This is a genomic window from Pseudomonas sp. Pseusp49 (assembly GCF_059491875.1).
The window spans coordinates 3,624,787-3,740,129 of sequence record NZ_CP168514.1 but is presented as its reverse complement, the minus strand read 5'-3'; the positions used below and the strand labels follow the sequence as shown (position 1 = coordinate 3,740,129).

Genomic DNA, 115,343 nt, shown 5'->3' with positions numbered 1-115,343 from the left:
GTTCGATTACCACGACGGCACGCTCGAGCAGACGCAGATGGTCGACCTGGCTGCCGGGCAACCCGTCTCGGACAAGGCGGCCGCGGCGCTGCATGCCTCGGCCGATGGCAAGTTCCTCTACGTCAGCAACCGTGGTACGGCCAATCAACTGCTGGTGTTTGCCATTGATCCGCTAACCGGGCGCCTTACCGAGCTGCAACGCCGGGCGGTAGAAGGCGATCATCCGCGGGAGTTCAGCCTCGACCCGAGCGGCAAATTCCTGTTGATCGCCAACCAGAAGAGCAACCAGATTGTCGTCGTCGAACGCGACGCCAAGAGCGGTCTGTTGGGTAAAACCGTGCAAAAACTGCCGATGGACGCCCCGAGCGACCTGAAGTTTCTGCCGCGTCAATAAGCCGCAGGCCCCGGTTGATGGGGCCTGCCTGCTTTTATCAATGACGCTGATATCTGGTACTGCTACAAAGCATTTCAAGGCATGAACCCTCGAGGGTTAAGTTTGCTTCACGGCCCCACCGGGCAAGCAAGCCAACTGAATCCGAGGAATACCGCCATGAACTTCAACATCTTCTCTGTCATCGCCGCTTCCGCCATTTCTGCCACCGTTGCGCTGCCAGCCAGTGCCAACGTTGAAATCAGCGACAAAAAAGCCCACACCCAGAGCTACACCCAGAAATACCTGCAACAGAGCGCCAACTTCTACGCCGCGCTGGATCACAAGACCCAAGCCTGAACTTCCCCCCCCTGCCTTTATGCAGGAGCGAAGTCACTGATGATCGACAGCTGTTGAAAACGATCAGAGTGATGTCGCTCCTGCATAACGCATTTGCGACAGCATCAGTTTGCTATCAATGTCGCGCTTGATATCACATGGCCATCCGTTTAAATTGACGCTGATTTTTTGACTCCTCCTCACGGCAAGGATCGGCAGCATGGTGACGCGTCTGGCATTGGTTCTTCTGTTTCTCTATTCCACCCCTATTTTGTCGGCATCCGACGCTGTTTCCGGTGAACCGGAAGCTGCGCGCGAGCGCTTGATGAGTTTTATTGAAGACTGAAATAGTCTGGCTTGATGATCAACGAAGCTGATGATCACTATGGATAACCCTGAGTGGTGACCCAGGCTGTTTTGATCGATTCTGTGGGCATTGAAACATGCCTGCGGAGAACATCATGGCCAGCGCAATTCTCACTTCTGCCAAACACGGCGCTTATGTAGCGATCGGCCTGTACCTTGCCATGGTGCTGTTGGTCAGCCTGTCAGCCCAGTCACAATCCAGCTTCGAAGCACCGATCCAGGTCGCTCATCCCGGCATCCAGTTTGACCACCGTGCGCAAAACGCCAGCGTTGATCAGGCTGAACTCGCAGGAGTCGCCGGCGCATGAAAGGGCACAGACTCTGGGTCATCGCCTTCCTGGCGTTCATGACCAACGGATCCTCCCTGCTGGGGATCGGACAGGGCTCGGCGGGTTCAGTGGCGCGTGCCATCGAAGCCAATCACAACATTGCCCGCAATATCGAAAACGCCAACGCGCAGGGCATGCTGGCCGGCAATCCGCCGATCAGGAATGAAGGCGTGGTTTTCGGGCCGTTCCAGGTCGATTGCTCGGCGATCGGGATGTGTGGGGTGTTGGCTTGAACCTGCTGGTCACTGAATCCTTTGTGGCTGCGTTTACTTTTTCATCACGCCGGTAAACAACTCCGACTCCAGAAACCGCTGCAACCAATCCTGCAACCGCCGATACGGCGTCTGCGCAAACCATTCACGGTCGACGTGGGCGAACTGCCTCACGAAGGGCATCAGCGCCACGTCGGCCAGGCTTGGATGGTCGGCCAGCAAATAGTCGCGCCCCTCCAGCAACTCATCCAGCCTTTGCAAAAACACCTCGCCCTCGGCGCGATACGCCTCCATCGGCTGCTCGGGATAACGCTCGGCGTACTTGTAGCGATTCAAGTGCACCTTGAACACCTGATCGTTCTGTTCGATCAGCGGGGCGATCTGCGCCGCTGCGTCAGGATCATCCTTGAGCAACCAGTTTTGCGGATCGTTCTGTGCCAGCGCCCAGCGCATGATGTCGAGGCTTTCGTCGATCACCCGGCCATCGGCGCTCAGCACCGGCACCGTGCCTTTGCCCGACAGCGCGAGCATCTCGGCGGGCTTGGCCTTCAGGCTGACTTCGACGATGTCCACGGCCACTGCCGAATAACGCAGGGCCATGCGTGCGCGCATGGCGTAGGGGCAGCGGCGGAAGGAGTACAGCGTGTTCATTTCACCTCCAGGGTGCTCAGGCCGTTGCCCTGGCGGCGGACCTGGATCTGCACCGGAATCCGTTCATGCATTTCCTGTACGTGGGAAATCACCGCGACCTTGCGGCCCTGGGCCTGCAAGCCGTCGAGGGCGTCCATGGCCAGCTGCAGGGATTCCGGATCGAGGCTGCCGAAGCCTTCGTCGATGAACAGCGACTCGATTTTCAGCGTGCTCGATGCCATCGACGCCAGGCCGAGGGCCAGTGCCAGCGATACCAGGAAGGTCTCGCCACCGGACAGCGAATGCACCGAACGCAGTTCGTCACCCATTTCGGTGTCCATCACCAGCAACCCGAGCATGCTGCCGCCGCGCTTGAGGCGATAACGGCGCACCAGTTGGCGCAATTGCACGTTGGCATGATGCACCAGCAGGTCGAGGTTGTAGGCCTGGGCAATCTTGCGGAAGGTGTCGCCAGTGGCGGAACCGATCAACGCATTCAGGCGTGCCCAGCGTTGATACTCGCTGTAGGCGTCGGCAATCTGTTGGGCCAGGGCTTGATTGGCGTTCTGCCGGCGCTGGTCCTCGACCTGCTCGGCGCGCAGTTCGGCGCAGTGCTGCTCGCTGGCGGCGAACTGATGTTGCAGGTCGGTGAGGGCGGTGGCGAGTTGCTCGGCATCGAGGTGGCCGTTGTGCTGGGCCTGATGATCGAGCAAGCGCTGATCACGCTCCTGCAGCAGCACCTTGGCCTGTTCGATGGCTTTTTCGTTGTGTTGCAAGCGTTGGCGCAGTTCGCAGACCTGCGTGTCGTCGACCCGCAGCAGATCTTCGAGGCCACCGTCATCCAGCTCGGGATGTCGGCCGCGCCAGTCGGCGATCTTGTCGGTGAGGTCGCGGTCTTCGTTTTCCAGCGCTTGCAAACGCTCCTGCTGCGCCTTGAGTTCGGCGGCGATCTGCACCTGTTGCGTACGTACCTGCTGCAGCTCCTGCGCCGTTGTTGCCTGGGCACTGCGTGCTTGCTCTACGGCGTTTTCCAGCCCTTGCTGCCACTGCTCGGCGCTGTTGTGCTCGCCCAGCAATTGGGCAAGTCGGTGCTGGCAAGCCGTTTGCTGTTCGGCCAGTGCACTGAATTGCTGCTCGGCGATTAGCTGCTGTTGCACGCGGGTTTGCTGGCGATCCTGTTCTTTCTCAAGCGTCTGTTGGCGCTGTTGCTGCTCGGCAAGTTCTTCCTTCTGCTGATCGAGCTGTGTGAGGCGCTCGGCGATCTGCCGATCCAGCTGCATGAACGTCGCAGCAGGCTCCACCCGTAGCGCTTCGAGGGTTTCGGCCGGCAGAAGGCTGCCGAATGCGGCGAGTTCCTCGTCGAGCCGTTGACGGTCGCTGCCCAGTTCGCGCTGCTGGTTGCTCAGGTGCTGGGCCGCTTGTTGATGCGCGGTTTCGGCGTGGCGCAATTGCTGGGTCAGGCGCGCGGCGTCCTGCTGCAGGGTGAGCAGGGCGCGCTGACGCTGTTCGTCCTGGGCGATGCTCTGGTTCAACTGATCGTTTTGCCGGGTCAGCCAGGCGTCGCGCTTTTCGGCGTCCTGGTCCAGAAGTTGTGCGGCCAGTGGGTGAGCGTCGAGGCTCGCTGCCAAGGCTTGTTGTTGGGTGTCCAGTTGTTCCTGTTGTTGCAGCAGCTCCTTTTGCCGGGCGATGACGCCCACCACCTCGGCGCGCAATTCGGTGAGCTTTTCCTTGAGCTGGTCCACCGCTTGCTGCGCGCGGGCCTGTTCGTTTTCATCGTGGCGACCGAGGCTCTGTAGCAGCGCTTCGGGCTGATGGTAAGGATGCTCGTGACTGCCGCAGACCGGGCACGGTTGGTCGTCCTGCAACTGCGTGCGCAACTCTTCGACACTCGCACTGCGGGCCAGACGTTGGCGTTCCAGCAGTTCCCGGGTGACGTTGAAGGTTTGTTCGGCGACCGTCAGTTCGGCTTTGGTTTTCACTCCGTCCTGAGTCAGGCGCTCACGTTCCTGTTGCGCGGCGAGCTGACGTTGTTGCAGTTCGGCGCCGCGCTTGTCCAGTTCCTGCTGGCTGGCCCACAGCCGCGTCAGGTCTTCGATGGCGCGCAGCTGTTTACGGTTGTCCTGCAACAGGTTGCCGAGGATGCCGATCTGCTCGGCCACGGCGTCCGGCTCCGCGCCGGCCTCCTTGAACAGCACTTCAAGTTGCTGTTTTTGCAAGGCGAGTTCTTCGCCGCAGCGGGTGGTGTTTTGTTCGAGGGTCGCCAGCTCGGCCTGGCCTTTATTCAAGCGGTTGCCGATCAACATCAACTGTTGCAGGCGATCCCGATAGGCATTCCACGCGTCGCTGAGCGGCGCCAGATGGCCGCTTTGCTCAAGCTCGGTGGCGATACGCTGCAAACGTTCGGCAACCTGGCTCTGCTTTTCCAACAGGGCTTGAATGGCGCTTTGGCCCTGGATGCAGGCTTGTTCTGCGGTGTGCTTCGCGTCGGCGCTGAAGGTGGTGTCCCTGGCCAGGCGGGCGAGGGTGCTTTGTTCCTCGAAGGCCTGACGCAGTAGCGGAGCACTGTCGGTTTGTCGTTGCAGGGCTTCGCTCAGGGCGATTTGTGTGGCAGAGAGGTTCTGCTCCAGCACCGTCTGGCGTTCAGTCAGCTCGTGCTGCTGCCGGGTATGGGCAGCAACCTGTGCGGCCAGTGGCGTCAGCAGTGCATCGAGTTCGGTTTTGCGGGCGAACTGGTGCCGTTGCGGGCCGAGTTGTTCCAGCCGTGTCAGCTTCAAGCGTTCGCCGGCCAATCCTTCCCACTGCTGTTGGGCACCGTGAAGTTGCTCGGTCGCGGCGAGTTGAGTGTCCTGCAACTGACGCAGCTCCTTGAGCCAGGTGTGCTGCTGCTCAAGCTGTTTGAGTTGTGCCTGCTGCAACTTCAGTTGTTGCTGCGCGGCATTGAAGCGCTCATCCAGTTCCGCACGGGCCTGTGGCGCCAGCGGTGTCACTCCGCTGGCCTGATCCTGCAGCAGTTTGTGAACCTCGCGAGCCTCCTTGGTCTTGTCGAAGGCGCGACGACCGAGGCGGGTGTAGAGCGCGGTGTCGGTGAGTTTCTCCAGCAGTTCGCTGCGGTCGTTGTCGTCGGCCTTGAGGAAGGCGCTGAACTCGCTTTGCGCCAGCAGCACGGCACGGGTGAACTGTTCGAAGTTCAGCCCCAGCGCGGCTTCGAGCTGAGCCTTGTATTCGCCTTTCTGGCTGGCCAGCAACTGGTCCTGATCGATGTCACGCAAGCTCTGGCGACTGGCCTGCAGCTTGCCGGCGGCCTTGTCCCGGGCGCGATTGGCTTCCCAGCGGGCGCGGTAACGGCGGCCGTCGACTCCGACGAAATCCACTTCCGCGTAGCCTTCACCCGTGCCGCGACGCAGCAGGGTGCGCGGGTCGCCGGTGCCGATTTCGCCGTCGGCGTCCGGCACTTTCGCGTCGCGGCCGGTGTTGTTCAGGCGTGGTACGGCGCCAAACAGCGCCAAGCACAAAGCATCGAGCAGCGTGCTTTTGCCGGCCCCGGTGGGACCGGTGATGGCGAACAGTCCGGCACTGGCCAAGGGTTCGGCGGTGAAGTCGATTTCAAACGGCCCGGCCAGGGAGGCGAGGTTTTTCAGGCGGATCGCGAGAATTTTCATGGCTGTTCACTCTCCATCTGCACGTCCTGCAACAGCTCGGCAAAGTCCTTGAGGGTCTGCTCGTCGACCTCGCTGCCGTAGTTGTCCTGCCAGGCGCGGCTGAACAGCTCTTGAGGCGTGAGCTGGTCCAGCTCGATCAGCGTGCTGCCTTCATCGGCACCGTCACGGCCGCCATTGCCGGCGTACTCCGCGGCAATGCGCACTAGGCGCACGGCCTTGCCTTGCAGGGCGGTTTCCACTTGATTGCGCAGGTCGGGCTGCGGCTCATCGAGGCGCACCCGCACCTCCAGCCAGGGTTGGCGCTGGATATCGGCCAACAGGTCGATGTTTGGCAGGTCTGCCAGTTGCAGCAGGATCTCGCTCAAGGGCGCCGGGCCGATGCGTTGCAGGTTGACCGCGCGGGGAATCAGTTTCGGCTCGACGCTGACCAGGGTTTCGCCGTCGAGCTTGATGTCGAGAATCTGGTGCTGATAGCTGATCTCGGAGAACGACAGCGGAATCGGCGAGCCGCTGTAGCGGATGCGCTCCTCGCCGTTGACCTTCTGCGGTTTGTGCAGGTGACCGAGGGCAACGTAGCTGATGCTCGGCCCGAACAGACTGGCGGGCAGGGCTTCGGCGTTGCCGATGATCAGGCTGCGCTCGGAGTCTTCCGACACCGAACCGCCCGCCATGTGCGCGTGGCTGATGGCGATCAGTGCCTGGCCTGGCGTGCGCCTGGCGTTGGCCGCTTCGATCAGCCATTCGTGCACCTGACCGATCCCGCGCAGGTAGTTGTCGCCCAAATGCGCGCCGGTGACTTCCGCCGGGCGCAGGAACGGCAACGCCAGGCACCAGCCGGCGATCGCACCGCTGGCATCAGGCAACGGCAACAACAGGCGCTCGGCATCCAGCTGCCCGTCGTCCAGCCACAGCACACGGCCGAGCGCGTGGGTGCGCAAGCGGCGCATCAAGGGGGCCGGCAGTTCGATCCGCGAGCCGGAATCATGGTTACCGGCAATCATCACGATGGTCAGCGACGGCTGCTGCTCATGGGCGCTGACGATGAAGTCGTAGAGCCGCTCCTGGGCTTTGACCGGCGGATTGACCGTGTCGAAGATGTCGCCGGCGATCAACAGTACATCCGGCTGATCCAGTTTCAGCTGGCGCAACAGCCATTCGAGAAAACAGCCATGTTCGAAATCGCGATCCTGGCCGTGCAGGTTTTGCCCCAGGTGCCAGTCGGAGGTGTGAAACAAGCGCAAGGCGGACTCCGGTACAAAAATAGGTGATGGCCGCGTGAAAAATGAAGGCGGCGAAAGGGGGGAGAGTTTACTGGTAAAAATGCCCGGTCGCGCGTTGGAATGTTTTGTGGCGAGGGAGCTTGCCTGTGGCGAGGGGGCTTGCCCCCGTTCGGTCGCGAAGCGGCCGTAAATCCGGGCAGCTCGGTGTGCCGGAAAAACTTGGGGCCGCTTCGCGGCCCAACGGGGGCAAGCCCCCTCGCCACAGGCAAGCCCCTTGGCCACAAGGACCGTTGTTTACTTCGGATAAAGCGGCGGCAACCCACTGTCGCCAACCACGTCCTGCACCCGTTCGGCCATCGGGATCGCCTTGATCGCCCGCCACAGCTCATCACCTTGCCAGTACTGGCCGGTTTCGCTGTACAGCGCGCCGTTCAAGCCGTCGAGGGCGTTGGACAGGGGCACGAAGCGGGCGGCCATGTCGGCCAGGGTTTCCGGTTGTTGACGGGCCCAGGCGTCGAGGGCCTGGCGGGTGGCGTGGGAATCATTGGCCAGGCAGGCGCGCTTGAGGTCGTCGAGTACCGTGCGCGGGCTCGGGCCGGTTTGGGCAGTGCGCGCCACCGCCGGTTGCCAGCGGCCACGCCACCAGAGGCCGAAGCCGAGCAGGGTGGTGCAGGCCAGGAACAGGGTGCTGAGCTTCCAGCGCCACAGGGCTTCGCTGTCGGCGCCGGCTTCGACCGCAGACGCGCCGGCCGGGGTGTCGACCACCAGGCTCGGGTTGGCCGCCACGTGCAGCGTGCGGGCAGGCAGGCTGCTGTGTTCCAGATGGTCTTCGAAAGTGTTCCACCAGACCACGTCGACGGTGGGCAGTTCGATGGCGCCGGTGCGTGTCGGCACCAGGGCCTCGCGGTCTTCACGGCTACCGATCAGGCCGCGTTCGCTGTTCTGGTTGCCGAGCACCGGTTGATCCGGGTAGCGGCGTAGGCCGCCGACATCGGTGCCGGGTAGCGGTGGCAGTTGGGTGCTGGACAAGCCTTCGGCCGTCACCGTCAGGCTGCGGGTCAGTGAATCGCCGACCTGGGCGTGGTCCGGCTCCGGGTTCCAGCTTTCGCTCAGGGTCAGGCTGCGCGCTGGCAGCCAGGGGGCATCGGCCGGCCAGGTGAGGGGTTTGGCCTTGACCGTCAACAGCAGTTCGGCCGAGGTGACGCGCATCAGCTTGCCGGATTTCGGCCCCTGGGCGGTGTTGTCCTGTACCGGTTGTGCGTCGACCAGCGCCGCGTTGAAGACCTGTGCCGGAATGATCAGTTCGCCACTGTGTTGCGGGTAGATCGCGTAGCGCATTTCGATCACGCCGTGGCGCAGGCCATCGATGTCTTTTTCGTAGGTGCGTGATTCGCCCAATTGTTCGATGCGTGCGTCAGGTATCTGCAAGGGTGGCAGGCTGCTGTCGTCGTACAGCGACACCGAGTGGTAGATACGCAGGGTCAGGACTGCCTGGGCCTGAACGTACACGCTGGTTTGATCGAGGCTGGCATCGATGAACACCGGGGCGCGTTTGTTCGGGTTGTCCGGTGTTTCACTCTCGACCACTTGCAGGGTGATCGGCTGGCTCTGCAGTTCGCCCAGTTGCAGGGGCGGAATCACGACGCTGCCGTTTTGCCGCGGCAGGAGGGTGATGATCCAGCGCGTGGCGGCCTGGTTTTCACCGCTGAGGGTGTTCAACTGGTTGACCTGGCGCGTGCCGCGCACCTCGAACAACGGCTCCAGCGGTGTCAGGTCGGGTTTGCCGAACTGGGTCACGTCGGTGGATTCCAAGGTCAGCTCGACCGTCTCGCCTGAGCTCAGGCGACTGCGGTCCACACTGGCGGCCAGCTCTGCAGCCTGTGCCTGGACAGAGCAGAACAACAGGCCGTGCATCAGCGCGAGCAATAAAACGGTGAAGCGGGTCATCGAGTTTTTTCCTGATCCTGATGTTGTTGCTGTTCGTACCAGAATTTTCGCCGCAGCAGCTCGCCGGGGTCATCCGGGATCTGCCGCAACCACTGCTCCAGTGCCTGACGCTGTTCACCTTCGATACTGTCGGTGGCAGGGCGCAAGGGCGGCGTGGTGTGCTGTTCGTCACCCAGCTCGCTGCCGGGCACTTCATTGGCACCCGGTCTGGGCGGCGACACCGGCGGTTGCGCGGTGTTGGAGTCGGCCGGCGGTTCTTGCGCCTGCGGCTCGCCGCTGTCCGAGGATTGCGATGAGACGCCCGGTGGAGTCTGTTGTTGCATGGCCTGGGGTTCGTCGCCGGCGGAAGCGTCCGGTTCCGGGGCGGGCGGGCTGTTTTTCTGCTTGAGCAGCTCTTCCACCAGCGCCTTGTTGGTCAGCGCCGGGCGCAAGTCCGGTTGACGTTCCAGAGCCTGTTCGTACGCGTCCAGGGCCGCCTCCAGCTCACCGCTTTTGGCCAGGGCATTGCCTCGATTGTAGTGGGCGTGGGCATCGTTGCCTTCTGCGAACCGCTCGGCGGCGCGGGCATAGTCTGCGGCTTCATAGAGCGCCACGCCTTGCCACTGGTGGTCTTCGAAGCGCCGGGCGGCTTCGGCCGGGCGCTTTTGCTTGAGCAGGTGCACGCCTTGTTGGTCGGGACGCAACCACAGGTCGACGAGATCGAAGGCGTAGCTCGGTTGAGGCAACGCCAACAACAGCGGCAGGCACAGCAGCCAGCCGCGACGCCCCGCGCAGGCCGCCAGCAACAGCAGCGGTAGCAACAGCCAGTAACCTTGATCGGCCCAGGTGTCCAGGCGCAGGGTCTGACCGTCGTTGCGCAGGTGGCGTGGGCCGTCGAACAGGCCAAGGGCATGCAGGTCACTGTCGTCCAGGCGTGCCTGGCGAAAGCGTCCATCCAGGTCGTTGGCAAAAGCTTTCAAGCCTGGCTCGTCCAGGCGCGGCACGAGAATGGCCCCTTGTTCGTCCTTGAGGAAACTGCCGTCCTCCTGGGTGATGGGCGAGCCTTCGGCGGTGCCGATGCCAAGCATCAGAAATTGGGTCGATTTACCGTTGAGCGCGTGACGGATGCCCAGCCGCTCCTGTTCGGTCAAGGACGAACCGATCAGCAGGATCCGGCCGTCGCCCAGCGCCGCTTGTTCGAGCAGTGCCAAGGCCTTGGTGACCGCCAGATCGGCGCGATGCCCGGCCTCTGGCATCAACGACGGCTTCAGTGCGTCCAGCAGATTGCGGCTGGTGGACAGATCATCCGACAGCGGTACCAGCGTGTGGGCACTGCCGGCGTAGACGACGATGGCGGTTTGCGCGTCGCTGCGAATCTGCAGCAGATCGAACAACTTGCGACGCGCCTGTTCAAGCCGGTTGGGCATGACGTCGGTGGCGAGCATTTCCGGGGTCAGCTCGAGCACCACCACCAGCGGGTCGGCGGGCTTTTGACTGGTCTGCTCGACACGCTGCCAGCCCGGACCGAGCAGGGCGAGCACGGTCAACAGCCACGCGAGACCGAGGGCGATCCAGGGCAGTTTACTGTCACGGCCACTGCCGCCACTGAGCAGTGCGGCGTGAAAGGCCGGTGGCAGAATCATTTGCCAGCGCCCGGCGCGCTTCTTGCGGTGCCACAGTTGCCAGAGCAACCAGCCAAGCACCGGCAGCAACAGCAGCCACCAGGGGCGGAACCAGTACGGCCACAGCACACTCATCGACGCCTCCGCAGGCGCAGGCGTTTGAGACGCTGGCGCCAGTCAGGCAGCAGTTGGGTTTGCAAGAACAGATCCTTGGTGAACAGGCGTTGCAAGGGGTTGTCCGGCCAGAGCACGTGGGCCACCAGCAGTATGCTCAGCCACAGTGCCAGGGCCAGTGGCCAGTGGTACAACGCTTAGGTCGGGCGGGCCTGGGTGGGTTGCTGGGCCACGGGCTCCAGTTGATCCAGGGTGTCCTTGATTGCCTGCAGCTCTTTGCCGTCGCGAGCACGGAAATACTGGCCACCCGTGACTTCGGCGATGGCCTTGAGGGACGGTTCGTCCAGGTCCAGGCTTGGATTGACGCCAAGAAAGCCGACCGTGCCACTTTGCTCCGGATCGGCGCCGATGCCGATCGGGTAGATTTTCACGCCTTCCTTGGCGGCGAGTCGTGCAGCGGTGAGTGGGTCGATTTCACCGCCATTGTTGGCACCATCGGTCACCAGGATCAGCACGCGGCTGGTGGCCGGACGCAAACGCAGGCGCTTGAGGGCCAGACCGATGGCATCGCCGATGGCGGTGTTTTTGCCGGCGATGCCGATGCGCGCCTCATCGAGCCAGACGCGCACGGTGTGGCGGTCGAAGGTCAGCGGTGCCTGCAGGTAGGCCTGGCTGCCGAACAGGATCAGCCCGACCCGGTCACCTTCGCGGCTTTCGAGAAAGTCGCCGAGCAGATGCTGGACCAGTGACAGGCGACTGATGTCTTCGTCCTGCCATTGCATGTCAGGGAAATCCATGGACCCGGAAACGTCCACGGCCACCAGCAGGTCACGGCCGCTGGCGGCAATCGGCAGGGGCTCGCCGAGCCACTGCGGGCGAGCCGCTGCGACCAGCAGCAACAGCCATAGCAGGATGAACGGGGCCTGCTGGCGCCAGGCTGGCAGGTTGGCCCGGGCGCGTCGCCCGGCGAGGCCTTCCAGGTCGCTGAGGAAGCTGACCTTGAGTGCCGGTTCACCACTGTCGGCCACCGGCAATAGGATGCGCATCAGCCACGGCAGCGGCGCAAGGGCAAAAATCCACGGCCAGGCGAATTCAAACATGTTTGCGAATCCACGTATCGACGGCTTGGGTCAGGCCGGCAATGGCCTTGTCGTCGAGTTTGCATTCGGGTTTGTAGGCGCCTTCCACGAGCACCATCCAGCGGGTCAGGCCGGCCGCCGGGCAGCGATTGTCGAGGAACGCCAGCCATTTGCGGCCGTTGAGGGTGTGGCTCTGACTGTAGGGATAGTGGTTGCGGCACAGGCGCTTGAGCAGGCCGTTGAGTTGCTGCAGCCAGGCACCCGCCGGCGCACCGTCGTAAGGCTTGGGCATCAGTGCCAGCTCGGCCAGGGCCGCAAGGCGTACCGGATCGAGCGGCTGTTCGGCACGTACCACGGGGCGTTTTTGCGGAATGAAGCGACGCAGCTTCCATAGGCCCAGACCGATCAGTGGCACCACGAGCAGCAGCAGCCACCAACCCGGTGCCGGGGGCCAGAATTCCACCGGTGGCGGGGATATCAGCGGTTGCAGTTGATCAAGGCTGCTCATCGGCCTTTCCCCGGTTTCTGTGGGTTCAGGTATTCGCGCAGTTGCTCGACCATCTCGCTCTGAGTGCTCAACGGCATCATCAGCACCCGCAGTTTCTGCGCGAGCAGTTCCCAGCGGGCGATACGTGCTTCGGCCTGGGCCCGGTACGTCTGGCGCAGGTCGAAATTCAGCGTGTCGAGTTCCAGTTGCGCGCCGCGTTCGGCGAAACGCAGCAGGCCGGCGGCGGGCAGGGCATGGTCCAGCGGATCGGACAACGGCAGCAACAACAGGTCGCAGTGGCGCGATAACAGGCTCAGTTGCTGCTCGGCGCTGTCCGAAAGGGCGCGTTCGTCGCAGATCACGATCACCAGGCTGCCAGGGCGCGACACTTCCCGGGCGCGGCGCAGGGCAATGCCAAAGGCGTCGCGGTCCGGCTCGCTTTCGCTGTTGAGCGACTGATTGACCCGCACCAGCCGGTTGAGCAACTGCAGCAGGCTTTGCTTGCTGCGCCGAGGCTTGATTTCGTAGTGCTCGTTGTCACCATACACCAGCCCGCCGACCCGGTCGTTGTGCCCCAGGGCGGCCCAGCCGATCAGGCTCGCGGCCTGGGCGGCGAGCACCGACTTGAACATCAGGCCGGAGCCGAAAAACAGCCGGCGACTTTGTTCGACCATGATGAAGATCGGTCGCTCACGTTCTTCGTGGAACAGCTTGGTGTGGGGTTCCTGGGTGCGGGCAGTCACGCGCCAGTCAATGGTGCGCACATCGTCGCCGGCCTGATAGACCCGCACCTGATCGAAGTCGACGCCACGTCCGCGCAGTTTGGAGTGGTGCAGGCCGATCAGCGGGCTGCGCTGGCTCGGCGTGGAAAACAATTGCACTTCACGCACGCGATGGCGCATCTCGATCAGGTCGGCGAGGCTGACACGGATGCCCGGCTCGGGCGGCAGGCTGGCGTTCATCGGGGTCAAGCGACGGCTACGACGTCGAGAATCCGCTGGACTACCCGGTCCTGATCGATGCCAGCGGCTTCGGCTTCAAAGGAAAGAATGATGCGATGGCGCAACACGTCGAACAGCACGGCCTGGATGTCTTCCGGGCTGACGAAGTCGCGGCCGGCCAGCCAGGCGTGGGCGCGGGCGCAGCGGTCCAGGGCAATCGAACCGCGAGGGCTGGCGCCATAGGCGATCCACTCGGCCATCTCCGGGTCGAACTTGGCCGGGATGCGCGTGGCCATGACCAGCTGCACCAGGTATTCCTCCACGGCGTCGGCCATGTACAAGCCGAGGATTTCCTTGCGCGCGGCAAAAATGGCCTGCTGGCTGACCCGGCGTTCGGGCTTGGTTTCGCCATTGAGGGCTTCGCCACGGGCCTGTTGCAGGATCTTGCGTTCAACGGTTGCGTCCGGGAAGCCGATTTTCACGTGCATCAGGAAGCGGTCGAGCTGGGCTTCAGGCAGGGGGTAGGTGCCTTCCTGCTCGATCGGGTTCTGCGTGGCCATCACCAGAAACAGGGGCGACAGCTCGTAGGTGCTGCGCCCGACACTGACCTGGCGTTCGGCCATGGCTTCGAGCAGCGCCGACTGGACCTTGGCCGGGGCGCGGTTGATTTCGTCCGCCAGAACCAGGTTGTGGAAGATCGGGCCTTGCTGGAACACGAAACTGCCGGTTTCCGGGCGGTAGATTTCCGTACCGGTAATGTCGGCCGGCAACAGGTCGGGGGTGAACTGGATGCGGTGGAACTGGGCTTCGATGCCTTCGGCGAGTTCTTTGATGGCCTTGGTCTTGGCCAGGCCAGGGGCGCCTTCGACCAGCATGTGGCCGTCGGCGAGCAGGGCGATGAGCAAGCGCTCGATGAGTTTTTCCTGGCCGAGAATCTGCGTTGAAAGAAAGGTTCGCAGCGCGAGCAGCGCTTCACGATGTTCCATCGATGACTGTTCCTGCAAAAGGGTGGCCGAGGACGTTCGACATACGCCAGGGCTGGGGGCGTTACTTTAATCCATCGCGGGGGGCGGCGACTAACGGCATTTTGCGCAAAGTGCAGGAAATGGTTGGCAATCGTTGTAGGAGCTTTCTACAGGTTGCAGGTTGGGGGTGTTCTCTCGGGCCTCTTCGCGGGCAAACCCGCTCCCACATTTGATTGCATTCTTGCCGGAATAACGCGGTCGACTGTGGGAGCGGGCTTGCTCGCGAAGGCGCCCGCCCAGACGCCATCAAATCTGGCTGATATAGGTGCCGGTACCCTTGAGAATGTTCTGCAGGGTTTCTTCCACTTCAGCCAGATCCGTCATGTCGGCATCAAAGGTGATTTCCAGCACATCGTCCCCATTGAGCGCATCGGCATCTGCCGCCGCAATTTCGATCTTCAGCAGGGCAGGGCTGAGGGTGACTTTCACGCCCTCCAGGGTCGAAGGCTCGCCGTCGAGGGTGATTTCCAGTTCATCCTCGTCCGGGTAGCGGCTCATGAGGAACATTTCGCCCTGTTCGCTGTGGCAGCAAAGCATGGCCATGTCGTCTTCTTCGTCATCGCAAGGGTTGACGATCAAGAGGGCGGTTTTCATTTTCATGGGAAATTCCTGGCTCGACGGGCGTGGTAAACGCAACAAGGGGCGATTCTGCCAGCCTGCGCACATTTCTGCTCGTTCGCGTATCAGTGACCGGGTTGTGAGCGGGGAGAGTGTTACTGGTCATTTCTGGTACGGATGTCCCGTAAAACCGGATGGATAACCGTCATTTTTCTGTGCGAATGCTAGTGTTGTTCGATGCGCATGCCTTGAGCAGCGTGCCGATGACCGAATATGTCGCAGCGCCGCAAGCATGGGCCTTGCCGCACTGGTTAAGCTGCGCAACCAATGGATACCTGTAAAGACATTGGAGCAACCCGTGGCCAGTCGTTTTTGCAGATGCCCATTCACGGAAGGTGAATGTGACCTGAGTGTCTCGTCCAGCTTCACCCACCTGTCACCCTGTTTCCTCTGCCCGAGAATCAGGAACCGGGTGACGGCTAGCTTTGAAACGTAGCCCCGAAAGGGATTTCGCGCGACGCTTTCATCAATAACAAGCCCAAGCGGAGTACCACAGATGGCGTTCTTCACCGCAGCCAGCAAAGCCGACTTCCAGCACCAACTGCAAGCGGCACTGGCGCAGCACATCAGTGAACAGGCACTGCCACAAGTGGCGCTGTTCGCTGAACAATTCTTCGGCATCATTTCCCTTGACGAGCTGACCCAGCGTCGGTTGTCCGACCTTGCTGGCTGCACCCTTTCTGCATGGCGCCTGCTTGAGCGCTTCGATCACGCGCAACCGCAAGTGCGCGTCTTCAACCCCGATTACGAACGCCACGGCTGGCAGTCGACCCACACGGCGGTCGAAGTGCTGCACCACGACCTGCCATTCCTGGTGGACTCGGTGCGTACCGAGCTGAACCGCCGCGGCTACAGCATCCATACCCTGCAAACCACCGTGCTCAGCGTGCGTCGTGGCAGCAAGGGCGAGTTGCTGGAAATCCTGCCTAAAGGCACCCAGGGCGACGACATTCAGCAAGAATCGCTGATGTACCTGGAAATCGACCGCTGCGCCAACACCGCCGAGCTCAATGTGCTGAGCAAAGAGCTGGAGCAGGTGCTCGGTGAAGTCCGCGTGGCCGTCGGCGATTTCGAGCCGATGAAGGCCAAGGTCCAGGAGATCCTGACCAAGCTGGACAACAGCCAGTTCGCCGTCGATGGCGACGAGAAGAACGAAATCAAGAGCTTCCTGGAATGGCTGGTGGGCAACCACTTCACCTTCCTCGGTTATGAAGAGTTCGTGGTCAGCGACGAAGCCGATGGCGGCCATATCGTCTACGACAAGGACTCCTTCCTCGGCCTGACCAAGTTGCTGCGTGCCGGCCTGACCTACGATGACCTGCGCATCGAAGACTACGCCGTGAACTACCTGCGCGAACCGACCCTGTTGTCGTTCGCCAAGGCCGCGCACCCAAGCCGTGTACACCGCCCGGCTTACCCGGACTACGTGTCGATCCGCGAAATCGACGCCAACGGCAAGGTCATCAAGGAATGCCGTTTCATGGGCCTGTACACCTCGTCGGTGTATGGCGAGAGCGTGCGGGTGATCCCGTACATCCGCCGCAAGGTCGAGGAAATCGAACACCGCTCCGGCTTCCAGGCCAAGGCTCACCTGGGCAAGGAACTGGCGCAGGTGCTCGAAGTGCTGCCGCGCGACGATCTGTTCCAGACCCCGGTGGACGAGCTGTTCAGCACCGTGATGTCGATCGTGCAGATCCAGGAACGCAACAAGATTCGCGTGTTCCTGCGTAAAGACCCGTACGGCCGTTTCTGCTACTGCCTGGCCTACGTGCCGCGCGACATCTACTCCACCGAAGTGCGCCAGAAGATCCAGCAAGTGCTGATGGATCGCCTGAAAGCCACCGACTGCGAATTCTGGACCTTCTTCTCCGAATCCGTGCTGGCCCGCGTGCAGTTGATCCTGCGCGTCGACCCGAAAAACCGCCTCGACATCGACCCGCTGCTGCTGGAAAAAGAAGTGGTGCAGGCCTGCCGCAGCTGGCAGGACGACTACGCCGCACTGACCGTCGAGAGCTTCGGTGAAGCCCAGGGCACCAACGTGCTGGCCGACTTCCCGAAAGGCTTCCCGGCCGGTTACCGCGAGCGTTTCGCCGCGCATTCCGCTGTGGTCGACATGCAGCACCTGTTGAGCCTGAGCGACAAAAACCCGCTGGTGATGAGCTTCTATCAGCCGCTGGGCCAGGTCGCCGGCCAGCGCCAGCTGCATTGCAAGCTGTACCACGCCGATACGCCGCTGGCACTGTCCGACGTCCTGCCGATCCTGGAAAACCTCGGTCTGCGCGTGCTGGGCGAGTTCCCGTATCACCTGCGTCACAGCAATGGCCGCGAATTCTGGATTCACGACTTCGCGTTCACCGCCGCCGAAGGCCTGGAACTCGACATCCAGCAGCTCAACGACACGCTGCAGGACGCGTTCGTCCACATCGTGCGTGGCGATGCCGAGAACGACGCGTTCAACCGTCTGGTACTGACCGCCGGCCTGCCATGGCGTGACGTGGCGCTGCTGCGTGCCTACGCCCGTTACCTGAAGCAGATCCGCCTGGGCTTCGACCTGGGTTACATCGCCAGCACCCTGAACAACCACACCGACATCGCTCGCGAGCTGACCCGGTTGTTCAAGACCCGCTTCTACCTGGCGCGCAAGCTGACCAGCGATGACCTGGACGACAAGCAACAGCGTCTGGAACACGCGATTCTCAGCGCCCTGGACGATGTCCAGGTACTGAACGAAGACCGCATCCTGCGTCGCTACCTGGACCTGATCAAGGCCACCCTGCGCACCAACTTCTACCAGACCGATGCCAACGGCCATAACAAGTCGTACTTCAGCTTCAAGTTCAACCCGCACTTGATTCCCGAGCTGCCCAAGCCGGTACCGAAGTTCGAAATCTTCGTGTACTCGCCGCGCGTCGAAGGCGTGCACCTGCGCTTCGGCAACGTTGCCCGTGGCGGCCTGCGCTGGTCCGACCGTGAAGAAGACTTCCGTACCGAAGTGCTGGGCCTGGTAAAAGCCCAGCAAGTGAAGAACTCGGTGATCGTGCCGGTGGGTGCGAAGGGCGGCTTCCTGCCGCGTCGTCTGCCACTGGGCGGCAGCCGTGACGAGATCGCGGCCGAGGGCATCGCCTGCTACCGCATCTTCATTTCGGGTCTGCTGGACATCACCGACAACCTGAAGGATGGCGCACTGGTACCGCCGGCCAACGTCGTGCGTCATGACGACGATGACCCGTACCTGGTCGTGGCGGCGGACAAAGGCACCGCGACCTTCTCCGACATCGCCAACGGCATTGCCATCGACTACGGCTTCTGGCTGGGTGACGCGTTTGCGTCCGGCGGTTCGGCCGGTTACGACCACAAGAAAATGGGCATCACCGCCAAGGGCGCGTGGGTCGGCGTACAGCGCCACTTCCGCGAGCGCGGCATCAATGTCCAGGAAGACAGCATCACCGTGGTCGGTGTCGGCGACATGGCCGGTGACGTGTTCGGCAACGGCTTGTTGATGTCCGACAAGCTGAAGCTGGTCGCGGCGTTCAACCACCTGCACATCTTCATCGATCCGAACCCTGAGCCGGCGTCGAGCTTCGCCGAGCGTCAGCGCCTGTTCGACCTGCCGCGTTCGGCCTGGTCGGACTACGACACCAGCATCATGTCCGAAGGCGGCGGTATCTTCTCGCGTAGCGCGAAGAGCATCGCGATTTCCCCGCAGATGAAAGAGCGCTTCGACATCGAGGCCGACAAGCTGACCCCGACCGAACTGCTGAACGCCTTGCTCAAGGCGCCGGTGGATCTGCTGTGGAACGGCGGTATCGGTACCTACGTCAAGGCCAGCAGCGAAAGCCACGCCGATGTCGGCGACAAGGCCAACGATGCACTGCGCGTGAACGGCAACGAACTGCGCTGCAAAGTCGTGGGCGAGGGCGGTAACCTGGGCATGACCCAACTGGGTCGTGTGGAATTCGGCCTTAATGGCGGCGGCTCCAACACCGACTTCATCGACAACGCCGGTGGCGTGGACTGCTCCGACCACGAAGTGAACATCAAGATCCTGCTGAACGAAGTGGTTCAGGCCGGCGACATGACCGACAAGCAACGTAACCAGTTGCTGGCGAGCATGACCGACGAAGTCGGTGGTCTGGTGCTGGGCAACAACTACAAGCAGACCCAGGCCCTGTCCCTGGCAGCCCGTCGCGCCTTGCCGCGGATTGCCGAGTACAAGCGCCTGATGAACGACCTGGAAGGCCGTGGCAAGCTGGACCGTGCCATCGAGTTCCTGCCGTCGGAAGAAGCGATCAACGAGCGTGTCGCGGAAGGCCATGGCCTGACCCGTGCCGAGCTGTCGGTGCTGATCTCCTACAGCAAGATCGACCTCAAGGAGCAGCTGCTGGGCTCCCTGGTGCCGGACGACGACTACCTGACCCGCGACATGGAAACCGCTTTCCCGCCAACCCTGGTGAGCAAGTTCTCCGTGGCCATGCGCCGTCACCGCCTGAAGCGCGAAATCGTCAGCACCCAGATCGCCAACGATCTGGTCAACCACATGGGCATCACCTTCGTTCAACGACTCAAAGAGTCGACCGGCATGAGCCCGGCGAACGTGGCCGGCGCCTACGTGATCGTGCGTGACATTTTCCATCTCCCGCACTGGTTCCGTCAGATCGAAAACCTGGATTACCAGGTTTCGGCCGACGTTCAACTGGAGCTGATGGACGAGCTGATGCGCCTCGGTCGTCGCGCCACGCGCTGGTTCCTGCGTGCCCGTCGCAACGAGCAGAATGCTGCCCGTGACGTCGCGCACTTTGGTCCGCACTTGAAAGAGTTGGGCCTGAAGCTCGACGAACTGCTCAGTGGCGAGATCCGTGAAACCTGGCAGCGCCGTTATCAGGCCTACGTCGAAGCCGGTGTGCCGGAGCTGCTGGCGCGTATGGTGGCGGGTACCTCGCACCTGTACACCCTGCTGCCGATCATCGAGGCTTCCGACGTGACCGGCCAGGATCCGGCCGAGGTGGCCAAGGCGTACTTCGCCGTGGGCAGCGCGCTGGACATCACCTGGTACATGCAACAGATCAGCGCTCTGCCGGTTGAAAACAACTGGCAGGCCCTGGCCCGTGAAGCGTTCCGCGATGACGTCGACTGGCAGCAACGCGCGATCACCATCTCGGTCCTGCAACAGGGCGACGGCACCCAGGACGTGGAAACACGACTCTCCCTGTGGATGGCGCAGCACGAAGGGATGATCGAACGCTGGCGCGCCATGCTGGTGGAAATCCGTGCCGCCAGCGGCACCGACTACGCCATGTACGCGGTGGCCAACCGCGAACTGCTGGACCTGGCGTTGAGCGGTCAAGCGGTAGTGCCTGCCTCTGTCGCCGCCGAGCTGGAACCGGCGGCCTGATCAGGCGTTGAATGAAAAAGCCCCGCATCGAAGGATGCGGGGCTTTTTTTTTAATGGTGTCAAATCACCACACACTGTTATTTCAAGTGTAGGGCGTAGTGCTTTGAGGGGTGGCCACATTTCTCTCAAGAATTTGCAGTTTGAACGAAACCTGGTGACCGATTTGGTCGTGGAAGCAATAACGGTTCACCTCCCCACCCCATAGGGTTTTTTTGATAACGTTTGCATTGCGTGCTTGCAAGTAAACTGTCAGGTTATCGCTGTCGAAATCATCGAGCGTGACAATATTGAAGCTGTCATTCAGTAAGTTAAAAGAAGTCGTATCACCTCCCGCCGCCGGAAGCGCTCCGAGGAAACCCTGGGTGCTCTTGCTGAAGTACTTGTTGTAGTAGGACTCGCTTAAAATCTGCAGATTGTAATAGTCGTCATAGCACCTGAAATGCACCACTATCCCTATGCTGTTTTTATTTTTAGAGGTGACGCCCAAAGGTACCATTTTCTGTAAATCAGCAGAGTAGACTTCTGCAGTCGTAATCAAGTGTTTGTGCGGGCCATCTTCATCGTCTTGCTGGAAATACCTGTCGCTTAATACCCTTTCGAAAAAAGTCATGGGGGTCCCTTCGCAGGTCAGGCGCGCTATGAAGGATCTTTCCTGGTCTTTGTTCATATATAAATCCATTATTTTAAATTTAAAAGGTGGCTGTTCCGTGCCGAATTTAAAATAACTTTAATCTAATTGTTTTACCTTGGTTAATTGTTTCGCAGTGCTACACAGCCCGCTCCCATTTCCTGATCTACTCTGGGAGCGAGCTTGTCCGTGCCTTTAGGCATGATAAAGTCTGGGAGCCGACAACATCAGTAGCGGTTTTGCTCTGGCGTGTTGCCAATCATCGAGAGGGTGCCTGTCGGTTTGCTCAGCAAATTATTGAGCGACTGGTCAAATTTCTGCAGCGCCCTGACTTGCATATTCTGTTGTTCATTGATGTCGGCAACGATCTCTTCGCTACGTTTGTAGTCAGCCCACACGGGGCTGAGTGCTTTGGCGTCATGCCCTTGTGCAGTGCCGAGATAGTTAAAGTTCTTGTCGTAAAAGTCCGCACTGACATCTGACTGGATATCTGAACTGCGCGATGTAATCAGTTGGCTGCGGGTGTCGACCACCGCCATCACGTCCGGCTTCGCCGCCCTGAGGCTCTGTATGTCCGGGTACACGGTCACTGAACCGAATTGCCGCTGCAGGGAGGCCTTGACCCAATCAACCGCCATGTCCGGCCTGGAGGTGGCTACATAGGCGTCATGAATTGGCTGCACCAGCAGACTCTGGCCGAAACCAGTGCCTGCATTGTCCTGGTAGTCCCGCAGATAGGCGCGGTTCGTCTGGGTATTCTGGCTGTAGACGATGCCCAACGAGACCTGGCTGCCGTTGTTGATCAGGGTGGCACCGCTGCGACCTACCGGTTCGGTAAAAATGCCATTGAGCGGAGAGACCGCCGTGGGTGCAGTAGGGATCGAGCAACCGGTTAAGACAACCGTTATGGTCAACGTACTGACAAGTGCAAGTTTCATGGTGTTTCTCCAGTGAAACAGTATGGTCGGAAGTTAAGTTGCCGGTGCTGTGCCGACGGTCACTCAAGACTAAACCCTGGATGTTTTATTTAAATAGCCAATGTTCGCACTTATTCGGTGGTCAATAGTTTTGTTTGGTTTAACAGTCTGTGGTTAATTGCCTCGGGAAATAAAAAGGCCCGAATTCGCAGTTCGAGCCTTTTTATTTATGGCTGTACGTTCAGCCATCAGTTTTCCAATGGGATCAACACTTTCTCGTCGGGGGCCAATACCATGAACACCAACAGCTTCGCCGGTTTGGTTTTACTGGCGTTCTTCGAGACCAGGTGTTCCGAACCTGCGGGTTCGTACCAGTACTCACCGGCCTTGTAGGTGACCGCTTTTTCGCCTTTCACCTGAGACGTGATCGCCCCCGAAAGCACATAGGCCATGGCCGTGCCGTCGTGCTTGTGGGCAATGGACGATTGGCCTGGCTGGTAGTCGACCTCGATCATCAAAGCCTTTTTGCCCGGGGCATTTTTAAGCATCTGGTCCTGCAAGACGGTGACCTTTTCCGAAGGGTCATGGGCAAAGGCCGATGCGGACACAATCAGGGCCAGGGCGGCGAGGGAAGCAGCACGCAAACGCAGCATGTTCATGGTTCTTTACCTGCGGTGGTTAGTTGTTGCAAACCACAGTAGTGCGCAAGCGGTAGCGGTTAAACAGCCAATATTCCGGAAGGCGAGGGGACCAATAGACCTAGGTTAAAAGCAAAGATCGCAGCCTGCGGCAGTTCCCGTGTAGGAGCTGCCGCAGGCTGCGATCTCTTGATCTTGTTTTCAGACGATCGGAAAACTGTTGAAGTCCACGGCATTGGCCAGTTGGCTGTCGATCAGGCCGATGAAACCCTGGACTTCGGGGCAGTTGAAATGCGATTTCATGGCCGCTTCCGATTGCCAGCGGGCACTGACCGTCCAGCGATTGCTGTCCTCTGGGCAGCGGTCGACCATATAGGATTCGCAGCCCGGTAGTTCACGCAGGGTTTCGACAATCTTTTGCAGTTGCTTACCCAGTTCATCCGAGCGACCGGCGACGGCACGTACCTGTACGGTATTGATCACTTCATGGGACATTGCTCACACTCCTGAATCAGGCCGGACGAATCCTGCTCATTGAGGGTTAACGCCTATGCAGGATAGGCCTGACCCTGCGGACCGCCAATAGCCAATCGCCCGATAAAGCCGCAGGCCAATCCGTCAGGCCACCTGCTGCAAAATGTCGCGCACACGGTCCAGGGCGGTGTCGATGTCCAGGGTCTCGATGGCGCCAAAACCGAGGAAAAACCCGGCCTTGGGCGCTTGCTGATAGAAAAAGCTGTCGATGGCATAGAGCCCGACTTCGACTTTTTTCGCCAGTTCGATCACCAATGGAATATCCAGGGGCACTTTGCACATCACCACCATGTGAAAGCCGGCGGTGGACGGCACCGCCTCCAGCCAGGGTGAGAGGTCGCCGGCCATGCGCGTCAGGATCCGCTCGCGGCGCCCGGCATAGATGGTATGGCAGCGGCGGATGTGCTTGAGCAGGCAGCCTTCGGCGATGAACTTGGCCAGCGCCCACTGCGGCAGGGTCGACGTGTGCAGGTCGGTGAGCTGTTTGGCGCGCACCACGGCCTCCAGGATCGCTGGCGGCAGGATCCCATAGCCAAGCCGCAGTTCCGGCAGCAGGGTTTTGGAAAAGGTCCCGACGTAAGCGACGATCCCCCGTTCGTCCATGCTTTGCAGGGAGTCGGTGGGTCGGCCTTCGTAGCGGAATTCGCTGTCGTAGTCGTCCTCGATGATGATCGCGCCCAGCTCGTGAGCCTTGGCCAGCAGTGCTTCCCGGCGTGCCTGGCTCATCGCAATGCCCAGCGGGAACTGGTGCGACGGGGTGACGTAGATCAGGCGTGTACCGCGAGGAATCTGCTCCACCACAATGCCTTCGGCGTCCACCGGTACGCCGATCACCGTGGCGCCATGGGTGCCGAACAGCAGCCGCGCCGGCGGGTAGCCGGGGTCCTCCATGGCGACCAGGCTGCCCGGGCTGATCAGCACCCGCGCAATCAGGTCCAGTGCCTGCTGCGCGCCGTTGCACACCACCACATCCTCGTCCTGGCAATTGACCCCGCGGGAGAACGCGATGTGCCGCGCAATGGCGTTGCGCAGGGCGGGCAAGCCCTCAGGCAAGCTGTACAGGCCCTTGGAGCCGGCAATCTGGCGCAGCGCGTGGGAGGTGCAGCGTCGCCAGTCATCCTGGGGAAACTGGCCCTTGCTGGTGGCGCCACCAATGAAGTCGTAGCGCAGCGAGCCTTCCAGGGTCGGATGACGCAGGAATACCGGCAGGTTGCGCCAGGACTCGATCACCTCGAAGCCGCCAAGCTCTGTGTAGTTCTGTTTACGCTGCACCTTCGACGTGCGCGCATTGACGTAAGTGCCTTTGCCGACCACCCCGGTGAGGAAGTTTTCGTAGGTCAACTGGGCGTAGGTATCGGAAATGGTCTTGCGTGAAATGCCCAATTGTTCAGCCAGCAAACGGCTGGGCGGCAGTTGCGTCCCGGCGGCCAGGCGTCCGGACTCGATGGCGCTGCGCAGTTGGTTATACAACTGGCCGGCCAGGTCCTTGCGGCCGTTGATGACAACATGTAGTTCCATGCCGGCGAGACTCCGGGGCTGTTGAGGCGCGTGTGCGTCGCGCAAGATTACCCTTATCCGCTCGCTCGGCAGAAGTTGCGCAGTGGAAAAACCGTCAATTGGTCTGCAGGCCCTGGTCCACGGGGAAATCGCGAAATTGGATCTGTCATGCTCGCGCGCCAGCGATTACCGTGAAAATCAACTCAAGGCCGCACGAGAACGCTCCATGAAGCCCCGCCTGGATTACTACAGCGCGTCCCCCAAAGCGATGAAGGCCATGATCGCCATGGAGGCCCTGACCAGCAACCTGAGCATCGAGCAGGGCCTGCTGCACCTGGTCAAGATTCGCGCCTCGCAACTCAACGGCTGTGCCTTCTGTACCGACATGCACTCGGTGGATGCAAGGCGCCTCGGCGAAAGCGAGCGCCGCCTGTATTCCATCGTGGTCTGGCGCGACAGCAACTTTTTCAATCCGCGGGAAAGAGCCGCGCTGGCCTGGACCGAAGCCGTCACCTTGCTCTCGCAAAGCCACGTGCCGGACGATGTTTACGCGCTGGCCAGGGAGCAGTTCAGTGAAAGCGAAATGGTCGACCTGACCATCGCCGTCACCACCATCAACAGCTGGAATCGCCTGGCCGTGAGCTTTCGCCAGCCCCCCAGCGCCTGAGTCATTGTCACAGCAGCTTCATCAATGATCCGCAGGATGGAGCTGTCAGTGTCATGTCGACAGGGAGTCCTCGATGTCAGTCATGGAAACCAGCGCCCACCGGGGGGCTGCCGAGTATCGTGTAGCCATCGATAACAATACGTCCTGGCGCCAGTTGGCCGCGGGTATCGACCCCGAACTGGCGCTGTGCTTCACCGTCAGTGCCCGTTGCGGTTGTTACATGCAGGCCGCGCGCAGCCTGAACATCAAGGCCACCCGCCTGCGCAGGCAACTGGCGTTGCTGGAAACACAGCTGCGGTGCTCACTGTTCAACCCGTCAGACAATGGTTTGAGCCTCAGTCGCGATGGCTTGCGCCTGCACGCACAATTGATCGCCCTGGCCCATGAGCGCGATTTGCCGTTGATCGAACAGCCATTGATTCGGCTGGCCGTGGCCGATTCGATCCTGCATGACATTCTCGGGCGTGACCTGGTGGCGCTGCTGCGGCGCAATGCCAGCGTGCGCCTGGACATCAAGACGCTCGACAGCGAACTGTCCCTGCAAGCGGTCAGCGCCGACGTGGTGGTGTGGCTGGGTGAAACCGGATCGCCGTTGCCGGGGCCGAGCTTTGCCACCACCGAACCCCGGTCTCTGGCGCAACTGGAGTACCTGCCGCACATTGCCAAGCGTTACTCACGGGTGGCGTCCAGGCCGGAATGCCTGGAGGAGCTGGCCGATTTCCTCCTGGTGCAATGGCAGCAGGACTGCCATGTTGAAAGCTTGCGGCCATGGAATGCACTGGTAGACCAGCGCCTGGCCGGAGCGGTGCAGTTGCAATCCTACGAACTGATGCTGGAGATGATCCGTTGCAGCGCCTGCGTCGGCCTGCTGGCGCACTACATGAGCCACTTCGACCGCGGCCTGGTGGCCTTGCCGGGGTTGTTTGAGCGGCCGATGCGGCGTCAGGTGTGGATGGCGGTCAACGCCGAGTCACAGGGTGAAGCACAGGTGCGGACGGTCGTCGAGTTGATCGAGAACACCTTCAGCGAGCGTCGGGAGTGGTTCGAAAGCTGAGTGCGATCAAAATGTGGGAGCGGGCTTGCTCGCGAAGGCGGTGACGAGCGGCAGGGGGAAGACAGTTGCTCCCACAGGGTTCGTGGCTATCCGCAAAATCCCCGAGCAACCAACAAAACTGTGGGAGCGGGCTTGCCCGCGATGAGGCCGGCACATTCAATTTCAATGTCGCCTGACAATCCGCCATCGCGGGCAAGCCCGCTCCCACATTGGTTCTCGCCACACTGGGCGGTAGCGTTATAGAGTGAACAGCCATGTCTGCTTCAAGGATGATTCACCCATGCCGACCACCGAACCCGTTATCACGTTCTCGCGCTTCAACGAATCCCATATCGAAGGCATTACGGCGCTGTACAACGATCCCGCCATCGCCCGGCAGACCCTGCAAATGCCGTTTCAGTCCACCGAGCTCTGGCGCAGTCGCCTGGCGCCGGATAACGAGCGCCTGGTGAAGGTAGTGGCCCTGCATCAAGGCACGGTCATCGGCAACATTGGCCTGGAGCAGTTCTCGCGCATTCGTCGCAGCCATGCCGGAAGTTTCGGCATGGGCGTTGCGGTCGAGTGGCAGGGCAAGGGCGTGGGTTCCAAGTTGCTCGCGACGGCGCTGGATATCGCCGACAACTGGATGAACCTGCAGCGCGTCGAGCTTTCGGTGTTTGCCGATAATGAAGCAGCCATTGCCCTGTACCGCAAGTTCGGCTTCGAAACCGAGGGCCTGTTTCGTGATTACGCGGTTCGCGACGGCGTACTGGTGGACACCTTGAGCATGGCGCGTCTGCGTCGCACGCCCAGGGTCGGCTGAATCACTCGCCCAGGGTGCATGCCGTACTCCGTTTGTCAGGTGAAGTGCGCACCGGCAGTGCCCGCGTTTACGTGACGGTGCAAACTGTCGTCAGGTTTTAGTCGTACGCAGCGTGCGGGCATCTGCCATGCTCCAGGTCCGCAACACCGGTCTATTCAGGGAACACCGCTATGGACGATGTACAGCAACTGGGCGAAATGCTTCGCCACTACGCCGAAAGCGAAGCGCACAAAAAACAAGTGTTCGAGTCGCAGTCGACCGAGTGGGTGAAGCGCATTGGTGCGCTGTTCGATGAGATCCAGCAGTGGCTCGAACCGGTCAAGGCACCTGACCTGCTCGAAGTGAACCGCGAAGTGTATGTCGCGTCGGGGCCCAGTGTTCCGGTGGAGACCTCGCCCTTCAAGACTGAAAAGCTGAGCATTCTGATCGCGGGCAAACCGGTGGAGTTCGTGCCGGAGGTGATGGGTGTCGGCGGGCAGATTTCCGTGGCGGTGATGGGCTTTACGGCAGCCCGTTATGGCAGCGTGTCACTGGTGTGTCTGCCGCCATCCACCGGCTGGCAGTGGCGCAAGACCAATGGCTTGAAAGACCCGGATACCTTTGCATTCAATGCGGATTTTCTGGCGCAGCAGCTACAGGTTTTGATCCCCCGGGATCGTGGCTGAGGGGGTGGGAGCGGGCTTGCTCGCGAAGGCGGATCTACATTCAACATCAATGTCGACTGACACGCCCCCTTCGCGAGCAAGCCCGCTCCCACAGTATCAGAAATCGGTGTTTCCCCAGCCTGGCTTCGCCTCTTCGGGCGCCGTTGCATTGATGGTCTTCCCGGTAGCCGCCTCTACTCGCCGAGCCACTTCCGGGTCATCCGCAAACGGGATCAGGCTCGCGTCGTCCAGGCTCTCGGCGGTCTGGTGGCGCAGGCAAGACTCGATGGCGAACCATAAAAATGCCACCCCCGCCATGTTCAACATGACTTCAATCATCAGGCCAACTGCGCCTCGCGTTCGGCCATCGCCACGTCCGCTACCCGCACCGTGCGCCACACGTTGTAGGCCATCAACAGCATGCCGCTGAGGAAGAACACCCCGCCGGCAAAGCGCACGACGAATCCCGGATGGCTGGCCTGCAAGGCTTCGATGAAAGAGTAGGTCAGCGTGCCGTCATCGTTGATCGCGCGCCACATCAGGCCCTGGGTGATGCCGTTGACCCACATCGAGGCGATGTACAGCACGGTGCCGATGGTCGCCAGCCAGAAGTGCAGGTTGATCAGCGGCGTGCTGTGCATCCGATCGCGTCCGAATACCTTCGGCACCATGTGATAGGTCGCCCCGAAGGTGATCATCGCCACCCAGCCGAGCGCCCCGGCGTGCACGTGGCCGATGGTCCAGTCGGTGTAGTGGGAGAGGGCGTTGACCGTCTTGATCGCCATCATCGGCCCTTCGAAGGTCGACATGCCGTAGAACGCCAGGGACAGCACGAGAAAGCGCAGGATCGGGTCGGTGCGCAGCTTATGCCAGGCGCCCGAGAGCGTCATCATGCCGTTGATCATCCCGCCCCAGCTCGGCGCCAGCAGGATCAGCGACATGGCCATGCCCAGCGACTGCGCCCAGTCCGGCAGCGCTGTGTAGTGCAAGTGGTGAGGACCGGCCCAGATGTACAGGGTAATCAGCGCCCAGAAGTGCACGATCGACAGGCGATAGGAGTACACCGGCCGGCCCACCTGTTTCGGCACGAAGTAATACATCATCCCCAGGAAGCCGGTGGTCAGGAAAAAGCCCACGGCGTTGTGGCCGTACCACCACTGGACCATGGCATCGGTGGCCCCGGAATACACCGGGTAGGACTTGAACCAGTCCACCGGAATCGACAAGTGGTTGACCACGTGCAGCATGGCGATGACCACGATGAACGCACCGAAGAACCAGTTGCCGACGTAGATGTGCCTGGTCTTGCGTTGCACCAGGGTGGTGAAGAACACCACCGCGTATGCCACCCAGACCACGGTCATCCACACCGCGCCGGTGAATTCGATCTCGGCGTATTCCTTGGTGGTGGTGTAGCCCAGCGGCAGGGTGATCAGCATCACCACGATCACCGATTGCCAGCCCCAGAAGGTGAACGCGGCAAGTTTGTCGGAAAACAGCCGCACCTGACAGGTGCGCTGTACCGCGTAGTAACTGGCGGCAAATTGCGCGCTGCCGGCAAAACCGAAAATCACCAGGCTGGTGTGCAACGGGCGCAAGCGGCCGAAGGTGGTCCACGGCAGGTCCAGGTTCATCTGCGGCCACACCAGCTGCGAGGCGATCCACACACCCATCGCCATCCCCACGACGCCCCAGAATACGGTCGCCACCACGAACTGGCGCACGACCTTGTAGTTATAGGCCTGACTGATAGTAGTTGTGCTCATGCTCAATGCTTCCACGGTTGCAATGCCGTGCACTGTAGAAACCCCGATGGAAACAAAACAGGCTCAGGAATATTTCATTTAGGCGGATCAGATTTGAGTGCCGCCTGCGGCCATCTGCCGCGCTCTGATACGGTTTTTATGCACTCAGGTGAATCTGTAATGCGCTGAGCCGCCAGTCCATAGTCGACCCCACACAACAACCGCACCCACCGACCTGTAGGAGCTGCCGAAGGCTGCGATCTTTTGATTCTGTTCTTTAAGATCAAAAGATCGCAGCCTTCGGCAGCTCCTACACAGGGAATGCGGTGAATCCTGATGAGGTAGCTACATGTATCAGTACGATGATTACGACCGGGCACTGGTGTTCGAGCGGGTTGCGCAGTTTCGCGATCAGGTCGAGCGCTTCATGGCCGGCGAACTGAGCGAAGAAGAGTTCCTGCCCTTGCGCCTGCAGAACGGCCTGTACCTGCAAAAGCACGCCTACATGCTGCGGGTGGCGATTCCCTACGGCACGCTTAGCGCCCGGCAGATGCGTACGTTGGCGAGCATCGCCCGGGATTACGATCGCGGCTACGGCCATTTCACCACCCGACAGAACATGCAGTTCAACTGGATCGAACTGGCCCAGGTGCCGGACATCCTCGAACGCCTGGCCGAGGTGGAAATGCATGCGATCCAGACCTCCGGCAACTGCGTGCGCAACATCACCACCGAAGCCTTTGCCGGGGTGGCGGCCGACGAAATGATCGACCCGCGACCGTTGGCGGAAATTCTGCGGCAGTGGTCGACCATCAACCCGGAGTTCCTGTTCCTGCCGCGCAAGTTCAAGATCGCCATCTGCTCGGCCGAGCAGGACCGCGCGGCGATCATGATGCATGACATCGGCCTTTATCTTTACCCGGGGTCCGACGGGCACATGCTCCTGCGAGTCATGGTCGGCGGCGGCCTGGGGCGCACGCCGATCCTCGGCTTGCAGATCCGCGAAGGCTTGCCGTGGCAGCACCTGCTGTCTTACGTAGAGGCGGTGCTGCGGGTGTATAACCGCCATGGCCGGCGGGACAACAAGTACAAGGCGCGAATCAAGATTCTGGTCAAGGCCCTGGGCATCGAGGCCTTCGCCCGGGAAGTGGAACAAGAGTGGCAGTACCTCAAGGACGGCCCGGCGCAACTGACCCTCGACGAGTTCGAACGTGTGGCCAGTGCGTTCGTTGCACCGCCTTATCGTCATCTGTCCGATACCCATCTCGATTTCGGCACGCGCCTGGCCGAAAACCCGGCGTTCGCTCGTTGGGTGCAGCGTAACGTGCAGGCGCACAAAGTATCGAGCTATGCCAGCGTGGTGTTGTCGACCAAGCCCGGCAGCGCTGCGCCGCCGGGGGATGTCACGGCCGAACAGATGGAGGCGGTGGCCGAGTGGTCCGAACGCTTGGGCTTCGGTGAAATCCGCATTGCCCATGAGCAGAATATCGTTCTTCCGGACGTGTCCAAGGCCGATCTGTTCACCCTGTGGCACCTGGCCTGCGAACACAATCTGGGCAGCGCCAACGCCGGATTGCTCACCGACATCATCGCCTGCCCCGGTGGCGACTTCTGCGCGCTGGCCAACGCCAAGTCGATCCCCATCGCCAAGGCCATTGCCGCACGCTTCGAAGACCTCGACTACCTGCACGACCTGGGCGACATCAGCCTCAATATCTCCGGCTGCATGAATGCCTGCGGTCATCACCACATCGGCAACATCGGCATTCTGGGCGTCGACAAGAACGGCGCCGAGTGGTACCAGATCACCCTGGGTGGTGCCCAGGGCAAGAACAGTGCGCTAGGCAAGGTCATCGGCCCGTCCTTCAGCGCCGCGCAAGTGCCCGGGGTGATCGAGCGCATCGTCGACACCTTCGTGCGCTATCGCGAGAGCGAAGAACTGTTCGTCGACGCCTTCCAGCGGATCGGGCTGGAGCCGTTCAAGGAGGCGGTCTACGGGAAAGTGCCGCAGGTGTCGGCATGAACAATCTGTTGCGGCTGGAAGAGGGCGTGGCGCGGATTGTCGCGGATGATCCGTGGGAGCTCGTGCGCGACCCGCAAGCAACGCTGCCCGTGGGGGCCGCGATTGTGCCGCTGAACCGTTGGCTGGAAAACCCGTCGCAAAACGGCGTGTGGCTGGGGCCGGACGATGAAGTGGAACGCCTGCAGCCATGGTTTGCCCGACTGCCCTTGATTGCCCTGGATTTTCCGAGCTTTCGCGATGGCCGCGGGTACAGCCAGGCGTATCTGCTGCGCACGCGATTGGGCTGGGCCGGCGAGTTGCGCGCCATCGGCGATGTCTTGCGCGATCAACTCAGCCACATGCGCCAATGTGGTTTCGACAGCTTTGCCGTGCGTGAAGACAAATCTGCGGAAGATGCGTTGAAGGGATTGGCCGGAATGAGCGTGTTGTACGGCCGCTCGGTGATTGAACCGCGGCCCTTGTTCAGACGCCGCTGAAGGAGCGAGCTTGCTCGCGATGGACGTCAACGAAAACGCGAATTCTGGATAAACGCGTCGTCTGTAACACCATCGTCGGAACGCCGCCCGGAGCAAGCTCGCTCCTACAGGAGTCTCCTGTTACTTCAACGCCGGGTCCCCCATGTTCATCTTCTTCCAGCCCTGCAACAGCACCTGAGCCTTGGGCTCCTGGCCGTTGGCCAGGTAATACTGGATCAGCGACAAGCGGGCATTGCGGTTGGCCGGTTGCTCTTTCAACAGCCGTTCCAGTTCTGCGCAGGCTTCGTCGATCTTGCCGCTGTCATGCAGAGCCACCGCCAGTACGTAGCCAAATTGCCCGCTCTGCGGTTCCAGTTTCGCGGCCTGGCGCAGGTACGGCATGGCTTGAGCGGCCTGGCCGGCACGAATCAGCGCCAGGCCCTGGGTGTATTGCAGCAGGCCCGAGTCAGGATGGTCCTTGAGGCTTTGCGCCAGCAGGGCATGACCTTCCTGGCTGCGACCGTTGGCCTCCAGCCACTGCACCAGGGTGACCAGCGCCGGGTAGAAGTCCGGATCGCGCTGCAGGGCCGTGCGCAGGAATCCTTCGACTTCTGCGTTGCGACCGCTGGCCTGATACAGCATCGCCAGGTTGAGGTTCGCTTCGGCGCGTTCGAGCAGGTTTTTCTGCACCGCCTCGTATTCGCCGATGGCGGCATTCCAGCTGTCCTGAGCCGTGCCCAGGCCGGTGTGCGCGACACTGAGCAGATCACGGGCGGCGGCGATGCGCACGGCTCTCACAGGGTCACTCAACACGGGTGTCAGCAGTGGCGCACGTTCCGCTGGTGACAGGAATGCGCTGAGTGCGCGGATGGCACTCTCACGGACTTGCGGTGCCGGGTTGTTGAGGTCCCTGGTGGCCAGTTTCAACGCTTGCTCGCTTGGATACTGCGCCAATTCGCCAAGCAGCGTCGCGCGCTGGATCGCCGGCAGGTTGCTGCGTTGCAGTTGCTCGATCAAGGCCTGTGCGGCACCGGGCTGACCGTTGCGAATCAACCACAGGCTTTCGTCGTAGCGAGGGGCTTGTACCGCGCTGGCGTTGGCCGTGTTCCACAGCTTGAACTGCTCGGTGACCTTGTCGCCGGCCTTGCCCTGGTGGCAGGTCAGGCAGGCATCAGGTGTACCGAGTTTTTTTGCCCGCTCAGGATTGGGGATGCTGAAGCTGTGGTCATGCCGGAAATCATTGCCCATGTAGAACTTGCCGGGCATGTGGCAATCCACGCACTGCGAACCCGGTTGGCCCAGGGTGTGGCGGGTATGTTCGACGGAGTCGTAGTTTTTCGCTTGCAGGCCCTTGCCGTCGACACCTTCCACGGTGGTTTTGCCGGCGGTGTTGTGGCATTGCAGGCAGACACCGTTGCCTGGCGCTTTCAATTGAGTGCTGTGCGGATTATGGCAGTTGCTGCAACGCACACCCTTGTCGAACATTTTGCTCTGGGCAAAGGAGCCGTGTTCGAACACTTCGTCCTTGATCTTGCCGTCCAGCGCGTACAGCTCGCGGGTCAGGACGCTCGGCAGGTAGTCGTCCATCAGCCGTTTGCCCACCGTGTAACCGTCATCCAGAGGCGCACGGCGTGAGTGGCAGCGGGCGCAGGTTTCGATTTCGACGGTGGCGTTCTTGTCCTTGAGGTCGACGGCAAAGCCGGCATGGATCAGGTCGGTCTTCTTCGCCGTCCATTCCAGGTGATTGGATGCAGGGCCATGACAGGCCTGACAGCCGACACCCAGGCTGTTCCAGTGGCTGTCGAAGGTGTTTTTTGCCGCATCGAAATTACGCTTGAAGCCGGTGGTATGGCATTCGACGCACATGAAGTTGGCGTTCTGGCTCGGTTTGCTCCAGTGCAGCGGGTTCTTGAAGTTCACGCCCTGGCCCGGGTAGAGGTGAAACCAGCGGTGCTTTTCGGTATCCCAGGCAATGCCAAGGGCCTGTAACCGGCCTTCGCCGACCTCAATCAGGTACTGCTGCAAGGGCGCGATGCCAAAGGCATAGGCCACCTTGAAATCGGCATTCCTGCCATCGATGCCCGGCGTGTTGACCCAGAATTCGTCGCCTTTGCGCGAGAATACCGTGGTCTCCTTTTCGGCCTTGACGGTGACGTTGTTGAAGTCGCCGAGCATCGTGTCGGCGTTGGCTTGCTGCATCGCCAACTGGTGGTGGGAGCCTTGCCAGTCCTTGACCTGCTCGCCGTGGCAACCCTGGCATTGCTGCTCGTCGACCATTTTTGCAGGCGCGATGGCGACAGGTTGCGGTTTGGCCGGTTGAACAGCAGGGGGGCTGACGGTGATCGGCTTGGGCGGCGTCGGTGTGCTGCTCAGCAAAAACCAGCCAATACCCGCCACAGTCAGCAACAGGATGCCGATGGTGACGGGGAACAGATAACGGTTGATCAGGGTCGGTTGCGAATTTGGGTTTGGCTGTGCAGCTTTGTTTTTATTTGTCGGCATTACGACTTCCATGGTCCAGGTGCGATTGCCGTCAGGCGCGCGTTGAAGCTTGATGCAGCTTTGCCGGATGGTCGGCGTCTGTCAAATAACGGATGTTGTGAAGCTGATGGCCCCTTCGCGAGCAAGCCCGCTCCCACAGGGGAACGCATCCCCATGTGGGAGCGAGCCTGCTCGCGAAGGCGGCCAATCACTCTCCGACAAACCACCGGTAATACGGATTCCCGGCATCCCCGCGCATCACCTCGCGCATATCCCTGGCCCAGCCCTCACGGTCACCCTCATAGGCATGCAGGCTGGCCCGGTAGAACTGCATCAGGCGTTGTTGCTGGGTGTTCATGCGCTCGATGAACCCGGCATCGGCGTTCAGCAGTGCAGGTGACTGATGCAGGCCGAGCAGCGCGGGCAGCACTCGGGTGATCTCCCTGGCCCGCACCCACGGCGCGTATTCGATGCGCGGCTGATCGTCCGTCACCGGTTGTGCGTCGCCAGCGAAGCGTTCAAGCCCCGCACGGTCAGTCACCCAGGTGGCGAGCAAGGCCGCGGCCGAGCCGATGCCGACATCCTGCAAGGTGCTGCGGACGCTGTCCTGCTGGAAGCGTGCGTTGATCTTCGCGGCATCCAGCTCAATCGGCTCCATCGAACCCACCAGCAGCATCTCGTGGAACTCGCTGGTCCACAGGGTCGCGTAGGGGAACACGTCGAGGAAGCTGCGCACCAGTGAGCGCGAATCGTCGATGTTCTGCGTCGGCAGCGGCAGCCATTGGGCGACCAGGCCCTGTTTCTGCAAACGGCTGGCGGCCAGTTGGTAGAAGTCCCGGGAATACAGGTTGACCACGCCGGCAGCGGAGGGCGGTGGCGGTTCGAGGGTGATCAGGTCGTAGCGCTGTGGATTGCGCAACAGTTCCTGGCGACCGTCACGCAGGCGCACGTCGACACCCGGATCGGCCGCGGCATTGAAATTGCCCTTGAACAAAGGGGCCGCCTTGACCACTGAGGGCAGCAGTTCGGCGACCACGCGATGTTCCAGGGCGGGGTAGCGGGTCAGGGCACCCGCGGGGTTGCCGGTGCCGAAGCCGATCACCAGCGCCGAACGCGGTTCACCGTTGTGGATCAGCAAGGGCAGCAGCGCCTGAATCCGCATGTAACGCAGGGACGGCATGGCGTCGCCGGTATTGGACACGCCCTGGATATACAAACGCTGGAACGCCCGTTCGCCCTTGCCCTGGGTGACCACGGCGACGGTCCCGCCACGGCCTTCTTCGTAGAACGTCAGCGTGCCATTGCGTGCGCCCGGCAGCAGGCTGGCGAGCTTGTTGACCGGCGTGAACACGGCCAGTGCCAGGGACACCAGGCCAATGGCAACCACCGCCTGACGCCGGCCTTTCTTCACGCCATGGCCCTTGCGCACGGCGAGGTGCGCGATACCGGCGGCGATCATTGCCAGCAGGCCCAGGGTCCGTACCAGACCCAGCATCGGGATCAGGACAAAGCCGCAGAGCATCACGCCGATGATCCCGCCAAGGGTATTGAACGCGACGACTTCGCCGACGTTGCGCCCCACCTGTGCGCCGCCGACGCTCAAGCGCAGGGCCAACGGGAACGCCGCACCCAGCAACAGGGTCGGTACAAACACAATGCTCAAGGCCGCCACCGCAAACCGCGTGCTCATGCCCGCCAGTTCACTGCCGCCCCATGACAATACCCAGGATTCAGCCAGGGTCTGGGCGAGCACCAGCCAGCGTCCGAGCAACGCCACTTCCAGCAGGGCAATCGCCCCGGCGGCGGCAATCAGCAAACCGAACACTCCCCAGGGATCGCGCAGGCGATCGACCCGACGAGCCAGCAGCATGCTGCCCAGGAACAACCCGGTGAGGTAAGTCGCCAGCACCACGGCAAAGGCGTAGGTACGGGTGCTCATGAACTGCACGATCGATTGCGACCACACCACTTCGTAGCCCAGCGCTACGCCACCGGCAATGGCGTACAGCCAAAGGGCCAGGCGGTCGGGGGTTTTTTCAACGTGATGTTTCGCCGCCGCATCGACGGGGGCCACGCGCCGGCGCTGGAACCACAGGGCACCTGCGGCGGCCAGCAGGTTCAGCATGGCGGCGGCCAGTGCGCTGCCGCGCACGCCGAGGGTGGCAATCAGCACGAACGCGGCGAGCAGGGTGCCGGCGATGGCCCCGGCGGTGTTCGCCGCATACAGGTGCCCGCCGGCCTTGCCCAGGTGTTGCGGGTCGGTGGCCAGGGAGCGAACCAGCACCGGCAGGGTACCGCCCATCAACAGCGCGGGAATGCCCACCAGCGCGAACGGCAGCACCCAGGCCAGCAAACCCACGTGCGCTTCCAGCCAGGCAAACGGGCTGGCCGCGAGGCTCATGGCAAAGGTCGCAGCGACACCCAGCAGCGCCACCAGCACTTCCAGAATGGCGTAGAGCACAATCGGGTGCTGCATCCGGTCCGCCCAACGGCCGAACAGCAAGCCGCCCAAGGCCAGCCCGGCAAAGAATGCGCTGATCCCGGTGGTGATGGCATAGACCTCGACGCCTACGACCAACGACAGCTGCTTGATCCACAGCACCTGATACACCAGCGCCGCAGCGCCGGAGACAAACAGCAGCAGGGCGGGGATCAACAGCGCCGGGGAGGCGACTTGCGGGGCAGGTATGGCCGACGACTTGCTGGCGACACGTGAGGTCATGGATCTGTTGCCTTGTGCGAATTTTTGAATCGATTACAAACAAACCGCGTAGGAGCTGCCGCAGGCTGCGATCTTTTGATCTTGCTTCTTTAAAATCAAGATCAAAAGATCGCAGCCTGCGGCAGCTCCTACAGTGATCGCATTCATCTTGCAGAAAAGTGCGCGCGCCGGTGAGGGCGAGCGGCGGTCTTACTGTGCAGCTTTCATTTTTTCAGCGATCTTGGCATCTACCGCAGCACGGATCTGGTCGATGCTGAAGCTCGCCGGTTTCTGGCTTGGCGGGTATTCGATGAACGTCTGCAGGAACCCGGCTGCTTTTTGTACGGCTTGGGCGGCCAGGTAGACGTTTTTGGTCTGCCAATCGTAATACTGATCGGAAACCACGTCGGCCCGTTCATACGGGTCCATCCTCAGGTTGAAGATTTTCGGTACGCGCAGGCACACGAACGGTTCGCTCCAGACTTTGAAACCACCGGGTTCGCGCTGCTCGCAGAACACCACTTTCCAGTTATCGAAGCGCATCGATACCAGCACGCCGTCGTCGTTGAAGTAGTAGAACTCCTTGCGCTCGCCTTTAGGCTGTTGGCCAGTCAGGTAGGGCAGTTGGTTGAAACCGTCCAGGTGCACTTTGAAGTTGTTGCCACCCGAGGTCGGTGCCCAGCCTTTGAGCAACTTGTTCTTCACGTCGGTTTCACCCGCCGCGGCGAGCAGGGTCGGGAACCAGTCCATGCCCGAGAACAGCTCGTTGGAGACTTCGCCGGCCTTGATCTTGCCCGGCCAACGAATGATCGCCGGTACGCGGTAGGCGCCTTCCCAGTTGGAGTTCTTCTCGTTACGGAACGGCGTGGTCGCCGCGTCCGGCCAGGAGAACTGGTTCGGGCCGTTGTCGGTGGTGTAGACGACGATGGTGTTGTCGGCGATTTTCAGGTCGTCGAGGGTCTTCAGCAGTTTGCCGACGTCGCCGTCGTGCTCCAGCATGCCATCGGCGTAATCGTTGCCGGGCATGCCGCTCTGGCCCTTCATCGAGTCGCGCACGTGGGTGAACAAGTGCATGCGTGTGGTGTTCATCCAGACGAAGAACGGCTTGTCGGCCTTCGCTTGTTTCTCGATGAACGCCTGCGCCGCCGCCGTGGTTTCGTCGTCGATGGTTTCCATGCGCTTGGTGGTCAGCGCACCGGTGTCTTCGATCTTGCCGTCGGCGAAGCTGTGGATCACGCCACGCGGGGTGTTGGCCTTGACGAACTCGGCATCGTCTTTTGGCCAGTACGGACGCTCAGGTTCTTCTTCGGCGTTGAGGTGGTACAGGTTGCCGAAGAACTCGTCGAAACCGTGATTGGTCGGCAGGTATTCATCCTTGTCGCCCAAGTGGTTTTTGCCAAACTGGCCGGTGGCATAACCCTGCGACTTGAGGGCCTGGGCGATGGTGATGTCGCGTTTTTGCAGGCCCACCGGTGCGCCCGGGATGCCGACTTTCGACAGACCGGTACGCAAAGGCGTCTGCCCGGTGATGAACGACGAACGCCCGGCGGTGCAGCTGTTCTCCGCGTAATAGTCGGTGAACATCATGCCTTCTTTGGCAATTCGGTCGATGTTGGGGGTCTTGTAGCCGACCACGCCCATGGAGTAGGCGCTGATGTTGGTCTGGCCGATATCGTCGCCGAATATCACCAGAATGTTGGGTTTTTCAGCGGCTCCGGCTGTTGCCGAAATCGCCATCACCGAGGTTGCCACCAGGGCGAGTTTCGGTAGCCACTTACCTATGCGAGTCATCTGACTGGCTCCTTTTCACTGCGTCGCTGAATGCGACAAACGTTTATTGCGGTCCTGCGTTACGTCATTTTTACTGCGCTTGCTCGGGTGTGGCGGCGTCGTACGGATAGATCCGGCGCCATTCGGCCGCCATGTCGACGACTGTCCAGCCACGCTTGTTCGCTTCGTCCAGGGCCTTGTCCAGGCGACCGATCTGCGACTGTCGGTCGTAAGCCCATTCGCGTTTGGCGTCGGTGTGATGCACCAGCCCCATGAATCGTTTGCCGGGACCGGCGGCGGTCCACTGGAGCATTTGCAGGTCACCGTCGGAGTTGCCGAACGCCAGGATCGGTCGTTTGCCGATCACGGCATTGATGCTTTCCGGTTTGCCCGGGCCATCGTCGTTGTGGGCCAGTTTCGGCGTGCGCAGGATCGACGCCTGGCCGTCCTTGTACTGGAACGCGGTGACGAAGGTGGTGCCGATGACTTGTTCCGGTGGAATGCCGTAGACCTTCTCGGCAAAGGCTCGCATGAACCCGGTGTCGCCACCGGAGACGATGTAGGTCTTGAAGGCGTTACCGCGCAGGTAGTCGAGCATCTCCAGCATCGGCTGGAAGACCATTTCGGTGTACGGCTTGCCGGTTTTCGGGTGTCTGGCCTGACTCAGCCAGGTCTTGGCGTAGTCATCGAACGCTTCGCTGGTCATGCCGGTGTGGGTCGCACCGAAGATCTTCATCATGCCTTCCAGGCCGCTGGCGGCCAGGGCCTTGTGATCGTTTTCCAGCACGGCCTGGAACGGCTGGGTGGTTTTCCATTCCGGGTGCTGCGCCGCGGTGCGTTTGACTTCTTCGAGGGCGAACAGCAATTCGAAGTACATCGGCTGCTCGCTCCACAAGGTGCCGTCGTTATCGAACACGGCAATGCGGTCCTCGGGTTTGACGAAGTCCTTGCTGTTTTGATCGGTCACCGCCTGCACGAACTCGATGATCTGCTTTTTCGACGGTCCATCGTTCCACGAGGGCAGCGGTTCGGCTGCCTGGACCAACAGCGGCAGGCTCAAGGCCAGGGTCAACAGGAAGCTGAATAGGCGTTGATGGTGTAACGATTTCGAATTGGTCATGGGAAACCCTTCTTGTGAACGGGGTTGAGCGGATGAAGAGCAGAAGAGACTGATTCCCTGTTGCACTCGGCCTGACTATGCAGCGTAGACAAGGATTCCCTGATTTGGCGCAGGGCCTGCTCTTTGTCCGTTTCGCGGCCGTAACAGGCCCGCAGGAAGCTTTGCAGGCGCGGGCCGAGACCGGTCAGTTTCAAGCCCCGGCGGCTGCGTCGGGTCCACAGGTACAGGGCGCTCAATTGCGTCGGTTTGCCCTCCAGTTGTGCCGGAATCTGCTGCCATGCGTAGTCGGCGGACTCGAGCCAGGCGGCGTGTCGGGCGCGGCGGCGCGCTTGCCACTTGAGGTGCGCGCGGCGTACGAGCGGGCGACTGAACCAGCCCAGGGCAACCAACGCCAACGCCAGTGCCAATAGTCCGAACCAGTGCCGGGAAAGGTGCAGGCGATTGTGCTGACCGAGTTTTTTCAGGTCTTCGGTGATTGAAAACACCGGCTTGTAGACGCTGTTGGCCGCCGCGTCGAAGGTCACGCCAGGCACTGTGGCCGTGCGGGTTTGCCGGCTGCTGGCATCCCACCATTTCAGTTCGACGGCTGGCAGGCTGTAGTGGCCTTCGGTGTCGATTCGATACGTCACGCTGTCGATGCGCTGGCCGCCAATGAAGTTACCGCGACCGTCATCCAGATTGCGGATTTGTGGGGCTTTCGGGTAGCGGCTCAGGCCCTTGATGGCCTCCAGCGTCGGTGTCGGCAGTGACATGGCCAGGGCTCCGTCGGCCTGTAGCGTCAGTTCCCGGGTGATGCTGTCGCCGACCTTCAGCGGCGTGGCCGAATGGATGGTCTTTTGGGTAAACCGCAGCCCTTGAGCCACCAGCACCGCCTCCCCGGGCTGGAATCCCGGCGGCTGTGCGGCGCTGAAGTGCAATGGCTGACTTTGGGCGCTGAGTTCGTGGCTGGCCTGGCCCGGTGTGGCTTGAACGGTCTGTGCCGGAATGTCGAAGCCCTGGGCCAGGTTCGGGGTGATCAGGTAGCTGTAGCGCATGCCGCTGAAGGATTGGCCGTCGATCGTCTGGTTCAGGTGTTCGGCGTGGCCGTCCGGTGGCATCACCAGTGCACCGGGCAGTTTCAGGTCGGGCAGGGTGGGGGCGTTGGTGAACCAGGTGTCGGTGAAGACATCCAGTTGCAGTTCGACCAGGCTGCCGACCATGACGGGGTCGGCGGGTTGCAGGGTGGCGTTGACCCGCAGCTGGGGTTCGGCGGCGAGGGTGCCGGTGCTGATCAGGCAAAGGAGCAGTGTGCCGAGTTTTGTGGTGAGCGATCTGGCCCTTTCGCGGGCAAGCCCGCTCCCACAGGGGATTTGTGGTGGGCGTGGATCAAATGTGGGAGCGGGCTTGTCTCCGGGCGGCGATCCGACGAAGGCCGCGACTCGGTCTTGAAGACAGCTCATGGCTTGGCCCCCGCCTGATCCTGCAGACTGAACTTCTGCTTGAGAAACTTCGCCGGCGACGTGGTCAGGTTCTGCAACCACTGCTCATCCGAGGCCGCTTGTTGGGTTTCCATCTTTTTGCTTTGGCCTTTACCCGGCGCCTTGTCCATCTTGATTTCGTCGGGTTTGACTTCCGGCGCGTTTTTCTCGGCGCTCTCGGTGTCTTTCTGCAAGGCGATGGCCAGGGCCAGGTTGGCCGTGGCTTCGGGGAACTGCGGTTGCAACTTCAGCGCCTGGTTATAGGCCGCGATGGCCTGATCGAACTTGAACTGGCGCACGTAGATATTGCCCAGGTAGAAATACGCCTGGGGTGTATCGAGCCGCGCGAAGCTGGCCAGTGCCAGGTCGAAATCGGCCGCGTTGTAGGCGGCCACGCCTTTCCAGTACGGATCGACGAACAACGCCGCGGCCTGAGGATAGTGCTGGTGTTCGAAGGCCCAGCGGCCTTGCTGGTCGCGGGTGAAAAAGGCATCGGTCAGCGCGTTGGCCTGTGCTGGCGCCGGTGGCAGGCCCAGGCCCACCGCCAGCAGCAGTCCAGCCATCCAGTTCACGCTCCAGCCTCTGCGCACACTGAAGAAGGCGAACAACAGCAGCGGCCAGCACAACCAGTAGCCGGCGTCTTTCCAGTGCAATTCACGCTGTTCGTCGCTGGCTGACTGGTAGTGCTGCTCGGCGTGCAGTTCGATCCAGTCCAGATCGTCATCGTTGAGGGTCAGGCTACCCAGCGGGGCATCCAGCGTTGAGGCAAGCTGCTTGAGGGCATCCTGATCGAAACTGCCAAGTTGCGGGCGACCATTGCTGTCCATGCGGGGCTGGCCGCTGGCATCGCGGATTATCCCGCCGTCGCTGCTGCCGGCCGCCAGAATCAGCACTTGCAAGGCACTGCCAGCCAGTCGTTTGTCCAGCCCGGCCAGTGTCGAGGTGTCGGCGCCATCGGTGATCAGCAGCAGGGTGCCGGGTGTTTTTTCGGCGGCGAGCAGGCGATTGGCCTGATCGATGACCGCGCCGACATCTTTCCCCGGTTTGTTGATCAGGTCGGTGCTCAGGGCCTGAATGAAGGTATCGAGCAGGGCCGGGTCGTCGGTGGCGGGCAACACCAGATGCGCGCTGCCGGCGTAGGCAATCAAGGCGTTGCGCGAACCGGCGCGGCGCTGGATGAGGTCGTGGAGCTTGTGCTTGACCGATTCCAGGCGACTGGGAGGAACGTCGCTGGCGTCCATGGACGGCGACAGGTCGACGGCGATGATCAGCGGCGCGCGGTTTTCCAGAAAGTCCGGGCGATCCTGTTCCCAGGTCGGCCCGGCGGCGGCGAGGGCACCCAGTACCAACAGCGCACACAGCAGATGCACCGGGCGCAGGCGGTGCCGGTCTTGCGGGGTGATGAGCAGATGCGGCAGCAGGTGCGCCGCGATGTTGCTGCGCCAGCGACGCTGCAAATCCTGGCTATGTCGCCACAGCACTGGCAGCAGCGCGCCGAACACGGCGAGCAACAGCCACACAGGGCGCAGGAAATGGAAGTCGCCGAGGTTGATGTCCATCTCAGGTCTCCTGCCGTTGACGGGCGAGCATCAGCCGTGGAAGCAGCAGGGCGCCCAGGTGATACATCGCCAGCAGAGCAATGGCTGCGCCCAGCGGCCACCAGAACAGATCGCGTTTGGGCTGGTGGCTGAGGGTTTTCACCTGATGCGGGGTGAGTTTGTCGAGGGTGCTGTAGACCTGATCCAGGGCGGTGCGGTCTTCGGCGCGGAAGAAGCGTCCGCCGGTGGCCTGGGCAATGTCCTGCAAACCTTGCAGGTTGACCTTGGCTTCGCCTTCGGCGTTCGGGTCGCCGATGCCGATGGTGTGAATCACCACCCCTTTGGCGGCAGCCATGGCGGCCGCGTGATCCGGGGTGATGGCGCTGCTGGTGTCGTTGCCGTCGGTGAGCAGGATCAGCACTTTTTCCTGCTCGTGGGCCTGCTCCAGCAGTTTCAGGCTCAGGCCGATGGCGTCGCCGATGGCGGTGTTGGGGCCGGCCATGCCGATGCCGGTGTCGTCCAGCAGCAGTGACAGGCTGGTGTGATCGAGGGTCAAGGGGGCCTGCGGATAGGCGCCGGTGCCGAACACGATCAGTCCGATTCGATCGTCCTTGCGCTTGTCGATGAACCCGTGCACCACGTCCTTGACCGCGGCCAGGCGGTTGATTTTCTGGCCGTTGGCGTCGGTGAAGTCGGTGGTTTCCATCGACTGGGAAATGTCGATGGCCAGCATCAGGTCACGCACCGGCTGCTGGCGTTCGATGGGCTTTTCCACCCATACCGGCCGGCTCGCCGCCACCAGCAACAGTGTCCAGACCAGCAGGTTCAGCAGCAGCTGCCAGCCGTTGCTGCGGGTACCGGCCTGGCTGGGTGCCTGGCCGACAGCACGGCTCATGGCGCCGAAAAACGGTACGCGCACGGCACTGCGCGCCTCACGGTAATCGGGCAGGTAGCGATAACCCAACCATGGCAAGGGCAGCAGGATCAGCAACCAGGGGTAATCAAGCTGCCACATGATGACGCTCCACCCAGGTTTTGCAGGTATTGAATAGTTGCTGTCGCTGTTCGCTGGGCATGGCCCGCAAGGAGGCGTCCGGCGCATAGGCAAGCCGCGCCAGTTGCTGGCTGAAATCGGCCGGTAAGGGCTGTTTACTGTGCCGTTGCAAAAACGCCTGCCATTCCTCTTTCCCCAGCGCCGCAACCGTCCCCCTGTAGGAGCTGCCGAAGGCTGCGATCTTTTGATCTTCAGCGGTAAAAGATCGCAGCCTTCGGCAGCTCCTACAGGAGGCACGGGGGGCGGGCATGGAGAGGGCCACGCGTTTGAGCAGCTCCGGAAGTTCGCGCAATGCATTCAGGTCATTGCTGCGTTGCTGCAACTCCGCCAGCCGTGCCAGCGCCTCGCGCCGATAGCGATCGCGCCGCCATTGCCAGTAACGTCGGGCACTGACCAACAACAGGCTGAGCACCAACAATGTCAGCAATGCCCACCAACCCCAGGTCTGCGGCGCATAACTGACCGGCGCCGGCAAGGCCATTTCCTTGAGTTGGTCGATGCTCGGGATAGCGGGGTTCATCGGCGTCTCTCGGCGAGCTTGCCCAGTTCGGCGCGCAGTTGTTCGTGGGCTTCGGTGGCGGTGCTGAACATCATCAACGGTACCTGGCTGCGGCGCAGCAAGGTCGCGACGTCCTTGAGCCGACCGCTGAGAAAATCCCCCAAGGGCTGATGCACCTGTTGCCGATCCACCGCCAATTCCACCTGCAATTGCCCCTGGGTGATCAGCACGCGGCCGTTTTTCGGCAGGTTCAGCGCCAGCGGGTCATAGACCTGCATGGCGATCACGTCGTTATGGGCCGCCAGTTGCCGCATGAGCTGCAAGGTGCGTTCGCCGGCCCCGGCAAAATCACTGACGATGCAGATCAGGTGATCGTGACCGGCCACGGCCAGGCAATGCTGCAAGACCTTGTCGAGCTGGTCTGCGCCCTCGGCATCCGGGTTGCCCGCATTGAGTGCCTGGTTTTGTTGGGCAATGCGACTGCACAGCGCCTCGACGCGTTTGCGGCTGCGCAGTGGGGCGATGCTGTCGATACGTTGATCGTTGAATACCAGCCCACCAACGCGGTCGCCGGCGTTGAACACCATCCACGCCGCCAGGGCGCCGAGTTCGGCGGCGACCGCGGATTTGAAGCTGCGTTGCGAACCAAAAAACATCGACATGCGCTGGTCGACGAGGATCAGCGCCGGGCGGTCGCGCTCTTCGGTGAATGTGCGTACCACCGGTTTGCCGGTGCGCAGCGAGGCGCGCCAGTCGAGATGACGCAAATCGTCCCCCGGCTGATAACGGCGCAGCTCATCGAAGTTCAGGCCGCGGCCACGCAAGCGTGACGCGTGATTGCCCGCGAGGATGCTGCCTTGAGGTTGGCGAGCGACAAAACTCAGGTCACGGGCCTTGAACTCCAGGGCCATCAACTGCGCCAGAGAGACATACACCAGGCCGTCGACGCTGTTCATGGGCATCAGGCCGGGATCGCGACTTTATCGAGCAGACGGTCGAGCACCTGGTCGGCGCTTACGCCATCGGCCACCGCGTCGTAGCTCAGTTGCAGGCGATGGCGCAGTACCGGGTGGACCACGGCGCGGACGTTGTCCGGAGACACGAAATCCTGGCCCTGCAACCAGGCGTCGGCCCGGGCACAACGGTCCAGGCCGATACCGCCGCGAGGGCTGGCGCCGATGCTGATCCAGCGCCCGAGATCGGCGTCGTAGTCGGCCGGATGGCGCGTGGCGTTGATCAGGTCGATCAGGTAGCGGTCGATGGCCGGGGACACGTGCACCGCACTGACTTCCCGGCGCGCGGCAAAGATCACGTCCTGGGCCAGGGCGAACCCCTGCACCGCAGCCGTTTTGGCGCCGAGCGCCTGTTCTTCTTCGCGCAGCAGGCGCAGGACCTGGCTTTCGTTTTCCGCGCTCGGGTAATCGAGCAGCACTTTCATCAGGAAGCGGTCCATCTGCGCTTCCGGCAGCGGGTACGTGCCTTCCTGTTCGATCGGGTTCTGGGTCGCCACCACGATGAACAGTTCCGGCAGGGCATGGCTGTTGCCGGCCACGGTGATCTGGCGTTCTTCCATGGCTTCGAGCAACGCCGCCTGGACCTTGGCCGGCGCACGGTTGATTTCGTCGGCCAGGATCAGGTTGCCGAACAGCGGGCCTGGCTGGAAGCGGATTTCGTTCCTGCCTTCGACCTGATGCAGCACCTCGGCGCCGGTGATGTCCGACGGCAGCAAGTCCGGGGTGAACTGGATGCGACTCATCTTCGCGTCCAGGTGTTTGGCCAATGCTTTCACCGTGCGGGTCTTGGCCAGGCCGGGCAGGCTTTCCAGCAGCAGGTGACCGTTGGCCAGCAGGCCCACAAGGATTTGTCGAATGACCTGGTCCTGGCCGAGCACCGCTTCGGCGATGCTGGCTTGCAGGGCGTTGAGGTCGTTGAGTGCGGTCATGAACGGTTCCTCGCTCAAAGCATGAAGGTCGGAATGACCGGAATGAATGACAGTCGGAAATTCCAGCGACTGCTGATGAGGTCGTCGGGGTGAATCGCCGAATACTGGATCTCCCCGGAAATACGCACCGGCAGCTTGCCGAAGTTGAATATCCGCCCGGCGCCGAGGCCGACAGGGAAGGTCACTTTGTTGCCGCCTTCGGCTTTCCAGTTCACGGTGACGTTGGGCGTCATGCCGATCCGCCATTGCTCGGGGCCAGGAATGGCGCGCTGGATGAAATACTGAATGTTGGTCAGGCTCACATCCTTGCGCTGGCTGTCGCCACCGACCGACCACCAGTGTTGCGGGAACAGGCCCAGGGTCCAGTCTTCGCCCAGGTACGCGGCGACGAACGCTGGGCCCAGGGAATATTTGCCGGTGCCCAGGACGTCTTTTTCCGCAGTGGGAAACATCGCGGTCGGGCCGAACCCCCAGACCATCTTGCCGCCCCCGGCGAAGCGCACCGGCTCCTTGGGCGAGAACACACCGACATAGGCCAGATCGCCAAAACCGCTGGTGCGGTCGAACGGGTCTTGCACGACCGAGGCAAAGTCGCCACGGTCGCTGAGGATATCGCTGGGGCCCATGCCGATCAGATTGCCCGCCTTGTGATTGACTGGCGCACTGACGTAGCTGACGGGCAGGCGGTTGATCAGGTTCCAGTCTTCGCTGATGGAAATCGGGAAGGTCGGCATGAAGCTGTACTTGCCCAGCATGCGTGTGCCGTTGCTGTGCGGACCTTTGAGTGCGGTGTAGTCGAACTGATTGAACAGCAACACCAGATTGCCCACCGGGTTATCCATCAACTTGGCGATTTGCTCGGTCGACGGGTCGCAGCCGGCCGCCACGACTTTTTTCAGGTCGATGTCGAAGTCCTGTTGCAGCCGGTGACAAGTCTCGGGGTCACCTTTGGCGGCGGCCTGCGCCGGCGCGTCAGTCAGCGTGGGCAATTCACCGCTGGCGCAGGCGAAGCCGCTGAACAGGACACTGCAAAAGGTCAAACGAGTACTGATGGCCATCCCAGGCTACCTCTTAGAAAAATGCCAGGGTCAGGTTGACGCTGATGCCATTGCCTTCGGGCCGGTTCTTGGTGTCGAACTCCGGCACCCAGCGGGCACTGATGTTGGCCTGGGCGTCGGCGAACTTGCCGCTCCAGCCTACCGTCGGGCCCGCGCCCACCGAGCGTCCGCGAAAACCGCTGGTTGCGCCGGATCCGGAGTCATCGGTGACCTGCTGGATATAGCCTGCCACCACGCCGGCGTTCCAGCCGTTGCCGAAGCCGTGGGTCCACAGGGCGTCGAGGGTGAAAATGTTGCCGTTGCGATAATCGGTGGCGTCGTTCTCGGTGTAGAACTCCAGGCCGCTCGACAGGGTGAACTCGCCGCCCTTGCCGTCCAGGTGAGTGAACGCCACGGTCGGCATGAAGGTGTAAGTGTTCTGCCCGGGGTTGGCCAGGCGATCGTCGTTGTAGGCGCCGGTCGGCACGTAGATCGGCAGCGAGAACGCAATGTGGTTGAGCTCGTCGAAGTGATAGCCGGCGGCGATCGGCGTCACCAGCATGTCGGCGAACTGGGTGCCGGTGTCCTCGGAGCCCAGGGTCCTGCCGCGAGGGCCGGTGACGCTCGCGGTAATGTCGGTGTACTGCACCGGTACACCGATGGCCGAGGCGTAGTTCCAGGGACCCTTGCCCGTGTCCCAGACGCGAGTGAAGTTGGCCATGGTGTAAGACACTTTCATGTCCAGCCCGGTACTCAGGGCGCCCACGATCGGCACCTGAGCGTTGCCCTTGAGGTCGCCGTCGTACCAGATGCTGGTCAGGGACATGACCCAACCCGGCTCCGGGGGCACGATCCCGGCATCGGAAAACACTTGTTGGCCGGTGATCGGGCGACCGACACCGCCTTCGGCCGCCAGGGCCCATTGACTGACGCTGACCATGCACAGCGCCAACAAGGGGCGCACTACGAAAGGCCTGATCATGAACGACTCCGCTTATTGTTGTGGGGTGGCTGGCGTCAACAGCGGCAGTTTCCACTGGCCGTTGTTGACTTCAGGTTTGGGCAGGTACAGGCGCAGCACGCCGTAGAACGGACCATTCGGTGCCGGCAGCCAGTTGCTTTGCAATGCTTTGGCCGGTGCCTTGTGCTGCACGTAAAGGGTCAGGCCGCCATCGGCATCGAGCTTGAGATCGGGCAACATCCGCGAATTGATCAAGTAGCGATTGAGCGGGTTGGCCACCAGCAATTTGTTTTTGCCGTCATACATGGTCAGCGACCAGAACGCATCGACCGGGGGCAGGGCGTCCTTGTCAAAATGCAGGGTGTAGTCGGTTTTCGACGCGTCGACCGGTTTTCCGTCCTTGTCGATGAAATAGCCGAAGTAGTTCGCCTCTTCGGCAGAGTTGCCGAAAATCCCCATGTTGGCGCCTGCATAGCGGTACAGGTAGTTGCCCTTGAGGTGGTCGCGACTGCCGAACAGGTCACCGCTGCTGATCTCATGGGTGTCGACTTTGGTTTTCTTGAATTCGGCGAACTCGGCCCTGGCGTCACTGATGCCGTCTTCCAGTGCCTTGCGTTGTTCGGCGCTGAGATCAGTGAGCTTGAAGGGTTTGCCGGCCCCGACGCCGATTTTTGCGAAGCGTGCCAGCAGGTCTTTTTCCAAGTCCTGGGCCGGGGTGAATGCCAGCATGAAATTCAGGTAGCGAAACAGGTCCGGGGTCTCGCTCATGGTCGGCGTCGGTGTCGGCCAGTCGATTTTCGGCGCGGCAGCCGGGGCCTTCTGTTTGACGTAGTGACTCAGGGGTTCGACCTTGTAGCCTTTCTGGATCTGCTTGACCTTGGCCAGGTCTTTCTCATCGAACAATTGCGTGCGGTACAGCGCGTAAGCGATGTTGCTTTCACTGCGGACCATGCGGTCGATGTCGACCGGTTGCTGACCCTGCCAGTTCGGGCCGGCAATCATGTAGTGACCCCCGTTGTTGCCCGTGCTGCGAGTGCCCAGATAGCCAAAGTTCTGGGTGTAGGCGTCGATCAGTTGCACCGAGTAGTAACGGTGTTCTTCGATGGGCGGCAGGGTCAGCACCAACGGCTCGGTGCGCAAATCCATCCAGACAAAGGAGTAGGGCGTGTCGGAATTCGGGGTGACGAACGCCGTGTCCTTCGCGGTAAACGCCTTGGCGGTATTGCCGATCTGATTGAACGGTGCCTTGAAATTCGGGCTCTTCCTGTCCACGGCCTGGGTGTAGAGGGTCTTGTACATCTCCACCACCGGGAAACCGTACAGATAGGCCTCCTTGGCAATTGCCCGGGCTTCGTCCGGGGTGGCGGTGAAGTCGACACTGGCCCCTGCACCACAACTGACGAACATTGTCATCAGGCTGAAACCGGCTGCGCGAAGTGCACCGTGCATACAAAAGTCCTTATTTACCGAACGTGACATTGATCCCGGCGAACACTGTGAATTGCGGCAAGCCATCGCCTTTTCGGTCAACGGTCCACTGTGGCTCGATAAAGGCATTGAGGATATTGGACCCGGACTTCCAGGCTTTGCCGCCACCCAAACCGAGTGGGATGTAGTGAGTGTCGTTCTTCAGGTCGAACGTCCAGATGCCGGTGGAGCGCAGGTACCAGCCTTTTTCCAGGTTGTGGATGATGAACGGCTGGAAAGTGGCGGACTCGACATGGGGGCGGTCGTGATCACCGGCGAACGAGCTCTGGTACTGCACCAGTGCGCCAAGGAGCCCGCGCGGCGAGGAGTCGATGGCGATGGCGGACAGTCCGGCCTGCCATTTGCCGGTTCCCAACTCATCCTGCTCAGCGGTCGGCGCAGTGATTTGCGGGCCGACGCCCAACTGCACGCCTTCGGTCTTGAGCAGGAAGATATCGAACAGGTTCAGGTCACCGATGCCGGTGCTGTAGCCGTTGTGGGGATCCGGGCGGGTGCTGACGGGAAGGGTGACGCGCAACAGTTGCGGGACGCCAATGAAATCATTCGGCGCCATGGGCAAAGCACCACGCAATAGCGCGTCATTGGTATGAGCGTTGGTGTCGAACAACCTGGGGGTGTAGTAGTCCTGAAGGTTGACGCCGGGCGCCAGGTTCAGCGGGTTGTTGCTTTTGTTGGCCGTCTCGGCGTTATCGGCGTGAGCACAAAAAACAGGCGCGAGCGAAGTCACCCAGACGAAGGCGTACTTCCCCAATTTCTTTGACATTAATCCCCCGGCTCCCTGGTGGCTGATTGGGCAGACGGTCCTTAAGTTTGGCCGTAACTGCGTAATCCCTTTCCGATCAAGCCTGTAGGACTTATCGGATGAAGTTAGCAGTTAACCACGGGTTGGCCAGTCCTGTGGATTAATTCTTTCGTTTTGTGTGTGGATTCTCGTTATTTTCGTGTACTAAAAAGTTAATACGGATCAAAGGCTTGCCCAAGCAACTTGAGTGGCTATCTAGTTCAATGTGGGAGCGGGCTTGCTCCCACAGGAAACAGAGGAAAAGGTCGAATCCGTCAGTTCTTCTTCGCCTGCTCCCAAACCCGCTGTTCCTGCTCGCGCAGTTCCGGCGTGAACTCGGCGCCAAAGTCTTCGGCTTCAAACACCTGGCGAATCTCGATCTCGGCCTCGGTGCCCGGCATCGGGTTCGGGCAGCGCTTGACCCATTCGATGGCTTCTTCCCTGGACTTCACTTTCCACAACCAGAAACCGGCAATCAGTTCCTTGGTTTCGATGAAGGGGCCGTCGATCACCGTGCGTTTTTCACCTGAAAACTTTACACGAGCGCCTTTGCTGCTCGGGTGCAGGCCTTCGCCCGCGAGCATGATGCCGGCCTTGACCAGTTCTTCGTTGTAGTTGCCCATGGCGGTCAGCAGTTCCTGGCTGGGCATGACGCCGGCTTCGGAATCCTGGCTGGCCTTGATGATGATCATGAATCGCATGGTGTCGTCTCCGTTGCAGTTGAGTGATTCGATTTATAGTCGATTGACCGGGACGCAATTCGACAGGCCCGTAACGAAATTTGTCATCGGGTTGCCTCGGCTGCCTTTCGTCATGAACACCGGGTGGCTGTGGGTGAAGGGGTTACGCTGGATTACGATCACTCACGTAACACGCGAACCCTGTGGGAGCGGGCTTGCTCCGGGCGGCGCTCCGACGATAGCGATGGGACAGTCGGCATGTATGTTGGAGCTGCTGCCGTCATCGCGGGCAAGCCCGCTCCCACAGGGTTATGGTTTGTATCCAGTTTTGTGCCCTGTTACATGACAATTTATGTTTGGCCATAGGTCGCAGGACAATTTCGTGGTTAACTTCGGCCTCGTCAAAATTCTCCACCACAACGTTCAGAAGGACTCCGTTCATGGCTCAAGTCACTCTTAAAGGCAACCCGGTTCAAGTCAACGGCCAACTGCCTCAAGCCGGTTCCAAGGCGCCAGCCTTTTCCCTGGTTGCCGGCAATCTGTCCGACGTCACCCTCAAGGACTTTGCCGGCAAGCGCAAAGTGCTGAACATCTTCCCAAGCGTTGACACCCCGACCTGCGCCACCTCGGTACGCAAGTTCAATGCCCAGGCCAGCGACGTGGCCAACACCGTTGTGCTGTGCATCTCCGCTGACCTGCCGTTCGCCCAGGCCCGCTTCTGCGGCGCCGAAGGCCTGGAAAACGTACAGAACCTGTCGACCCTGCGCGGCGCAGAGTTCATCCAGAACTACGGCGTGGCCATCGCCGACGGCCCGCTCAAGGGCCTGACCGCTCGTGCCGTGGTGGTTCTGGACGAGAACGACAACGTGCTGCACAGCGAACTGGTTGGCGAAATCGCTGACGAGCCGAACTACGAAGCGGCACTTGCTGTTCTGAAATAAGCCCGGGTTTACAATGTTTAACGGCCTGGCCCTGTCCAGGCCGTTTTCATTTGTGCTTCAGTGTCTTACACAAAACTCCTGTTACGTAAGCCGAAAGTAAATTGCCGGTAAAGGCGCTTTGCTTAAAACCCGCCAGTGCTTATCGTTCAGCCTCATGTAAAAAAGCCCACGCGCCCAATGGTTGATCACTCAATGCAATCCTCCGCTTCCCGTAGTCCCCGTCGCTGGCTGTTCGGCCTGCTTGTCCTGTTGGTCATCGCCGCCCTGTGCTGGAAATTCTGGCCGGGCAGTGCTGCACCCAAGGAGGCGGCGGGGCAGAAAGCCGTTGCCGGGCATACAGGTCGGTCGGGGGGCATGCGTCCGGGATTCGGCGGAGCGTCAGGGCCGGTGCCGGTGCGGGTGGCTCCGGCCGTCACTGGTGACTTCCCGCTGTATTTCAAGGCGCTGGGCACGGTCACGGCACTGAACACCATCAACGTGCGCAGCCGCGTCGGCGGTGAGCTGGTCAAGATCTATTTCGAAGAAGGGCAGATGGTCAAGGCCGGCGACTTGCTGGCCGAAATCGACCCGCGCCCTTACCAGAACGCCTTGCTTCAGGCCGAAGGCACTTTGCTGCAGAATCAGGCGCAACTGAAAAACGCCCAGGTCGATGTCGAGCGCTATCGCGGCCTGTACCGCGAAGACAGTATTGCCAAGCAGACCCTGGACACCGCCGAAGCGCTGGTCGGTCAGTTCCAGGGCACGGTCAAGACCAATCACGCAGCGGTCAACGATGCCAGGCTCAACCTTGAATTTACCCGGATCCGCGCACCCATCACCGGTCGCGTGGGCCTTCGTCAACTGGACGTCGGCAACCTGGTGGCGGCCAACGACACCACCGCCCTGGCGATCATCACCCAGACCCAACCGATCAGCGTGGCCTTCACCCTCCCGGAAAACAGCCTCGACACCGTACTCGCCCGTTATCGCAGCGGTGCCCAATTGCCGGCTGAAGCCTGGGATCGCGGCGATACCAAGTTGCAGGCCACTGGGGTATTGCAGAGCCTCGACAACCAGATCGACGTCACCACCGGCACTCTGAAATTCAAGGCTCGCTACGAGAACCGCGATCAGTCGCTGTTCCCCAACCAGTTCGTCAATGTGCGCCTGCTGGCCGACACCCTCAAAAACGTGGTGCTCGCACCGTCCGCCGCGATCCAGTTCGGCACCAACGGCACGTTCGCCTATGTCCTGGACGGTGACAAGAAAGTCAAGATCCGTCAGTTGAAAGTCGGCGCCAGTGACGGCCTGAACACCGTGGTCACCGAAGGCCTGTCCGCGGGCGAGCGGGTCGTACTGGAAGGCACTGACCGCCTGAAGGACGGCAGCGACGTGGAGGTGGTCAACGACAGCCAGGACGTGCCGACCACGCCAACCGAACACCTGCAAGGCAAGTCGGCGCTCAACGCGGCTGAGCCCGCGACCACCGACAAGGCGAAAAAGGGCGGCGCATGAATCTCTCGCGACTGTTCATCCTTCGCCCGGTAGCCACCACGCTGAGCATGCTGGCGATTATCCTGGCCGGCGTGATTGCCTATCGGCTGCTGCCAGTGTCGGCATTGCCCCAGGTCGATTACCCGACCATTCGCGTCATGACCCTGTACCCCGGCGCCAGCCCGGATGTCATGACCAGCGCGGTGACCGCGCCGCTTGAGCGGCAGTTCGGGCAAATGCCCGGCCTGACACAAATGGCCTCCACCAGTTCCGGCGGCGCGTCGGTACTGACGTTGCGGTTCAGCCTCGACATCAACATGGACGTGGCCGAGCAACAGGTGCAGGCGGCGATCAACGCCGCCACCAACCTGCTGCCCAAGGACCTGCCGGCACCGCCGGTATACAACAAGGTCAACCCGGCCGACACGCCGGTGCTGACCCTGGCCATCACCTCCAAAACCATGCTGCTGCCCAAACTCAACGATCTGGTCGATACGCGCATGGCGCAGAAAATCGCCCAGATCAGCGGCGTCGGCATGGTCAGCATCGCCGGTGGTCAACGCCAGGCCGTGCGGATCAAGGTCAACCCTGAGGCCCTGGCCGCCAACGGCTTGAACCTGTCGGACGTGCGCACTCTGATTGGTGCCTCCAACGTCAACCAGCCCAAGGGTAACTTCGACGGCCCGACCCGGGTCTCGATGCTCGATGCCAACGATCAACTGACCTCGCCCAAGGACTACGCCAACCTGATCCTGGCCTATGCCAACGGCGCGCCGTTGCGGCTCAAGGACGTCGCTGAAATCGTCGACGGCGCCGAGAACGAACGCCTCGCGGCATGGGCCAACGAAAACCAGGCCGTGCTGCTCAACATCCAGCGTCAGCCGGGTGCCAACGTGATCGAGGTGGTGGACCGGATCAAGGCCTTGCTGCCGAGCATCACCGACAACCTGCCGGCCGGCCTCGACGTGGTGGTGCTGACCGATCGCACCCAGACCATCCGCGCCTCGGTCAAGGACGTGCAGCACGAATTGCTGATCGCCATCGCCCTGGTGGTCATGGTCACCTTCCTGTTCCTGCGTCGCGCCAGCGCCACGATCATTCCTTCGGTGGCCGTGCCGCTGTCGCTGATCGGCACGTTCGGCGTGATGTACCTGGCCGGGTTCTCGGTCAACAACCTGACGCTGATGGCCCTGACCATCGCCACCGGTTTCGTGGTGGACGATGCGATCGTCATGCTGGAGAACATTGCGCGCTTCATCGAGGAGGGCGACAGCCCGCTGAACGCGGCGCTCAAGGGCGCCAAGCAGATCGGTTTCACCCTGATTTCCCTGACGTTGTCGCTGATTGCCGTGCTGATCCCGCTGCTGTTCATGGCGGACGTGGTCGGGCGCTTGTTCCGCGAGTTCGCCATCACGCTGGCGGTGGCGATCCTGATTTCCCTGGTGGTTTCCCTGACGCTGACGCCGATGATGTGCGCGCGGCTGCTCAAGCGCGAACCCAAGGAAGCCGAGCAGGGGCGTTTCTATCGCGCCAGCGGTGCGTTCATCGACTGGATGATCGCCGCTTACGGTCGCAAGTTGCAGTGGGTGCTCAAGCACCAGCCACTGACCTTGATGGTGGCCATTGGCACTCTGGCGCTCACGGTATTCCTGTACATGGTGGTGCCCAAGGGCTTCTTCCCGGTGCAGGACACCGGGGTTATCCAGGGCATTTCCGAAGCGCCGCAATCGATTTCCTTCGCCGCCATGAGCGAGCGTCAGCAGGAGCTGGCCAAGGTGATTCTGGCCGACCCGGCGGTCGAGAGCCTGTCCTCTTACATCGGCGTGGACGGCGACAACTCGACCCTCAACAGCGGCCGTTTGCTGATCAACCTCAAGTCGCACCACGACCGTGACCTGAGTGCAACGCAAGTGATTGCCCGCCTGCAACCGGAGCTGGACAAGCTGGTCGGCATCCGCCTGTTCATGCAGCCGGTGCAGGACCTGACCATCGAGGACCGGGTCAGCCGCACGCAGTACCAGTTCAGCATGTCGTCACCGGACTCGGAGCTGCTGAGCCTGTGGAGCGGGCGCCTGGTGGAAGCCTTGGCCGACCGCCCGGAGCTGACCGACGTGGCCAGCGATCTGCAGGACAAGGGCTTGCAGGTCTATCTGGTGATCGACCGCGATGCGGCGTCGCGGGTCGGGGTGTCGGTGTCGAACATCACCGATGCGCTGTACGACGCCTTCGGCCAGCGGCAGATTTCCACGATCTACACCCAGGCGAGCCAGTACCGCGTGGTCCTGCAATCGCAGTCCGGCGAGAAGATCGGCCCGGATGCGTTGAACCAGATTCACGTCAAGACCACCGATGGCGGTCAGGTACGCCTGTCCAGCCTGGCGCATATCGAGGAACGTCAGGCGCAACTGGCGATCACCCACATTGACCAGTTCCCGGCGGTGATGATGTCCTTCAACCTGGCGCCCGGCGTGGCGCTGGGGCATGCGGTCGAGATCATCGAGCAGGTGCAGAAGGACATCGGCATGCCGATTGGCGTGCAGACCCAGTTCCAGGGCGCGGCAGAGGCGTTCCAGGCTTCGTTGTCGAGCACCTTGCTGCTGATCCTGGCGGCGGTGGTGACCATGTACATCGTGCTGGGCGTGCTCTACGAGAGCTACATCCACCCGATCACCATTCTCTCGACCTTGCCGTCGGCGGCGGTGGGCGCCTTGCTGGCGTTGATCCTCAGCGGCAACGACCTGGGCATGATCGCGATCATCGGCATCATTCTGCTGATCGGCATCGTCAAGAAGAACGCGATCATGATGATCGACTTCGCTCTCGACGCCGAGCGCAACCAGGGCATGGACCCGCAAACGGCGATCTATCAGGCCGCCTTGCTGCGTTTCCGGCCGATCCTGATGACCACCCTGGCCGCGCTGTTCGGTGCCGTGCCGTTGATGCTGGCCACCGGTTCCGGCGCAGAGCTGCGCCAGCCGCTGGGCCTGGTGATGGTCGGCGGCCTGTTGCTGAGCCAGGTGTTGACTCTGTTCACTACGCCTGTGATTTACCTGTATTTCGATCGGTTGGGACGCCGCTTTGGAAAGTCTGACTCGAAAGAGGTGGTGGTATGACGGCGAGCTACAAGCTGCAAGCTTCAAGCCGCAAGTTAAAGCCTGCGCGATCCCTGCTTTTTTCTTGCAGCTTGCAGCTTGCCGCTAGTGGTTACCACCTATGAATCTCTCGGGTCCATTCATCAAACGCCCCGTGGCAACCATGCTGCTTTCATTGGCCATCATGCTGCTGGGTGGCGTGAGCTTCGGTTTGCTGCCCGTGTCGCCGCTGCCGCAAATGGACTTTCCGGTGATCGTGGTCCAGGCCAGCCTGCCCGGCGCCAGCCCCGAAGTCATGGCGTCGACCGTGGCCACGCCACTGGAGCGCTCCTTCGGCGCCATCGCCGGGGTCAACACCATGAGCAGCCGCTCCAGCCAGGGATCGACCCGGGTGATCCTGCAATTCGACCTCGACCGCGACATCAATGGTGCGGCGCGGGAGGTGCAGGCGGCCATCAACGCTTCGCGCAACTTGCTGCCCAGCGGGATGCGCAGCATGCCGACCTACAAGAAGGTCAACCCGTCCCAGGCGCCGATCATGGTGCTGTCGCTGACGTCCGAAGTGCTGGAAAAAGGCCAGCTCTATGACCTGGCCTCGACGATCCTGTCCCAGAGCCTGTCCCAGGTGCAGGGCGTCGGCGAGGTGCAGATCGGCGGCAGTTCGCTGCCGGCGGTGCGGATCGAACTCGAACCGCAGGCGCTGAACCAGTACGGCGTTGCCCTGGACGATGTGCGCAACACCATCGCCAATGCCAACGTACGCCGGCCCAAGGGTTCGGTGGAAGACGATCAGCGGCTGTGGCAGGTCCAGGCCAACGACCAGTTGGAAAAAGCAAAGGACTACGAGTCGCTGATCATCCACTACAACGGCGGCGCGGCCTTGCGCCTCAAGGACGTGGCCAAGGTCAGCGACGGCGTCGAAGACCGCTACAACAGCGGTTTCTTCAACGACGACGCGGCGGTGCTGCTGGTGATCAACCGGCAGGCCGGCGCCAACATCATCGAGACGGTCAACGAGATCAAGGCCCAGTTGCCGGCGTTGCAGGCGGTGTTGCCGGCCAGCGTCAAGCTGAACCTGGCCATGGACCGTTCCCCGGTGATCAAGGCCACGCTGCATGAAGCGGAAATGACCTTGCTCATTGCCGTGGCGCTGGTGATCCTGGTGGTGTTCCTGTTCCTTGGTAACTTCCGCGCCTCGCTGATCCCGACCCTGGCGGTGCCGGTGTCGCTGGTCGGTACCTTTGCCGTGATGTACCTCTACGGTTTTTCGCTGAACAACCTGTCACTGATGGCGCTGATCCTGGCCACCGGGCTGGTGGTGGACGATGCCATCGTAGTGCTGGAGAACATTTCCCGGCACATCGACGAAGGCGTGCGGCCGATGAAGGCGGCCTACCTCGGCGCCCAGGAAGTCGGTTTTACCCTGCTGTCGATGAACGTGTCGCTGGTGGCGGTGTTCCTGTCGATCCTGTTCATGGGCGGGATCATTGAAAGCCTGTTCCGCGAGTTTTCAATCACCCTGGCAGCGGCCATCGTGGTGTCGCTGCTGGTGTCCTTGACCCTGACCCCGATGCTCTGCGCCCGCTGGCTCAAGCCGCACACGCCGGGGCAGGAGAACCGCCTGCAACGCTGGAGCCGGCGGGCCAACGACTGGATGGTTGGCAAGTACGCCACCAGCCTCGACTGGGTGCTGCGCCACAAACGCCTGACGTTGCTCAGTCTGTTCGTGACAATCGGCGTTAATATTGCGCTGTATGTCGTTGTTCCTAAGACATTTCTACCTCAGCAGGATACCGGCCAACTGATCGGTTTCGTGCGCGGCGACGACGGTCTGTCGTTCAGCGTGATGCAGCCGAAGATGGAGATTTTCCGTCGGGCTGTATTGAAGGATGAGGCGGTAGAAAGCGTCGCCGGCTTCATAGGCGGCAGTAACGGCACCAACAACGCCTTCATGCTGGTACGCCTGAAACCGATCAAGGAACGCAACATTTCCGCGCAGAAAGTCATCGAACGCCTGCGCAAGGAAATGCCCAAAGTACCCGGCGCACAGCTGATGCTCATGGCGGACCAGGACCTGCAGTTCGGTGGCGGCCGTGAGCAGACCACCTCGCAATACTCCTACATCCTGCAAAGCGGGGATCTCGGGGCGTTGCGCGAGTGGTATCCGAAAGTCGTCAGCGCGCTCAAGGCCTTGCCGGAACTGACGGCCATCGATGCGCGGGAAGGCCGGGGCGCCCGGCAAGTGACCCTGATCGTCGACCGCGACCAGGCCAAGCGCCTGGGTGTCGACATGGACATGGTCACGGCGGTGCTGAACAACGCCTACAGCCAGCGGCAGATTTCGACCATCTACGACAGCCTCAACCAGTATCAGGTGGTGATGGAGGTCAACCCGAAATACGCCCAGGACCCGGTCACCCTCAAGCAGGTCCAGGTGATCACTGCCGATGGCGCGCGGATTCCGCTGTCGACCTTCGCCCATTACGAAAACAGCCTGGAAAACGACCGGGTCAGTCACGAAGGCCAGTTCGCCTCGGAAAGCATCGCCTTCGACATGGCTGAAGGCGTGACCGTGGAGCAGGGCGGTGCCGCCATCGAGCGGGCGATTGCCAAGGTCGGGCTGCCGGAAGAGGTGATTGCGAAAATGGCCGGCACAGCCGACGCGTTCGCGGCGACCCAAAAAAGCCAGCCGTGGATGATTCTGGGGGCGCTGGTGGCGGTGTATCTGGTGCTGGGTGTGCTGTACGAAAGCTACATTCATCCGCTGACCATCCTGTCCACCCTGCCGTCGGCCGGGGTCGGCGCGTTGCTGTCGATCTATGCGCTGGGCGGCGAGTTCAGCCTGATTTCGTTGCTGGGGCTGTTTCTGCTGATCGGCGTGGTCAAGAAAAACGCGATTCTGATGATCGACCTGGCGTTGCAGCTGGAGCGGCATCAGGGCATGGCACCGCTGGAATCGATTCGCAGTGCCTGCCTGCAACGTTTGCGACCGATCCTGATGACCACCCTGGCGGCGATCCTCGGTGCCTTGCCATTGTTGCTGAGCCGCGCCGAAGGGGCGGAAATGCGCCAGCCGCTGGGCCTGACCATCATCGGCGGGCTGATCTTCAGCCAGGTGCTGACGCTTTACACCACGCCGGTGGTTTACCTCTATCTCGACAAACTGCGCCATCGCTTCAACAAATGGCGTGGGGTGCGTACCGATGCTGCTCTGGAAACTCCGCTATGACTGAACGTTCGCTTTTCAACCTGGCTGCACCGCTGATCACGGCTCGAGGCTCGCGTCTGCTGAGCCTGTCACTGTGCGTGGCGATGCTCAGTGCCTGCGCCGTCGGCCCGGATTACCAGCGCCCGCAAACCGCGGAACCTGCGCAGTACAAGGCCGCAGAAGGCTGGCGCCAGGCCAACCCGAGCGATGCCCTGGCGCGCGGCGCATGGTGGGAGCTGTACGGCGATCAACAGCTCAATGGCCTGATCGAGAAGCTCAACAGCGCCAACCAGACCGTCGCCCAGTCCGAAGCCCAGTACCGCCAGGCCCAGGCCTTGGTGCGCAGCGCACGCGGGGCGTTTTTCCCGACGGTCGACCTGAACGTCAGCAAGAACCGTTCAAGCCAGGGCACCGGCAGCAGCAACTCCAGCCTGAGCAGTTCGTCCAGCGGTATTCGCGACACCTATTCGGCCCAGGCGGGCGTCAGTTGGGAAGCGGATGTGTGGGGCAAGCTGCGCCGTGGCCTCGAAGCCGACACCGCGAATGCCCAGGCAAGCTTTGCCGATCTGGCGGCCATGCGCCTGAGTCAACAGTCGGAGCTGGTGCAGAATTATCTGCAATTGCGCGTGATCGATGGGCAGAAGCGTCTGCTGCAGGACACGGTCGAGGCTTATCAGCGCTCCCTGAAGATGACCGAGAACCAGTACCGCGCCGGCGTATCGGGCAAGGACGCCGTGGCCCAGGCCCAGACCCAGCTCAAGAGCACTGAAGCGGACATGATCGACCTGATCTGGCAACGCGCGCAGTTCGAGAACGCCATCGCCGTGCTGATCGGCCTGCCGCCGGCGGAGTTCAGCCTGGCGGAAAGCCAGGACATTCCGCAGTTGCCGCAAGTGCCGGTGGCCCTGCCTTCGCAGTTGCTGGAGCGTCGCCCGGACATCGCATCCGCCGAACGCTCGGTGATGGCCGCCAACGCCAACATCGGCGTGGCCAAGGCGGCCTATTACCCGGACCTGACCCTGAGCTTGAACGGTGGTTACAGCAGCAGTACCTCGAAAGACTTGTTCAGCCTGCCGAACCGCTTCTGGTCCGTCGGGCCGCAATTGGCCATGACCCTGTTCGACGGCGGCCAGCGCTCGGCGGAAGTCGACCGCAGTGAAGCGGCCTATGACGAAACAGTGGCCAAGTACCGCCAGACCGTGCTGGACGGGTTCCGCGAAGTGGAAAACTTCCTGGTGCAGCTCAAGGTGCTGCAGGACGAAGCCGTCGTGCGCCAACAGGCGCTGGACGCCGCCCGTGAATCGTTGCGCCTGACCCAGAACCAGTACAAGGCCGGCTTGATCGCATACATCGATGTGGTGGTGACCCAGGCGGCGGCGCTGAACAATGAGCGCAGCAACCTGGACCTGTTGCAAAGCCGCCTGATCGCCAGCGTGCAGTTGATTGCCGCGCTGGGCGGTGGCTGGGACGGGCAGCTTGAGGTGAGTGAGAGCCAATAACCCGGATCAGAGCAACCTGTGGCGAGGGGGCTTGCCCCCGTTGGGTCGCGAAGCGACCCTGAATTCAGCCGCCCACACTCCAACAGAACGGTCATGGTCTCGCTCTTTTGCGAGCGCTTCGCACTCGAACGGGGGCAAGCCCCCTCGCCACAATGTCTGCCACAAAGGCTTTGGCTCGGTATTTTCGAGCGATGAACCCGTTAATGTAAAACCTTAAAACAAGCGTTTCATCGGACTGATGGCCCTTTGCTCATTTTGTGAGTGCGTTCTCATTCGGAATCAGTACAATCGCCGCATTTTCCCCCGGCGAGAATCAATACCATTAACGGGGGCATTCGCGAGAAGTCCCCATGCTCATCGGTAGCTATTCCCCCACCCTGGTTATCATTTCGCTCTGTGTAGCGATTCTCGCTTCCTATACCGCACTCGACCTGACCGGACGCATTGCCACTGCCAAAGGTCGTGCCGTGCATTTGTGGACCGCGGGCGGGGCCATTGCCATGGGCATCGGCATCTGGTCGATGCACTTTATCGGCATGCTCGCGTTCAAACTGCCGATCGATCTGGGCTATGACGGCGCAATCACCCTGTTGTCGCTGTTGATCGGCGTGCTCTCCAGCGGTTTTGCGCTGTGGTTGGTCAACCAGCCAAAACTGCCGGCCTGGCAACTGGCCTTTGGCGCGCTGGTCATGGGCGCCGGCATCAGCGCGATGCACTACACCGGCATGGCCGCCATGCGCATGCAACCGGGCATCGACTATGACCCAACGCTGTTCGGCGCTTCGCTGATGATCGCTGTCGCTGCCTCGGGTGCGGCATTGTGGATCGCGTTCCATTTACGCCAACACACGCCTTATGTCCGCCTGATCCGTGGCGGTGCCGCCGTGATCATGGGTATCGCCATCGTCGGCATGCACTACACCGGGATGGCCGCTGCACGCTTTGCCGATGGCAGCTTTTGCGGGGCGGCGGTCAACGGCCTGAATGGTAAGGGCCTGGACAACCTGGTGCTGATCACCACGTTGGCGGTGCTGTGCATTGCCTTGCTGACCTCGATCCTCGATGCACGCCTGGAGGCCCGCACCGCGAGCCTGGCCCAGTCGCTGACCGAAGCCAACCGTGAACTGACCCAACTGGCCCTGCATGACACTCTCACAGGGTTGCCGAACCGGACGTTGCTCGCCGACCGCATCGATCAGGCCATGTCGCGGGTTCGTGAACAGGGCGGTTGCTTTGCCCTGATGTTCATCGACCTGGACGGCTTCAAGCCCGTCAACGATGCCTTCGGCCACCACATGGGCGACTTGCTGTTGCGCGAAGTGGCCCTGCGCCTGCGCGAAGACTTGCGCAGCCAGGACACCCTGGCGCGGATCGGCGGCGATGAGTTCGTGTTGCTGGTGCAATTGAGCGAACAGAACGATGCCTTGAACCTCGCGGCCCGCCAGGTCGGGTTGATCGCGCAGGCGTTCCGGGTTGCCGAACATGATTTGCACATTTCCGCCAGTGTCGGCATCGCGCTCTATCCGGGTAACGGGCAGTCCGCCCACGAATTGCTGATGAACGCCGACGCGGCGATGTACCACGCCAAGGGCGCGGGTAAAAACGGCTACAGCTTTTTCGACGCCTCGATGAACACCAACGCGCGCAAGCAACTGCAATTGCTGCAGGATTTGCGCAATGCTGTGGAACATCAGGAATTCAGCCTGCATTACCAGCCCAAGTTCGATGCCGCCAATGGCCGGCCAGTGGGCGCCGAGGCCCTGTTGCGCTGGGAGCATCCGACGCAAGGATTGCTGTTGCCGGACAAATTCATCGAACTGGCGGAAAAAACCGGGCTGATCATTCCGATCGGCGAGTGGGTGCTCAACGAAGCGTGCCGCCAGATGCGCGAGTGGTACGTGCTGGGCTACACCGATTGGCGCATCGCCGTGAACCTGTCGGCCATCCAGTTTTGCCATGCAGGACTGGTCCAGAGCGTCGCCAAGGCACTGGCGACTCACCATCTGCCGGCCAACAGCCTGACCCTGGAAATCACTGAAACCACCGCCATGAGCGATGCCGACGCGAGCATGACGGTGCTTCAGGAGCTCTCGGAAATGGGTGTCGACCTGTCCATCGACGATTTCGGCACCGGTTATTCGAGTTTGATGTACCTCAAGCGCCTGCCGGCCAACGAACTGAAGATCGACCGCGGTTTTGTCCGTGACCTGGAGCGCGACAGCGATGACGCAGCCATCGTTTCGGCCATCGTGGCGCTCGGCCAGGCGCTGGGGTTGCGCATCGTTGCCGAAGGTGTGGAGACGGACTCGCAGCAGGACTTCCTGACGCAACTGGGCTGCGACTCGTTGCAGGGTTACCTGCTGGGGCATCCGTTGCCGGCCGCAGGTTTCATGATGGAAATCCATCGCTCGGAGCGATTGGCGCTGGCTTGATAGTCCGTGTCATCGTTCATCGCGGGCAAGCCACGCTCCCACAGAATATGCAGAACCTGTGGGAGCGTGGCTTTCCCGCGATGGCGTCTGTGCAAACGCCACCGAAGCCATGCAAAAACCGCCAATGGCGGTTATTCTTGCCCCCGACCGCTTAAGCTTTGATTGGGGGAAGGCTCGCATGGACAAAGTCATCGTCATCACCGGCGGCAGCCGCGGCATTGGTGCCGCCACCGCACTGTTGGCCGCCGCGCAGGGCTATCGGATCTGCATCAACTACCAGGCGGACGAAAAGGCTGCACTGGGCGTGCTGGAGCAAGTCCGCGCCCTCGGTGCGCAAGCCATTGCAGTACGGGCCGACGTCAGCATCGAAGACGAAGTCATCGCGCTGTTCCATCGGGTCGACAATGAACTGGGCCGGGTTACCGCGCTGGTGAACAACGCCGGCACCGTGGGGCAAAAGTCCCGGGTCGACGAAATGTCCGAGTTCCGCATCCTCAAGATCATGAAAACCAACGTCCTGGCGCCGATCCTCTGCGCCAAGCACGCGATCCTGCGCATGTCGCCCAAGCACGGCGGGCAGGGTGGCAGCATCGTCAACGTGTCCTCGGTGGCTGCACGCTTGGGCGCGCCCAACGAATACGTTGATTACGCGGCGTCAAAAGGTGCGCTCGACACCTTCACCATCGGCCTGTCCAAGGAAGTGGCAGGTGAGGGGATCCGTGTCAACGCGGTGCGCCCGGGCTACATCTACACCGATTTCCATGCCTTGAGCGGCGATCCCGACCGGGTCAGCAAGCTGGAATCGGCAATTCCCATGGCCCGCGGCGGGCGGCCGGATGAAGTGGCGGAGGCGATTGTCTGGTTGTTGTCGGACAAGGCGTCTTATGCGACGGGGACTTTCGTCGATCTCGGCGGTGGGCGTTGATCTGAGGTTCGCGTTGTCAGTGCTGGCCTTTTCGCGGGCAAGCCCGCTCCCACAGGGTTATCTGGTGTACGCAAAGTGTGTGAACACCCGAGATTTCTTGTGGGAGCGAGCCTGCTCGCGAAGGCGATAGTACGGGCAACATCCAGCCATCAAAACGACCGCACAATCCGCCCCAACGTCTCCATCGCCTTCTCCGAGACCTCATCCCACGGGCTCCCATAATTCAACCGAATACAATTCCTGAACCTTTGCGTCGGCGAAAAAATCGGCCCCGGTGCAATGCTGATCCCCTGAGCCAGCGCCATCTGAAACAACTTCAACGAATCCATCTGCTCCGGCAATTCCAGCCACAAAAAGTACCCGCCCGCCGGTTGGCTGACCCGGGTCTGCGCCGGGAAATAGCGGGCGATGGCGGCAAGCATGGCGGCTTGCTGGTCTTCCAGCGCATGACGCAATTTACGCAGGTGGCGGTCGTAGCCGCCGTGTTGCAGGTAGTCGGCGATCGCTGCCTGCGCAGGCATGGACGCGCACAGCGAGGTCATGAGTTTCAGGCGTTCGATTTTCTGCGCGTAGCGCCCGGCGGCGACCCAGCCGATGCGGTAACCGGGGGCCAGGCTCTTGGCGAACGAGCCGCAATGCATCACCAGGCCTTCGGTATCGAAGGCCTTGGCCGGTTTCGGGGCTTGTTGACCGTAATACAGTTCGGCGTAGACATCGTCTTCGATCAGCGGCACCTGGTGCCGGCGCAGCAGTTCCACGAGCTGCTGTTTCTTGGCCTCGGGCACGGTGGCGCCCATGGGGTTCTGGAAGCTGGTCATGCACCAGCAGGCCTTGATCGGATGGCGTTCCAGGGTTTGCTCGAGCACGCCGAGGTCGATGCCGTCGCGCGGGTGCACGGGGATTTCCACGGCTTTGAGTTTCAGGCGTTCGAGCACTTGCAGGCAGGCGTAGAACGCCGGAGCTTCGATGGCCACCAGGTCGCCAGGCTGCGTCACCGCTTGCAGGCACAGGTTGAGTGCTTCCAGGGCGCCGTTGGTGATCAGCAGTTCTTCCATGGGCAGCATCAGTCCGCCGACCATGTAGCGCAGGGCGATTTGCCGGCGCAGCTGCGGGTTGCCGGGCGACAGGTCGGTGACCACCATGCGCGGGTCCATCTCGCGGGTGGCGCTGGCCAGGGAGCGGGACAAGCGTTGCAGGGGGAACAGCGTCGGGCTGGGGAATGCCGAGCCGAAGGCCACGGTGTTCGGGTCCTTGATCGAGTCGAGTACCGAGAACACCAGTTCGCTGACGTCGACTTCCGTGGATTCGTTGACCTGGCTGCTGATCACCGGCTCGGAAAACGGTCGCGGCGCATGGGCATTGACGAAATAGCCGGAGCGCGGACGGGCGCGGATCAGTCCACGACGTTCCAGCAGGTAGTAGGCCTGGAACACTGTCGACGGGCTGACGCCGTAGGTCTGGCTGGCGTAGCGCACTGACGGCACACGCTGACCCGGTCCGAGAACGCCGGAGCGGATCAGTTCTGCGATATCGTCGGCGAATTTTTCGTAGCGTTTCATCGGTGTCCCGCAATGGAGTCGTTTCGATTAATTGTGGCGAGGGGATTGCCTGTGGCGAGGGGGCTTGCCCCCGTTGGACTGCGTAGCAGTCCCATTTTGGGGCCGCTACGCAGCCCAACGGGGGCAAGCCCCCTCGCCACAGAGGATTGCATTGCCAGAACAAGACTGCACTTCAACAAGGTCAACATCTTAAAGGCTCAGCGATTCATTGGCGCAACAAACCGGCTCTTCGCCACGCTGTAGACGCCAGGCTCATCGCTGTCGATTACCTTGAAACTGATGTTCTGCGAACTGCTGGCCGGGCGTTCCGTGAGCATCACCACCGACACCGGCACGTCGACAATCTCACCCGGCGCCAGGCTCAGCACGGTCTTGCCCTGCAACGCGAAATCATCGGCATCGACCAGGCTCAATTGATAGTCCTGACGCTGCTGGGTCTTGTTGATCACCTTCAGGCTGTAGATGTTTTCGATCTGGCCCCGGCTGTTTTCGCGGAACAGGCCCCGGTCCTTGCTGACGTCGAGCGAGACCATCGGCCGTTCCACCAATGCCACCACCAGGGCGGCGATCATCACCAGCAGCACGGCGGTGTAGCCGATCAGGCGCGGACGCAGCAGGTGCGTCTTGCCGCCTTGCAACTGATGCTCGGAGGTATAGCTGATCAGTCCCCGGGCGTAGCCCATTTTGTCCATGATCGAATCGCAGGCGTCGATGCACGCGGCGCAACCGATGCATTCCATCTGCAAGCCATCGCGGATGTCGATGCCGGTCGGGCAGACCTGTACGCAGAGCTGGCAATCGATGCAATCGCCCAAACCGAGCTCGGCGGGTTTGACCTCGCGCTTGCGCGGGCCACGGTTTTCGCCACGGGCCACGTCGTAGGAAATGGTCAGGGTGTCTTTGTCGAACATCACGCTCTGGAACCGCGCGTAGGGGCACATGTGCATGCACACCGCTTCACGCAGCCAGCCGGCATTGATGTAGGTGGCACCGGTGAAAAACAGCACCCAGAACAGGCTGACGCCGCTCATTTGCAACGTCAGCAGTTCTTCGGCCAGCGGCCGGATCGGGGTGAAGTAGCCGACGAAGGTCAGGCCGGTCAGCAGGCTGATGGCCAGCCACAAGGTGTGTTTGGCCGAGCGACGCATCAGCTTGTTGATGCCCCACGGCGCGGCTTGCAGCTTGATCCGTTGGTTGCGCTCGCCCTCGGTGATTTTCTCGCACCACATGAAGATCCAGGTCCACGAACTTTGCGGGCAGGTGTAGCCGCACCAGACCCGGCCGGCAAACACGGTGATCGCGAACAGGCCGAACGCGGCGATGATCAACAGCGCCGACAGCAGGATGAAGTCCTGCGGCCAGAACGTTGCGCCGAAGATATGGAATTTGCTTTCGGAAAGATCCCAGAGCACCGCCTGGCGGCCGCCCCAGTTCAACCACACGGTGCCGAAAAACAGCAAAAACAGAAAACCCGCGCCGCTGATGCGCAGGTTGCGGAACAGCCCGGTGAAGCTGCGGGTGTGGATCAGGTTGTCGCGGGTGAGGGCCTTCGTCTTTGGACGCGAAGGCTCGAATGTTTCTACGGTTCGGACGGGGATTCTTTCGCTCATGGTCTTTCGCTCATCAGCCTCCATCAGGCATGAGCACTATGAGCGGCGATCTGTTTGCATAACAGACTCAGGTATTGCATTAAAAAGCGGATCAGATGGCCGTGTTGGCCCGACCTGCGACAACTTGAAGCAGCCGTCGCACAAAGGTGCAAACGCCTGGGCGCAACAGCTGCGGCGGGTGTTGATCAGCGTCAGTCAAATCACCGAATCACTGTCGCTCGCTTTAAGGTGCCGGCGCCCATCCACCGCGCCTGCGACGGTCAAGGCGTCGGCTTCCGCTTCGGTGATGTAGATGCGCTGGCCTTCGATGTCCACCGCCGACATGGCTTTGCGCCCATCGGTGACGATGGTCACGTCGGGACACAGACGAATCTGTTCGCCATTTTCGGTGGTGAAAAAGCAGGTCTGGTTCTCGATGCGAACGGTCATGGCGGAATCCTTTTTCAGGGGTATCTGAAGTTTCAGGCCGCAACCGCCGGTCATCGTTCTGTGCGACCGATTAATGGTCGCTGCGGTCCATTCTCCATGGCTCCTCACAAGGACAACCCCATGAACGCCTGGTGGCACGAAGTCTGGGTGACCCTGCAAGCCGAGTTCGCCGACATCACCGATGCCTCGCAATTGACGCGGATGACCGTGCGTCTGTTGATGGCCGCCGTGCTGGGCGGGATTCTCGGGTTCGAACGCGAGCACCAGGGCAAGGCCGCCGGTGTGCGCACCCACATGCTGGTGGCGATGGGGGCGGCGCTGTTCGTGCTGGTGCCGCAGATGTCCGGCTCACAGGCCGATGCCATGAGTCGGGTCGTGCAGGGCGTGATTGCCGGGATCGGCTTTCTCGGGGCCGGCACCATCCTGAAAAACCACGAAGGCGACGAAAGCGACGTCAAGGGCCTGACCACCGCCGCCGGCCTGTGGATGACCGCGGCCATCGGCGTCGCCACCGGGCTGGGCCGGGAGGCGACGGCAGTGCTCAGCACGCTGTTGGCGTTGGGGGTGTTCAGTGTGATGCCGAGGATCGTGAAGCTGATTGACAAGGATCATCGGCCATAGGCGCTGTCAGGGATTCGCCCCGTCTGTGCAAGTCGCTTCACAGTCTGAATCCTGCTCGTTGCTCTGCGTTTCCGAGAGTTCGTGCTGGCTGTAGTCCATATCACCGTGCAGCAGATGTTTCTCCAGTTCCCTGATGATTGAACTTTTGGTTGATTGTTCAGAGTGATTGCGTTCGGCTTCGAAGCAAAGAAATTCGTAGTTGAATATTTTCAAGGTATAGCCAGCCGTCGGTGGGTCGTTCACGGTGTAGCGCGTGGGGCTGTGCGCTAGTTCTGTTTGTGAATTCGCTGACGCTGGAAAAAAACGTTTTCATGGCTAACCACACTCAAGGCTGAAGAAGTGATGGCTATATAAGGCGCGGGGTGCAGGTTTCGTAAAGAGTCGGACGGGCAGAATTGGCGCTTTAGGATCGGTACTACAGGTACTTGGGAAGCGTCATTCATTTTTGATGATCGTCCCTGGTGTCGAGGCAGGAACGATCAACTGTCTTCATTCAGGATTCACAATCACCGGCGGCATCGTGGTCGGCGGTTCTTCCCTTGGCGTCGGGGTCGTGCCAGGTGGCTCCTGTTCTGGCACCGGTTGTGGTTCGCTGGGGGGGATCACCGGGTTGTCGATGTTTGGATCGGGGGTTTCAGCCGGGAATGGATTGTTCATTGGTCAGGCCTCCGGTGGCACATGGCGTGAGTCGTGCTTAAGTAGATGGACTGCTGCGCGAACGATTTGATTCCGCAAATTGCCGATGAACTTTTCCCGCCAGCCATCGCTCGGAACCTAAGTGAGTACATCCCGGGGCGGATGGCCCGTTGGGGTAGCGAACAGACACAAGCGCGTCCATGGGGCGTAAGGAGAGAGGCTCGATGACGGCTGAAAAACCGACTGAGTTGAGCTACAACCCGCACATGCCGCTGGCGCAGGCGCTGTTGCTGCCGCGCATTGTCATAGAAAACATCATGCCGACCCTTGAAGGCGGGCAGTTCGCGGTCAAGGCGGTGGTGGGCCAGGATGTGGTGGTGACGGCCAAGGTCTTTGCCGACGGGCATGACAAGCTGGCGGTGCGCGTACGCTGGCGGGCCGAGGACGAGGACGTCTGGCAAAGCGCGGTCATGCACGATCTGGGCAACAACGGCTGGCAGGGGCAGTTCCGGGTGAACAGTCAGGGCCGTTATCTGTTCTGTATCGAAGCCTGGATCGACCAGTTCGCCAGTTTTCGCTACGAACTTGAAAAGAAGCATATGGCAGCGGTGCCCGTCAGCCTCGAATTGCAGGAAGGGCGGATCCAGGTGCAGCAAGCCGCCGAGCGCAGTGAGGGGCAACTCAGCGAGCAATTGGCGGCATTGCACCATGAACTGGCAGGACTGCTCGAAACCGAGCAGGTCGCACTGTTTTTGCACCCGCGTAGCGCCGACCTCATGGCCCGCGTCGATCATCGTGCCTACCTGAGCCTAAGCCCGGAGTACCCGGTGGATGTGGAGCGCGAGCTGGCGCAGTTCGCCAGTTGGTATGAGTTGTTCCCGCGTTCGATCACCGACAGTCCGGAACGCCACGGTACTTTCAACGACGTGCATTCGCGGCTGGCGATGATTCAGGACATGGGCTTCGATGTGCTGTATTTCCCGCCGATCCACCCGATCGGACGCAGCTACCGCAAAGGCCCGAACAACTCACTGACGGCAGGCCCCGATGATCCGGGCAGTCCCTATGCGATCGGTAGCGAGGAGGGCGGCCACGAAGCGATTCACAAGCAGTTGGGGACTCGCGAAGACTTCCGGCGACTGGTGTCGGCCGCTGCGGCCCACGGCCTGGAAATCGCCCTCGACTTCGCCATCCAGTGCTCCCAGGACCACCCATGGCTCAAGCAGCACCCCGGCTGGTTCAACTGGCGGCCCGACGGCTCGATCAAATATGCGGAGAACCCGCCGAAGAAATACCAGGACATCGTCAACGTCGACTTCTATGCCCCCGAGGCGATTCCGAGCCTGTGGGTGGAGCTGCGCGACATCGTGGTGGGCTGGGTCGAGGAGGGTGTGAAGATCTTTCGCGTCGATAACCCGCACACAAAGCCGCTGCCGTTCTGGCAATGGCTGATCGCCGATGTACGGGCGCTGTACCCCGAAGTGATCTTCCTGGCCGAAGCCTTTACTACCCCGGCAATGATGGCGCGCCTGGGCAAGGTCGGTTATTCCCAGAGCTACACCTATTTCACCTGGCGCAACACCAAGGCCGAACTGGCGTCCTACTTCACCGAACTCAACGAATCGCCGTGGCGCGAGTGTTACCGGCCGAATTTTTTCGTCAATACACCGGACATCAACCCGGCGTTCCTGCATGAATCCGGGCGCCCCGGGTTCCTCATCCGCGCCGTGCTGGCGACCATGGGCTCAGGCCTGTGGGGCATGTATTCGGGGTTCGAGTTGTGCGAGTCTGCACCGGTGCCGGGCAAGGAGGAGTACCTCGACTCCGAGAAGTACGAGATCCGCCCCAGGGACTTCAACGCGCCGGGCAACATCATTGCCGAGATTGCCCAGCTCAACCGCATCCGTCGGCAGAACCCGGCGCTGCACACGCATCTGGGCCTGAAGGTCTACAACGCCTGGAACGACAACATCCTGTACTTCGGCAAACGCAGCTTTGATGGCAGCAACTTTATTCTGGTGGCGGTCAGCCTCGATCCGCACAACGTGCAGGAGGCGAATTTCGAGTTGCCGCTGTGGGAAATGGGTTTGCCTGACGACGCCAGCACCCAGGGCGAAGACCTGATGAATGGCCATCGCTGGAGCTGGCATGGCAAACATCAGTTCATGCGGATCGACCCGGCGTACCAGCCGTTCGGGATCTGGCGCATTACCGCCTCTTGAATGCGCCGCCCCCTGTAGGAGCTGCCGAAGGCTGCGATCTTTTGCTTTAAAGAAAGTGAAGATCAAAAGATCGCAGCCTTCGGCAGCTCCTACAGGGGGCGTCTGAGAGCGGCCTTTATGAATTCACCAGGAGTTTCACATGGCGAAGAAACCCAAGGCAGCCACGTTCATCAAGGACCCGCTCTGGTACAAGGATGCGGTGATCTATCAAGTACACGTCAAATCGTATTTCGACTCCAACAACGACGGGATCGGCGACTTTCCCGGCCTCATCGCCAAGCTCGACTACATTGCCGACTTGGGCGTCAACACCATCTGGCTGTTGCCCTTCTATCCTTCGCCACGGCGCGACGACGGTTATGACATAGCCGAATACCGCGGCGTGCACAGTGACTACGGGACCATGGCCGATGCCCGGCGATTCATTGCCGAGGCACACAAACGCGGCCTGCGGGTGATCACCGAACTGGTCATCAACCACACCTCCGACCAGCACCCCTGGTTCCAGCGCGCACGCAAGGCCAAACCCGGGTCGGCGGCGCGGGACTTCTACGTGTGGTCCGACGACGATCAGAAATACGACGGCACCCGCATCATTTTCCTCGACACCGAAAAGTCCAACTGGACCTGGGACCCGGTCGCCGGCCAATACTTCTGGCACCGTTTCTACTCCCACCAGCCGGACCTGAATTTCGATAACCCGCAGGTCATGAAAGCGGTGCTGTCGGTGATGCGTTACTGGCTCGACATGGGCATCGACGGCTTGCGCCTGGATGCGATTCCCTACCTGATCGAGCGCGACGGCACCAACAACGAAAACCTGCCGGAAACCCACGATGTCCTGAAACAGATCCGCGCCGAAATCGACGCCAATTACCCCGACCGCATGCTGCTGGCGGAGGCCAATCAGTGGCCGGAGGACACCCAGTTGTACTTCGGCGACACCGACAAGAAAGGCCTGAACGGCGACGAATGCCACATGGCCTTTCACTTCCCGTTGATGCCGCGCATGTACATGGCGCTGGCCCAGGAAGATCGCTTCCCGATCACCGACATTCTGCGCCAGACCCCGGATATCCCCGCCAACTGCCAATGGGCGATCTTCCTGCGCAACCACGATGAGCTGACCCTGGAGATGGTCACCGACAAGGAACGCGATTACCTGTGGAATTACTACGCCGCCGACCGTCGCGCGCGGATCAACCTGGGGATTCGCCGGCGCCTGGCGCCGCTGGTGGAGCGTGACCGACGCCGGGTCGAACTGCTCAACAGCCTGCTGCTGTCGATGCCCGGCACGCCGACCCTGTATTACGGCGACGAGATCGGCATGGGCGACAACATCTACCTCGGCGACCGCGATGGCGTGCGCACGCCGATGCAATGGTCCATCGACCGCAACGGCGGTTTCTCCCGCGCCGATCCGGCCAGCCTGGTGCTGCCGCCGATCATGGATCCGCAATACGGCTACTTGTCGGTCAACGTCGAAACCCAGGCCGGCGACCCGCATTCGCTGTTGAACTGGACCCGGCGCATGCTCGCTGTGCGCAAGCAGTCCAAGGCCTTCGGGCGCGGTACATTGAAGATGCTGTCGCCGAGCAACCGGCGGATCCTGGCCTACACCCGCGAATACACCGGGGCGGACGGCAGACACGAAGTCATCCTGTGCGTGGCCAACGTGTCGCGCAGTGCCCAGGCCGCCGAGCTCGATTTATCGGCCTACGTCGGCATGGTGCCGGTGGAGATGCTCGGGGGTAACGCCTTCCCGCCCATCGGCCAGTTGAATTTCCTCCTGACCCTCGCGCCCTACGGCTTTTACTGGTTCGGCCTCGCCGCGGAAAACCAGATGCCCAGCTGGCATGTGGAGCCCGCACAGAGCCTGCCGGACTTCACCACGCTGGTGCTGAAAAAACGCATGGAAGAACTGCTCGAAGCGCCGTCACGCCATACCCTTGAGCAGAGCATCCTGCCCAGCTGGTTGCAGAATCGTCGCTGGTTCGCCGGCAAGGATGCCGCCATCGAGCAGGTCGATCTGGCCTACGGTGTGCGCTTCGGCGATGCGCAACATCCGGTGCTGTTCAGTGAGATCAATGTCACCAGCGGTGGCCAGAGCAGTCGCTATCAGTTGCCGTTCGGCTTTATCTCCGAGGATCAGGTCGGTACGCCGTTGCCGCAGCAACTGGCGCTGTCGCGGGTACGGCGCGGACGCCAGGTCGGCCTGATCACCGATGCCTTCAGCCTGGAGACCTTTGTGCATGCGGTATTGCAAGGGATTCAGGCCGGTACCGTATTGGCCTGCAGCGATGGCGATATTCGCTTCGAGTCCACCCCCGAACTGGAAAAACTCGGTCTCAATGCCGAGTCGCCGGTGCGCTACCTGTCGGCGGAACAGTCCAACAGCTCGGTGGTGATCGGCAACAGCATGGTGCTCAAGCTGATCCGCAAGGTCGCCAGCGGCGTGCATCCTGAACTGGAAATGAGCGCCTGTCTGACCGCAGCCGGGTTCAGCAATATCTCGCCACTGCTGGGGGCCGTGGTGCGCCGGGACGGGGCGGGTGAAGACAACCTGCTGATGATCGCCCAGGGCTACCTGAACAATCAGGGCGATGCCTGGGAATGGACGCAAAACAACCTCGAACGGGCGCTGCGCGATGAACTGGCCGACGCCATGTCCGAGCAGGAGCAACACTACAACGCGCTAGGCGAACTGAAAGATTTCGCCGGTATGCTGGGCCGGCGCCTGGGGGAAATGCATCAGGTGTTGGCGGCGCCCAGTGCCAACCCGGACTTCTTGCCGCAGGTCACCACGCAGAAGGACGCGCTGGCCTCGGCCAGGGATGTCGCAACGCAAATCGAGCACGCGCTGAACTTGCTCAAGCAGCATCAACATCAACTGAGCCCGGCGGACCAGACCCTGGTCAGCCATTTACTGGACAACAAAAAAGCCATTCTCGGACATGTACAAGCGTTGGGTAAAAAGACTGCGGGCGGCTTGCGCATTCGTGTGCATGGCGACCTGCATCTGGGCCAGGTGCTGGTGATCAAGGGCGATGCGTACTTGATCGACTTCGAGGGGGAACCGGCGCGGCCCTTGCATGAACGTCGGGGCAAACACAGCCCGTACAAGGATGTCAGTGGCGTGCTGCGTTCCTTCGACTATGCGGCGGCAATGGCGATCAACGTGCACAACGTCGATAACACGGCGGCGGCCGATGCCGCGCGTGTGCGGGTCACCGAGCGCTACTTGAGTGAAGCGCGAACAGCATTTGTCGACGCCTATCGGCTGGCGGCAGCTAGTCTTGCCCATGCATGGCAAGATCCCGAAGGCGAGGACGCTGCGCTGGCGTTGTTCGGTCTGGAGAAGGCGGCGTATGAAGTGGCCTATGAGGCGGAAAATCGCCCCACCTGGTTGCCCGTGCCGTTGCACGGTTTATATGGATTATTGAGTGGGCTTAAACCCTTTTCCGATCTTGGTGGAGAGTAGTCATGAGTGTCTCGAACAAGGAACAGGGTCATCACAAAGAAGCGCTGCTGCCCGGCGCACGGGATATCGATGCCTTGGTGCGTGCCGAGCATATCGATCCCTTTGCCATACTTGGCCCCCACGGTGATGGTGCCGGTGGACAGTTCATCCGCGCCTATCTGCCGGGCGCCCTGAGTGTAGAAGTCCTGGCCAGGGACTCCGGCGAAGCGCTTGGGAGTCTTCAAGCCACAGAGACGCCGGGGTTGTTTGTCGGGCATTTCGACCGCGCGCAAGCGTATCTGCTGCGCACCCGTTGGGCCGGCGGCGAGCAGACGGCCGAAGACCCTTACAGCTTCGGCCCGTTGCTGGGCGACATGGATTTGTACCTGTTTGCCGAAGGCAATCACCGCGACCTCAGTGCGTGCCTCGGTGCCCAGCTCAAGACCGTGGACGGCGTCGACGGTGTGCGTTTCGCGGTGTGGGCGCCCAATGCCCGACGGGTGTCGGTGGTCGGTGATTTCAACGTCTGGGACGGGCGCCGCCATCCGATGCGCCTGCGGCATCCCACCGGGGTCTGGGAGTTGTTCATCCCGCGTCTGCAAGCAGGGGACGCCTACAAGTACGAAATTCTCGGTGCCCACGGCATCCTGCCGCTGAAGGCCGACCCGATGGCGCTGGCCACCAGTCTGCCGCCGGACACCGCCTCGAAAGTCGCCTCGCCGCTGAAAATAGACTGGCAGGATCAGGACTGGATGCTGTCCCGTGGCGACCACCAGCGGGTGACGGCGCCCTTGTCGATCTACGAGTTGCACGCCGGTTCGTGGCAATGCGAGCTGGACGACCTGGGTGAAGTGGCCCGCCAGTACACCTGGCCGGAACTGACCGAGCGACTGATTCCCTATGTCAAAGACCTGGGCTTCACCCACATCGAACTGATGCCGATCATGGAGCACCCGTTCGGCGGTTCGTGGGGTTATCAGTTGCTGTCGCAATTCGCGCCGAGTGCGCGTTATGGCACGCCGGACCAGTTCGCCGCGTTCGTCAACGCCTGCCACCAGGCCGGCATCGGGGTGATTCTCGACTGGGTGCCGGCGCATTTCCCGACCGATACCCACGGCCTGGCCCAGTTCGACGGCACGGCGCTGTACGAGTACGGCAATCCGCAGGAAGGCTTCCACCAGGATTGGGACACGCTGATCTACAACCTGGGGCGCACCGAAGTGCACGGCTACATGCTGGCGTCGGCGCTGCACTGGCTCAAGCATTTCCATGTCGATGGCCTGCGGGTCGATGCCGTGGCCTCGATGCTGTACCGCGACTACTCGCGCAAGGCCGGCGAATGGGTGCCGAACCGCCACGGCGGGCGCGAGAACCTGGAAGCCATCGACTTCCTGCGCCACCTCAACGATGTGGTCGCCCTGGAAGCACCCGGTGCGCTGGTGATCGCCGAGGAGTCCACCGCATGGCCGGGCGTCAGCCAGGGCACCCAACAGGGCGGTCTGGGCTTTGCGTACAAATGGAACATGGGCTGGATGCACGATTCGCTGCATTACATCCAGCAGGACCCGGTGTACCGCGCCCATCACCACAACGAGCTGAGTTTTGGCCTGGTGTACGCCTGGTCCGAGCGCTTCATCCTGCCGATCTCCCACGACGAAGTGGTACACGGCAAACACTCGCTGATCGACAAAATGCCCGGCGACCGCTGGCAGAAATTCGCCAACCTGCGGGCCTACCTGAGTTTCATGTGGGCGCATCCGGGCAAGAAGCTGCTGTTCATGGGCTGTGAATTCGGTCAATGGCGCGAGTGGAACCACGATCAGCAACTGGACTGGTACTTGCTGCAGTACTCCGAGCACAAGGGGGTACAGAAACTGGTCGGCGACCTCAATCGCCTGTACCGCGAAGAACCGGCGCTGCATGAGCAGGACGATGTGCCGCAGGGTTTCCAGTGGCTGATCGGTGATGACGCGATCAACAGCGTTTATGCGTGGCTGCGCTGGAGCAAGGATGGCCGGCCTGTGCTGGTGGTGGCGAACTTTACGCCGGTGCCGCGTGAGGCTTATCGGGTTGGGGTGCCGTTTGCGGGGCAGTGGAATGAGGTGCTCAACAGCGACTCGTCTATCTATGCGGGGTCCAATTACGGCAATAGCGGTGGTGCGATGGCCGAGGAAACGCCGAGTCATGGGCAGGCGTTGTCGTTGGTGTTGAATTTGCCGCCGTTGGCGGTGTTGATGTTGCGGCCGGAGGGGTGATCCGGGACCGCATCGCTGCCTTCGCGAGCAGGCTCGCTCCCACAGGTTCCATGTGATCCTGTGGGAGATTCTATATTGCGGGGAAATCCTGCAACCTCAAACTCAGCTGGTAGTTGCCTTTGTTTTCCTGAATCCTTAATGCGGCAACGGACTTCTGGGACCTGTATACCCCCGTTTTTCGTGAAGATGGATAATTCGGTTTGCCTTATCAACTTCTATAACATCAAAGTCTGCGTGTGGTGTAAATACAGATCCTTTTACTGCCGATGCAGAAGTTGCGCCGTTCATACTTGCGGCGCTAAAGCCTTTTATTTTAAAGATGCCACCTTCTAAGTTGGATCTGAATTCTTCGGCAACTGATTGATCGAGGGATACTGAGAGAAAACTCATGGAATGTAGTACGGTGCCACTTTCTTTGGCTGCTTCGTAAGCATTCAATGCCGCGTCGGTTAATCTGCCTCCTCGAAAATAAGTTCGCAGTTTTGTATTTCTTGATGATATATTTGGTGGCTTACACTTTTGGCATCGTCTAAATCGAAGACACTAGCCGCTATTTTGATGTGTTTTTTTAATGCTATCCCGCTGCGTCCTTCAAATAGCTTTTCATGTCGAACCCGTATTTCGCGTATTACCGTTGTTTCATCTATTTCTATTTTTGATCCTTTTCTCATTGCATTATTGATCGTGTCTGATCCGTGGGTTGTTGTGTATAGCGCGATAAATGTTTTTATATCGTATTTATTTTTTGGGGTGGGAATGTTTTTTTTGGATGGGGTGGATGCCATTTTTCTTATCTGTGGCGCTTCGGTTGTAGCGGTTGCTGCAAAGCCCAGTCCTGACATGATCGTACCAGCGTACTGTTTTGGGTCAGCACCTTTTCCCTTCAAGTACTGATTAACAACATCAAGGACATCCTCTTGAGAAAGGTCGCCCATGTCTCGTTTGATGGTGGTTGTTATACGGCTAATCTCAGCAGTTGTTAGTTCTACCCCTGCATACCCTTCCAGATCTCCAAGATTGATGGGTCTGTTGCTCACCATCGCATACAAATTCATCCCATCCACATACCCCGCCGGATCCGGATTAATCCACCGCTGCAACCACGGCGCGTAATACCTGAACCCATAATAATAAAGCCCCGTCGCATCCCGCTCCTTGCCCGAGTAACGCACCGTCTTGTACTTGGCTTCGGTGTCCGAGCGGGCAGCAAAACACGCTGTACCACCAAACGGGTAATACCATTCCTGGCTGATCAGGTCAGCGTTCTGGTCCAGTTCCAGGACGCTGGATTGCAAGTGGTCGTTGAAGCTGTAGCGCACTTGATTGTTGGCGATGTCCTTGGGCTGTCCGGCGACCCAATGCAACACCTGCACGCTGTTGCTACCCGCGCTGGCGGTGATCACATGAAGGATTTCACCGGTACCGCCATGACTACGGATCTCCACGCCGGGCAGGTAGCGTACTTCGCTGATCAGTGTGCGGGCGTTGGTCTGGTTCGCGCGGAGCTTGCGCATGCGTTGGCCGCCGCCGTCGTAGACATAGCGTTCGTAGTCATCCTCCGCGCTTTCACGGATCACCGGACGCACGACGGTCAGTTGATTACGCAAGTCCCAGTCCATCGACTGGCCAGCTTGCAGTTCCTGCAGGTTGCCATTGGCATCGAAGCCGGCAGCGATTTCCGCTTCAGTCGGTGGCCGGCCGTTGCGCTCGGGCAGGCAGCGGTTGCTGTATTGGGCGCGAGTCAAAAGGCGGCCGTGGGGCTGGGCGCCGACGTGTACCAGGTTCAGCAAGTTGCCGCCGGCGTCGTAGTGGTAGGTCTGGGTGTAGTTGGCGACCTGGCTGGGGTCGGGGGGCGGGGGTGCAGGTCGGGCAGGGCGGGGCCGCCGTGGCCGGTTTTGGCTTCCCAGCCGCGGGCTTCGATCAGTTGACCGAGGGTGTCGTAGCGGTAGGTCTTGAGCGGTTCGATGCGCTGGTTGTTGAAGTAGCGAATCGGTTGGGCGGCGTCTTCGAGGCTTAGCACGTTACCGCTGGCGTCGTAGCGGTAGCACAAGTCGTGAAGGGGCGTGCCATCGGCTTTGTGCGCGCTCAAGCCAGTCAGGCGTCCGTCCGCGAGGTCGTAGCGATGGCGGGTGATGGCGCGGTTGCCGGCGGTTTCCGACTCGATCTGGCCGGAGGCGTTGTAATGGAGAGCGCTGACCAGCGTGATCTCGTCCTCACCGACCAGGGTCAATCGAGTGTCTTTCAATTGGCCGGCGACGGTGTAGGCAAAGCGCTGGCGGTTGCCCAACGCATCCGTTTGCTGGAGGGGGTCGGCGCCTGGCGAGTAGACATGGGACGTGGTGGCGCCATCGCCGGTTTCGAGCAGGGCGTCGCGGGCGGCTTCGCTCGCCGGCCAATCCGGTGTGTCGGCATCGCGCAAAAAGTGTCGAATCTGTTGCAGCACCGCGCCGCCGAGCCCCAACTCCTTCAGGTGCAGCGTGCCAGCCGGATCGTCATGGCGGATCAGCTGGCCGCAGAGGTTATGAGTGGCGGACTCGGCACTGGCATCTGCATAGGAAAAACGCTCAATCACGTGTTCAGCGCTCTCACCGCCACGCTCTCGCACCGCCACGGGGCGCAACAGTGCATCGAACTCAGTCAGCGTGCGGCTTCCACGACCGTCCCAGCGCTCCACGATTTGCCCGGCAGCACCTTGCAACGCGACCTGCCACCCGGCGTCGAGGCTGTCACTGGCCAACGGCGCGCCGGACAAACTGAACACCTGGCTGAGATTGACCGGCACCGACGCATCGTTCTGCGCCAGGGCAAACAGATACGGATCACGACTGGCCACTGGGCGCCCGGCGGCATCGAAGCGTTGATGCGTGACGCGCACGTCAACCGGATCGACCGCTTGCCGCCGGTGGTATTGAACGGCCCTGACCGCCAACCCGCGCGCGTCTGACACCGCAAGGGTGGGCGTGCCGTGATGCGCATGGTCCACAGACATCCGTGCCGGCCTCGATCAGGGTGACTTGCCCATTACAATGCATCGCCGTCAATGCCGTGGATACTGTAAGAAATACCAGTTTTTACCAGCGCATCCGCACACCCAGGCTGCCAATCAAACCATTCAAATCATTGTCGTCCACGTCGCTGCTGTAGTCGGCGCTGACGTACAGGCTCACGGTCGGGGTGACTCTGGCGACCAGACCCAGGCCCAGTTCGACGGTCGAGGACTTGCGGCTGCTGCTGATCTTGTCGACCTGATCGAGGGTCACGGTATTGCCGGTGTACACCGTGTGCCACAAGTTGGTCCGCACGTAGGGTTCGACCGGCATCCCGCTGATGTCGTAACTGCCTTTCAAGTGCGCACCGACCCGACCGCTCCACGAAGTCAGGTCACTGGAAGACGCGTTGCCCGACCCGGCATACGGGGTGTCCAGGGTGATGCGCTGATTGATCAATTGCGCCTGGGGTTCAATCACCCAGTTTTCACCCAGACCGATAGGGAACCCGCCTTCCACCGACAGCGTCATCGCGCTGCCTTCGGTGGCCCTTCGGGTCCCTTGTTCGTTGCGGCTGAAGCCGTTGACCCGGCCACCGCTGGCGGTCAGGTCGACGTGCCAGCCTTGTGGACCGGTCAGGCTCCAATAGGCGCCGAGGCTTTGCCCCCGGAGGTTGAGCGCGTCACGGTTGGGATCGGACATGGCCGGGGTGATCTGCGCGCCCTTGTTGTTGAGCGAGTACTGACTCGTGCCGCCGACCAGGCCAACCCTTTGCGTATGGCCGCCGGCACTTTGCAGGGTGAGGATCGCCGGGCCTTTGAGTTCGTGGGTGCCGGGAACGGCCAGACCCTGGGAAAGGTAATCGGCTTGTGTCTGGCGAGAGGGCTGGCCGTAGAGTTGGTCCCAGGCCGTGGGCGCGGCGTCTTCGGTGGTCAGGCTGGAACTGCGCAGATCGGGATGAGCGCTGAATTGACCGGGCCAGGTTGCTGCAAGGGTTGTCAGACCGATAGCCGGGATGTCCTGGCGATACCACGGCGTTGTTTCCTGCTCGGCAGTGGCGGCGAGCAATTCAATGGAGGAACACAGCAGAAGTGAACTCGATACAGTGCAAAAAGTGACTTTGATCTCTTGTGAAGTGAGTGAAGTTTTCATGGAGGTCTACCTTGCAGTCGCATGCGGTATCTCGTTCTGGCGTCTCTCCTACCCCGAATGAGGGGCGACCGAATGGATTAGGCGGCGTCACGGGCTGCCCGTTTTTACGGGAGCCCGCGGCGGGTCCTGGTAGTGTTTTCGGGGGTAGTAACCTGAAGTCAAGAAGACCGAAACAGTCGAGTCAAGAAGATGGCCGATCAGTGGTAATGGTTTAAAAAGGGCCTGTTCAATGGTGTGTTTCCAGGTTCTTGTTTATTCGAGCAATCGTCAAAAACCTCGGGATAGAGCGGTTTCAATTCCTCACCACCTGACTCGAATCCCCACGTTACCGAACGTTCCCCGTTGTTGGTTGCTGTCGATATTGCTGGTGTAGTCAAGTCCTGCGTAGACACTGACCGAGGTGGCAACGCTCAGTACCATGCCAATTCCGAGGTCGGCGGACGAGGTTCGTTGTTGGGTTTCGACCTGATCGACATGGTCAAAGGTGACCGTATCGGTACCGGTGAAGGTGTGCCAGATATTGGCCCGCAGATAGGGCTCCAGTGGCCGTCCACTGACTTCGTAGCGACCCTTCAGGCGAGCGCCGACGCGACCGGTCCAGGCACTGTCGGAATCGAACGAGACATGGGAGATGCCGTCGTCCTGGCTGTCGAGTTTGACCTTCTGATATATCGCCTGGGCCTGGGGTTCGAACACCCAGTCGCCTGCCACGGTAATCGGGTATCCGACTTCTGCCGATAACGTCGTTACGTGGCCGTCATTGTCGATCTTCAGGCCACTTTCGGAACGGTTGTCGCCATTGAGCCAGGTGTACATGGCCACGGCATCGAAATAGGCACCGGCGGGATCGGTGAGAGTCCAGTAAACGCCAAGGCTGTCGCCTTTCAACTCGACGTTTCCGGAGCGTTTGCCTTCGAAGCCCTGATTGAAACCATCAACATCACCTTGCAGGCGACTGTGGCCGATGAAGAAACCGCTGCGCTGGGTTTGCCCACCCGCCAGTTGCGAACTGAACAGGTCATTGCCGACCTGGAAGCCATTGAGCGAGCCGTCCAGCCTTGGCGTGACGGTACCGGCCCAGGTCTGCTCGAGGTTCTTGCCGTAGACCCGGCCCCAACCTGCGCCCAGGGCTCCGGTTTCCGTCAGCAGACTCTGATCGCCCTGACGGTCATGGAAAGTACCCAGTGCTGTCAGGGTCAATTGTGCTGCAGCCGGCGGCACCACCGACCAGGCAGGCACTGCCTCGCGATACAGAGGGATAGGTTCTGCGCCGGGTACGGCGGCCGGTAACGCAAGAGCTTTGAGCGTCACGACGCCTTCAGATCCTTGTACCCCTGTTGCCACGACCACGGGCGCGGCGACCGGCACTGCCACGATGGGCTCCAGCGTCGGCGGCAAAGCGGGATCAGGATTGGCGACGGCAACCACGGGCGGCGCCACCACCGAGGAGCGCAAATACCAACTGTTTTCGCTGCCCGGTGTGATGCCGCCTTTGAACAGGCGGTAATCGAAGGCGCCAACCGACACCGGGGCTTTGAGGGCGAACGCGGTGTTGTCGCTGACCGCCGTGCCTTGGGCCTGAACCAGCTGGATGCCGTTTTGCCGGGTCAGGGCACCCGCGCCGCCAACGTTGGTGACGCTGATCAGGGTGCTGCCGGTCAGCGTTCCGTTGTTGACCACCAGCTTGTCGCTGGAGGAGCTGTCATCGCCCACTGCGCTTTGCAGGAGCAACTGGCCGCCGTTACCCACGTAATTGCCTTCAACCGTCAAGGTGTCGTTGGTACGCGAGTTACCGCCGGCAAGGTCGATGACCCCGCTGTTGTTCAAGGTGGCGAGGCGGCCCGCGGTCGAAGAGGTGATGCTGCCCTGGGTTGACGTGAGCACGCTGCTGCCGTCGATGTTGAACACGCCGGTGCCCGTGGTGCTGTCCCCCAATTGAAGATTGCCATCGAGATCCAAGCGCGAGCCCTTGACCAGATTGAGGGTTTCCCAATTGATATACCGGGCAGCGCCCGATGAGGTGGTGTGATCGAAGGTCAGCAAGTCATTGCCACTACCGCCATTGAGACTCGGGGTCAGGGCGAGGGTGCTTTCGGTCAGATTGCGCAAAGTGGCGCGGTCGTTGCCTGCCTCCAGCAGGACTTGCGAGCGGATGATCCCGCCGCCGTCCCACACCAGCGTGTCATCACCGTTGCCGGCGCGAATCTCGCCGACGATTTCTCCGCCGGTAACGGTGATGCTGTCGTTGCCGTTGCTGACACTGATGTTGCCGCCGATACGCCCCCCGGAGAAGATGATCCTATCGATGCCCAAACCGGTCACCAGATTGCCGAGGATCAGCCCACCGGACATATCGAAGATATTGTTATCGAGTTTCATGTCGACGCGGCCGATGGTACCGCCGGTCATCCTGGTCACGTCGCCATCTTCGAAGGCGCCAAGGATGGTGCCGCCAGTCATCAGGAAGGTATCGCGGCCGTCCCCTTGGGCCAGGGACTTAATGGTTCCACCGGACATGATGAAGTCATCGATGCCATTGCCTTGGCTGACCGCGCCGCTGACTTGACCGGCGCTGATCATAAAACTGTCCGCCCCGTCGCCCAGATCCACGGCACCGGCCACGATACCTGAGGCTATTCTCACAGCGTCGGCGCCGGCCCCGAAGGTCACGTTGCCGTTGATACTGCCGGTGCCATTGGCGGGGAAGGTCAGGGTGTTATTGCCCGACAAGTCGGTCAACGGCGCGCTGGTGCCGCTGTCGCAGACGAAGTTGTCGTCGCCGGCGGTAGGGGTGAGTGTGCAGGCGGCGTAGGCGGGTTGGGACCAGTTCGCACATAACCAGATCGAGAACAGGCAGGCGCCATGACGGTACTTGGACAGATCTGTCGAAAACTCCATGTTGCCTCCGCGATGGGATCAACTTCCGTTCCTTTGGCCGTCATCGATGGCCAGGAAGCAGACATGCTTGGCAGCGCGAGTTGCAAGACAACATCGGCAGGAACCATGACCCGCAAGTACCTTCGGCAACCAGGGCGCTACGTATGTGTCGCAAGCCCCTGCGGATTTCCGTCAGGGCGGAAACAACGTAGCAGGCACGGATCCAGGATGGCTACTGTCAGAAATAACAGGTGGGGTAAAATTATTGATTATTTCTGGTGTTTCTTCTGATTGTGGCTTTGGATTTTTTAAATGTGTTTTACATATGTTCAGAAAAGCATTGCATCTGAAGAGCTTTCTGGTTTTTTGCGATCCGGTTTGGAAAACAGGAATTCAGGATAGGGATCATTTCTGTATTCGGCTGCACTGAGAGTACCGCTGGTATCCATTTTGCCGTCGGTAAAATCCAAATGGCGTGTGACCTCTGTTGAAGTAGGAGAGGCAGGCATTACATGTATTAAAAGATCATCTTGGTGAGGACGGATACCCCTTTCAACTCGAGTCGCGATTAGTCCGAATTCATCAAGGATTCGTTGAGTGGATTTGCCGTTTGGTGTCTCTTTCAAAAAACTCAGTGGCAATTCACCGCGCGTGTTTGTGAATTTTTCAGCCCATTCGAGAGTAGTTTCGTTTATTACATATTTTCTTGTTATCAATGATGGGAGGTGTCCAAAAAAGCCTTGGTCATTAGATATTTTCTTATATTGATATTTAACAACATCGCTGGCGAAATAGCTCGTTTCGCGCTTGTCTCTAAAATTTATATAGAGTTGCCATTGATGTGCTTCGTAGAGGTTGTTAAAGCTGTCTTCTTTATAGGAGGATCTTATTGCGGCTCCTATGACTGTCTTGTGTTTGAAGGTATTTGTTACGAAGTCAAATCGTTTATCTGAATGTTCATCGCCTGATTCAAGACGTGCCTGTAGATCCGGATCAAAGTACGAAACCTTGTGCTCGAAATGATGAGCAGTTCCGCCGACTTCGGCACCTCGAGGCTCGACTGATGTACGCCCAAGCCCATCAGTATCAAAAAAGTTGACCGGATTGTTTCTCACCATCAAGTATCGATTCAACCCATCCACTTTCCCCGCCGGATCCGGACTCATCCACCGTTGCAACCACGGTGCGTAGTATCGATGGCCATAGTAATAAAGCCCGGTGGCATCCCGTTCCCTGCCTGAATAACGACGTACCTTGTATTTCGCCTCCAATGCACTGCTGCCAGCCCACCATGCTGTTCCACCAAACGGGTAAAAACCTTCCTGGTTCAACAGGCTCGCATTTTCATCCAGCTCCAATGTGCAGGAGCCGAGCAAGTCACAGAGGCTGAATCTCAGTTGATCATTCATAACGTCCTTTGGCGGATGTTCTACCCAATGCATCATCCGGATCTGGCTATGCCCCGCATCAGCGGTAATTACATGTCGTTCTTCACCGCGCGTGGCGTCGAGGTGAATTTCCAGCCCCGGCAAATAGCGTGTGTCGGCAAGTAAGGTGCGACGGCCTGTGTAGGTGATGCGCGCCTTACGCAGGCGTTGGCCGCGAGGGCCATAAATGTAGCGCTCATGGTCATCAGGCCCGTCTTCGCGCTTGACCATGGTGACCTCACTCAACTGCTGACGACCGTCCCACTGGATGTGCTGGCCACGTTGCAGTTGTCGTTGATTGCCGCAGAGGTCGAACCCATTGACGATATCCTCCTCTTCGAATCGCTCTCCGTCCTCTTGCAGCGCAAGGCTGCGGTTGCTGGTGCGAGAGGTTTTCATGCTGAAGGTCGGTGCGCCTGAGTGGTGGCGAGTGATCAGGTTGCCGGCGGCATCGTAGTTGAAGGTTTGTGTGTAATGGGTCAGTTGATTCGGATCCAGCGGAGTGGGCAACAATGCCGGAAGCGCGGGACCGTATGTGGCGGGCATCACTTGTCTGCCACTGGCTTCGACCAGTTGGTAAAGACTGTCGTAACGATAACGGTTGATCGGCTCGACCCGCTGGTTTTTGAAAAAAACCACGGGCTGTGCCTTGTCTTCCAGATGAAGGATGTTGCCGACCGGATCGTAGCGGTAGTGCAGGTCCTGGAGTGGAGGGCTGCCGGGTACGGCGCTCACCCGTTGCATCGGACGGCCATCGTCGGCGGCATACAAAACTCGTGTAAGTACACCATTGCCAGCCGTTTCACTGTCTATCTGTCCGGCGGCGTTGTAATGAATGTTGCCGACCAATAGGCGAGGTTCTTGTCCGGTACCTGCTAGCTGCAACCGGGTTTCCTTGAGCTGGCCGGCTACTGAATAAGTAAATTTCCGCTGATTGCCTTTGGCATCGTTCAGGCATTGTGGATCGCCGGCGGCGGTGTAACGCCGAGTGGAAACAAAAACCTCGCCAACTTCCAGCAATGCGTCGCGCAGTTGAATGTCGAGCGGCCAGTCCGGCGTATCAAAGCTGCCGAGAAACTGCCTGGTTTCCACCCGTATTTCGCCGTGAACGGCATATTCGTTCAAATGCTGACTGCCGGCACCATCATCGTGGCGTACCTGTCGACCGCATTGGTTATGTGCCGCCCATTCATGGCTGGCCATACCGTAGGTGATTCGCTCGATGACTCGAGGTGGCTCACCGGCCAACCCTTCACGGATGGCAACCGGTCGTTGAAGCCGATCGAATTCTGATTGATGCCAAGTGCCACGACTGTCCCAACGGAACAGAATGGATTGAGCGTCATTCGGTAGACTCAACTGCCAACCGGCATCGACACTGTCACTCAATAGCGTCTGGTCTGAAAGGCTGAAGATCGTCGCGAGGTTGGGTGCAGGAGCGTTGCCCCGAAGGCGCGGATCCCACTGCGCCACCAGCCGTGCGGCAGGGTCGAATTCTTGACGGGTTATCCGTGCGTCAAGGGGCTGCTCAACCTGCAGTCGGCAATACGCTACTTCGCGTACGGCCAAGCCACGCGCGTCCGTGACCGTCAATGTTGGCGTGCCCCTGTGATGAAGCGCCCGGTAAGTCATCGCAGTACTTCGCTGCCTGCCCAATGCCCGGAATCCAGCATGCCTGTCAAACAGGGAGCGCGATACTGTAAGAACTAACAGTTCTGGCGATTCAAAGATGCACTTCCACCGCCAACGGCAAATGGTCGGAAAGGTGCGTCCACGGCTTGTTGCCGAGTATCTGCGGCTCATGGCTGCTGGCATTGCGCAGGTAGATGCGATCCAGGCGCAACAAGGGGAACCGCGCCGGGTAGGTTTTGGCGGGGCGGCCATGGTGGCGCTCGAAGGCTTCGTGCAGGTAGTCGCGGCGGGCAAGGGCGGCATTGCCTTGCATCTGCCAGTCGTTGAAGTCGCCGGCAATGATCACCGGCGCATCATCCGGCAAAGACTCTAGGAGCTGGCAGAGCAGTTGCAATTGCAGCTGACGATGGCTTTCCAGCAGGCTGAGGTGCACGCAGATGGCATGCACTTCGCTGTGCCCCGGCACGTCCAGCACGCAGTGCAGCAAGCCGCGGCGTTCCGGGCCGGTAATGGAGACATCCAGGTTGCGGTATTCGCGGATCGGGTATTTCGACAGCAGGGCATTGCCATGGTGACCGTCGGGATAGACGGCATTGCGCCCATAGGCGAAGTCGCTCCACATGCTGTCGGCAAGGAATTCATACTGCGAGGTCTGTGGCCAATCGTTGTAGCGGGAGGAGTGGCGGTCGTGCTCGCCGACCACTTCCTGCAGAAACACCAGGTCCGCCGACGTACTGCGCACGGCTTCACGCAGCTCGGGGAGGATGAAGCGCCGGTTGAGCGCGGTAAATCCCTTGTGGGTGTTGACCGTCAGCACGCGCAGTCGGTGGATGTCCGGGGGAGTACTCAACGGCACCGATTCAGCTGTTTGCCGCTTGGAATGACTGGCCACGTTCGCTCCTGTGATTGGGGGCTGCCTATGCATGCGACTGATGCATGGACGGGCAGTTCAGTTTGCCTTTAACGCCGACGCGCCAGATCTGACACTCTGCGGCGTAACCTCGGCGGCCAATGCCCCCTGTAGGAGCGAGCTTGCTCGCGATAAACCTGAGAGCACCGCGGGGTGTCAGGCTCCCCGCATCATCGTTGACCTCCATCGCGAGCAAGCTCGCTCCTACAGAAAGCGCAATGGGCTTAGACGAAGACGATTTCATAAGGCAAACGAATGCGCTCCAGCAGCGTGCGCGGTAGCAACGGCGCAAGGCCGATGGCGGGTTCACCGTCGAGTTGGCTGGCGTAGGCGTGGGTGGCGTGGCTCTTGCGGGCGACGGTCCAGGCATCGAGGCGCACCTTGCGCGCACGATGCCAGGGGATCAGCTCCCGGTCCCGCGCCGGCCAGTGCCAGGCCCGGAACGGCACGTCGTTGTAGGTGGCGCCAACACTGGCCGCCGCCCTGGCACTGGCGCGGCCGACGGTGTCGTGGTCGACAATGCCGTCTTCGCACCAGGTGCTGAACACCACATCACCCGGGCGCAGGTAGCGCCTGATGAATTGGACGATCCGTTCTTCGTGCTCCACCAGGGCGTTGTCGGTAAAACCGCCACGGATCCACTTCAGGCTGTGCATCGGCAACCCGAGTCGGCGGATGGCTTCCACGCTTTCCTGGGGACGAAATACGCTGAGGCGTTTTTCCGACCACTGCCGAGAGCCGGGGTGGCTGGCGCTGCCGTCGGTGATCGAGATCAATTGCAGCGGGTGGCCCAGGTTGCTGAGCAATTGCAGCAGGCCGCCGCAGGTCACGACTTCATCGCCGGGGTGCGGGGCAATGAGCACTGCGCGTGCACCGGCTGGCACCAGGGATTGGGTGTTGATGACCGCAATGCTGTCCAGTTGCGGGGCGCTGTTCCAGATCTGGGAGGGCAGGCTGGCTTCGCTGAGGGAAACGGATTTCATGGGTATACGTCCTTGTGCTGCTTCGCCTTCAGTCGTGCGCGAGACAAGCCCGGCCGACCCGTGAGGGCTGGTGGATAGCGGGGTGCGGCAACCCCAACCCTGGATGGCCGCGAATCGAGTATTGCTCATGCAACGCTATTCGTCGCGTCGCGAACCCGGCCAAAATGATTTTTCCGCTCTGCGGCAGTCGCGCGCTCAATGCCTGGACTTCGTCGTCACTCCTCTTCCTCATGCTGCAACTCGAACAGCAGCAACGAGCGGCCGGTAACCGAGTACTCGTGGCCGAACTCGAAGCGCTCCTGGCCACGGATCGACGGCTGGTTGGTGTCGATCATGCACGTCCAGAAACCGCCGTCAGGCACTTCCGGCAGGCGAAAATTGACGATGTCGTGATGCGCGTTGACCACCAGCATCAGCGTCGCGTCGGCGCCTTTGCGGCGAATACCGGTTTCCTGGGCGCGGCCATCGAGCAGCATGCCCAGGCAGCGATTGTGCGCATCGTGCCAATGTTTGGTGGTCATTTCCGTGCCGTCCGGCGCCAGCCAGGTCACGTCCTTGACGCCGATGTCCTCGTTGTAGTTGCCCACCAGAAAACGCCCGCGGCGCAGGATCGGGTAGGTCAGGCGCAACTTGATCAGGCGTTTGACGAACTTGAGCAGGGCCTTGCCGTCTTCGCTGAGGTCCCAGTTGACCCAGCCGATCTCGCTGTCCTGGCAATACGCATTGTTGTTGCCCTCCTGGGTGCGGGCGAACTCGTCGCCGGCCACCAGCATCGGGGTGCCTTGGGCCAGCAGCAGGGTGGCGAAGAAATTGCGCATCTGCCGATGGCGCAGCGCGTTGATCTCGGGATCATCGGTGGGGCCTTCGACGCCGTGGTTCCAGGACAGGTTGTTGTTGCTGCCGTCCTGATTGTTTTCGTCGTTGGCCTCGTTGTGCTTGTCGTTGTACGACACCAGGTCGTTGAGGGTGAAACCGTCATGGGCGGTGACGAAGTTCAGCGATGAGTAGGGGCGGCGACCCCGTTCATTGAACATATCCCCCGAAGCGGTCAGGCGGCTGGCGAAGTCCGCCAGTTGACCGTCGTCGCCCTTCCAGAACGCGCGCACGGTGTCGCGGAATTTGTCGTTCCACTCGACCCAGCCTGGTGGAAAATTGCCGACCTGATAACCGCCAGGGCCACAGTCCCAGGGTTCGGAAATCAGCTTGACCTGGCGCAGCACTGGGTCCTGGCGGCAGGCGACGAGGAAACTGTGGCGCTCATCGAAACCGTCGTGGTAGCGCCCGAGTATGGTCGCCAGGTCGAAGCGGAACCCGTCCACGTGCATTTCCGAAGCCCAGTAGCGCAGGGAGTCGGTGACCATCTGCAGTACGCACGGGTGACTCAGGTCCAGGGTGTTGCCGGTGCCGGAATCGTTGATATAGAAGCGCTTGTCATCGGGCATCAGACGGTAGTAGGACGCGTTGTCGATGCCGCGCATGGACAGGGTCGGGCCTTGCTCGTTGCCTTCGGCGGTGTGGTTGTAGACCACGTCGAGGATCACTTCCAGATTCGCTTCATGCAGGTGCGCGACCATTTCCTTGAACTCGGCAATCTTGCCACTGGCCAGGTAACGCGGGTCGGGCGCGAAGAACGCGATGCTGTTGTAGCCCCAGTAATTGGTCATGCCCTTGTGCAGCAAATGCTGGTCGTTGACGAACGCGTGGATCGGCAGCAACTCCACGGTTGACACGCCGAGCTTGCGGATGTGCTCCAACACGTCATCGACCATCAGCCCGGCAAAGGTTCCGCGCAGGTTTTCCGGGACCGAAGGGTGACGCATGCTGAAGCCGCGCACATGGGTTTCATAAATGATCGTCTTGTCCCACGGTACGCTGACGCGGTGGTCGTGGCCCCAGGTGTGCGCCGGGTCGATGACCTTGCACTTGGGCACGAAGGGCGCGCTGTCACGTTCATCGAAGCTGAGGTCGGCGTCGGGGTGGCCGATGGTGTAGCCGAACAGCGCTTCGGACCATTTCAACTTGCCGACCAGTTGTTTGGCGTAGGGATCGATCAGCAGTTTGTTCGGGTTGAAGCGATGACCGTTGGCCGGGTCGTACGGACCGTAGACGCGATAACCGTAAATCAGCCCGGGATGAGCGTCGGGCAGGTAGCCGTGGAAGATCTCGTCGGTGTATTCGGGCAGTTCGATGCGTTCGAGCTCAACCTCGCCGCTGTCGTCGAACAGGCACAGTTCAACCCGGGTGGCGTGGGCGGAAAACAGGGCGAAGTTGACTCCCAGTCCGTCCCAGGTGGCACCCAGCGGGAAGGGCAGGCCTTCACGGATTCGCGTGGCTTCAGCGCGGGGGGCTGGCGCGGGGGCTTTCTTTGGGCTGGTCATAAGTGCTCCTGGCTACAAATACTCGCTGATCAGCATTGCAACCTGTGGGAGCGGGCTTGCTCGCGAAGGCGGTGTGTCAGGCAACATCAATGCTGGAAGTGATGGCCTCTTCGCGAGCAAGCCCGCTCCCACAGTGTTTGGTGGTGTGGCTGCAATCTGTGGCAACGCACAGGTCCCTGTGGGAGCTGGCTTGCCCGCGAAGGGGCCTCAGACATATTCAAACCGCGGGCGGTTTTCGTGGTGCTCGAGGCTTTTTCTCGACGGCCTTTTCGCCGGGCGGAATCACTTTCGAGGCCGCTGCAGGCTTGGCTTTTGTTTTGGGCGCAGCGACTTTGCTTTCACCGGCCTTGCCATTGGCCGTTTTGCTGACCGGGGTTTTGCTCGCCGCTGCCTTGGCAGGTTTCTTTGGTGCCAGGGCTTCGGCTTCCGCCAGTTTGCACGCCATCTCCCAGTGGCGGGCTTCCTGACCTTCGGGTTTTCCTTCGGATTCCCAGATCTGATAGGCGAATTCGCGGATGCGTTTATCGTCGATACTCATCGCAATGCTCCTGAACTGAACTCAAGTGTGGTTAGTTTGAATAATGAGATTGACCGGGAAATCCCCCAGCGCGGCGCTGATCAGCAGCTCTCTGTGTTGTGTGACTGTGAGGCCGGTGAAAAGTCCCTTCAGATGTTCGTCCGCAACGGTGAACGGTAGTTTGACCCGGGTATCGCCCCACAGCGGCGCGTGGACCTGGGGTACGGCACTGTTTTCCAGCAGTTCGGCACAGCGTATCGGCACAATCACGATGGCGCGTTCTCCCTCCCGTTCGCGGACAAAACCCAGCACTCGATGGGCCTCGCTGCCCAGCACTTCCAGGGTCTGGTAAGTGCCACGCCGAAACAGCTCGGCATGTTCGGCGCGCAGGCCCAGGGTGCGCGCAACCAGGGCTTGCTTGATGCGCCCGTCCTGCCAGTTCGATAACAGGTCCGGCAGGTCTACCCTGTGCTGCAGTGCCTGCTGGCGGCTGGCGTAATCCACGGGGCGACGGTTGTCCGGGTCGACCAGGCTGAAGTCCCAGAAATCGTTGCCCTGATACAAATCCGGCACGCCGGGCACCGTCATGCGCAGCAAGGTTTGCGCCAAACCGTTAAGGGCACCGGGGGCGGCAATCGACCGGGCCGCCCTGGCGAGGGCCGCACGCAGCAGCTCACCTTCGGGGCTGAGCAACAGGCGCTGGATAAAGTCCTCGGTCGCTTGCTCGTAAGCGTCATTGGGCGCGCTCCAGCTGCTTTGCAGCTTGGCTTCGCGAAGGGCCTTGCGCTGCCATTGCCAGAGGCGTTTGGCGTAGTCCTCGAGCGCCGGTGGATTATCGATAGCCAAACCCAGTGGCCAACTGCCGAGGATCGCCTGATACAGAATCAACTCATCGCCCGCCGACGGCACTTGATCGTCGTGGCGCAAGGGGCGGGCGAGGGCGCGCCACAGGCCGATCTGCTCGCTGTACCAGCCGCTGCGCTCACTCAGTACCGCCAGCCGCGCGCGTGAGTCTTCGCCACGCTTGTGGTCGTGGGTGGCGCTGGCCAGCAGATTGTCCGGGAAGGTTTCAAGGCGTTCGATGCAGGCCCGATGAAAGTCGGCAACCGGCGCACTGAACTGCTCGGTGCTGAACCCCACGTCATTGCGCGAGAGCAGGACGGCCGAACGATAGAACGCGGTGTCTTCCACCGCTTTCGCCGCGGCTGGCGAGGTCAGTTGCTGGAAACGCACGCAGGCGTGCTTGAGGCGTTTGCGCTGACGACCGACCGGGCGTCGCCGCCAGGGCTCGCCACCGAGCCAGCCGGCCAGGCAATCGAGTACCGGCCAGTCTGCCTCGCCCAGGGTTAGGCGGGCGCCGTCCATGGCCTGCTGGAAAAACACCTCGTCCTGGCCTGTCCGGCCAAGGGGGCCGATGTAGGTGCGGTACACCGGGAAATGCACGATCAGCGCCTGCAAGGCCCGGCGAATCGCACCGAGGGTCAGGTCACGGGTCATGAGGTTGTCCCGGGCCACTTGCAGCAAGGCCTGGGCGACGCTTTCGAAATCCCCGGCCAGGGAGCCATTGAGAATTTGCTGGCGGGCCAGCTGTGCTTCCTGGGAGAAGTCAGCGGGCCGCTCACTGTGGCGCTGCCAGAGATCGGCCAGTGTCTGCTCGCCCCGTGGGTCGTGTTGCAGCAGTGACAACTGGTTCATGAACTCGTAGCCGGTAGTGCCATCCACCGACCAGTCGCGATGCAGGGTCTCGCCTTCACCGAGGATTTTTTCGACATAGATGGGCAGATGGCGGCCCGCGCACAGACTGTCGACCCGGCGCCGCAGCTTTCGGCAGTAGCCTCGCGGGTCAGCGAGGCCGTCGATGTGGTCGATGCGCAACCCGTCGATCAGCCCCTCGGCCACCAGTTGGAAGATCTTCGCGTGGGTGGCTTCGAACACCGCGGGGCGCTCGACGCGCAGTCCGCCGAGTTCATTGATATCAAAGAAGCGCCGCCAGTTGATGTCATCGGCGGCCGTGCGCCAGCTGGCGAGGCGATAGCTCTGGCGCTCCAGCAGGTTGTGCAGGCGCTGGAAGCCTTCGTCGGTCAGTGAGTCGTAGTGCTTCAGGTGTTGCTCAATGGCTTGAGCAATAAGCGGATCGCTGACCAGATCGCGCAGTTCCGCCTTCAGCGGTATGGCCAGGCTGTGGGCGTCGGTCTGGTAGCTCAGGGTGCTGAAGCGATCGGCCAGGTTTTTCAGTTGTTCGGCCTGCTCCGTATCGAGCGCTGCATCGGTCTTGAGCAGTTCGCCGTAATCGCGGGGGCAAATGGGAAAGCGATGTTCGTAGTGCTCGACATGGAAGCTGCCGTGCCAGGCATCGAAGCGCAAGGGCAGGGTGCCGTCCTGCAACGCCACGCCGTAATCGCTGCCCAGGAACGGCAGGAGCAACTGGCCTTCCATCAACGGATCGGGAGAGTGCCACTGGATGTCGAAAAACTCGCCGTAGGGACTCAGGCGTCCCCACTCCAACAGATCCAGCCACCAGGGATTGTCAGCGCCGCCGACCGCCATGTGGTTGGAGACAATGTCGAGGATCAACCCCATGTCCTGCTCGTGCAAGGCGTTGACCAGGCTGCGCAGCGCCACTTCGCCACCCAGTTCCGGGTTGACCCTGGTCGGGTCCACCACGTCATAGCCATGCATCGATCCGGCCCGGGCACGCAGCAGCGGGGAGGCGTAGACATGGCTGATGCCCAGGCGCGCGAAATACGGCACCAGCGGCACCGCGTCTTCCAGCGTGAAGCCTTTATGAAATTGCAGGCGCAGCGTGGCGCGCAGCGGGCGGGTAGGCTGTCGGGTCATCGGTCACGCTCGGCCGCCTGCAGTCGCGCACAGGCGAGCAGTTCCAGGCGCCGCGCGGCATCCGGTCCATCGAGCAGGGCTTCGCTGTAGCCGGGCAAGCGCCGCGACCAGTTCGGGTGGGTGTCGATGGTGCCGGGCAGGTTGGCCTGTTGTTCCACGCCAAGGGCATCTTCCAGCGGCAACAGCACCAAGGGGGCCCGGGTATGGCCGAGAAATCGCACGCTGGCGTCGAGCACCTGGTCGGTTTCGTGGGATTCTTCACGGAAGTTCTGCGGGTCCTGGCTCAACGCCCGGCGCAGGCCCTCGCGCTCACGCTCGCGATGCTGGCGCCATTCGATCTCACCGCTGGCGTCGACCATGCCGAGCCGGGCGTTCCAGTCGATGTCGCGGCCATGCCACCAGCCGTTGAGGGTCGGCAGGTCATGGGTACTGGTGGTCGCCAGGGCGTTGTCCGGCCAGTCGAGGATCGGCTTGAAGTGCGTGTTGTCCTGCTCGAACAGCAGCACCCGCATGCCGAGCATCGAACGGCCGATGAGTTTTTCCCGCAGGCCGTCCGGCACGGTGCCGAGGTCTTCGCCGAGGACGATGGCCTGGTGCCGATGGGATTCCAGGGTCAGCAAACGCAACAGATCGTCCACCGGGTAATACAGGTAGGCGCCGTCGGCAGGCGGCGAGCCGTTGGGGATCACCCACAGCCGCTGCAGTCCCATGACGTGATCGATACGCAAGCCACCACAATGGGCGAAATTGGCCCGCAGCATTTCGATGAACGCCCGGAAACCATTGCGCACCAGCCCTTCAGGGGAGAACGCGGAAATTCCCCAGCCCTGGCCCGTGCGGTTGAGTATGTCTGGTGGTGCGCCGACGGTGAGGGACGCGAGTAGTTCGTCCTGCCGGCTCCAGGCCTGGCTGCCGCCGCCATCGGCGCCAACGGCCAGGTCGGCGATCAGGCCGATGCTCATGCCGCTGGCGCGGGCGGCGGTTTGCGCGCGTTCCAGGCAGCGGGTGATCAGCCATTGGCAGAAGGCGAAGAAGCCGATGCGTCCGGCATTCTCTTCGGCAAAAGCTGCGAGTTCGGCGCTGCGCGGATTACGCCAGGGTTCGGGCCACTGTCGCCAATCGAGGCCTTCACCGCGGGCGGCGCGTGCCTCCTGGATGGCTTCGAAGCGACAGTGGTTTTCCAGCGCTTCGCCGGCAGCGTGACGAAAACTGCTGAAGTCTTCGTGCAAGGGATGTTCACCCTGGACGAAACCTTCGTACAGCGACTGCAACAGCCGATGTTTGGCTTCGGCGGCGGCCGGCCAGTCAATCAGCGGACGCTCTTCCAGCGCCTTGAGTTCAATGGCGAGCCCGGTGGCATCGATGGCGGTGCGCAGGGCGCGCTCGCCGAGAATGGTGCCGGGGGCGCAGTAAAGGCTGTTGAGAAACAGACGGCTGGACGGCGAGTACGGACTGTAGCGTTGGGTGTCATTGGAAAACATCGCATGCAAGGGGCTGATCGCCAGCGCCTCGGCGCCACGTTCACCGGCCACTCGCGCAAGGTCCTCCAGCGCCTGGGTATCCCCAAACCCGCCATCGCCGGGGCGACGCAAGCCATACAATTGCACGCTCAGGCCCCAGGCACGCGGGATCGGGTTATCCACGGCATCGGCGACGCTGTAACAACGGAGTGGGGCCACCGCCAGGGTGAAGGTTTGCCCGTCGATGCTGACCTGTTGATAGCCGACCGGTACCAGCCCCGGCAGTTTTGCGTTGGCGTCCAGCTTGAGGTTGAGCCGCGAACCGTCTTCGAGGTGGATTTCGCAAGGGGTTTCAGGTGCAAAGAAACGCGCCAGATCCAGGCCAACTCCAACATCGGCGGTGATCAATGGCGGCAAGTGATGGGTCTGTTGCGCCGCTTGCAATTCCAGCAGGCTGGCGTCGATTTCCTGGGCGCTGCCTGCCGGGTGGCCAAGTCCGGTCAGCACATTGCGCAAAACGGAGGGTGCGACTTTTTGCGGGCGGCCGTTGGCGTCGATCCAGTCGACCGCGAGGCCGGCACGGCTGGCCAGAATTTCCAGTTGCGCATCACTCATGGACGCTCTCCATACGAACTACCAAAGGGGCTGCGGCGGTGAGGCTGACAAGCGCGCAATACGGGGCAAGGGTGCCCTGTTCCAGTAGATCGGCGCTCTGTGGCGGGTATTCGAGCACCCGCGCAGCACCGGTCTGTGAGGTGTGGACTACCGGCTTGTCGCTGAGGTTCAGGTCAATGCGCAGCTCGCTGCCATCGCCCAGGCGCCAGGCGGCACTGACCGCGCCTTCTCCCAGCTCGTCAGCTCCCAGTGCCTGGGTGCCCGGCAAGCGGGGAATGAGGAGTCGATGACGGATCTGCAACAGCCGGCGATACAGGTCGTGCATCTCAGTATGGCCGTTCGAAGGCAGGACGGGGCGGGACGCTGCAAATGTCTGCGGATCGTTCGGGTCAGGAATGTGCTCGCGCAGGAGTGGGTCGGCAAACACGCTGAAGGCCGCGAACTCGTTTCGTCGGCCGTCCCGTACCAACTTTGCCAACTCACCGTGATGGCTGGTGAAATAGAGGAAGGGTTGCTCGACGGCGAACTCGTCGCCCATGAACAGCAGCGGAATCATCGGCGACAACAGCAGCAACACCGTGGCGGCCCGCAGCGCTTGCGGGTGGGCGAGTTGATGCAGGCGCTCGCCGAAAGCGCGGTTGCCGATCTGGTCATGGTTCTGCAGGAACAGGATGAAGGCGCCGGGTGGCAAATGCCCGCTGGGCTCACCGCGGGTCACGCCATGGCGATTGACATGACCCTGGAACACGAAACCCTGGCTCAGGCAGCGCGCCAGTTGTTCGGTGGGGTTGTGCGCGTAGTCGGCGTAATAGGCCTCGGTTTCGCCGGTCAGTAACACATGCAGGGCATTGTGGCCGTCATCGTTCCACTGCGCGTCGTAACCCTGTTCGAGCAGGCCGGCCTGGTTGTGTTCGTTCTCCACCATCAGCCACACATGTCGCGCCGGTCCCGTCTGCTGGCGCACCCGTTGCGCCAGTTCCTGGAGGAAATCCGGGTCTTCGATGGCGTGCACCGCGTCCAGGCGCAAACCGTCGAAACGGTATTCGAGCAGCCACATCAAGGCGTTTTCGATGAAGAAGTCCCGTACTTCGCGGCGGCGGAAGTCGATGGCCGCGCCCCACGGCGTCTGTTTGTCTTCGCGAAAGAAGCCCTTGGCATAACGATGCAGGTAATTGCCGTGCGGACCGAAGTGGTTGTAGACCACGTCGAGAATCACCGCCAGGCCATGACCGTGGGCGGTGTCGATCAAGTGTTTGAGCTGCTCGGGTGACCCGTATGAAGCCTGGGGCGCGTAGGGCAGGACACCGTCATAGCCCCAATTGCGCTCACCGGGAAACTGCGCGACGGGCATCAGTTCGATCGCGGTGACGCCCAGTTCGACCAGGCGCGCCAGATGCTGCTCGACGGCACTGAAGCCGCCGAGCGCACCGACATGCAGTTCGTAAATCACCGCTTCGTTCCACGGCCGTCCCGACCAGGCACTGTGTTGCCAGGCATAGGCGAGCGGATCGACCACCACGCTGTGCCGGTCGATATCGCCGTCCTGAGCACGGGAAGCCGGGTCGGGCACTTCCAGTTCGCCGTCGATGCTGTAGCGGTAACGCGTGCCTGCCGCGCATCGGATGTTGCTCACGAACCAGCCGTCGGCCTGGGGCAGCAACGGCAAGGACTGTCCATGTTCCAGTTCGACACTGACGTAAAACGCATCTGGCGCCCACAACGCGAATTGCGTGTGCTCTGCGTCCAGCATGATTGCGCCGTGGGGCCAGGTCTCAAGGGTCCGTAACGGCATCTTGAAAGCCTCTTACTGTTTGTTCGATTTCCCCAACGCTTTCGCCACAAGCTGTTCATAGAGTTCGGCGTAGGGTTCGACCGCCTTGCACCAGTTGAATGGCGCTGCCATGGCCCGGCAGCGCATGGCGTGCAGCAGGTCGGGGAAGGCGAACACCTTGAACGCGCGGCTCAGGGCTTCCTGATAGCTCTGCACCGTGGATTCATCGAACAGGAAGCCGGTCACGCCGTTTTCGATGGTGTCGGCCAGGCCACCGGTATTGCGTGCCACCGGCAACGAGCCGAAGCGCTGGGCGTACATCTGGCTCAGGCCGCAGGGTTCGTAACGCGAAGGCATCAGCAGGAAGTCGCTGCCGGCGAACATGCGCCGGGCATCGGTTTCGTTAAAGCCGATGCGCACGCCGATCTGCCCGGGGAAACGCAGGGCCAGTTCGCGCATCGACTGTTCTTCTTCCGGCTCGCCACGGCCGATGATCGCGATCTGGCCACCGGATTTGACGATGTATTCGGAGACCGCTTCGGTCAGGTCCAGGCCTTTCTGATAGACCAGGCGCGACACCACGGCAAACAGCGGCCCTTCGGATTCTTGCAGGCCGAACAGCTCGCGCACATGGGCGGCGTTCACCGCCTTGCCATCCCAGTCGCCGATTTCGAACGGGCAGAACAGGTGCGGGTCGGTCGCTGCATCCCAGCTTTCATCGATGCCGTTGGGAATCCCGCTGAGCAGGCCTTGCTGAGTCTTGGCGGCAAGGAAACCGTCGAGCCCGCAGCCGAAGTCCGGGGTGGTGATTTCCTGGGCGTAGGTCGCGCTGACGGTGGTGATATGGCTCGAGTAGGCCATGCCGGCCTTGAGGAACGACATCTTGCCGTAGAACTCCATGCCTTCCTGTTGCAGCGCGTGATGGGGAATGCCCAGTTCGGGGCACGAGCCCAGGCTGGTCACGCCTTGATAGGCCAGGTTGTGAATGGTGAACAGCGTTGGCGTGCGCTGTCCGCGCCAGTGCATGTAGGCCGGGGCCAGGCCGGCCGGCCAGTCGTGGGCGTGCACCAGGTCCGGGCACCAGTGGATTTGCGCGAGGTTGGCGGCGATGTCGGCCGCCGCCAGGCCCAGGCGGGCGAAACGGATATGGTTGTCCGGCCAGTCGCGGCCGTTGTTGGCGCCGTAGGGTGAACCTTCGCGCTCGTAGAGTTCGGGGCAGATCAGTACGTAGATGACCAGACCATCGGGCATGTCCATGCGCCCGATCTTGCACGGTGGCAACGCGGCATGACCGCCGAGTTCACCGATGATATGGATAGGGTTCTCGCTGTGCAGCACCTGCGGGTAACCCGGGATCAACACCCGCACATCGTGCAGATGGGCCATGGCCCGTGGCAGCGCCGCGGAAACGTCGCCCAGGCCACCGGTTTTCACCAGGTCGGCAATTTCCGAGGTCACGAACAACACTTTCTTACGGTTCGGATTCTGCTGGGCTGCCGGGGTCAGCGTCCTGGTGCCGGGCACGCTGACGGGTTGGGTGTTCGCGGCAGTTACGGCGCTCGATTCGCCGACCTGATTAGCACGTTCTCCCTGTATTTCCAAAGCCGTACTGATCATATGAATCTCCCGTGCTGTTGATCTAATTCTTAGGTCTGGCAAACGGTGTTTCATGGCCAATTCCCGTGGCCGGGCGCAAAAGCGCTGCGCATCAGTGAGCAAGCGCTGCCCGATGCGTCGAAGCAAAAGGGGTGAATGAGCCGTTGCAAAGATTGCACCAGTCGCAACGCACCTTCTTGTCAGAGGACCGATCGGGAATGGAAAAAGTTTCGACTGTTTTTCCACTTTGTGACCGATCGGTTTCGCTTTGAGAAAATGAGTCTAGGCCAGAACTTAGAGCGGTAAAGGGCCGATGGCAAAATTGTTCGACAATCGGTTTGTAGCGGTACGGACGTGCCTGATCGAGGTGCAAACGCCCCGACGAAGTGCATGTTTTTTTGCGTTTTTGCCGCAAAAAGTCACCGGGCGGTCACATGAATGTGCGACGTGATCGAGCGGCTGTGCACCAATGCGGTGCGTGCGCCAAGTCCCGGATTTGGCTGAACCGCTGCCTTACTGCCGGTCGCGATGCCTTGTTATAGTTCGGGCCTCGTTTTCTGCCCGCAAAAGGATCCTTGGCATGTCTCAATACAGCGCATTCAACGTCGAACTGGTTGATAAAATCGCCCATGTGCAGATCAACCGGCCGGAGAAGATCAACTCGATGAACGCTGCGTTCTGGAGCGAGATCGTCGAGATCTTCCAGTGGATCGATGACACCGATGAAGTGCGCGTGGTGGTCCTTAGTGGCGCAGGCAAGCATTTTTCCTCGGGTATCGACCTGATGATGCTGGCCGGTGTGGCCAATGAACTGGGCAAGGACGTCGGCCGCAATGCGCGCCTGTTGCGGCGCAAGATCCTTACCCTGCAAGCGTCGTTCAATGCCGTCGACAACTGCCGCAAACCGGTGCTTGCAGCGATTCAGGGCTACTGCCTGGGTGGCGCCATCGACCTGATTGCCGCGTGCGACATGCGTTATGCCGCCGAGGACGCACAGTTCTCGATCAAGGAAATCGACATCGGCATGGCCGCCGACGTGGGCACGCTGCAACGCTTGCCGCGGATCATCGGTGACGGCATGCTGCGCGAACTGGCTTACACTGGTCGCACCTTTGGCGCCGACGAAGCACGCAGCATGGGCCTGGTCAATCGCGTCTACAGCGACAACGCCAGCCTGCTCGACGGCGTCATGGGGATTGCCCGGGAAATTGCCGGCAAGTCGCCGATCGCCGTCACCGGCACCAAGGAGATGATCAGCTACATGCGTGACCATCGTATCGATGACGGCCTCGAATACATCGCCACCTGGAACGCCGCCATGTTGCAATCCACCGATCTGCGCGTGGCCATGGCTGCCCATATGAGCAAACAGAAACCCGAATTTCTGGATTGATTAACCATGATTCCTCGCTGGACCACTGCAGTACTGGACACCGATCAACCCGGCGGCTGGGCCGTCGCGCGCAGCCCCGAAGGCTTTCTGTTCGATGACAATGGCGCCCTGTTTCCACGGGAATGGTTGAAGCGTCAGGACCTGTCGATTCTCGCCGAGCATGGCATCGGTCATCTCGATGGCGAGCCGGTCTATCTGCTGGAGCTGCGCAGTCACAGCGAGGTGCCGGGCTGCAATTGGAAAGGCTTGCGGGCGTTCATGCTCGAAGGCGATCACACGGTCTACAAGGTGCTCGGTTACGCCGCACAGATCGGCACCTGGGCTCGTGAACACCGCTTTTGCGGCAATTGCGGCCAGGCGACCCATCAGGTGGTGCGTGAGCGGGCGATGTACTGCGAGCCGTGTGACTTGCGCTATTACCCGCGGATTTCACCGAGCATGATCGTGCTGGTGACCCGTGGCGACGAGATTCTGCTGGGGCGTTCGCCACGCTTTGTGCCGGGGGTCTACAGCACCCTGGCCGGGTTTGCCGAGCCGGGCGAATCGGCCGAGGACTGCCTGATTCGCGAGGTTCGCGAAGAGGTGAGCATCGAGGTCAGGAACATCCAGTACATGGGCAGCCAGTGCTGGCCGTTCCCGCACTCGATGATGCTCGGCTTTCATGCCGAGTACGCCAGTGGCGAAATCGTTTGCCAGGAAGACGAGATCGAGGACGCCCAGTGGTTCAACGTGCACGCGCTGCCGCCGTTGCCGGCGTCGCGCTCGATTGCCCGTTACCTGATCGATGTCTACGTGGCGCGGCGTTTAGGCCACGCTGAACCAGTGCTGCCAGGCTAGGCGCACGGTCAGGCCCAGCACCACGGTGATGAACACCGGACGAATGAATTTCGCGCCGCCGCTGATGGCGGTGCGGGCGCCGAAGAAGGCGCCGACCATCAATGACGAGCCCATGCACAGGCCGATGATCCAGTCCACCTGACCGGAAAAGATGAAGATCGACAGCGCCGCTGCGTTGCTGACGAAGTTCATGCTGCGCGCCACGCCGCTGGCCTTCACCAGGTCGATGGGGTAGAGCAACAGGCTGCTCACGGTCCAGAACGCGCCCGTGCCGGGACCGGCCACGCCGTCATAGAAACCGAGGCTGAAGCCCTGGGTCGACTGCCACGTTTTCTTGATCGGTGCATCGCTGTCCGTCGGCGCTTTCGGCGTGCCGCCAAACAATAGATAGACACCGCAGGCGAAGACGATCACCGGCAGCATTTTGTTCAGCCATTCCGCTGGCAGGTAATGCGCGACCACGGCACCGGTCAGCGCGCCGACCAGGGTACCGACGATGGCGTGCACCCATTGCGCGGGGTGGAACAGCTTGCGTCGGTAGAAGGTGAAACTGGCAATCGCCGAGCCGAAGGTCGAACTGAGCTTGTTGGTGCCCAGCACCAGGTGCGGCGGCAGGCCGGCGGTCAACAGCGCCGGGGTGGTCAACAGCCCACCGCCACCGGCGATGGCGTCGATGAAACCGGCAACAAAAGCGACAAGGGCCAGGATGGCCAGGGTGGAGAGGTCAACACTAAGTTCGAAAGGCATGGGATCGGCTTATTCGGCGGGTGCAGAAAGAGGCTGCGGGGAAGGGGCGACATATTACCCATAACCCCTTGCGACGGCGACCGCTTAGCTCGCGATCCGTCGATCCCACTGCATGGGATCTGTCGATCGCTCTGTATGTAGGAGCTGCCGCAGGCTGCGATCTTTTGATCTTAAAAAATCAAGATCAAAAGATCGCAGCCTGCGGCAGTTCCTACAGTGAGTGTTTACAGACCCAGATCCGACAGGCTCGGATGATCGTCAGGACGACGCCCCAGCGGCCAGTGGAACTTGCGCTCGCTTTCCTTGATCGGCATGTCGTTGATGCAGGCGAAGCGACGGGCCATCAGGCCGTCCTCGTTGAACTCCCAGTTTTCGTTGCCGTAGGAACGGAACCAGTTGCCCGAGTCGTCGTGCCATTCATAGGCATAACGTACGGCGATGCGGTTGTCGGTAAAGGCCCAGAGTTCCTTGATCAGTCGATAATCCAGTTCCTTGGCCCATTTGCGGGTCAGGAAGCCCTTGGCTTCTTCGCGGTTATGGGCGAACTCGGCGCGGTTTCTCCACTGGGTGTCCAGGGTGTAGGCCAGGGACACGCGCTCCGGATCGCGGGAATTCCAGCCATCCTCAGCCAGGCGAACTTTTTCAATGGCCGATTCACGGGTGAAAGGGGGCAATGGCGGACGAACTTCGGCATTAGACATTTAAAGTCTCCGTATCAAGTTAAAGTTAAAACAATTGTCGAGCTTGATCAGGTTGCTACAGGTCCAATAACTTTCGCGCCATGCATTGCGCATTATCGGCGGCACTGTGATCACCCGTTACAAGCGCCACGGTAATGGCACCATCGATCAGGATCAGCAGCTGTCTGGCCAGCGTCTGCGGGTCCTCGGCACCATGTTCGGTACACAGCTCGCACACGTAGTCGAGCAGTTTCTGTTTATGTTCTTTGGCGACCAGGCGCACCGGGTCTTGCGGGTCGCCGGTTTCGCCACTGGTGTTGATGAAGGCGCAGCCGCGAAAGCCTTCGGAGGCGAACCACGACTTGAGTACGGTAAACAGGTTCAGCAGCCGCCCGGCCGGCGTCTGTGCCTGGCCGACTTCGCTGCGGTACCAGTGCATCCAGCGCTGATCGCGGCGTTGCAGGGCGGCCACGACCAGTTCGTCCTTGTTGGCGAAGTAGCGGTAGATGCTTTTTCTGGAGACACCGGCGGTTTTCACCAGGAGATCCATGCCAGTGGCGGCTATGCCACTTTTGTAGATCAACTTTTCGGTGACATCCAGAATGATGTCGCGTGTGTCGTTGCTATTGATTTCGTTCATGTGGCCAACAGTAGAACGATCGTTCTCCTTGGTCAATCGATATTTTTGCAGTGCCTGATAAATGGTCTTCGCGAGCAAGCCCGCTCCCACATTTGAAATGCGTTTCCCCTGTGGGAGCGGGCTTGCTCGCGAAGGGGACATTACAGACGGTAACAAGACCCGAACCTTTGCATGGTGTAAGCTCTCAGGTTCTTCGGATTCGACCCATTGCGAGCCCTATGCCGTCGCTTTTCAAACGTTCCCTGCTGCCCAAGCTGCGCAGTTTTCCGCTGACGGCCGATGCCGTCGGCATCCTTTCCGGCGCTGCCGAATTCCGTCGTTGCCTGCTTGAGCAAATCGCCAGCGCGACCCGGCGCATTTACATCGTTGCGCTGTACCTGCAACAGGATGAAGCCGGCCAGGAAATTCTCGATGCCTTGCACGCGGCCAAACTGGCGCGTCCGGAACTGGACGTGGTGGTGGTCGTCGACTGGCTGCGCGCCCAGCGCGGCCTGATCGGTGCCGGCAAGCAACCGGGCAACTCGGCCTGGTACCAGGAGATGACCCGCACCCACGAAAGCGTGGTGCCGATCTATGGTGTCCCGGTACAAACCCGCGAACTGTTCGGTGTGCTGCACCTCAAAGGCTTCGTGATCGATGATTGCGTGATCTACAGCGGCGCGAGCCTGAACAACGTCTACCTGCACAAGTTCGACAAGTACCGCTACGACCGTTATCACGTGCTGCACAATCGCGAACTGGCCGATTCGATGCAGCACCTGGTGCAGCACGGCCTGGTGGCCTCCAAAGCGGTGCACCGCCTCGACCTGCCGAACCTGCCGACGACCCGCAGCCTGCGCAATGACATCGGTGACCTGCGCAGTCGGCTCAAGCACGCGGCGTACGACACCACGCGAGGCACCACCGACCGGACCGGTCTGTCCGTCAGCCCGTTGCTCGGCGTCGGCAAGAACAACCCGCTGAACCGGGTGATCTGCGAGCTGATCGCCAGCGCCCAGCAGCAGCTGACCATTTGCACGCCGTACTTCAACCTGCCGCTGGCGATCATCCGCGAGATCAACCGCGCGCTGGCCCGTGGGGTGAAGATCGACATTGTGGTCGGTGACAAGACGGCCAATGACTTCTACATTCCGCCGAGCGAACCGTTCCGGGTCATTTCGGCGCTGCCGTACCTGTACGAAATCAGCTTGCGCCGGTTTGCCAAGCGTCATCAGCGCAACATCGACAGCGGTCAGTTGAACCTGCACCTGTGGCTTGATGGTGACAACACCTATCACCTCAAGGGCATGTGGATCGATCGGCGCTATACCTTGCTGACCGGCAACAACCTCAACCCGCGGGCGTTCCGGCTCGATCTGGAAAACGCCTTGTTGATCGATGATCCGCACGGCGAATGGCTGGAGCCGCGCCGTCAGGAACTGGCGGAGATTTTCCAGCACACCCGGCGAATCGAGCACTTCCAGAACCTGGAAACCCTCGCCGAATACCCGATGGGCGTGGCCAAGTTCCTCAAGCGCGTGAGTCGTGTGCGGATCGAGCGGCTGCTGTACCGCATTCTTTAAAGATTAAAATCAAAAGATCGCAGCCTGCGGCAGCTCCTACAGGGATTTTGTCCGTTCGCGGCACTTGCGGCGTACCGGGTCAATGTAGGAGCTGCCGCAGGCTGCGATCCTTTGATCTTGCTCGTTTGGCTTTTGATCTTCCTGCCCCCCCTCGAGAGGCTTCGTTTCGGTTCGTCATGGATGTCGGGTAAGCCGCCGCCGGCCATGGATGGCCGCGGGCTCTGTAGGAGCGAGCTTGCTCGCGAAAAACCAGAGGGCACCGCGGGGTGTCAGGCTCCCCGCATCATCGTTCACCTCCATCGCGAGCAAGCTCGCTCCTACAGGGGATCTGCGTTCAATGGGCGGTTTCAGCTAATATGCCCCCCACTCGAACAAGCACAGGGCTTGCCGCAATCCATGTCGGAAAAAGACACCATCTCCATCCAACTGGTGCGTGAAGCACTGTTGCAAAGCTGCGCGCCAGGCATCGACAAGGACGAGGTGTTGATCAAGGTCGGCATCGACCCGCAGCTGTTGGGCAATTCCGACGCCCGGGTTCCAGCCACCGCTTATGCGCGCCTTTGGCGATTGCTGGCACGGCGCGGGGATGACGAGTTTTTTGGCATGGACCCACGCAAACTCAAATCCGGCAGCTTCGCATTCCTGTGCCGCAGCGCCATGCTTCAACCCAACGTGGCGGCGGGACTGGCTGGCGGCCTGGCGTTTCTGTCGTTGATCCTCGAACACCTGCCGGCGCAGTTGGTGCGTCAGCAAAGCCTGGCGGAAATCGTCCTGCTTGAAGACGACAGGGAGCCACGCCGGGCCTTCACCTATTTCACCTACTGGATGATCGTCCACGGCGTTGCCTGCTGGCTGGCAGGGCGGCGGATTCCGATTCTGGCCATTGAACTGCGCTGTTCGAAACCGGATTTCTGCGATGACTATCAGGTGATGTTTTCCGAGAACCTGCGTTTCGACCGGCCGCGTACGCGGATGATTTTCTCCGCCGATTGCCTGGATCTGCCGATCAAGCGCAGCCCCGAAGAGCTCAAGCGATTCCTGGCCCTCGCGCCGGCGAACATCCTGGTGAAATACCGTGATCCACAGAGCCTGGCCAGCCGGATCAAACACGATCTGCGTCACCTGCCGGCCGAGCAATGGCCGGAAACCGAGGCCCTGGCACAACGCCTGTGCATGTCGGCATCGACCTTGCGCCGCCGGCTGGCCGAAGAAGGGCAAACCTATCAAGGTCTCAAGGACAGCGTGCGCAAGGAACTGGCGATCGTCTGGTTGGCCGAGCCGGCAATCAGCTTCAGCGAAATCGCCACGCGGCTCGGGTTCGCTGACACCAGTTCGTTCTACAAGGCCTTTCGCAAGTGGTCGGGGTCAAATCCGGGGCATTACCGCAGTCTGATTCTCAATGACGTCGAGTGAGTTCAGCGGCGCAACAACCATTCTTCACGGGTGATTTCCCAGGTTTCCTTCGGGAAAACCCCGCCGACAAAGTGGCCTTCATCCGTGCCAATCAGTCGCATGCCCGTACGTTCGGAAAGTCTGCGCGAACCAATGTTCGGTGCCGCTTTTGGCACACGCAACACCTTGCGACCCAGAATGGTGAACCAGTACTCGGTCACAGCCGCGCTGGCTTCGCTCATCAGGCCCAAACCTTGCCACTGTGGACCGAGCCAGAAACCGCGGTTGTTGTCCTGTTCGCTCATCAGGCTGATGTTGCCGATCAACTGCTCCGGCGCCGATTTCAGGCGGATCGACCAATGCCATTCCTCACCACGAGCGATAGCTGGTAGCGCATTGTGACGCAGGTACATCAACGCACCGTCCGCGGGATAGGGCCATGGCACCAGGGCGTTGAGGTAACGCACGACTTCCCAGTGCGGGAACTGTTGCTGAATGGCATCAGCGTCTGCCAGTTCCAGCGGGCGCAGCATCAGCCGCTCGGTGTAGAGCGTGGGCGTGACTTCCATGGCGTGTGTTGCTCCTTGTGTCAGGTTTTAACGGCTGCCAGTGGTCGACCCCGGCAGATTGAGGGTGCCGCTGTCGACGAAACGCATCGTGTTGAACAGCCCGCCCGAGAGTTTGCCGCGCAGGATATAAGGCATGTTGTTGAGGGTTTTCATCTGGCTGATGCCATAGGTCTGGCGGATGAACGAAAATGCCGAAACGCTGACCGGCACGCTCACGACGGTGTCGGAAAAACGCCCGATCTCGCCTCTCTCATCGGTGACGCCCGAGGCGAATGGCTGGCCGTTGATGTCCAGATCCAGGGCGACGCCGCTGTAGGTGAGGTTGTAGTCATTGGGGTTCTGCACGCGGATTGTCACGGCAAAGCGTACTTCCATGCCCTCGCCCTGCAGGGGCTCGATACCCACGACGTTGATTTTCAGTGGGTCTCGATTGGGCAGCGAGGAACAGGCGCTCAGGCAGAGCAGAAGGGAAATCAGGACCGCGTGAACGCTGCGCATGGACGTGCTCTCATCTGAAAAGGGCTGGACCGCCACCGGCTCAGCCCCTGAGCCCGTCCGGCGGTTTTACGGTGCGACCACCGCAGCCTTTGCGGGTTCATCCCTGGTGGTCACATCGGGGTTCTGCATCACCTGAAGCACGGAGGCCTCCGGATCGAATTCGTCTTCTTCCAGCTCGATGAACTCCTCAGGCAGGAAGATATTAAGAACGATAGCGCACAGCGCGCCGACGGTGATGGGCGATTCGAAAATGTTGTGCAGGGCCTTGGGCAGTTCACGCAAGACTTCCGGCACGGCGGCCACCCCCAGGCCCATGCCGATGGAAATCGCCACGATCAACATGTTGCGCCGATGCAGGCCGGCCTCGGCGAGAATCTTGATCCCGGCCACGGCGACGGTGCCGAACATCACCAGCTCCGCGCCGCCCAGTACCGGTTTGGGCATCAGTTGCAGTACCGCGCCGATCATCGGGAACAGGCCCAGCACCACCAGCAAACCGGCAATGAAAAACGCCACGTAACGACTGGCCACGCCCGTGAGCTGGATCACCCCGTTGTTCTGGGCGAAGGTCACCATTGGCATGCTGTTGAACACCGCGGCCATGGCCGAGTTGAGGCCATCGGCGAGCAGGCCGGACTTGATCCGGCGTATGTACACCGGGCCTTTGACCGGTTGCCGGGAAATCATCGAGTTGGCCGTGAGGTCACCGGCGGCCTCCAATGGCGAAACGAGGAAGATCACCGCCACCGGAATGAACGCCACCCAATCGAAGGAAAAACCGTACTTGAAAGGCACCGGCACGCTCATCAGCGGGACGTCGGGCAGGCTGTTGAAATCCACCTGGCCCATGAACCAGGCCACCCCGTAACCGAGGGTCAGGCCGATGACAATCGCCCCCAGGCGCAGAAACGGCACGTCGACCCGGTTCAACACCACGATGGTTCCCAGCACCAGCGCCGCCAGGGCCAGGTGACTGGCAGCCCCCAGGTCCTGGGCACCGAAGCCGCCGGCGATGTCGGTCATGGCCACCTTGATCAGCGACAACCCCATCAGCGTGATGATCGTCCCGGTCACCACCGGGGTGATCAGCATGCGCAGTTTGCCGATGAACTGGCTCAACACCACTTCAATGAACGCGGCAAAAAAGCACACGCCGAAGATGGTCGAGAGAATCTCGTCGGTACCACCGCCCCGGGCCTTGACCATGAAGCCGGCGCTGAGAATCACACTGATGAACGAGAAACTGGTGCCTTGCAGGCACAACAGGCCCGAACCCACCGGGCCGAAGCGCCGCGCCTGGACGAAGGTGCCCAGGCCCGAGACGAACAGCGCCATGCTGATCAGATAGGGAATTTCGCTTTGCAGGCCCAGGGCGCTGCCCATGATCAGCGTCGGGGTGATGATGCCGACGAAACTCGCCAGCACGTGTTGCAGGGCGGCGAAGACAGTGGCGGTCAGGTGCGGACGGTCATCGAGGCCGTAGATCAGGTCATTGTTACGTGGCGCGGGGGCTTTTTCGGAGGCGGTCATGGTGGTTTGCGTGCCAGAAGGCGGGCCGGGTCAGAAAATGGAGGCGCAGGATGCCAGAACCGCCCGGCCACGGCAAAAGATCCTCCAGAACAGGGGCTTACGGACGCGGGGCGAACACCTCGGCGACGCTGCGGCCTTTGGCGTGCAATTGGCTGGCCTGGATCAGCTGTTCGAGGTCCTCGGGCGTGACGTCATAGAAGGCTTCCATGTCCGCCAGCGCCAGTTTCAGGTCTTCGGCGGTGATGGCCTGACTGTCGACTGGCGGGTGATCGGCCGGGATCATGACGGTCGGTTCGCTGCCGCCCTTGGGGTAACGCACGCGGGTCAGATTGTTGTAGGCCAGGGCGCAGAACAGCATCGTCGCTGCGCTGAGCATGACCGGCTCAATGGCTTTCCAATCCATGGCAATGGTCACCGGGTCGGCCAGCACCAGGGTCAGGGCCAGCGCCCCGGCCGGTGGATGCAGGCAGCGCAACCAACACATCAGCAATACCGCCATGCCCGCCGCCAGACAGGCGCTCCCGAGGGTTCGACCCAACACATGGGCCACCAGCAGCGCAATCACCCCGGCGCACAAGTAGCCACCCAGAATCGACCAGGGCTGTGCGAGCGCTCCCGAGGATACGGCAAACAACAGCACCGCCGAGGCCCCCAGCGGACCGATCAGGTGCTGGGCCACCTCAATGCCAAACACCTGGCTACAGAGCCAGACGCTGAGCAGCGTGCCCAAGGCCATGCCGGTGGCGGCGCGGCTCCATTCGGTGGGGCGGGTGTTGATGGCGACAGGCAACCAGCGGGCAAGCATTCCGAGAAAACTCCGGCAGAAAAAATCGAGGTAAAAAGTTCTTCACGCAATCGCGGGAACTGTAGGAGCCAGCTTGCTGGCGATGGATTCAAATGCGCCGCGTTTATCCAGTTCACACGCGTAATCGTTAACAACCATCGCTGGCAAGCCAGCTCCTACAAGGGACCGTGCCCACACCGAAACTGTAGGAGCCAGCTTGCTGGCGATGGATTCAAGTGCGCCGCGTTTATCTAGTTCACACGCGTTATCGTTAACGACCATCGCTGGCAAGCCAGCTCCTACAAGGGACCGTGTGACAAGCCAGTGAAGAGCCTAAAAAAGGGCTTAGCTGGGAAACCCAGAAAGCCCTTGAAGCTGTTCCCACTGTTGGGGGAGGAACAGGCACAGTGTGCCGTTCAATCCAGCTACTGACAAATTCATATTAATGAGCTTTCAGTGCATTAATTTTGCTTTAAGTCGCCCCGTCGGCCACTCATGTAGCAGAGCAGGCCGCCTAGCGCTGCGAGTGCACTCAAGGCATAAAACATCGTTGGCGCCGGGCTGTGCATCAGCATGAAGCCGCAAATCACCGGGCTCACCGCGCCGCCAAGCGCCGCAAGGTTTTGCGCACCGTAGTAACTGCCGCGCAGTTCTTCCGGAGCCAGGGTGTCGACAAAGAGAAACTCGGCCGGGTAAATGATCATTTCACCCAGGGTGAAAATGAACATTGCCACGCACCAACTCACCAGGCTGTCCGCCAGGCTGAAGCCGATCAGGCCGAGGATGAACAGGCCGGTGCCGGCCACAATCCACTGGCGCAATTGTTCACGTTTGAGAAAACGCCCGACCTGGTATTGCAACAGGATCACGCTGATGGCGTTGCAGGCGAGCAGGGCGGCCATGATTTCCATGGTGTGCCGGGGATTACTGGTCACCAGCAGGTACTGCGACAGGTAAAAGGTAAATCGCCCGTGCACCACGGTGCTGAGCAGGCAACCGGCGGTGAACATGATCAGGGTGCGGTCGTTTTTCAGGGTGATCAGGGTTTTCAGAAAACTCTGCGCCTGACCGGCAAGAGGCGCCTTGGCCGGATCCGCGGGAATGCCGGTCATCAGGAAAATACTGAAAAAAGCGATGGCCGCCGCGATCAGGAATGGCGCACTGGCAAAGGCACCGGCAATCAGCACGCCAAGCATCGGCCCGACCGCGTAGCCGATGTTGGTCAGCGTATAGCTCAAGGAAAACGCCTTGGCTCGCTGGCCTACTGGCAGGTTGTCGCTGAGAATGGCTTTCGAACCGATCAGGAACAGCGCCGAGGCGGTTTCGGTGACGATCAGGGTGATCGTGGTCAGGTAGAGGTTTTCGGCAAAGGTCAGCAACAGCAGGCCGACCGCGCTGGAGGCCATCGACAGCACAAGCAGTCGGCGTTTTTCGAAACGATCGATGATGTAGCCGCCGTAGAGGGAGAGCAGGGTGGCGACGAACACCGCAATGCCGAGCAGCAGACCAACGTCCTGTTGGTTGAGGCCAAGCTTGTCGCTGACGAACAACGTGAGTAACGGGCTGGTGATGGCGCGGCTGACGACGATGGTCAGCGAGCAGATCAGCAGGCGGCGGATGAGGGGGGAGTAACGGGTCACGGCGTGAATGTCCTTATTCGATCGGGCCGGCATCAGCCCAAGGTCAGCGCTACTCTAGCAGTCGGACACCCGCTCGTTGCTACGGGATTTACTTGAGGTGCAGCAGCACGAAATCATTCTTGTCGAACCGCCCGCTCAACACGGGTGGCAAGCCACCGATAGCCGTGCCTTGCAGTGCCTTGTAGACGTTCAGGTCCATCATCAGCCACGCCGGACCCTCGAGGGCATCAAGTTCCTGGGGGGAATCGGTGAACTCCGGTTGCAGGCCTTGATTGATGTTGACCATGAACTTGATGGCTTTGGCATCCTTGCCCATCGCGTGCATCACCAGGGGGGCAGGGTCTTTTTGCACGAGTTCAAACGCTTCGTGGCTGAAGGTCCGGGTGTCGTAAAGCTGTCGCTGGATGGGCTCGAACTGCAGGATATATAACGACCAGAGTGCCAGGACCGCGCAAAGAGCGAGAACCTGTGCACGCCAGCGGGGGTGCTTCAACGCTGCCACGGCGACTGTTTGCAGCACGCCGAGAATGATGAACAACGAAGTGAGGTGAGCGACGTCTTCGGGGAATCTGCGCTGTACCACCAGCAAGGTCACGATCAGCAGCCCCGGGATCAGCAGCCATAAGCCCTGCATCAATAGGCGCAGCCAACTGAACAACCGACCCTGCACGGCGTAGAACGGGTAAGCCGCAATGATCGCCGCCATGGGCAGCATCGGCAGCAGGTAACGGGCCTTTTTGGCCTGCGGGACGGAAAGGCCGACCATCACGATCAACCCGGCGGCTGCGCAGTACAGCGTCAGGCGCAATGCAGGGCCTGACTGTTGTCGACCGGAAGCTGCGACCGCCACCAATGCCAGTACTGCCAACGGCCAGGCCAGTGCGTAGTTGCCCATTGAGCTGGTGAAGTAATACAACACATCGTTGGAGCCTTCGCTGCCGTCCATGCGTCCCATGAACTGCATGCGAATGACGTCCTGCAAGAAGGCCGGGCCGCCGCTGACGTCGGCCAGCCACAGCAACAGACCGACACACACCGCCAACAGCACCGATGCCAGCAATCCGAAGACAAACAGCCGCCGCCATTGGCGATTGACCAGAAAATAGCTGCAGAGCATCCCCGCAGGAATCACCAGGCCGATGGGGCCGCGAATCCAGAAGCCCAGCATCAGCAAGGCAAAGATCAGGCCCCGGCGGCTCGGTGCCGCGAAGTGATCGGCGGCATAACCCAGGTAGAACACGCTGAACGCGACGGCCGCCAGCATCAGGTCGAGGGAAACTGCGCGGGTTTCGGTGATGAAGGTGTTGGTCAACAGCATCAGGGCGATGCTCAGCAGCGCCCAACGCGTGGAGTAGGGGGCCAGCAGGCGGTACATCAAGGTGACGATGACCGCTGCGGCGATGGCGCTCGGCAGCCACGCGGTCAGGCTGGTGACCTGGCCGAGCGGCAGTGAAAGCAGCCAGATGAATACCGTTGAAAGACCCGAATAGTCTGCGTAGGGCTGGCCGTAGGTCGTCGGAAAAAAAGACGGTCCGTTGCGCAGCATTTCCTGGGCGAACAGCACGAAGCGCGAATCGAAGCCGATGGCCGGCTGCTGGTACATCCCGGCGCAGAACAACACCAGCGCCAACAGACCCAGCGCGAGGGACTGTCGGCGGAAGTGGGGGAGCATGACGTTTAAGCGACCACTGATTCGGTCAGCCATCGCTGGTAAGGCATCGGCAATTTGCGCGACTCACCCCGACCGATCGGGAAGTAGGTAAAGCCAATGCGCGCCAGTCGGTCCGCGTCGAACAGGTTGCGGCCATCGAAGATCACCGGTGCGTTGAGGCGTTGGCGGATAAACTCGAAGTCCGGTGCCTTGAACTGTTGCCATTCGGTGCAGATGATCAGCGCATCGGCGCCGGACAAGACTGACTCAGGCGTCCCCATGAGCATCAGTTTCGACTCATCCGGGTACAGCTTCTGGGTTTCCTGCATGGCTTCCGGATCGAACGCACGGACATTCGCCCCGGCGGCCCACAACGATTCGAGCAATACCCGGCTCGGTGCGTCGCGCATGTCGTCGGTATTGGGTTTGAAGGCCAGGCCCCAGACGGCAAAGGTCTTGCCACGCAGGTCGCC

Annotated in this window: 87 protein-coding genes and 1 pseudogene (2 of these 88 only partly in view); 27 read left to right on the top strand and 61 right to left on the bottom strand. The window is 61.1% G+C overall.

What is annotated here, in order from left to right; genetic code table 11:
* From ACEN83_RS16680 to ACEN83_RS16660, 5 genes are all read left to right on the top strand, one after another.
* Positions 1-394 carry the end of a lactonase family protein gene (locus ACEN83_RS16680; protein WP_495580884.1) on the top strand. It extends 776 nt beyond the left edge of the window, so only the last 394 of its 1,170 coding nucleotides appear in the window; the start codon falls outside the window, past its left edge; it ends in the stop codon at positions 392-394.
* Between the two features lie 156 nt (positions 395-550).
* Entirely contained in the window at positions 551-730 is a 180-nt protein-coding gene (locus ACEN83_RS16675; protein WP_007979950.1) for a hypothetical protein, read from the top strand.
* Between the two features lie 199 nt (positions 731-929).
* Positions 930-1,055 (top strand): hypothetical protein, encoded by a 126-nt coding sequence (locus ACEN83_RS16670; protein WP_256356799.1) that lies wholly within the window; start codon positions 930-932, stop codon positions 1,053-1,055.
* 115 nt (positions 1,056-1,170) lie between these two features.
* Entirely contained in the window at positions 1,171-1,383 is a 213-nt protein-coding gene (locus tag ACEN83_RS16665) for a hypothetical protein (protein ID WP_007979947.1), read from the top strand.
* Positions 1,380-1,637 (top strand): hypothetical protein, encoded by a 258-nt coding sequence (locus ACEN83_RS16660; protein ID WP_007979945.1) that lies wholly within the window; start codon positions 1,380-1,382, stop codon positions 1,635-1,637. Before ACEN83_RS16665 ends, ACEN83_RS16660 begins: the two co-directional genes overlap by 4 nt.
* Positions 1,638-1,670: 33 nt before the next feature.
* Here the strand turns inward: ACEN83_RS16660 and ACEN83_RS16655 are convergent, their stop codons facing one another.
* The 10 genes and pseudogenes from ACEN83_RS16655 to ACEN83_RS16610 form a co-directional block, all read right to left on the bottom strand.
* Positions 1,671-2,267: a glutathione S-transferase gene (locus ACEN83_RS16655; RefSeq protein ID WP_495577773.1), complete on the bottom strand. Its 597-nt coding sequence runs from the start codon at positions 2,265-2,267 to the stop codon at positions 1,671-1,673.
* Entirely contained in the window at positions 2,264-5,905 is a 3,642-nt protein-coding gene (locus ACEN83_RS16650) for an AAA family ATPase (RefSeq protein ID WP_495577772.1), read from the bottom strand. The genes ACEN83_RS16655 and ACEN83_RS16650 overlap by 4 nt, the downstream gene beginning before the upstream one ends.
* Positions 5,902-7,146 carry an exonuclease SbcCD subunit D C-terminal domain-containing protein gene (locus ACEN83_RS16645; RefSeq protein WP_495577771.1) on the bottom strand — a complete coding sequence of 415 codons (1,245 nt, stop codon included), beginning with the start codon at positions 7,144-7,146 and terminating at the stop codon, positions 5,902-5,904. The genes ACEN83_RS16650 and ACEN83_RS16645 overlap by 4 nt, the downstream gene beginning before the upstream one ends.
* A 273-nt stretch (positions 7,147-7,419) precedes the next feature.
* Positions 7,420-9,072: a BatD family protein gene (locus ACEN83_RS16640; protein WP_495577770.1), complete on the bottom strand. Its 1,653-nt coding sequence runs from the start codon at positions 9,070-9,072 to the stop codon at positions 7,420-7,422.
* Positions 9,069-10,808, bottom strand: coding sequence for a VWA domain-containing protein (locus tag ACEN83_RS16635; protein ID WP_495577769.1), 1,740 nt, complete (start codon positions 10,806-10,808; stop codon positions 9,069-9,071). Before ACEN83_RS16635 ends, ACEN83_RS16640 begins: the two co-directional genes overlap by 4 nt.
* Positions 10,805-11,887: pseudogene (locus ACEN83_RS16630) on the bottom strand (vWA domain-containing protein). Before ACEN83_RS16630 ends, ACEN83_RS16635 begins: the two are co-directional and overlap by 4 nt.
* Entirely contained in the window at positions 11,880-12,374 is a 495-nt protein-coding gene (locus ACEN83_RS16625) for a DUF4381 domain-containing protein (RefSeq protein WP_007979927.1), read from the bottom strand. Before ACEN83_RS16625 ends, ACEN83_RS16630 begins: the two are co-directional and overlap by 8 nt.
* A complete protein-coding gene (locus ACEN83_RS16620) occupies positions 12,371-13,315 on the bottom strand; it encodes a DUF58 domain-containing protein (RefSeq protein ID WP_007979925.1) in 945 nt (314 codons plus the stop codon). Before ACEN83_RS16620 ends, ACEN83_RS16625 begins: the two co-directional genes overlap by 4 nt.
* A 5-nt stretch (positions 13,316-13,320) precedes the next feature.
* Positions 13,321-14,280, bottom strand: a complete 960-nt coding sequence (locus tag ACEN83_RS16615) for an AAA family ATPase (protein WP_007979923.1) — start codon at positions 14,278-14,280, stop codon at positions 13,321-13,323.
* A 285-nt stretch (positions 14,281-14,565) separates the two neighbouring features.
* Positions 14,566-14,919: a hypothetical protein gene (locus ACEN83_RS16610; RefSeq protein ID WP_116579267.1), complete on the bottom strand. Its 354-nt coding sequence runs from the start codon at positions 14,917-14,919 to the stop codon at positions 14,566-14,568.
* Positions 14,920-15,433: 514 nt separating this feature from the next.
* Here ACEN83_RS16610 and ACEN83_RS16605 point away from each other — a divergent pair.
* Entirely contained in the window at positions 15,434-20,329 is a 4,896-nt protein-coding gene (locus tag ACEN83_RS16605; RefSeq protein ID WP_495577768.1) for an NAD-glutamate dehydrogenase, read from the top strand.
* 82 nt (positions 20,330-20,411) lie between these two features.
* On the opposite strand, the gene ACEN83_RS16600 is transcribed toward ACEN83_RS16605, so the two are convergent.
* From ACEN83_RS16600 to pdxR, 5 genes are all read right to left on the bottom strand, one after another.
* Entirely contained in the window at positions 20,412-20,996 is a 585-nt protein-coding gene (locus ACEN83_RS16600) for a hypothetical protein (RefSeq protein ID WP_495577767.1), read from the bottom strand.
* 188 nt (positions 20,997-21,184) lie between these two features.
* A complete protein-coding gene (locus ACEN83_RS16595; RefSeq protein WP_495577766.1) occupies positions 21,185-21,895 on the bottom strand; it encodes an ATPase in 711 nt (236 codons plus the stop codon).
* A gap of 227 nt (positions 21,896-22,122) precedes the next feature.
* Entirely contained in the window at positions 22,123-22,533 is a 411-nt protein-coding gene (locus ACEN83_RS16590; protein ID WP_495577765.1) for a cupin domain-containing protein, read from the bottom strand.
* Between the two features lie 180 nt (positions 22,534-22,713).
* A complete protein-coding gene (locus ACEN83_RS16585) occupies positions 22,714-23,007 on the bottom strand; it encodes an antibiotic biosynthesis monooxygenase family protein (RefSeq protein ID WP_007979914.1) in 294 nt (97 codons plus the stop codon).
* Between the two features lie 123 nt (positions 23,008-23,130).
* Positions 23,131-24,564, bottom strand: a complete 1,434-nt coding sequence (pdxR, locus tag ACEN83_RS16580) for a MocR-like pyridoxine biosynthesis transcription factor PdxR (protein ID WP_495577764.1) — start codon at positions 24,562-24,564, stop codon at positions 23,131-23,133.
* 205 nt (positions 24,565-24,769) lie between these two features.
* Here pdxR and ACEN83_RS16575 point away from each other — a divergent pair, with 205 nt between their 5' ends.
* The 4 genes from ACEN83_RS16575 to ACEN83_RS16560 all read left to right on the top strand — a co-directional run bounded on the left by ACEN83_RS16575 (position 24,770) and on the right by ACEN83_RS16560 (position 27,731).
* Positions 24,770-25,210 (top strand): carboxymuconolactone decarboxylase family protein, encoded by a 441-nt coding sequence (locus ACEN83_RS16575; RefSeq protein ID WP_495577763.1) that lies wholly within the window; start codon positions 24,770-24,772, stop codon positions 25,208-25,210.
* A 73-nt stretch (positions 25,211-25,283) separates the two neighbouring features.
* A complete protein-coding gene (locus ACEN83_RS16570; protein ID WP_495577762.1) occupies positions 25,284-26,264 on the top strand; it encodes a LysR substrate-binding domain-containing protein in 981 nt (326 codons plus the stop codon).
* A gap of 280 nt (positions 26,265-26,544) precedes the next feature.
* Complete coding sequence (locus ACEN83_RS16565) at positions 26,545-27,066, top strand: GNAT family N-acetyltransferase (protein ID WP_495577761.1); 522 nt, start codon at positions 26,545-26,547, stop codon at positions 27,064-27,066.
* Positions 27,067-27,236: 170 nt separating this feature from the next.
* Entirely contained in the window at positions 27,237-27,731 is a 495-nt protein-coding gene (locus ACEN83_RS16560) for a hypothetical protein (protein WP_495577760.1), read from the top strand.
* A gap of 96 nt (positions 27,732-27,827) precedes the next feature.
* On the opposite strand, the gene ACEN83_RS16555 is transcribed toward ACEN83_RS16560, so the two are convergent.
* Both ACEN83_RS16555 and ccoN read right to left on the bottom strand, forming a co-directional pair.
* Positions 27,828-28,049: a cbb3-type cytochrome c oxidase subunit 3 gene (locus ACEN83_RS16555; RefSeq protein WP_495577759.1), complete on the bottom strand. Its 222-nt coding sequence runs from the start codon at positions 28,047-28,049 to the stop codon at positions 27,828-27,830.
* A complete protein-coding gene (ccoN, locus tag ACEN83_RS16550; protein ID WP_495577758.1) occupies positions 28,049-29,476 on the bottom strand; it encodes a cytochrome-c oxidase, cbb3-type subunit I in 1,428 nt (475 codons plus the stop codon). The genes ACEN83_RS16555 and ccoN overlap by 1 nt, the downstream gene beginning before the upstream one ends.
* Positions 29,477-29,804: 328 nt before the next feature.
* Between ccoN and ACEN83_RS16545 the strand changes: the two genes are divergently transcribed.
* Both ACEN83_RS16545 and ACEN83_RS16540 read left to right on the top strand, forming a co-directional pair.
* The gene (locus tag ACEN83_RS16545; protein ID WP_495577757.1) at positions 29,805-31,478 is read left to right on the top strand and encodes a nitrite/sulfite reductase; all 1,674 of its coding nucleotides are present in this window, start codon (positions 29,805-29,807) and stop codon (positions 31,476-31,478) included.
* Positions 31,475-31,954 carry a DUF934 domain-containing protein gene (locus tag ACEN83_RS16540; protein WP_495577756.1) on the top strand — a complete coding sequence of 160 codons (480 nt, stop codon included), beginning with the start codon at positions 31,475-31,477 and terminating at the stop codon, positions 31,952-31,954. The genes ACEN83_RS16545 and ACEN83_RS16540 overlap by 4 nt, the downstream gene beginning before the upstream one ends.
* 120 nt (positions 31,955-32,074) lie before the next feature.
* On the opposite strand, the gene ACEN83_RS16535 is transcribed toward ACEN83_RS16540, so the two are convergent.
* The 15 genes from ACEN83_RS16535 to ACEN83_RS16465 form a co-directional block, all read right to left on the bottom strand.
* The gene (locus tag ACEN83_RS16535) at positions 32,075-34,435 is read right to left on the bottom strand and encodes a tetratricopeptide repeat protein (RefSeq protein ID WP_495577755.1); all 2,361 of its coding nucleotides are present in this window, start codon (positions 34,433-34,435) and stop codon (positions 32,075-32,077) included.
* A 187-nt stretch (positions 34,436-34,622) separates the two neighbouring features.
* Positions 34,623-37,136 (bottom strand): fused MFS/spermidine synthase, encoded by a 2,514-nt coding sequence (locus tag ACEN83_RS16530; protein ID WP_495577754.1) that lies wholly within the window; start codon positions 37,134-37,136, stop codon positions 34,623-34,625.
* A 189-nt stretch (positions 37,137-37,325) separates the two neighbouring features.
* Positions 37,326-38,906 (bottom strand): arylsulfatase, encoded by a 1,581-nt coding sequence (locus tag ACEN83_RS16525; protein WP_495577753.1) that lies wholly within the window; start codon positions 38,904-38,906, stop codon positions 37,326-37,328.
* 70 nt (positions 38,907-38,976) lie between these two features.
* Positions 38,977-40,005 carry an HAD family hydrolase gene (locus ACEN83_RS16520; protein WP_495577752.1) on the bottom strand — a complete coding sequence of 343 codons (1,029 nt, stop codon included), beginning with the start codon at positions 40,003-40,005 and terminating at the stop codon, positions 38,977-38,979.
* Positions 40,002-41,444 carry a BatD family protein gene (locus tag ACEN83_RS16515; protein ID WP_495577751.1) on the bottom strand — a complete coding sequence of 481 codons (1,443 nt, stop codon included), beginning with the start codon at positions 41,442-41,444 and terminating at the stop codon, positions 40,002-40,004. Before ACEN83_RS16515 ends, ACEN83_RS16520 begins: the two co-directional genes overlap by 4 nt.
* Positions 41,441-43,021, bottom strand: coding sequence for a VWA domain-containing protein (locus ACEN83_RS16510; RefSeq protein ID WP_495577750.1), 1,581 nt, complete (start codon positions 43,019-43,021; stop codon positions 41,441-41,443). Before ACEN83_RS16510 ends, ACEN83_RS16515 begins: the two co-directional genes overlap by 4 nt.
* 1 nt (position 43,022) lies before the next feature.
* Positions 43,023-44,015, bottom strand: a complete 993-nt coding sequence (locus tag ACEN83_RS16505; RefSeq protein WP_495577749.1) for a vWA domain-containing protein — start codon at positions 44,013-44,015, stop codon at positions 43,023-43,025.
* Positions 44,002-44,574, bottom strand: a complete 573-nt coding sequence (locus ACEN83_RS16500) for a DUF4381 domain-containing protein (RefSeq protein WP_495577748.1) — start codon at positions 44,572-44,574, stop codon at positions 44,002-44,004. The genes ACEN83_RS16505 and ACEN83_RS16500 overlap by 14 nt, the downstream gene beginning before the upstream one ends.
* Positions 44,571-45,515 carry a DUF58 domain-containing protein gene (locus ACEN83_RS16495; RefSeq protein ID WP_495577747.1) on the bottom strand — a complete coding sequence of 315 codons (945 nt, stop codon included), beginning with the start codon at positions 45,513-45,515 and terminating at the stop codon, positions 44,571-44,573. The genes ACEN83_RS16500 and ACEN83_RS16495 overlap by 4 nt, the downstream gene beginning before the upstream one ends.
* Positions 45,515-46,495 carry an AAA family ATPase gene (locus tag ACEN83_RS16490; RefSeq protein ID WP_007979878.1) on the bottom strand — a complete coding sequence of 327 codons (981 nt, stop codon included), beginning with the start codon at positions 46,493-46,495 and terminating at the stop codon, positions 45,515-45,517. The genes ACEN83_RS16495 and ACEN83_RS16490 overlap by 1 nt, the downstream gene beginning before the upstream one ends.
* 14 nt (positions 46,496-46,509) lie before the next feature.
* Positions 46,510-47,553, bottom strand: coding sequence for a hypothetical protein (locus ACEN83_RS16485; protein WP_218484386.1), 1,044 nt, complete (start codon positions 47,551-47,553; stop codon positions 46,510-46,512).
* 13 nt (positions 47,554-47,566) lie between these two features.
* Positions 47,567-48,514, bottom strand: a complete 948-nt coding sequence (locus ACEN83_RS16480) for a SphA family protein (RefSeq protein WP_495577746.1) — start codon at positions 48,512-48,514, stop codon at positions 47,567-47,569.
* A 12-nt stretch (positions 48,515-48,526) separates the two neighbouring features.
* Entirely contained in the window at positions 48,527-49,942 is a 1,416-nt protein-coding gene (locus ACEN83_RS16475; protein WP_495577745.1) for a DUF1254 domain-containing protein, read from the bottom strand.
* Between the two features lie 10 nt (positions 49,943-49,952).
* A complete protein-coding gene (locus ACEN83_RS16470) occupies positions 49,953-50,744 on the bottom strand; it encodes a hypothetical protein (RefSeq protein ID WP_495577744.1) in 792 nt (263 codons plus the stop codon).
* A gap of 293 nt (positions 50,745-51,037) precedes the next feature.
* Positions 51,038-51,463 carry a YciI family protein gene (locus tag ACEN83_RS16465; protein ID WP_218474195.1) on the bottom strand — a complete coding sequence of 142 codons (426 nt, stop codon included), beginning with the start codon at positions 51,461-51,463 and terminating at the stop codon, positions 51,038-51,040.
* Between the two features lie 419 nt (positions 51,464-51,882).
* On the opposite strand from ACEN83_RS16465, the gene tpx reads away from it, so the two are divergent.
* The 7 genes from tpx (at position 51,883) to ACEN83_RS16430 (ending at position 65,012) form a co-directional block, all read left to right on the top strand.
* Complete coding sequence (gene tpx / locus ACEN83_RS16460; protein WP_007974363.1) at positions 51,883-52,383, top strand: thiol peroxidase; 501 nt, start codon at positions 51,883-51,885, stop codon at positions 52,381-52,383.
* A 177-nt stretch (positions 52,384-52,560) separates the two neighbouring features.
* Positions 52,561-53,877, top strand: coding sequence for an MdtA/MuxA family multidrug efflux RND transporter periplasmic adaptor subunit (locus tag ACEN83_RS16455; RefSeq protein WP_495577743.1), 1,317 nt, complete (start codon positions 52,561-52,563; stop codon positions 53,875-53,877).
* Positions 53,874-56,969, top strand: coding sequence for an MdtB/MuxB family multidrug efflux RND transporter permease subunit (locus ACEN83_RS16450; protein ID WP_495577742.1), 3,096 nt, complete (start codon positions 53,874-53,876; stop codon positions 56,967-56,969). Before ACEN83_RS16455 ends, ACEN83_RS16450 begins: the two co-directional genes overlap by 4 nt.
* A gap of 100 nt (positions 56,970-57,069) precedes the next feature.
* The gene (locus tag ACEN83_RS16445) at positions 57,070-60,177 is read left to right on the top strand and encodes an efflux RND transporter permease subunit (RefSeq protein WP_495577741.1); all 3,108 of its coding nucleotides are present in this window, start codon (positions 57,070-57,072) and stop codon (positions 60,175-60,177) included.
* On the top strand, positions 60,174-61,655 hold the full coding sequence (locus ACEN83_RS16440) for an efflux transporter outer membrane subunit (RefSeq protein ID WP_495577740.1): 1,482 nt from the start codon (positions 60,174-60,176) through the stop codon (positions 61,653-61,655). The genes ACEN83_RS16445 and ACEN83_RS16440 overlap by 4 nt, the downstream gene beginning before the upstream one ends.
* A gap of 350 nt (positions 61,656-62,005) precedes the next feature.
* Positions 62,006-64,087, top strand: a complete 2,082-nt coding sequence (locus tag ACEN83_RS16435) for a putative bifunctional diguanylate cyclase/phosphodiesterase (RefSeq protein WP_495577739.1) — start codon at positions 62,006-62,008, stop codon at positions 64,085-64,087.
* Between the two features lie 178 nt (positions 64,088-64,265).
* A complete protein-coding gene (locus ACEN83_RS16430; RefSeq protein WP_007974372.1) occupies positions 64,266-65,012 on the top strand; it encodes an SDR family oxidoreductase in 747 nt (248 codons plus the stop codon).
* Positions 65,013-65,161: 149 nt separating this feature from the next.
* Here the strand turns inward: ACEN83_RS16430 and mapR are convergent, their stop codons facing one another.
* The 3 genes from mapR to ACEN83_RS16415 form a co-directional block, all read right to left on the bottom strand.
* Positions 65,162-66,571: a GntR family transcriptional regulator MpaR gene (mapR, locus tag ACEN83_RS16425; protein ID WP_495577738.1), complete on the bottom strand. Its 1,410-nt coding sequence runs from the start codon at positions 66,569-66,571 to the stop codon at positions 65,162-65,164.
* Between the two features lie 197 nt (positions 66,572-66,768).
* On the bottom strand, positions 66,769-68,181 hold the full coding sequence (ccoG, locus tag ACEN83_RS16420) for a cytochrome c oxidase accessory protein CcoG (RefSeq protein WP_495577737.1): 1,413 nt from the start codon (positions 68,179-68,181) through the stop codon (positions 66,769-66,771).
* Between the two features lie 195 nt (positions 68,182-68,376).
* Positions 68,377-68,610, bottom strand: a complete 234-nt coding sequence (locus tag ACEN83_RS16415; protein WP_015095303.1) for a DUF3203 family protein — start codon at positions 68,608-68,610, stop codon at positions 68,377-68,379.
* Positions 68,611-68,730: 120 nt separating this feature from the next.
* Here ACEN83_RS16415 and ACEN83_RS16410 point away from each other — a divergent pair, with 120 nt between their 5' ends.
* Entirely contained in the window at positions 68,731-69,231 is a 501-nt protein-coding gene (locus ACEN83_RS16410) for an MgtC/SapB family protein (protein WP_116579311.1), read from the top strand.
* Between the two features lie 6 nt (positions 69,232-69,237).
* Here ACEN83_RS16410 and ACEN83_RS16405 read toward each other — a convergent pair whose 3' ends face one another.
* Both ACEN83_RS16405 and ACEN83_RS16400 read right to left on the bottom strand, forming a co-directional pair.
* Positions 69,238-69,474 carry a hypothetical protein gene (locus ACEN83_RS16405; protein WP_495577736.1) on the bottom strand — a complete coding sequence of 79 codons (237 nt, stop codon included), beginning with the start codon at positions 69,472-69,474 and terminating at the stop codon, positions 69,238-69,240.
* Positions 69,475-69,720: 246 nt separating this feature from the next.
* Positions 69,721-69,888: a hypothetical protein gene (locus ACEN83_RS16400; RefSeq protein ID WP_495577735.1), complete on the bottom strand. Its 168-nt coding sequence runs from the start codon at positions 69,886-69,888 to the stop codon at positions 69,721-69,723.
* Between the two features lie 203 nt (positions 69,889-70,091).
* Between ACEN83_RS16400 and ACEN83_RS16395 the strand changes: the two genes are divergently transcribed.
* The 3 genes from ACEN83_RS16395 (at position 70,092) to glgB (ending at position 77,804) form a co-directional block, all read left to right on the top strand.
* Positions 70,092-72,089, top strand: coding sequence for an alpha-1,4-glucan--maltose-1-phosphate maltosyltransferase (locus tag ACEN83_RS16395; protein WP_495577734.1), 1,998 nt, complete (start codon positions 70,092-70,094; stop codon positions 72,087-72,089).
* Between the two features lie 139 nt (positions 72,090-72,228).
* Positions 72,229-75,570 carry a maltose alpha-D-glucosyltransferase gene (gene treS / locus ACEN83_RS16390; RefSeq protein ID WP_495577733.1) on the top strand — a complete coding sequence of 1,114 codons (3,342 nt, stop codon included), beginning with the start codon at positions 72,229-72,231 and terminating at the stop codon, positions 75,568-75,570.
* Positions 75,571-75,572: 2 nt separating this feature from the next.
* The gene (gene glgB / locus ACEN83_RS16385) at positions 75,573-77,804 is read left to right on the top strand and encodes a 1,4-alpha-glucan branching protein GlgB (RefSeq protein ID WP_429393747.1); all 2,232 of its coding nucleotides are present in this window, start codon (positions 75,573-75,575) and stop codon (positions 77,802-77,804) included.
* A gap of 135 nt (positions 77,805-77,939) precedes the next feature.
* On the opposite strand, the gene ACEN83_RS16380 is transcribed toward glgB, so the two are convergent.
* The 14 genes from ACEN83_RS16380 to glgA all read right to left on the bottom strand — a co-directional run bounded on the left by ACEN83_RS16380 (position 77,940) and on the right by glgA (position 100,968).
* Positions 77,940-78,242 (bottom strand): hypothetical protein, encoded by a 303-nt coding sequence (locus tag ACEN83_RS16380; protein ID WP_495577732.1) that lies wholly within the window; start codon positions 78,240-78,242, stop codon positions 77,940-77,942.
* 11 nt (positions 78,243-78,253) lie between these two features.
* Positions 78,254-79,594 (bottom strand): RHS repeat-associated core domain-containing protein, encoded by a 1,341-nt coding sequence (locus ACEN83_RS16375; RefSeq protein WP_495577731.1) that lies wholly within the window; start codon positions 79,592-79,594, stop codon positions 78,254-78,256.
* The gene (locus ACEN83_RS16370) at positions 79,588-80,793 is read right to left on the bottom strand and encodes an RHS repeat domain-containing protein (protein WP_495577730.1); all 1,206 of its coding nucleotides are present in this window, start codon (positions 80,791-80,793) and stop codon (positions 79,588-79,590) included. The genes ACEN83_RS16375 and ACEN83_RS16370 overlap by 7 nt, the downstream gene beginning before the upstream one ends.
* An 82-nt stretch (positions 80,794-80,875) precedes the next feature.
* Entirely contained in the window at positions 80,876-81,943 is a 1,068-nt protein-coding gene (locus ACEN83_RS16365) for an autotransporter domain-containing protein (protein WP_495577729.1), read from the bottom strand.
* A gap of 300 nt (positions 81,944-82,243) precedes the next feature.
* The gene (locus ACEN83_RS16360; protein ID WP_495577728.1) at positions 82,244-84,841 is read right to left on the bottom strand and encodes an autotransporter family protein; all 2,598 of its coding nucleotides are present in this window, start codon (positions 84,839-84,841) and stop codon (positions 82,244-82,246) included.
* A gap of 308 nt (positions 84,842-85,149) precedes the next feature.
* Positions 85,150-87,816, bottom strand: coding sequence for an RHS repeat domain-containing protein (locus ACEN83_RS16355; protein ID WP_495577727.1), 2,667 nt, complete (start codon positions 87,814-87,816; stop codon positions 85,150-85,152).
* Positions 87,817-87,970: 154 nt separating this feature from the next.
* Complete coding sequence (locus ACEN83_RS16350; protein WP_218485118.1) at positions 87,971-88,771, bottom strand: endonuclease/exonuclease/phosphatase family protein; 801 nt, start codon at positions 88,769-88,771, stop codon at positions 87,971-87,973.
* 242 nt (positions 88,772-89,013) lie between these two features.
* On the bottom strand, positions 89,014-89,772 hold the full coding sequence (locus tag ACEN83_RS16345; protein ID WP_495577726.1) for a PIG-L deacetylase family protein: 759 nt from the start codon (positions 89,770-89,772) through the stop codon (positions 89,014-89,016).
* Positions 89,773-89,987: 215 nt separating this feature from the next.
* Positions 89,988-92,150, bottom strand: a complete 2,163-nt coding sequence (gene glgX, locus ACEN83_RS16340) for a glycogen debranching protein GlgX (RefSeq protein WP_495577725.1) — start codon at positions 92,148-92,150, stop codon at positions 89,988-89,990.
* Between the two features lie 217 nt (positions 92,151-92,367).
* Entirely contained in the window at positions 92,368-92,688 is a 321-nt protein-coding gene (locus ACEN83_RS16335; RefSeq protein ID WP_495577724.1) for a DUF2934 domain-containing protein, read from the bottom strand.
* Positions 92,689-92,709: 21 nt separating this feature from the next.
* The gene (locus ACEN83_RS16330; RefSeq protein ID WP_495577723.1) at positions 92,710-95,505 is read right to left on the bottom strand and encodes a malto-oligosyltrehalose synthase; all 2,796 of its coding nucleotides are present in this window, start codon (positions 95,503-95,505) and stop codon (positions 92,710-92,712) included.
* Positions 95,502-97,580 carry a 4-alpha-glucanotransferase gene (gene malQ / locus ACEN83_RS16325; protein ID WP_495577722.1) on the bottom strand — a complete coding sequence of 693 codons (2,079 nt, stop codon included), beginning with the start codon at positions 97,578-97,580 and terminating at the stop codon, positions 95,502-95,504. The genes ACEN83_RS16330 and malQ overlap by 4 nt, the downstream gene beginning before the upstream one ends.
* Complete coding sequence (gene treZ / locus ACEN83_RS16320) at positions 97,573-99,372, bottom strand: malto-oligosyltrehalose trehalohydrolase (protein WP_495577721.1); 1,800 nt, start codon at positions 99,370-99,372, stop codon at positions 97,573-97,575. Before treZ ends, malQ begins: the two co-directional genes overlap by 8 nt.
* A gap of 12 nt (positions 99,373-99,384) precedes the next feature.
* Positions 99,385-100,968: a glycogen synthase GlgA gene (gene glgA, locus ACEN83_RS16315; RefSeq protein ID WP_495577720.1), complete on the bottom strand. Its 1,584-nt coding sequence runs from the start codon at positions 100,966-100,968 to the stop codon at positions 99,385-99,387.
* Positions 100,969-101,527: 559 nt separating this feature from the next.
* On the opposite strand from glgA, the gene ACEN83_RS16310 reads away from it, so the two are divergent.
* Both ACEN83_RS16310 and nudC read left to right on the top strand, forming a co-directional pair.
* Complete coding sequence (locus tag ACEN83_RS16310) at positions 101,528-102,340, top strand: crotonase/enoyl-CoA hydratase family protein (RefSeq protein ID WP_007974277.1); 813 nt, start codon at positions 101,528-101,530, stop codon at positions 102,338-102,340.
* Positions 102,341-102,346: 6 nt separating this feature from the next.
* Positions 102,347-103,177: an NAD(+) diphosphatase gene (nudC, locus tag ACEN83_RS16305; RefSeq protein WP_495577719.1), complete on the top strand. Its 831-nt coding sequence runs from the start codon at positions 102,347-102,349 to the stop codon at positions 103,175-103,177.
* Here nudC and ACEN83_RS16300 read toward each other — a convergent pair.
* From ACEN83_RS16300 to ACEN83_RS16290, 3 genes are all read right to left on the bottom strand, one after another.
* The gene (locus tag ACEN83_RS16300; RefSeq protein ID WP_007974280.1) at positions 103,145-103,924 is read right to left on the bottom strand and encodes a TSUP family transporter; all 780 of its coding nucleotides are present in this window, start codon (positions 103,922-103,924) and stop codon (positions 103,145-103,147) included. The genes nudC and ACEN83_RS16300 overlap by 33 nt on opposite strands.
* 224 nt (positions 103,925-104,148) lie before the next feature.
* On the bottom strand, positions 104,149-104,625 hold the full coding sequence (locus tag ACEN83_RS16295; RefSeq protein WP_102700058.1) for a nuclear transport factor 2 family protein: 477 nt from the start codon (positions 104,623-104,625) through the stop codon (positions 104,149-104,151).
* Positions 104,626-104,680: 55 nt separating this feature from the next.
* Positions 104,681-105,244, bottom strand: a complete 564-nt coding sequence (locus tag ACEN83_RS16290) for a TetR/AcrR family transcriptional regulator (RefSeq protein WP_033047828.1) — start codon at positions 105,242-105,244, stop codon at positions 104,681-104,683.
* A 218-nt stretch (positions 105,245-105,462) separates the two neighbouring features.
* Here ACEN83_RS16290 and pssA point away from each other — a divergent pair, with 218 nt between their 5' ends.
* Both pssA and ACEN83_RS16280 read left to right on the top strand, forming a co-directional pair.
* On the top strand, positions 105,463-106,806 hold the full coding sequence (gene pssA, locus ACEN83_RS16285; RefSeq protein ID WP_007974285.1) for a CDP-diacylglycerol--serine O-phosphatidyltransferase: 1,344 nt from the start codon (positions 105,463-105,465) through the stop codon (positions 106,804-106,806).
* A gap of 396 nt (positions 106,807-107,202) precedes the next feature.
* On the top strand, positions 107,203-108,219 hold the full coding sequence (locus tag ACEN83_RS16280; RefSeq protein ID WP_495577718.1) for an AraC family transcriptional regulator: 1,017 nt from the start codon (positions 107,203-107,205) through the stop codon (positions 108,217-108,219).
* Between the two features lie 2 nt (positions 108,220-108,221).
* Here ACEN83_RS16280 and ACEN83_RS16275 read toward each other — a convergent pair whose 3' ends face one another.
* The 7 genes from ACEN83_RS16275 to ACEN83_RS16245 form a co-directional block, all read right to left on the bottom strand.
* Positions 108,222-108,767, bottom strand: coding sequence for a GNAT family N-acetyltransferase (locus ACEN83_RS16275; protein WP_116579329.1), 546 nt, complete (start codon positions 108,765-108,767; stop codon positions 108,222-108,224).
* A 27-nt stretch (positions 108,768-108,794) separates the two neighbouring features.
* A complete protein-coding gene (locus tag ACEN83_RS16270) occupies positions 108,795-109,265 on the bottom strand; it encodes an LEA/WHy family protein (protein WP_104448277.1) in 471 nt (156 codons plus the stop codon).
* A gap of 66 nt (positions 109,266-109,331) precedes the next feature.
* Positions 109,332-110,795, bottom strand: coding sequence for a nucleobase:cation symporter-2 family protein (locus tag ACEN83_RS16265; protein ID WP_429382325.1), 1,464 nt, complete (start codon positions 110,793-110,795; stop codon positions 109,332-109,334).
* A 97-nt stretch (positions 110,796-110,892) separates the two neighbouring features.
* Positions 110,893-111,600 (bottom strand): HPP family protein, encoded by a 708-nt coding sequence (locus tag ACEN83_RS16260; protein WP_495577717.1) that lies wholly within the window; start codon positions 111,598-111,600, stop codon positions 110,893-110,895.
* Positions 111,601-112,040: 440 nt separating this feature from the next.
* Positions 112,041-113,252, bottom strand: coding sequence for an MFS transporter (locus tag ACEN83_RS16255; RefSeq protein WP_495577716.1), 1,212 nt, complete (start codon positions 113,250-113,252; stop codon positions 112,041-112,043).
* A gap of 55 nt (positions 113,253-113,307) precedes the next feature.
* Positions 113,308-114,891 (bottom strand): ArnT family glycosyltransferase, encoded by a 1,584-nt coding sequence (locus ACEN83_RS16250; protein WP_495577715.1) that lies wholly within the window; start codon positions 114,889-114,891, stop codon positions 113,308-113,310.
* A gap of 5 nt (positions 114,892-114,896) precedes the next feature.
* Positions 114,897-115,343: the end of a UDP-glucose dehydrogenase family protein gene (locus ACEN83_RS16245; protein WP_495577714.1), read on the bottom strand. It continues 933 nt past the right edge of the window; the window shows 447 of its 1,380 coding nt (coding positions 934-1,380); its start codon lies beyond the right edge, outside the window; it ends in the stop codon at positions 114,897-114,899.

Excerpts from the sequence above, each read along its gene's own strand:
- ACEN83_RS16675 (WP_007979950.1), top strand. The coding sequence starts at position 551 with ATGAACTTCAACATCTTCTCTGTCATCGCCGCTTCCGCCATTTCTGCC.
- ACEN83_RS16670 (WP_256356799.1), top strand. The coding sequence starts at position 930 with ATGGTGACGCGTCTGGCATTGGTTCTTCTGTTTCTCTATTCCACCCCT.
- ACEN83_RS16665 (WP_007979947.1), top strand. The coding sequence starts at position 1,171 with ATGGCCAGCGCAATTCTCACTTCTGCCAAACACGGCGCTTATGTAGCG.
- ACEN83_RS16660 (WP_007979945.1), top strand. The coding sequence starts at position 1,380 with ATGAAAGGGCACAGACTCTGGGTCATCGCCTTCCTGGCGTTCATGACC.
- ACEN83_RS16655 (WP_495577773.1), bottom strand. The coding sequence starts at position 2,267 with ATGAACACGCTGTACTCCTTCCGCCGCTGCCCCTACGCCATGCGCGCA.
- ACEN83_RS16650 (WP_495577772.1), bottom strand. The coding sequence starts at position 5,905 with ATGAAAATTCTCGCGATCCGCCTGAAAAACCTCGCCTCCCTGGCCGGG.
- ACEN83_RS16640 (WP_495577770.1), bottom strand. The coding sequence starts at position 9,072 with ATGACCCGCTTCACCGTTTTATTGCTCGCGCTGATGCACGGCCTGTTG.
- ACEN83_RS16635 (WP_495577769.1), bottom strand. The coding sequence starts at position 10,808 with ATGAGTGTGCTGTGGCCGTACTGGTTCCGCCCCTGGTGGCTGCTGTTG.
- ACEN83_RS16625 (WP_007979927.1), bottom strand. The coding sequence starts at position 12,374 with ATGAGCAGCCTTGATCAACTGCAACCGCTGATATCCCCGCCACCGGTG.
- ACEN83_RS16620 (WP_007979925.1), bottom strand. The coding sequence starts at position 13,315 with ATGAACGCCAGCCTGCCGCCCGAGCCGGGCATCCGTGTCAGCCTCGCC.
- ACEN83_RS16615 (WP_007979923.1), bottom strand. The coding sequence starts at position 14,280 with ATGGAACATCGTGAAGCGCTGCTCGCGCTGCGAACCTTTCTTTCAACG.
- ACEN83_RS16610 (WP_116579267.1), bottom strand. The coding sequence starts at position 14,919 with ATGAAAATGAAAACCGCCCTCTTGATCGTCAACCCTTGCGATGACGAA.
- ACEN83_RS16605 (WP_495577768.1), top strand. The coding sequence starts at position 15,434 with ATGGCGTTCTTCACCGCAGCCAGCAAAGCCGACTTCCAGCACCAACTG.
- ACEN83_RS16600 (WP_495577767.1), bottom strand. The coding sequence starts at position 20,996 with ATGAACAAAGACCAGGAAAGATCCTTCATAGCGCGCCTGACCTGCGAA.
- ACEN83_RS16595 (WP_495577766.1), bottom strand. The coding sequence starts at position 21,895 with ATGAAACTTGCACTTGTCAGTACGTTGACCATAACGGTTGTCTTAACC.
- ACEN83_RS16590 (WP_495577765.1), bottom strand. The coding sequence starts at position 22,533 with ATGAACATGCTGCGTTTGCGTGCTGCTTCCCTCGCCGCCCTGGCCCTG.
- ACEN83_RS16585 (WP_007979914.1), bottom strand. The coding sequence starts at position 23,007 with ATGTCCCATGAAGTGATCAATACCGTACAGGTACGTGCCGTCGCCGGT.
- pdxR (WP_495577764.1), bottom strand. The coding sequence starts at position 24,564 with ATGGAACTACATGTTGTCATCAACGGCCGCAAGGACCTGGCCGGCCAG.
- ACEN83_RS16575 (WP_495577763.1), top strand. The coding sequence starts at position 24,770 with ATGAAGCCCCGCCTGGATTACTACAGCGCGTCCCCCAAAGCGATGAAG.
- ACEN83_RS16570 (WP_495577762.1), top strand. The coding sequence starts at position 25,284 with ATGTCAGTCATGGAAACCAGCGCCCACCGGGGGGCTGCCGAGTATCGT.
- ACEN83_RS16565 (WP_495577761.1), top strand. The coding sequence starts at position 26,545 with ATGCCGACCACCGAACCCGTTATCACGTTCTCGCGCTTCAACGAATCC.
- ACEN83_RS16560 (WP_495577760.1), top strand. The coding sequence starts at position 27,237 with ATGGACGATGTACAGCAACTGGGCGAAATGCTTCGCCACTACGCCGAA.
- ACEN83_RS16555 (WP_495577759.1), bottom strand. The coding sequence starts at position 28,049 with ATGATTGAAGTCATGTTGAACATGGCGGGGGTGGCATTTTTATGGTTC.
- ccoN (WP_495577758.1), bottom strand. The coding sequence starts at position 29,476 with ATGAGCACAACTACTATCAGTCAGGCCTATAACTACAAGGTCGTGCGC.
- ACEN83_RS16545 (WP_495577757.1), top strand. The coding sequence starts at position 29,805 with ATGTATCAGTACGATGATTACGACCGGGCACTGGTGTTCGAGCGGGTT.
- ACEN83_RS16540 (WP_495577756.1), top strand. The coding sequence starts at position 31,475 with ATGAACAATCTGTTGCGGCTGGAAGAGGGCGTGGCGCGGATTGTCGCG.
- ACEN83_RS16535 (WP_495577755.1), bottom strand. The coding sequence starts at position 34,435 with ATGCCGACAAATAAAAACAAAGCTGCACAGCCAAACCCAAATTCGCAA.
- ACEN83_RS16530 (WP_495577754.1), bottom strand. The coding sequence starts at position 37,136 with ATGACCTCACGTGTCGCCAGCAAGTCGTCGGCCATACCTGCCCCGCAA.
- ACEN83_RS16525 (WP_495577753.1), bottom strand. The coding sequence starts at position 38,906 with ATGACTCGCATAGGTAAGTGGCTACCGAAACTCGCCCTGGTGGCAACC.
- ACEN83_RS16520 (WP_495577752.1), bottom strand. The coding sequence starts at position 40,005 with ATGACCAATTCGAAATCGTTACACCATCAACGCCTATTCAGCTTCCTG.
- ACEN83_RS16515 (WP_495577751.1), bottom strand. The coding sequence starts at position 41,444 with ATGAGCTGTCTTCAAGACCGAGTCGCGGCCTTCGTCGGATCGCCGCCC.
- ACEN83_RS16510 (WP_495577750.1), bottom strand. The coding sequence starts at position 43,021 with ATGGACATCAACCTCGGCGACTTCCATTTCCTGCGCCCTGTGTGGCTG.
- ACEN83_RS16505 (WP_495577749.1), bottom strand. The coding sequence starts at position 44,015 with ATGTGGCAGCTTGATTACCCCTGGTTGCTGATCCTGCTGCCCTTGCCA.
- ACEN83_RS16500 (WP_495577748.1), bottom strand. The coding sequence starts at position 44,574 with ATGAACCCCGCTATCCCGAGCATCGACCAACTCAAGGAAATGGCCTTG.
- ACEN83_RS16495 (WP_495577747.1), bottom strand. The coding sequence starts at position 45,515 with ATGCCCATGAACAGCGTCGACGGCCTGGTGTATGTCTCTCTGGCGCAG.
- ACEN83_RS16490 (WP_007979878.1), bottom strand. The coding sequence starts at position 46,495 with ATGACCGCACTCAACGACCTCAACGCCCTGCAAGCCAGCATCGCCGAA.
- ACEN83_RS16485 (WP_218484386.1), bottom strand. The coding sequence starts at position 47,553 with ATGGCCATCAGTACTCGTTTGACCTTTTGCAGTGTCCTGTTCAGCGGC.
- ACEN83_RS16480 (WP_495577746.1), bottom strand. The coding sequence starts at position 48,514 with ATGATCAGGCCTTTCGTAGTGCGCCCCTTGTTGGCGCTGTGCATGGTC.
- ACEN83_RS16475 (WP_495577745.1), bottom strand. The coding sequence starts at position 49,942 with ATGCACGGTGCACTTCGCGCAGCCGGTTTCAGCCTGATGACAATGTTC.
- ACEN83_RS16470 (WP_495577744.1), bottom strand. The coding sequence starts at position 50,744 with ATGTCAAAGAAATTGGGGAAGTACGCCTTCGTCTGGGTGACTTCGCTC.
- ACEN83_RS16465 (WP_218474195.1), bottom strand. The coding sequence starts at position 51,463 with ATGCGATTCATGATCATCATCAAGGCCAGCCAGGATTCCGAAGCCGGC.
- tpx (WP_007974363.1), top strand. The coding sequence starts at position 51,883 with ATGGCTCAAGTCACTCTTAAAGGCAACCCGGTTCAAGTCAACGGCCAA.
- ACEN83_RS16455 (WP_495577743.1), top strand. The coding sequence starts at position 52,561 with ATGGTTGATCACTCAATGCAATCCTCCGCTTCCCGTAGTCCCCGTCGC.
- ACEN83_RS16450 (WP_495577742.1), top strand. The coding sequence starts at position 53,874 with ATGAATCTCTCGCGACTGTTCATCCTTCGCCCGGTAGCCACCACGCTG.
- ACEN83_RS16445 (WP_495577741.1), top strand. The coding sequence starts at position 57,070 with ATGAATCTCTCGGGTCCATTCATCAAACGCCCCGTGGCAACCATGCTG.
- ACEN83_RS16440 (WP_495577740.1), top strand. The coding sequence starts at position 60,174 with ATGACTGAACGTTCGCTTTTCAACCTGGCTGCACCGCTGATCACGGCT.
- ACEN83_RS16435 (WP_495577739.1), top strand. The coding sequence starts at position 62,006 with ATGCTCATCGGTAGCTATTCCCCCACCCTGGTTATCATTTCGCTCTGT.
- ACEN83_RS16430 (WP_007974372.1), top strand. The coding sequence starts at position 64,266 with ATGGACAAAGTCATCGTCATCACCGGCGGCAGCCGCGGCATTGGTGCC.
- mapR (WP_495577738.1), bottom strand. The coding sequence starts at position 66,571 with ATGAAACGCTACGAAAAATTCGCCGACGATATCGCAGAACTGATCCGC.
- ccoG (WP_495577737.1), bottom strand. The coding sequence starts at position 68,181 with ATGAGCGAAAGAATCCCCGTCCGAACCGTAGAAACATTCGAGCCTTCG.
- ACEN83_RS16415 (WP_015095303.1), bottom strand. The coding sequence starts at position 68,610 with ATGACCGTTCGCATCGAGAACCAGACCTGCTTTTTCACCACCGAAAAT.
- ACEN83_RS16410 (WP_116579311.1), top strand. The coding sequence starts at position 68,731 with ATGAACGCCTGGTGGCACGAAGTCTGGGTGACCCTGCAAGCCGAGTTC.
- ACEN83_RS16400 (WP_495577735.1), bottom strand. The coding sequence starts at position 69,888 with ATGAACAATCCATTCCCGGCTGAAACCCCCGATCCAAACATCGACAAC.
- ACEN83_RS16395 (WP_495577734.1), top strand. The coding sequence starts at position 70,092 with ATGACGGCTGAAAAACCGACTGAGTTGAGCTACAACCCGCACATGCCG.
- treS (WP_495577733.1), top strand. The coding sequence starts at position 72,229 with ATGGCGAAGAAACCCAAGGCAGCCACGTTCATCAAGGACCCGCTCTGG.
- glgB (WP_429393747.1), top strand. The coding sequence starts at position 75,573 with ATGAGTGTCTCGAACAAGGAACAGGGTCATCACAAAGAAGCGCTGCTG.
- ACEN83_RS16370 (WP_495577730.1), bottom strand. The coding sequence starts at position 80,793 with ATGTCTGTGGACCATGCGCATCACGGCACGCCCACCCTTGCGGTGTCA.
- ACEN83_RS16365 (WP_495577729.1), bottom strand. The coding sequence starts at position 81,943 with ATGAAAACTTCACTCACTTCACAAGAGATCAAAGTCACTTTTTGCACT.
- ACEN83_RS16360 (WP_495577728.1), bottom strand. The coding sequence starts at position 84,841 with ATGGAGTTTTCGACAGATCTGTCCAAGTACCGTCATGGCGCCTGCCTG.
- ACEN83_RS16345 (WP_495577726.1), bottom strand. The coding sequence starts at position 89,772 with ATGAAATCCGTTTCCCTCAGCGAAGCCAGCCTGCCCTCCCAGATCTGG.
- glgX (WP_495577725.1), bottom strand. The coding sequence starts at position 92,150 with ATGACCAGCCCAAAGAAAGCCCCCGCGCCAGCCCCCCGCGCTGAAGCC.
- ACEN83_RS16335 (WP_495577724.1), bottom strand. The coding sequence starts at position 92,688 with ATGAGTATCGACGATAAACGCATCCGCGAATTCGCCTATCAGATCTGG.
- ACEN83_RS16330 (WP_495577723.1), bottom strand. The coding sequence starts at position 95,505 with ATGACCCGACAGCCTACCCGCCCGCTGCGCGCCACGCTGCGCCTGCAA.
- malQ (WP_495577722.1), bottom strand. The coding sequence starts at position 97,580 with ATGAGTGATGCGCAACTGGAAATTCTGGCCAGCCGTGCCGGCCTCGCG.
- treZ (WP_495577721.1), bottom strand. The coding sequence starts at position 99,372 with ATGCCGTTACGGACCCTTGAGACCTGGCCCCACGGCGCAATCATGCTG.
- glgA (WP_495577720.1), bottom strand. The coding sequence starts at position 100,968 with ATGATCAGTACGGCTTTGGAAATACAGGGAGAACGTGCTAATCAGGTC.
- ACEN83_RS16310 (WP_007974277.1), top strand. The coding sequence starts at position 101,528 with ATGTCTCAATACAGCGCATTCAACGTCGAACTGGTTGATAAAATCGCC.
- nudC (WP_495577719.1), top strand. The coding sequence starts at position 102,347 with ATGATTCCTCGCTGGACCACTGCAGTACTGGACACCGATCAACCCGGC.
- ACEN83_RS16300 (WP_007974280.1), bottom strand. The coding sequence starts at position 103,924 with ATGCCTTTCGAACTTAGTGTTGACCTCTCCACCCTGGCCATCCTGGCC.
- ACEN83_RS16295 (WP_102700058.1), bottom strand. The coding sequence starts at position 104,625 with ATGTCTAATGCCGAAGTTCGTCCGCCATTGCCCCCTTTCACCCGTGAA.
- ACEN83_RS16290 (WP_033047828.1), bottom strand. The coding sequence starts at position 105,244 with ATGAACGAAATCAATAGCAACGACACACGCGACATCATTCTGGATGTC.
- pssA (WP_007974285.1), top strand. The coding sequence starts at position 105,463 with ATGCCGTCGCTTTTCAAACGTTCCCTGCTGCCCAAGCTGCGCAGTTTT.
- ACEN83_RS16280 (WP_495577718.1), top strand. The coding sequence starts at position 107,203 with ATGTCGGAAAAAGACACCATCTCCATCCAACTGGTGCGTGAAGCACTG.
- ACEN83_RS16275 (WP_116579329.1), bottom strand. The coding sequence starts at position 108,767 with ATGGAAGTCACGCCCACGCTCTACACCGAGCGGCTGATGCTGCGCCCG.
- ACEN83_RS16270 (WP_104448277.1), bottom strand. The coding sequence starts at position 109,265 with ATGCGCAGCGTTCACGCGGTCCTGATTTCCCTTCTGCTCTGCCTGAGC.
- ACEN83_RS16265 (WP_429382325.1), bottom strand. The coding sequence starts at position 110,795 with ATGACCGCCTCCGAAAAAGCCCCCGCGCCACGTAACAATGACCTGATC.
- ACEN83_RS16260 (WP_495577717.1), bottom strand. The coding sequence starts at position 111,600 with ATGCTTGCCCGCTGGTTGCCTGTCGCCATCAACACCCGCCCCACCGAA.
- ACEN83_RS16255 (WP_495577716.1), bottom strand. The coding sequence starts at position 113,252 with ATGCCGGCCCGATCGAATAAGGACATTCACGCCGTGACCCGTTACTCC.
- ACEN83_RS16250 (WP_495577715.1), bottom strand. The coding sequence starts at position 114,891 with ATGCTCCCCCACTTCCGCCGACAGTCCCTCGCGCTGGGTCTGTTGGCG.